We start from the raw sequence: 112,059 nt of genomic DNA on the forward strand, positions 1-112,059 counted from the left end.
TTCCTGCCGTGTGCTATACCTATCTACCCACCCCACCCCTGGGGGTGTGGTACGGGGTCACGGCACTCTTACCCCCAGGCCCCCGGTACCACCGGCCGTGGTGACAATCGAGCTTCGGGGTGGTGGGCACCGCGACTCGGCCGCCCCGGGGAGCCTGAGCGCGAGCGGCGATTAAGCCGTCGTGAGCTCCGGAATCCGCTCGGCCCAGCTGCCATGCGGCTCCAGGCTGACCTCGCGGACATCGTCCTCACGCCGGTCCAGCCGCACGACGAGGTAGTCCGAAGACAGCCGCTCAGCCGAACCCTCGCCCCACTCGACCACGATCGCCGAGCGTTCCAGGTCCGTGTCCAGGTCCAGGTCGTCCAGCTGCGAAAGGTCGCCACCAAGCCGGTACGCGTCCACGTGTACCAGCGGCACGCCCGCCGCACCAGCCGGGTGGACCCGGGCCAGGACGAACGTCGGCGAACTCACCCGGCCGCCGACGCCGAGGCCGTCCGCGATGCCCCGGGTCAGCGTGGTCTTGCCCGCTCCGAGCGGGCCGGCCAGCAGGACAAGGTCGCCCGCGCGCAGCGCGCGGCCGAGCTCGCGCCCGAAGTCCATCGTCTCTTCGGGCGTGGGAAACACCATGCTCAACGCTGCCACCACCAGGTTCGCCGGGACGAGGATTCGCCGTCCACTCCGGAACAGCGTTGCAAAAGGTCGATCAGGTGGCTGTTCACCAGCTCCGGCTGCTCGAGCTGGACCATGTGCCCGGCGCCGCGGACGCGCACCAGCTCGGCGTCGGGCAGCTCGGCCGCGATCCGCTCCGCGTGCGAGAACGGCGTGAACCGGTCCGAATCGCCGCCGATGACCAGCACTTCCGCGTGCTTCAGCCCGGCCAGCGCCGCGTACCGGTTGTGGCTGCCGAGCGTGTCGACGAAATTCACGAGCCCGCGCACCGGTGTCACTTCGAGCATCTCGAGCATGAAGTCGACGAGCCTCGGCGCGACGTCACGGCTGCCGAACGCCAGCCGGCGCACCGCCTGCCGGGTCAGCTGGCCGCCCGCCGCGCGGACGAACTCCACCAGCCCCGGCTGCCAGCCGGCGAGGCCGCCGGCCGCACGCGTCAGCGGGTTGTACTTCGAGAGCAGCGAACGCGGCAGGCCGCGTGCGCCCACTTCGCCCGCCGCGGTCGCGATGAAGGCAACCCCGCAGATGCGGTCTTCGAACAGCGCGGGGAACTCGGCGGCCAGCTCCATGATGACCATGCCGCCCATCGAGTGCCCCATCAGCACGATGGGCCCGTCCGGCACCACGGACCGCAGCACGCAGTCCAGGTCGCGGGCCAGCTGCTCGATGGTCGACGTCTCGGCCGAAGCCGCGCCGGACAGGCCGTGGCCGCGGTGGTCGTAGTACACCTGACGCACGCGCGGCAGCCGGAGCGACGCCAGGTCGCGGCGCTGGAAGTGCCAGCAGCGCCGCGAAAGCGCGAAGCCGTGCACCCCCACGACGGTCAGTTCCGGTTCGCCGCCGTCCTCCGGGTCGATCTCCTCGACCGAGAGCGGCGTGCCGTCCTCGGCCGCGACCGTCGAAGTGCGGTCGGTCTTCAGCTCCCCCAGCGGCTCGTCCACGTACGGATCCTCACTGTGCCGCCGCTGCTGCGCGGCGACGGCGATGGCGGCGGCGGTCCCGGTGGCCAGTGCCCCGACCCCGCCGGCGATGGCCAGCAGTCGTCGTGAAGGTGTCACGGGCGTTCCCCCAGATACCGGCGCCGGACGCGCGGCCGGTACATCGAGGTCACGATCTCGTAGTCGATGGTGCCCAGCTTGTCGGCCCATTCCCGGGCGGTCGGCTCGCCGTGCGTCCCGGCGCCGAACAGGACGACCTCGTCACCGACCGCGGGCTCGTAGTCACCGCAGTCGACCACCAGCTGGTCCATGCAGACCCGGCCGGCGACCGGCCGCCGCTGCCCACCGAGCCAGACGTCCATGCGGCCCGAAAGGGACCGCGGGACGCCGTCGGCGTACCCGGCCGGGACGAGCGCGAGGTTCGTATCCCGGGAAGCGGTCCAGGTGTGCCCGTAGGACACCGATTCGCCCGCCTCGATGCGCTTGACCAGCGCCACCGCGGACCGGAACGTCATGGCCGGACGCAGGTCTTCGGCCTGCGGCACCGGGTTCAGGCCGTACATGGCGATGCCGGGCCGGACGATGTCGAAGTGCAGGTCCGGCCGGGTGAGCAGGGCCGCGGAGTTCGCCAGGTGCCGCATCGGGTCCAGCCCGGCGGCGCGGGCGGTGTCGTAGGCCTCGGCGAAGCGTTTGGCCTGCTCGTCGGTCGCCGGGTGCTCCGGCTCGTCGGCGCACGCGAGGTGGGACCAGATCGCGACCACCTCGACCCGCGGTTCGGCGGCCGCCGCTCCGACCAGCTCGGCCCACGCGGCGGGCGGGCAGCCGTTGCGCGAGAGCCCGGTGTCGATTTTGAGGTGCACACGAGCCCGGGTACCCGGTTTCGCGGCGGCGGCGATGCGGCGAAGCTCACCCAGCGAGCTGGCAGCGAGGTCGACGTCGTTCTCGACGCCGGCCGCGAAGTCGACATCGGGGGTGTCCAGCCAGCTGAACAGCCGGGTCCTGATGCCGGCCTCGCGCAGGGCGAGGGCCTCGCCGAGCGAGCAGGTGCCCAGCCAGGACGCCCCGGCCTCGACCGCGGCGCGCGCCACCGGCAGCGCGCCGTGGCCGTAGGCGTCGGCCTTCACCACGGCCATCACCTGCGAGCCGGGCGCGCGGGCTCCCAGCAGGGTGAGGTTGTGGCGGATCGCGTCGAGGTCGATGCCGACCTGCGCGCGAGGGCTGCGCTCATGGGAAAAACTGGAGGTCATAGCGCCTTCCAGTTTCCCATGACCCGAGGTCAGGGCAGGCGCAGCCCGGACGTGGCGGAGAACACGTGCAGCTCGTCGGGGCGGATCCGCAGGTGGACCGTGTCGCCCATGGCCGGCGGCGTGCGGGGGTCCACCCGCGCCACGACGTTGGACTTAGTGCCTTCGGCGTCGGTCTCGGCCAGCTTGCCGTAGACGTAGGCGTCCGAGCCGAGCTCCTCGACCAGGTCGACCTTGATCGGCACGGAGTCGGGGCCCTCGGTGGTCACCTCGAGGGACTCCGGCCGGAAGCCGAGGGTCACCGTGTCGCCGTCGGCGGCCGCGATGACCTCGCGGGTCAGGCGGACGCTGCCGCCGCCCAGCTCGGCGCCGTCCGCGGTCAGCTTCGCGGTCACCAGGTTCATCGCCGGCGAGCCGATGAAGCCCGCGACGAAAGCGTTTGCGGGCTTGTCGTACAGCGCGCGCGGGGTGTCGCACTGCTGCAGCAGGCCGTCCGACAGCACCGCGACGCGGTCACCCATCGTCATGGCCTCGACCTGGTCGTGCGTCACGTACACGGTGGTGACGCCGAGGCGGCGCTGGAGCGCGGCGATCTGCGTACGGGTCGAGACACGCAGCTTGGCGTCGAGGTTCGACAGCGGCTCGTCCATCAGGAAGACCTGCGGCTCGCGGACGATCGCGCGGCCCATCGCGACACGCTGGCGCTGACCACCGGAGAGCGCCTTCGGCTTGCGGTCGAGGTACTGCTCGATGTCCAGCAGCTTCGCGGCCTCGAGGACCTTCTGCTTGATCTCGGACGCGGGCCGCCCGGCGATCTTCAGCGCGAAGCCCATGTTCTGCGCCACGGTCATGTGCGGGTACAGCGCGTAGTTCTGGAACACCATCGCGATGTCGCGCGAACGCGGCGGCAGCTGGGTGACGTCGCGGTCGCCGATCCAGACGGCACCGTCGTCGATGTCCTCGAGGCCGGCCAGCATGCGCAGGCTGGTCGACTTGCCACAGCCGGACGGGCCGACCAGCACGAGGAACTCGCCGTCGGCGATCTCCAGGTCCAGCGCGTCGACGGCGGGCCGCTCGGCACCCGGGTAGCGGCGGGTGGCCTTGTCGTAGGTGATGGAAGCCATCGGTCAGTCCTCTCCGAGATTCCGCCGGACCCCGTAAGCCGCTTCGCGGGCTTCGAGGTGGCGCTGCTGGATCCGGTGGCCCTCGGCGCGCTGCGCCTCGGTCGGCTCGTCCAGCTCGAGCCGGAGCTTCTGGTTCTCCTGCCAGGACGGGGGTTCCGCACTGGAAGCGAGGGCCCACGCCGCCTGCCGCGCCGCGCCGAGCGCGACGTACTCGGCGACTTCGGGCAGCTGCACGGGCACCCCGAACACCAGCGGCGCGACCGCGCGGACGGCCCGCGACTGCGCGCCCCCGCCGATCAGCAGCACGCGCTGGACGTCGAGACCGTGCGCGCGCACGGCGTCGAGGCCGGCGGCCAGGCCGCAGAGCATGCCCTCGACGGCGCTACGGGCCAGGTTCTCCGGGGTCATGTTGTCCCTGGTCAGCCCGGACAGCGAGCCGGTGGCGCCGGGCAGGTTCGGGGTGCGCTCGCCGTCGAGGTAGGGCAGGAAGGTCAGCCCGCCGGCGCCCGGCTCGGCGGTCAGGGCGAGGCGGTCGAACTCGCTGAGCGTCGCGCCGAGCATCGCGGCCGTCGCGGTGAGGACGCGGGCGGCGTTGAGGGTGCAGGCCAGCGGGAGGAAGCGGCCGGTCGCGTCCGCGAACCCGGCGACTTCGCCGCTGACGTCGGCCGCGCCGGTCTCGGCCACGCCGAACACCGTGCCGCTGGTGCCGAGGGAGACGACGGCGTCACCGGGCTGGAGCTCCAGGCCGAGCGCGGCGGCCATGTTGTCGCCGGTGCCTGCCGAGACCAGCACGCCGTCGGGGGTGTGTCCGGCGGCGTCGGCCGGGCCGAGCACGGTGGGCAGCTCCGGCGTCCGGCCGCCGAAGGCGTGGCTGAGGACGTCGAGGCGGTAGGCGTTGTCGGTCGGCGAGAAGTAGCCGGTGCCGGAGGCGTCACCGCGGTCGGTGACCGGGTCGCCGCCGGTGAGCTTCCAGGTCAGCCAGTCGTGCGGCAGCAGCACGCGCGCGACGCGGTCGGCGAGCTTCGGCTCGTGCTCGGCCAGCCAGCGCAGCTTCGTGACGGTGAAGCTGGCGACCGGCACCGAGCCGACGGACTTCGCCCAGGTCGAGGGCCCGCCGAGCTCTTCGATGAGGTCGAGCGCCGCCTGCGCGGAGCGGGTGTCGTTCCAGAGCAGCGCGGGCCGGACGACCTCGCCGTCTTCGTCGAGGGTGACCATGCCGTGCTGCTGGCCGCCGACGCCGATGGCCCGGACGCCGTCGAGGACACCGCCGGTGGCCTCCTGGAAGGCGTCCCACCACGCGGAAGGGGCGACTTCGGTGCCGTCGGGGTGCGGCGCGCGGCCGGTGCGGACGATTTCGCCGGTCTTCGCGTCACACACGACGACCTTGGTCGACTGGGTGGACGAGTCGATGCCGGCGACCAGTTCAGCTGTCATAGGGCTGCCCCTCTGCGACGTGTTCGACGATCTCGATCGCGGTACCGGCGTTCAGCGCGGCCTCGATCTCCTCGGTGGGCGTGGCTTGGCCCGTGATCAGCAGGTCGTAGTCGCCGACGTCGCCGTGGGCGTAGGTGGCGGTGCGGCCGAACTTCGAGTGGTCGACGACGAGGACACTCTGGTTCGCGACCCGCAGCGCGGCCTTCTTGAGCTCGGCGTAGTCGCGGTCGGGGTGGAACAGCCGCCCGACCGCGACGGCGGTGACCGAGACGAACGAGACGTCGGCGCGGATCGAGTCCAGCAGGTTCAGCACCTCGGGGCCGGCGCAGGAGTCGTACTCGTGGCTGTAGCGGCCGCCGGCCAGTACGACGTCGACCTGCGGGCCGAGCAGCCGGGCGGCGTGCAGCGAGTTGGTCACGACGGTGAGCGCGTCGATCTCGGCGAGCCGCTTGACCAGCGGGAGCAGCGTGGTGGAGTCGTCGACGAAGACGGTCTGGCCGGGCTGCACGTGGTTCGCGGCGGCCTGGCCGAGCGCTTCCTTCTCGCCGTGGTGGAGCGTGTCGCGGAAGCGGGCCGCGCTCTCGATGGTGAGCGCCGGGTAGGCCTCGACCTTGCCGCGCAGCTTGCGCAGGAGCCGGCGCTCGGCCAGGTCGTCGAGGTCGCGGTGCATGGTCATCAGGCTGACCTTGAAGCGGCCGGTCAGGTCGTCGATCCGGGCCTCGCCGTGCTCGATGACGTGGTCGAGGATGTCCTGCCGGCGCCGCTCGACGACGGCATCGGACGGCCGGGTCTTCCGGTCTCCGGGTACTGTGCCGCCGCTCACACGGCATTCTTACCAGATTTATCGCGCGAAGTTAACAAAGAACTCGATAAGTCTTCTCAGCACGTTAGCGAGCGGATCGCGCGGATGGCCTCCGGGATCGCGTGGACCAGGCCGGATGCCGAGGTGGGGGCGTTCTGGGCGGCGATCGCCCCGGCCAGCGAGTGCACGTTCGCCGCGGCCGCCGCGGCGAGCCAGGGGTCCAGGCCCGCCGCCAGGAGGGCGCCGACCAGACCGGACAGGACGTCACCCGAGCCGGCCGTGGCCAGCCAGGCGCCGCGTGGGGTGTTCACCGCGACCCGGCCGTCCGGGGCCGCGATCACCGTGCAGTGCCCCTTCAGCAGCACCACCGCGTCGTACTTCTTCGCCGCTTCGCGTGCCGCGGTCACGCGGTCCGGGCCCGGCTTGCGGCCCATCAGGCGCTCGTACTCGCCCGCGTGCGGGGTCAGGACCAGCGGCGTGTCCGGGTCACGGGCGTCGAGGACGTCCGGGGACTTGGCGATGATCGTCGTCGCGTCGGCGTCCGCGCAGACCGGGACGCCCTGGCCGAGCACGTACCGCAGCACGTCCCGCCCTTCCGAGCCGGTGCCGATGCCCGGGCCCACCACCCACGCCTGGACGCGCCCGGCGTCCGCGACCGTGCCGGTCGCGATGATCTCCGGCCACTGGCCGCGGACGACGTCGGCCGCGTGGCCCGCGTACCGCACCAGGCCCGAGGTCGCCCGGACCGCCGAGCCGGACGCGAGCACCGCCGCGCCCGGGTACGTCGCCGAGCCGGCCGCGATGCCCACGACGCCCTGGCTGTACTTGTCGTCCTCCGGGCCCGGCACCGGCCAGGCGGCGGCGACGTCGACGATGTCGAGGCGCTGGAGGTCGGGGTCGGCCAGCTCGAGGCCGATGTCGACGAGGACGACCTCGCCGCAGTGGGCGGGCGCGAGCGCGTGGACCGGCTTGAGCGCGCCGAACGTGACGGTTTTGGCCGCCTTCACCGCGGGGCCGTCGACCGCGCCGGTGTCCGGGTCGACGCCGCTGGGCAGGTCGACCGCGACGATCGGGGCCTCGACGCGCTCGACGAGCCGGGCCGCGTCGGGCCTCAGTGCGCCCTTGCCCGAGATGCCGATGATGCCGTCCACCACGACGTCGGCTTTGGCGATCCACTGTGGACCGTCCGCGGCGGACACTGCCCGGCCACCGGCCCGCTTGAGCGCCGCGAGTCCCTTGGCGTGGGTTTTCTCGGGCTTGAGCAGGATCGCCGTGACGGCGACACCGCGCTTGCGCAGGAAGGCCCCGGCCCACAGGGCGTCGCCGCCGTTGTCACCCGAGCCGACGAGCAGCACGACCCGGCGGCCGGAAACGCCGCCGGTGTGGTCCGCCAGGAGGTCCGCGATCTGCACCGAGAGCCCGAAGGATGCCCGGCGCATCAGTTCGCCTTCCGGCGTGACGGCGAACGCCCGCTCCTCCGCCTCGCGAATCCGTGCCGTGGTCCAGATTCCCTGCACGGCGAGGCCTCCCGCGATTACTCGACTGTGACGGACTTCGCCAGGTTACGCGGCTTGTCGACGTCGTACCCGCGGGCGCGGGCGATCTCCGCGGCCAGCACCTGCAGCGGCACGGTGGACACCAGCGGCTGCAGCAGCGTCGGCACCGCGGGGACCTCGATGAGCTCGTCGGCGAACGGCCGGACCGTCTCGTCGCCCTCTTCGGCGATCACGATCGTGCGGGCGCCGCGGGCCTGGATCTCGCTGATGTTCGACACGAGCTTCGAGTGCAGCACCGCGCGGCCCTTGGGCGACGGCATCACGACGACGACCGGCAGGCCCTCTTCGATCAGCGCGATCGGGCCGTGCTTGAGCTCGCCGGCCGCGAAGCCCTCGGCGTGCATGTACGCGAGTTCCTTGAGCTTCAGCGCGCCTTCGAGGGCGACCGGGAAGCCGACGTGGCGGCCGAGGAACAGGATCGCCTTGGAGTCGGCGATCCGGCGGCCGAGGTCCCGCACCTGCTCCACAGTGGACAGTACCTTCTGGACGGCCGCGGGCATGGCCTCCAGCTCGGCGAACTCGCGGGCGACCTCGTCCGGGTACTTCGTGCCGCGGGCCTGCGCCAGCGCCAGGCCGACCAGGTAGTTGGCCGCGATCTGGGCGAGGAACGCCTTGGTCGAGGCAACGCCGATCTCGGGCCCGGCGTGGGTGTAGAGGACGGCGTCGGACTCGCGCGGGATCTGCGCGCCGTTGGTGTTGCAGACGGCGAGGACGCGGGCCTTCTGCTCGCGCGCGTGCCGGACGGCTTCGAGCGTGTCCGCCGTCTCGCCGGACTGGCTCACCGCGACGACCAGCGTGTCGCGGTCGAGGACCGGGTCCCGGTAGCGGAACTCGGACGCCAGCTCGACCTCGACCGGCAGCCGCGTCCAGTGCTCGATGGCGTACTTGGCGACCAGGCCGGAGTGGTAGGCCGAGCCGCAGGCGACGACGAAGACCTTGTCGACGTCGCGGAGGTCCTGGTCGGAGATGCGCTGCTCGTCGAGGATGATCCGGCCGGACTCGAAGTGGCCGCGCAGCGTGTTGGCGAGCGCCTCGGGCTGCTCCTCGATCTCCTTGAGCATGAAGTACTCGTGGCCGCCCTTCTCGGCGGCGGAGAGGTCCCAGTCCACGGTGAACGGCTTGGCCTGGGCGGCGTCGCCGTGGAAGTCCAGGACCTCGTAGCCCTCGCGGGTGATGACGACGAGCTGGTCCTGGCCCAGTTCGACGGCCTCGCGGGTGTGCTCGATGAAGGCGGCGACATCGGAGGCGACGAAGTGCTCCCCGTCGCCGACCCCGACGACCAGCGGCGACGACCGGCGCGCGGCCACGATGGTGTCCGGGTGGTCGGCGTGCGTCACGACCAGGGTGAAGGCGCCTTCGAGCCGACGGCAGACGGCGGCGACGCTGGCGGTGAGGTCGCCCTTGGTGTCACCTTCGGTGTACGCGCGGGCCACCAGGTGGGCGGCGGTCTCGGTGTCGGTGTCACTGGCCATCTCGACACCATCGGCTTCGAGCTCGGCCCGGAGGGCGGCGAAGTTCTCGATGATGCCGTTGTGCACGACGGCGACGCGCTGCGAGGCATCCCGGTGCGGGTGCGAGTTGCGGTCGACGGGCGCGCCGTGGGTGGCCCAGCGGGTGTGCCCCATGCCGGCGGTGCCGCCGAAGTGCTCGCGGCCGACCTCGTCGAGCCGGGTTTCCAGGTTGGCCAGCCGGCCCGCCTTGCGCTCGACGGTCAGCGCACCGGCACCGTCGAGGACCGCGACACCGGCGGAGTCGTAGCCGCGGTACTCCATGCGCCGGAGCCCACCGAGGACGACGTCCAGAGCCGGGCGGTGCCCGACATATCCCACGATTCCACACACGCACACCAGCCTAACGAGGGACATTCAGCGGGTTGACGGGGTGGGCTTACGGCCTCCGACCTGCGGGAACGCGCCGGGGGTGGTTCGAACCAATGCGGTCCCCGGACGGACGACTCGCGTACGCAGAGCGTCGGCCTGCGTACCTGGCGGGTCGGCCGGCTCGGGCGGCCGAAACTGTCGGTGCCCGCCGGTAAAGTGGAAAACGGGGGGCGCCCCCGCGGGTGGCTGGTGGCCGCGTTCGGCGCGCCGGGGCGGCGGGCGAGCCGCGGGCGGGCTCGCACAGTAGGGTTCCCGCCATGGCCAGCAAGCCCAAGCAGCTGCTCGCGGAGTTGACGCACCCGGGTCCGCACGAGGTCCTGCGGGGCGATCTCGCCCTGGTCGGGCTGCCCGGCGTGGTCTTCACGCCGCGCGCCGGGCTCGGGCTGCCCGCCGTGGCCTTCGGGCACGGGTGGCTGCAGCCGCCCGATCGGTACCGGGGGCTCCTGAAGCACCTCGCCAGCTGGGGCATCGTCGCCGCCGCGCCGGCCACGCAGAAGGGCCCCCTGCCCTCGCACCGGCTGCTCGCCGCCGATCTGCTGACCACCCTCGACGTCGTCACCACCGTGCGGCTCGGGCCGGACGGCATCAGCGTCGACCCCGCCAAGCTCGGCCTCGCCGGCCACTCGAGCGGCGGCGGGGCCGCCGTGCTTGCCGCGGCCCAGGACGCGCAGTCCGACCACCCGCGGATCAAGGCCGTCGCCACCATCACCGCCGCCCAGACGCTGCCGCCGGCCACCGAGTCGGCGAAGGCGGTCACCGTCCCCGGCCTGCACCTCGCCGCCGAAGGGGACCTCGTCGCCCCCGCCGTCGCGCACGCCGAGGCGATCGCCGGGGCCTGGGGTGGCGACGACGTCCAGCTGCGGTTCCTCGGCAAGGCGTCCCACCTGGGCGTCACCGAGGGCAGGCACTGGTCGCAGCTGATCATGCACGGCAAGCCGCACCGCAAGACCCAGCAGCTCACGCGGGCGCTCTTCACCGCGTTCTTCCTGACCCACCTCACCGGCACCGACAAGTACCGGCCCCTGCTCGAGGCGGACGTCAAGCGCGCCCCCATCGAGCGCGAGGAAGAACCCGCCCACTGACGCGGGCGGGTTCTTCGAAGGCTCAGACCAGCCAGCTGGTGCTGGAGAAGTCGTCCTCGTCGTCGGGCTGACGCGCGTGGCGTCCCCGCCGCGGCGGCTCGGGCGCGGCCGGTGGTTCCGGTGCCGGCTCCGGACGCGGCGGGACCGCCGCCGCCGGAGTCCCGTAGCTCGGCGTCGGGTAGTTCGTGTAGCCGGTGTCCGCCTCTTCGTCGTGGACGCCGAACTCCATCAGCGACTCGCGGGACTTGTCGGCCAGCGTCTTCTCGGTGGCCCAGCCGCCCGCGCTCTGCTTGCGCTTGTTGAGCTCGTCCATGTGCTCGGCGTACTTCTGCGCGGCGGCCAGCTCCTGCCGCATGCCCTCGCTGGCCTGCTGCTTGGCTTCGGCGAGCCGGCGTTCGCGCAGCCCCCGCTGCTCGTCCTGCTCCCGCGCCGCCGCCTCCATCGTGGAAATCGCCGCCCGATACCGGTCTTCGGCGCTGGTCATCGGCCCTCCTCGGCCCTCGTCACCGGTCGTACCGGATGGAACGGTCACCCTCGTCGTCGAGCGAGCCGCTGATCCGGCCCTTCGCGCCGCTGGTTTCGAACACGCCGCCTTCGACGCGGTACTGGCTGGGCCCGCGCTGCTGGTCGCCGCCGCCACCACCGGGCGCGCCGCCCATGCCGCCCATCATCCCCATGCCGCCCATCCCGGACATCCCGCTCATGCCCGACGAGCTCGCCGCGGCCTGGTGCACACCGGGGTCGACCGGGGTCGCGCCGAGCCCACCGCCGCCGTCGGACATCGGCAGCGAGGCGTCGCTGCCCGTCTGGACACCCGGGTCGAGCGAGACCGCACCGGCGAAGTCCGGCGACCCGCTCCCGGTGACGGCCGAGCCGAAGTTGCTCGCGCCCGCCGTCGTGGTCGCGTCCGCCGAGGCACCGGCGTCGGCCGTCGCCACCGCGGGCTCGGCCGCAACGCTGCCCCCGCCGCCGAGGTCGCCCTCGAAGCCACCGGGCGCGGTGAACCCTCCGACGCCCGAGGCCCCTTCGCTGCGCGTGAAGCCGGGGTCGGGGTTGGGCGGCGCGGGGTCCTTCGTCAGCGGGGACTCGGCGTTCGCGTCGTGCCGGATCTCGGCGCCGTCGGCCACCGGCTTGACGTCGGCCTTGAGGCCGTCCGCCTTGAGGTCACCCGCCTTGGGGTCGTCCTTCTCGTCCAGCGTGTAGGTGGTCGGCTCGCCCTTGCCGTCGTCGACCGTGACGATCGTCGGGCCGTCCGGTCCCTCCGGCCGCTCCGCGGTGATCTTGAGGTTGCCGTCCTGGATGTGGATCTTGCCGTCCGGGCCCGGCTTGTACGAGCCGTCGGCCGACGGCTGGCCGTCCTTGACCGCGGGCTGGCTGCCCTGGGGGCCGAAGGACGCCTTGTCGCCGTCCTTGCCGGTGCCGTCCTTGCCCGCCTCGGCCTTGTCGTCGTCACCCCAGTCGAGGTGGTAGTCCTTCTTGTGGCCGTGGCCGTCGTCCACGGAGATGTCCTGCTTGCCCTCCTTGTCGGGCTCGGACATCGTGATCGTGTTGTCGCCCTTCTTGACCGACACCGTATCCGTGTCGTCCAAGTCCTTGATGGCTTCGCCGGTCTTCGGGTCGATCGGGTACGGCTCGCCGGTCGACGGGTCGACCTCCAGGGGCTTGCCGGTGATCGGGTTCTTGCCCTCTTCGGGCTTCGGGGGCTCCTCGGCCTTCGGGGGCTCGACCGCCGACGGCGTCGTGGCGCCGCTGCCGGTGCTGCCCGAACTCCCGGTGCTGCCGGTGCCGGTGCTGCCGGTGTTCCCCGTGTTCCCGGTATTGCCGGTGTTCCCCGTGTTGCCGGTGTTCCCGGTATTGCCCGTGTTGCCGCTGTTCTTGGCCTCGGTCAGCTGGTTGCGGTAGCCGTCCATGTACCGCGCCAGCGCGCCGAACTGCTGGTCGATGGTTTCCTTGGCGGCCTTGCAGGACCCGTCGAACGCCGTGATCAGGCTCTTGTACTCGGTCGAGAAAGCCCCGTCACGCCAGTAGCGGCAGACGTTCCGGCCGTATTCCTTGTTTTCGTCGTTGAAGCCGCAGTCGTCGTTCTGCAGGCGCTCGGCGAGGTTCGACGGGTTGCCGTTCTTCGCGTTGACGGCGTCGATCCAGCCGGCGACCTTCATGAAGTCGTCGAACTCCTCGGTGTCGCCGTTGGCGATCTTGAGGACGTCCTTGGCCATCGGGATGTCGGCCTCGGCGATCACCGGGCGGTGCAGCTGCAGGACCTCGTCGACCTTCTTCTTGACCGCGGTGTAGACCTGCGAGACGGTCTCGGGGATCAGCTTCGCCGCCCCTTCGATCTGCTGCGACAGCTCCTTGGCGTGCGGCTTGACCGTCTCGTCGTACTTGATCTCCGCGGCGGTGGCGCCCTTGCCCTTCCACTCGCCGAAGAGGGTCTGCAGCTCGGTGTCGCTCTTGGTGAGGGTGTCCTCGACGACCTTGTGCGCCTTGCTCAGGTCGTCGGCGTCGCTGAGGAACTTCTGGTACTGGATCCCGCGGTTCTCGTGGAACTTGTCCTTGAGGTCGGTCTGCGAGTTCTTCTTCTCGCTCTCGCCGCCCTTGATCTGGTTCCAGACCTCGTCGGTCCACTTCGCGAGCATGTCGACCGCGACGTTGCCCTGGTCGAGCTGTTCGTCGGAACTCTTCGCGCCGGCCCCCAGCGTCGGCGCGGCGATGCCGTCGAGGTTCTTCTTCGCCTGGTCGCGCTCGGCGGTCTGGCGCTGGTGTTCCTGGTTCTTGGCCGCCGACTCCTGCTTCGCCTCGGAGACGATTTCGTCGGTGTCGTTCGAGTCGAAGACGTCGTAACCGCCGCCGCCGTCGGAATAGTTTTCGATGTACTTCTTCGCGTACTCTTCTTCTTCGTCGTTGAAGTTGAAGGTGTTGCGGTCGTACTCCTCCATGAGCTTCGTCTTCGTGTCCATGGACACGTTCGGATCATCGAGGACCTTCTTGATCTCAGCCCATTCGGCCATCAGCGGTTACCCCCGGCCTGGTTCGCCGACGCGCCGGCGTTCGCTTCCTGCGCGGTGTACTTGGCACCGGCCGTCCCGATCCCGCTGCCCAGGTTCAGCAGGGCGTTCGACAGCCCGGTCATGCCCGCGCCGATCTCGTCCATCCCGGCCTTGTACTTGCCGAAGCTCTCCTGGTGCACTCGACCGAAGTCCGCGGCGACGATTTCGGTCGGCGCGACCTTCTTCGCTTCGCTCGCCGGGTCGTCGGCGACGTCCGCCAGGCGGATCTGCGCCCGTGTCATCGCCTCCGAACTCGCTTCGTAGCCGTCCGGCATGGTCGCTGCCCCCTTCGATCCCACAGGTCCCCAGTGTTTCCGGGACTGTGACGCGCCCGGACACCATTCGGTGCCGTCGCAGATGCACACAGAAGTCTAGCGTCCGCCCGGGCGGCTCACCTGGGCTTCCGCGAACTGCACCCGCCCGGGAGTCAGCCGCCCGCGTGCTGCGCCGCGACCGCCTCGGAGATCACCTCGGCGACGCCGCGGACGTCCACCAGCCGGTCGAGCTCGTCGATGTCGACCGAGACGCCGTAGGTCACCTCGACCCTCGACAGCAGCTGAATCCGCTGGCGGGACGTCAGGCCGAGGTCGTCGAACGGGGTCGTGTCGGTGAGCCGCTCGGGCGGGATCTGCAGCGTGAAGCAGATGATCCGGCGGATCTCGTCGACGTAGGTGCCCGGGTCAGCCATGCCGGTCATTCTCGCCCCACCAGCGTTCGCGGGCGGCGGCGCGGGACACCTTGCCGCTGGAGGTGCGCGGCACCTCGCCCGGCCGCACCAGCCACAGGGCCCGCAGCGGCAGGTCGTGGGCCGCGGAGACGGCCCGCCGCACGGCCGTCTCGACCGACTCGTCCGGGGTGAGGCACCCGGCCACCACCGCGACGCCTTCGCCGTGGCCGTCCCGCACGGCGAACGCGGCCACGCGTCGGATGCCCGGGTGCGCGGCCTCGACGGTGGCTTCGATGTCCTGCGGGTGGTGGTTGCGGCCGTCGACGATGATCAGGTCCTTGAGCCGTCCGGTGACGTAGAGCTCGCCGTCGTGGACGAAGCCGAGGTCGCCGGTGCGCAGCCAGCCGTCCGGGGCGAGCACGTCGTCCCGGCCCCAGTAACCGTCGGCGACGTTGGGCCCGGACACCTGGATCTCTTTGTCGACAATGCGGAGGCGCTGGCCGTACGGCCGCCCGACAGACACCCGCGGCTCGCCGTCGAACTCGGTGATCGTCGGCCCTTCGTCGCCCGCGCTCGTCACGAACACCGTGGCCTCGGCCAGGCCGTAGCACGGCTTCTGGGCCGCGCGCGGCAGCCCGAAGGGGGCGAAGGCCCGCTCGAACGCCTCGACGGTGGCCGCGCGGACCGGCTCGCTGCCGTTGAGGACCGCGTTCACTCGCGAGAGGTCGACGGCTTCGAGCTTCCCCGCCGCTTCGGCCGCCAGGTCGAAGGCGAAGTTCGGCGCGGCGGTGACGACCCCGGGGAGTTCGGCCAGCAGGCGGATCCAGCGCAGCGGGTCGCGCACGAACTCCATCGGCGTGAAGAAGACCGACCGCGAGCCGAGGAAGACGGGCGTGCCGATGAGCAGGACCAGGCCCATGTCGTGGAAGAACGGCACCCAGCCGGCCAGCGGCGTGCCGGCGTCGGCGTGGTAGCAGCGCGTGGTCTGCCAGCAGGCGGCCACCAGCGCGCGGTGCGAGATCACCGCGCCGGCGGGGCGGCGCGTCGAGCCGGACGTGTACTGCAGGTACGCCGGGTCGGTCATCGCCACCTTCGCGGGCGGCTCGGCGGCGTCGGGCTCGATCTCCTCGACGGCGAGGGCGGTGACCGGCGGGACCTTGTCCAGGAAGGCCTTCGAAGTCAGGCAGGCCGCCGGAGTGGCGTCGGCGAAGGCCGCGTCGATCCGGGCGCGGCCGGTGCGGCCGGACGGGACCGGCAGCGGCACCGCGACGCGCCCGGCGTAGAGCGTCCCGAGGAAGGCGGTGACGTACCCGAGGTCCTGCCGGGCGACGATCGCCACCCGGTCGCCCGGATGGGTGACACGCCGCAGCTCGCGGGCGACCCCGCGGACCCGGCCCAGCAGCTGCGGCCAGGTCAGCGTGTGGTCGGTGGGTCCGGGGAAGGTGCGGCAGGTGAACGCGGGCCGGTCGACGGCGGCGTTGCGGAGCAGGTGGTCCGTGAACGGCGTGGCCAGGACGTCTTCCGGGACGGCTGCGGGCGGCACGGCCCCATCCTGCCCTACCGTGTCGAAGCGATGGACGAGTTCGAACGGCACGGCATCGGGGTGGTCACCGGCCGCGACGCGTGCGCCCGTGCCCTGCGGTCGGCGGAGCTGACGTCGGATCCGGGTGGGGGCTCGCCCAGCGTGCTGCTGCGGGACGGCGAAGACCACACCCGCCTGCGCGCGGTGCTGCGGGAGATCATTGCCGGCCTGGAGCCGGTCCCGGCCGAGCTGCGGACGTCGATCGAGACGACGGTGGCCGGGCTGGGGACGTCGTTCGACCTGGTGCGCGGCTTCGCGCGGCCGGTGGCGGGGGCGGTGACGTCGGCGCTGCTGGGCGTTCCGCTCGACGAGGTCTTCCTGGACCACCTCGAGGCGACGACGGCGAACCTCGACGTCTTCGGCGGCGTCGACCGGGCCGGGCAGGCGTCGGCGTTCCGGCTCGCGGTCCAGCTGAGCCGGACCCCGGCCGGGCCGGGCGGCCTGACAGCGCTGCGGGAGGCGCACGCGGCCGGCCGGCTCGACGAGGACGAGCTGATGTTCACACCCGTGGTGCTGGCCCACGCGGCGTACGAGAACTCGCTGAACTTCCTGGCCGGCGCGGGGCTCGAACTCGCGACCTCGGGGCCGCGGACCGTGCGCGAGCTGGTGACGGCGATCTGCCCGGCCCGGTACGTGCTGCGCTTCGGCCCGGACGGCCCGGTGGCGATCTCCCTCGCCGACGGCCTGCCGTTCGGCCTGGGACGGCACGCTTGCCCCGGCTCGGGGGTGGCGGTGGCCGAGGGCGAGATCGCACTCGCCGCTTTGGCGAAGGTCCTTGCCGTCGGCTGCCGGGTCGGCGAAGTCCGCTGGAAGACCCACCCGGTGTTCCACGGCCCGGAGCGGGCCGTGGTCACCCTCGCGTCAGGAGACGGCTGAAACCACGCCGGCCAGGCGGTCGGCTGCCGCTTGGGCCGTGGACTGGGCCGGGGCCTCGACCATCACGCGGACCAGCTGCTCGGTGCCCGACGGGCGCAGCAACACGCGGCCCTCCTCGCCCAGCTCGGCCTCGACCGCTCCGATCGCGTCGCGGACCTCGGCGGACTGGGCGACCGCCGCCTTGTCCGCTACCGGGACGTTCACCAGGACCTGGGGCAGGCGGTTCATCACGGCCGCCAGGTCGGCGAGGGACTTGCCCGTCTCCGCCATGCGGCTCATCAGGCGCAGCGCCGTCAGCAGGCCGTCGCCGGTCGTGGCGTGGGCCGGCAGCACCACGTGGCCGGACTGCTCGCCGCCGAGGGCGAAGCCGCTCGCGCGCAGCTCCTCCAGCACGTAACGGTCGCCGACCGCGGTGGTCACCACGGTGATGTCGTGGGCCTTCATGGCCAGGTGCAGGCCGAGGTTGCTCATCACCGTCGCGACCAGAGTGTCCTTGGTCAGCTCGCCGGTCTCGGCCAGGGCCAGCGCCAGGACCGCCATGATCTGGTCGCCGTCCACCAGCTCGCCGGCGGAGTCGACGGCCACGCAGCGGTCGGCGTCGCCGTCGTGGGCGATGCCGAGGTCCGCGCCGTGCTCGACGACGGCCTTGCGCAGCTTCTCCGGGTGGTTCGAGCCGCAGTGCTCGTTGATGTTGACGCCGTCCGGGTCGGCGAACAGCGCGACGACCTCGGCACCCGCCCGGCGGTAGATCTCGGGCGCGGCGGCCGACGACGCCCCGTTCGCGCAGTCGACGACGACCTTCAGCCCGGCGAGCGGGTGCGGCGTCGCGTCGACCAGGTGGGCGGCGTAGCGGTCGAGGGCGTCCTCGACGTCGGTGACGCGGCCCACGCCGGCGCCCGTCGGGCGGACCTTGCCGTCCGCGAGGCCGGCCTCGATCTCGTCCTCGATGCCGTCGGGGAGCTTGTGCCCGCCCGCGGCGAAGAGCTTGATGCCGTTGTCGGGCATCGGGTTGTGCGACGCGGAGATCATCACGCCCAGGTCGGCCTCGAGCGCGCCGACCAGGTAGGCGACGGCCGGCGTCGGCAGCACCCCGACGCGGCGCACGTCGGCGCCGGCGGAGGTGAGGCCCGCCACGACCGCGGCTTCCAGCATCTCGCCGCTGGCGCGCGGGTCACGGCCGACGACCGCGACCGGCCGGTGCGAGCGGTCGTGCGCGGCCAGCACGCGGGCGGCGCTGGCCGCCAGCGCCAGCGCCAGCTCCGGCGTCAGCTCGGCGTTGGCCAGGCCACGGACCCCGTCGGTCCCGAACAGGCGTGCCATCGATCGACCTCCTTGTGGAATGACCACGACAACCTAGCGACCCTGACGGACCGCCTTCCCCCACCCCTTGAGTGTCGCTCCGGCCCGCGGAAACGACACAACGACCGGCAGAACCGCCGGGTCCCGAAAAACGCCGGAGCGCCCATCCGATGGACGGATGGGCGCTCCGGTGGGTTGCGCCTGAGGGCGCGATCAGCGCTTGCTGTACTGCGGGGCCTTGCGGGCCTTCTTGAGGCCGTACTTCTTCCGCTCCGTGGCGCGCGCGTCACGGGTCAGGAAGCCGGCCTTCTTGAGGGCCGGGCGGTCGTCGGCGTCGACCTCGACGAGCGCACGGGCGATCGCCAGGCGCAGCGCGCCGGCCTGACCCGAAACGCCGCCGCCCTTGAGGTTGGCGAAGATGTCGAACGAGTCCGGCTTCTCGACCGTGACCAGCGGCTCGCGGATGAGCTGCTGGTGCACCTTGTTCGGGAAGTACTCCTCGAGGGTGCGGCCGTTGAGCTTGAACTCACCGGTGCCCGGGACGACCCGCACGCGGACGACGGCTTCCTTGCGGCGGCCGACGGTCTGCGCGTTGCCGCCGGCGGCACGCGACGGACGCGGCGCGGCGGGGGTCTCGCTGGTCGCGACGGCGCCGGTCTCGGTCGCCTCGGACACTTCAGCGGCCTCGACGACCTCGGGGGTCTCGGTGCTGGTCACAGACTGTTCCTCACTCACTGCGCGACCTGCGCGATCTTGGTGATCTCGCGCGCCTGCGGCTGCTGCGCGGCGTGCGGGTGCTGCGGGCCGGCGTACACCTTCAGCTTCTTCGCCTGGGCACGGCCGAGCTTGTTCTTCGGCAGCATGCCCTTGACGACCTTCTCGACAAGGTGCTCGGGCTTGGAGTCCAGCAGCTCGCCGAACGAGCGCTTCCGCAGACCGCCCGGGTAACCGCTGTGCCGGTACGCGAACTTCTGCTCGCGCTTGTTTCCGGTGAGCGCGACCTTCTCGGCGTTGACGATGATGACGAAGTCACCGGTGTCCACGTGCGGGGCGTAGGTCGGCTTGTGCTTGCCGCGCAGCAGCGTGGCGACCTCGGTCGCCAGCCGTCCGAGCACGACATCCTCGGCGTCGATCACGTGCCAGGCACGAGTGACGTCGCCGGGCTTGGGGCTGTACGTGGGCAAGGGTCTACCTCGTCGTCAACATTGCGTGTGGGTTCTGTGCGGGCCTAGCGCTTACGCGCCGCAGCGCACAACGACATATGAAGATACCCCCACCGTCACCGCACCCGCGCATCGGGGGTGGTGGAAGCGCCCATACTAGGCTCCGAGCGGCCCTGGCGCAGCCGGGACTCTACCGGATTTTCCCGCCGAAGCGCCTGCACGCGCCGCCTCGGCGGGCGAGGATGGGGCCATCCGGGCGGCACCAGGCGAGCAGGGGACGGCATGAGCAAACGACCGACGGCGATCTTCGTCCTTGGCGCCCTGCTGGCCCTGGTCAGCGCGTGCGGCCAGGCCAAGGCCGGCACCGCGCTGCCGAAGGGCGACGACGCGGCGGACTACGTCGGCGCCAAGTTCGAGCAGGTGATCGGCAAGCTCGGCGACGCCATCACCGACACGCGCGACGTCACCAACTCGCTGGACGCCTACTTCAAGTTCGACGACAAGTGGATCCACAGCACCGTGACGTCGGCGCGCACCGGCAGCCCGGAGAGCCGCGCGGTGCGGCACCGGTCGCAGAAGAACCCGGACGAGATCATCGACACGTACACGCCGGCCGAGGGCGCGGTCGAGTACACCTACCTCGGCCCGATGTACGTGCAGAAGGGCGTCTCGCCGACGGCGTGGGTGTCGATGCCGAAGCCGGAGGGCGGGCTGGTGCTGCCGTGCGCCTGGGGCGGGGTGCTGACGCCGTGCCGGATGGCCGACTCGACCGTCGAGGCGTACAAGGCCGACAAGCGGGCCGTCCGCGGGGCGAAGAGCCTCGGCGACGGCAAGACCGCGCTGACGGTGAACGTGCCGTTCGGGATCTTCGTCGAGAACAAGGTCGAGATCCTGCCGCCGAGCATCACCGGCCAGGTCGGACCCGAGCTGAAGAAGGCCGCCGTCCCGGCCACGATCACGCTGAATCCGGACGGCAGCCTCGCCTCCTTCGTGATGGAGGCCAAGTTCGCCGGCGACGGCCACCAGCTCGAGCTCAAGTACGAGTTCCGGTTCACCGGCAAGGCGAGCCTGCAGGACATGCCGAAGCTGCCGGACGCGAGCCAGATCACGGTGCTGCCCGACCGGGCGGCGATGGACGCCTTCTACCAGCGTCTCGGCGAAGCCCAGGGCAGCTGAAGCGTGACCACGACCCGAGGTGATCTCCGATGACCCAGCCGCCCGACCCGCAGCAGCCGCAGCAGTGGTGGCAGCCGCCCGCCGCCGGGCCCGCACCGCAGCCCGGCGCGTGGCAGCCCGAGCAGCAGGCGACCGGCCCGCACGCCGGGCAGTGGCAGCAGCAGCACGACCCGGGCACCGGCTCCTACACCGGCGCGTGGCAGCAGCAGGGGCCGCCGTCGGGTTCGTTCTCCGGGCCGTGGCAGCCCGGGCAGCAGAGCGGGCCGTGGCAGCCGCCGTCCCAGCCGACGCCGGCTCCGAGCCACGGGCAGCCGCAGTACGGCGGCGGGTTCCAGCCTTCGCAGTACGGCGGTCTGGGTGCGTTCCCGGCCGAGCCGGCGAAGAAGCCGAAGTCGAAGAAGCCGCTGTTGATCGCGCTGGCCGCGGTGCTGGTGCTGGCACTCGGCGGCGGCGCGGCGTGGCTGCTGGGGGCGTTCCGCGGGGACGTGCTGGAGCAACAGTCCCTTCAGGACGGTGTGGTGAAGGTCCTGAACGAGAACTACGGCGAGCCGGACGTGAAGAACGCGCAGTGCCCGGCGAACGAGGCCGCGCAGAACGGCACGACGTTCGACTGCACGGTGACCATCGGCGGGCAGCAGAAGAAGGTGACGGTCCGGGTGCTCAACGACCGGCCCGAGTACGAGGTCGGCGCCCCGCACTGAGCCCCGGCAGCGGCTGAGCAGCCCCGGCGTGGATGGCTCGGGCTCTGCCGGGAAACCACTCCGCTTTCGCCTGTCGCCGAGCGAAACCGCCGCGGCGCAGGCGCCGGGAAGACCACCCCGCTCGCGCCTGCCACCGAACGAAACCACCGCGGCGCGGACGCGAACTCTCTCCCCCGGGCGCGAACCCATCCCGCGAGCGCCGATTCCCCCTTGGCCGGAAACAGAAAACGGCGGGCCCCGCACCGGAGTGCGGGCCCGCCGTGGTTTCCGGGGCTACCGGCTCAGAACAGGCCTTCGACGGCGCTGTCCGTCTGCTGGTAACCGTCGGCGATCTCCGGCAGCACGGCCGCGATCTGCGCGAGAACCTGCTTCAGGTCCTCGAACTTCTGGTCCCAGGTGCGCTGGGCAGCGTCGTACTGCTCCTTCGCGGAACCGGTCCAGGTGGTGACCAGCGGCTTGAGGTCGTCCTTCAGCCGGTCGAAGGCGGCCTGCAGCTCGCCACCGGTCTGCGTGCAGTCGTCCGCCGCCGCGCGGATGGTGGCGTAATCAACGACAATTCCGGCGCCATCAGGCATGGTGCGCTCCTTTGTGAGAGAAAGTGTGTGGGTGGAAGGGAAATCAGCCGAGCTTGTCGAAGCCCGCGTTCACGGCGCGCAGGATCTCCTGCTGCTGCTGCTCGGAACGCTCGTACTTCGAACCGGCTTCCTTGAGGAGCTCACCGATGCGCTGCAGGGCCTGCGCCATGCCGCGGGCGTCCTCGTCGAAGCGGTGCATCACGTTCGCGAACGCCTGCTTCGCCTCACCCTGCCAGCCGGCGCGGGTGGCCTCGATGCGGTCGCGCAGCGTCGCGAGGTTGGTGTCCATCTGCGCCCGGACCTCGGTCACCCGAGCCTCGGAATCGGTGAACTGCTGGACTGTCCCTGCAAAACCAGGCCCGCTCATACCGGCCCCCTTCTGAAGTGTGATGGTTGGCCGCAACCAAGCTTGTTCGTTCGTACGGCCCTACGACGCAGACATTGCCATGTCCGGTTCCCCCTTGTCGTGGTTTGCCCCGAAGTAGTTGCTTGCGTTAACGCCCGCCGGGGGAACCGATCGCCACGCGTATCCCGGCCACGGCCCGAACCGGTGGCGCATCACCCGAAAACGTGTCCCCCACCAGCGGGATTAGCACGCGCACAGCAACCGCTGCCGCGGTTTCACTGATCGCGCTGCATGATTCGCATCTGGGAAAAGTCTTCGTCGTCGTCACCCGTTCGAGGGGCCCGGGCGGCAGGTTGCGAACGCGAAGGAACCGGATCGGGAACCGCGGGAACCGCGAGCCCCCGTGCCCGGCGGAACCGTTCGGCGGCCGCGCGCAGCGTGCCGGGGGTCGGATCGCCGGACTTCGCGCCGCGGCCGCTGCGTTTCAGGAGGTCGGCGTTTTCGCTGTGGTGCCGCTGGTTGCGCGCCTTCGCGTTCCCGGCGACGCGACGCGCGTACGTCACCGCGTCCTGGCCGATGCGCTTGAAGGACGCCGCGGCGCTCTCGAATTCTTCGGACGGCACCGCGTGCCCTCCTCTCAGTTGAGGATTTCCACCGTGCGCACGGCCTGCGCGCAGGCGGCGGCGACCCGGTCCCGCAGCGGGGCCGTGGCGTACTGGCAGCCGACGTGGACGCGGATCCGGCCCTTCGCCACGACGTACCAGTCGACCTGGAGATCGGGCCGGTCCGGCTTGCTCTCGTGGTACCCGATCACCGTCTTGCCGGCGTAGGACAGGCTGGGGTTGTACGCGCTCCAGCGGTCCGGCCGGCTTTCGGCGAGCCGCCGGAGCTCGTCGACGAGCTTCTGCGGGTCCGCGGTCGCGTCGTAGTCCATCACGTATTCCTGCGCGACCACGAGGTCGTTGCCGTCCCGGGACTCCTGCGGGTGGATCACGACCTGCTTCTCGGCGACCCGGTCGTCGGTCTGGACCCAGTCCTCCGGGGCGACGAACCGGAAGTCGTACTGCGAGAGCGTCCGGCCGCTCTCCGCCTGGGTCCCGGAGTCCTTGAACACGAAGATCCCGGCGACGACGAGCGCGGCCACCACGACCACCGCGACCCCGACGACACCCCACAGCTTCCGGCGGTTCTTCTTCTCGGGTTCGGGCGCGGGCCGCGGCCCGGTGGCCGGGCCCTGCGGGTTCGGCCGCCCGGGCGGGCCGGACGGCGGCGACCACGGCCGGGCCACCGGCTGGCCACCCGGCGGTGACGGGGGTGGCGACGCCGTCCGGTTAGGGAAACCACCCGGTGCCGGGCGCTGCGGCGCGGGGCGGGGCGCGACGTCGCCCGGGCGGACGACCTCCGTGCGCTGCGCCGCCGGACCGAGTGCGCCACCCGGGGCCGCACCGAGCCGGGCCATCGCCTCGCCGGGCAGCGCGCCGGTGCGGTCCGGGTCCACCAGGACCGCCCGCAGCGCGCCGCGGGCAACGACCGTCTCGGGCTGGTCGAGGCTCGTCGGCACGACGCCGGTGCGCTCGTGCACCAGCCGCGAGATCATCGGGATCCGGCTCGACCCGCCGACCAGGAAGATCGCCGTGAGCTGCTTCGGCCGGAGACCGGCGTCACCGATCGCGGCGACCGTCAGCTCGACGGCCCGGCCCAGCGGGGCCGCGATCAGCCGCTCGAGGTCTTCGCGGGTGACGTGCGCGTCCGCGAACGGCGGCGGCATCGGCACGTCGGTGTAGGCGTGCCGCGACAACGTCTCCTTCGCGCCCCGCACGTCCTGCCGCAGCACGCGGCGGCGGCGCCGGTCGGTGAGCTCACGGCCTTCGACCAGCTGGCGCCACGCGTCGGGGTCCGCGCCCGCGACGAGCGAGCCGACGTGCTCCAGCAGCGCCTGGTCGATGTCCGCGCCGCCGAAGCCGGGGTCGCCCCGGGTGGCGAGCACCTGGAAGCCGCCGCGCTGCGGACGGCCGGCCCGGTCCCGCGCGGTGTCCGGCGGCAGCCGCCGCACCACGCTGACGTCGACCGTGCCGCCGCCGAGGTCCAGCACCGCGAGCGCGTCGCCGGGGCGGCCGCTGAACTCGACGGTGCGGTCGTTGGTCACGTCCTGCGGCGCGAACGTCGCCGCGTGGTAGACCGCCGCCGCGACCGGCTCCGGTACCAGCGCGACCTCGCGCGCCAGCCCGCCCGCGGCCTGCCGCAGCAGCCGGGTGCGGATCGCGCCCCAGTCCGCCGGGTGGGTCAGCACGAGCAGGTCGACCTCGGCGTCACCGGCCAGCCGGCGGGCCTCGGAGACCGCGCGGCCCAGCACGGCGTGCACGACGTCGGTGACGCGCAGGACGCTGTCACCGAGCAGCAGCTCGCCTTCGTCGATCCGCCGCTTCGGGTTCGGCTCGTACCGCGACGGGTCGACGGCCGCCTGCCGCTCGGCCTCCTGGCCGACGAACAGCGTGCCGTCCGCCGCGGCGAAGACGGCCGAGGACATCAGCGGCTGGCCGTCGATCACCACGACCTGCGGCTCGCGCCCGTTCACCGAGGCGACGACGCAGGTGCTCGATGTCCCGAAGTCCACCGCAACCCGGACCGTCACCAGCAGCTCCCGCAGTTGTGTTCGTGCTCCCCCGCGCGCGGCCGGCGGGACGCGCGCTCGGGGAGGAACCTACCCTCCGCCGTGGCGCGCCCCGCCGCCGTGCCTAGTCGGGGTTGATCCACGAGACCTGGATGAGCTGCTTGCCGCTCTTGCGGGTGAGCAGGTTGCCCCGGCCCGGCGGCATCGCGGACGGCTTGATGTTGCCGACCAGGGCGCCTTCGTCGCGGGAGCCGTTCATCACCATGCCCGGCGCGGCGATTTCCTTGAGCTTGCCGATGACCGGGTCGTACATCGCCTTGGACGCGCCACCGGTGCGCCGCACGACCACCAGGTGCAGGCCGACGTCCTTGGCCTGGGGCAGGAAGTCGGAGATCTTCCGCAGCGGGTTGTTGGTCGAGGTGGCCACCAGGTCGTAGTCGTCGACCAGGATGAACAGCTCCGGGCCCTTCCACCACGAGCGGGTCTTCAGCTGCTCCTGCGTGACGTCCGGACCCGGCAGGCGCCGGGTCATCGAGTTGAAGACGTCGCCGACCATGCTGTCCAGCTGCGCGGCCGACACCGCGTACCCCAGCAGCGAGTCGCCCTGGATGAACCCGAGCATCGTGCGCCGGTAGTCGACCAGCAGGATCAGCGCTTCCTTGGCCGAGTAGCGCTCCGAGATGCCCCGGGCGATCTGCCGCAGCAGGTTCGTCTTCCCCGATTCGCCGTCGGCGAAGGCGTAGAAGTGCGGCTCGGCGTTGAAGTCGAGGTAGATCGGCTGCAGGTCCTCCTCGTTGACCCCGATCGGGATCAGCTTCGAATCCCGCGCGGAGTCGAGCTTGAGCACCTCTTCGTAGGTGATCAGCTCCGGCAGCAGCCGCACCTGCGGCGCCGGGCGCCCGCGCCAGGCACCCTTGATCTTCGCCACCGCGTCCGCCACGCCGGCCGCGACCGTCTCCGGGTCGCTGGAGCCGTCGATCCGCGGGAGCCCGCCGAGCATGTGCAGCTTCTCGCGGGTCAGGCCGCGTCCCGGCCGCCCGGCCGGGACGTTCACCGCCACCCGCCGGTCGATGTCGGACTCGGTCGGGTCACCCAGGCGCAGCTCGAACCGGGTGCCCAGCATGTCCTTGATCGCCGGGCGGATGTCGGCCCACCGGTTCGCCGCGATGATCACGTGCACGCCGTAGGACAGACCCTGCGTGGCCAGCCGGGTGATCGTGGTCTCGAGCTCTTCGAAGTCGTCCCGCAGCGCCCGCCAGTTGTCCACCACCAGGAACGCGTCCCCGAACGGGTCCTGCTCCGGGCGGATCTCCCCGCGGCGCTTGCGGTTGCGGAACTCGGTCATCGAGTCGATGCCCATCGCCCCGAACCGGCCTTCCCGCTCGGTGAGCAGGGTGGTCAGCTCGGCCACGATCCGCCGCGCCTTGTCCGGCTCGCGCCGGGCCACCGCCACGCCACCGACGTGCGGCAGGTCCGCCAGACCGGCCAGGGTGCCACCACCGAGGTCGAGGCAGTAGAACTGCGCCTCCTCCGGGGTGTGGGTCAGCGCCATCGACATGATCAGCGTGCGCAGCATGGTCGACTTGCCGGTCTGCGGGCCGCCGACGATCACGCCGTGCCCGGACGCGCCGGAGAAGTCCGCCCACAGCGGGTCGCGGCGCTGCTCGTACGGCCGGTCGATGATGCCCAGCGGCACCTGCAGCCGCCCGTTGCCGAAGTAGCCCACCGGGGACAGGCCGCGGTCGTCGGTCGGGTTCAGGTTCGGCAGCAGCGTGTCGAGGGAGTTCGGGTCCTTCAGCGGCGGCAGCCACACCTCGTGCGCCGGCGGGCCCTGCCCGACCAGGCGCGAGACGATGACGTCCAGCTCGCTGGGCTCGACCGCCTCCTCCGACTGCCGCTGCTCTTGCACCGGCGCCTCGATCAGCTGCGGCTCCGGCTCCTTCGGCAGCTCCACGAAGTCCGGGACGAACAGCTGCGGCCGCTTGTCCGCGCGGACCACGGTCGCCGCCGGACCCGCCGCCTTCAACCCGGCCGGCCGGTACGGACCGGAGACGTAGGACGCCTTGAACCGCACCAGCGTCGAGGTGTCGAACTTCAGGTACCCGCCACCGGGGACCGACGGCAGCTCGAACGCGTCCGGCACGCCGATCGCGGCGCGCGACTCCGCCGCAGAGAACGTCTTGAGGCCGATCCGGTACGACAGGTGCGAGTCGAGACCGCGCAGCTTGCCTTCTTCGAGGCGCTGCGAAGCCAGCAGCATGTGCATCTGCAGCGACCGGCCCAGCCGGCCGATCGCGACGAACAGGTCGATGAAGTCCGGCTTCGCGCTCAGCAGCTCGGAGAACTCGTCGCAGACGATGAACAGGGCGGGCAGCGGGTCGAGGTCCGCGCCGTTTTCCCGCGCTTTCTCGTACTCCCAGACGTTCTTGAAGTTGCCGCCGTTCTTCAGCGCTTCCTGCCGCCGGTTCATCTCCCCGGCCAGCGCGTCCTTCATGCGGTCGACCAGGGTGACCTCGTCCGCGAGGTTGGTGATGACCGCGGAGACGTGCGGGGCCTTGTCCAGGCCCAGGAACGTCGCACCACCCTTGAAGTCGACGAGGACGAAGTTGAGCGTCGACGAGGAGTGCGTCGCCAGCAGGCCCAGCACCAGCGTGCGGAGGAACTCCGACTTGCCGGAACCGGTCGCGCCGATGCACAGCCCGTGCGGGCCCATGCCTTCCGCGGCGGCTTCCTTGATGTCCAGCTCCACCGGCTGGCCGTACTCGCCGACGCCGAACGGGACGCGGTAGCGGTCACGGATCGGCCGCGGCCGCCACGCCTGCTGCACGTCGAACGTCATCGGGTCACCCGGGATACCGAGCAGCTCCAGCAGCGACGGGTTGGACAGCAGCGGCTCTTCGTCGCCGACGTCCTGGCCCGCGGCACCGCCGACCCGGTACGGCGAGATGAGCCGCGCCAGCGACTCGGTCTCGACCAGGCTCAGCGTGTCCGGGCGGCCGAACCACTCGACGCCGCCGGCACTGCGCGCACCCAGCCTGTCGGCCTCGACGACCAGCCGGAGGCCGCGGCGGGCGGCGAGGTTGCCGAGGGAGTCGGACAGGTCGACCAGCGTGACGCCGACCAGGCCCTCCTCCAGCACGATCTGCTCTTCGCGGGTGACCTCGGCGTCGTCGATGATGATCACGACGTGCGGCTGGTCCGGCGCCGGGGTGGCGTTGCGGGAGAACCGCTGGCGGTCACGCAGTTCTTCGTCGAGCCAGTCCTCGATCTGGGCGAGCGAACCGGCCATCATGCGGAGCTGGCCGATGCCGTCGGACAGCGTGGGGTGCTGCACGTGCGGCAGCCACTTCGCCCACTCCCACTCCTCCTTCGCCCGGCCCGCGGTGGCGACCGCGATCAGCACGTCGTCGGGGCTGTGGAAGGTGACCAGCTGCGCGAGCATCGCGCGGGTGAGGCCGCGGGTCAGCGCGCGGTCGCCCTGCATGCTGACCGCGGCGAACCCGCGGAGGGTGATCTGGGTCGGCAGGTCCGGCACGATCGAGTGCGCGCGCACGAACCGGCGCAGCGCGAGGGTGGCGATCGGCTCCAGCTCGTCGACGGGCCCGGTCTGGGGCGGGACCAGCCGCGTGGCGAGGCGGTGCGAGCTGCGCCCGACGCGCAGGTGCAGGAAGTCCTGGTCGTTCTGGCGGCGCTCCCACATCCGGCGGCTCGCGGCCAGCGACCACAGCGACTGCGGGTCCGGGTGCACCCACTCCAGCGCGGCGCGCTGGTCGACCATCGCCTCGCGGGCGCGGTCGCGCATCTGGCCCAGGTAACGCAGGTAGTCCTTGCGGTCCTCGTCCATCTCGGCGCGCTTGGCACCGCCGCCCTTGCCGCCACCGCCGGCCATCATCCCGAGCGTCCCGACGACCATCATGCCGCCCATGGCCATCATCATCGGGTTCCGGTTGGAGGCCTGGAACATGAAGACCATCATCCCGAGCGACGCGACGATCATGACGACCGGAAGCGCCTTCATGACGATGTTGCCGGGGATGACGCGCGGCACCTCGGGCGGCGGCTCGAGGTGCACCTCGCCGCCGGGTGGGCGCGGTGCCGCCAGCCGCGGCGACTTCTTGAACTGCAGCGTGCTCATCGAAGGACCCCTCATTCAACACTCGACGATGGCGGCCACCGCGCAAGGTGTGCGCACCCAACCTATCGAACGCCCCGCGGGAATTCCGCCGGATGCCGGAACCGCCCGGGAACGCTGCCCGATCGTCGTCAGGCGAGTGTACGGCCCGGCACCGGCAGTAATGTCGGTCTCGGCGCCGCGACCTGTGGTGGCCGGTGAATTTCGGACGTTCGATGATGCCCGCGCCGGGGTTCGGTATAAGTTCCCCGGGAGCAGCATCGACCGAGCGGGGGCAGTGCAGTGGCTACGGGCACGACAGTATTCAGCAGGGTGACGGTCGTCGCGCCGTCCACCCGGATCGACGTCGCGCTGCCCGCCGACGTCGCGGTGGCCGATCTGCTGCCGATGCTGCTGGACATGGCCAAGGAGACCTCGCCCGACGGCGGGGCCCGGCACGGCGGCTGGGCGCTGGCCAAGCTCGGCGACGCCCCGCTCGACCCGAGCCGCACGCTGGCCTCGCTCGGCGTCGTCGACGGTGAGCTGCTCCAGCTGCGCAAGCGCAACGAAAACCCGCCGCCACCGCTGTACGACGACGTCGTCGACGCCATCGCCGAATCATCCCCGGACAGCTTCCGGCCGTGGACGAAGGAAACGGCCAACCGCTTCGGGCACGTCGCCGGCGGCCTGGCCCTCTTCGCCGCCGCCGTCGCGCTGTTCATGAGCGGTTCCTTCTACGGCGGCAGCGCGCTGGGCGCGGCCATCGCCGGCGGCATCGGCGCCATCGCCTGCGTGGCCGTCGGCGCCACGCTCGCCAAGGGCTACCAGGCCGAAGCGACCGGCGTGCTGATCGCCGCGGCGGGCGGGCTGCCGCTGGCCTTCGTCAGCGGCTTCTACATCGTGCCCGGGCTGTCACTGCGGGCGAACCTGCTGCTCGGCGCGGTACTGGTGATGATCGTCGCCTCGGTCTGCATCATGGTGATCGGCGCCGGCATCACGACGTTCATCGCCGCGGCCACCGCGGGCACCTTCGGCGCACTGGCCTTCCTGTTCGGCACGCTCGTCGCGCACCCGGCCGCCGGTATCGCGGCCGGCACCGTCGCGGTCGCCCTCGCCTGCATCTCGATCCTGCCGCGCGCCACCATCTGGCTCGCGAAGCTGCCGCTCCCGCACGTGCCGAGCAACGCCGAGGAGCTGAAGGAAGACTCCGGCTTCCCCGACTACCGGGCGATCGAGCGCCGCACGGCGATCGCGCACAACTACATGACCGGCCTGATGGTCGGCTGCGGTGCCACGGTGGCGGTCTCGGCGGTCATCGCCGCCAGCGCGCCCGGCGCGTTCGGGATCATCCTCGGCGTCGTCGCGACGCTCGTCCTGCTGCTGCGCGCCCGCGCGTACGCCAACGGCAGCCAGGCGATCGCCCTGCTCACCACGGGCCTGGTCTCGGCCACCGGGATCGCCGTCGGCTGGCTGCTCACCGCGAGCCCGCAGAACCGCCTGCTCTACGTCTTCGGCCTGCTGATCCTGCTCGCCGCGGGCGCGCTCGTGGTCGGCGTGATCTTCCCGAACCAGCGGTTCTCGCCGCCGCTGCGGCGCACGGTGGAGATCATCGAAGCGATCTGCATCGCCTCCGTGCTGCCCCTCGCCCTCGGTGTGATGGACCTCTACACCACCCTGCGGCACCTGAACTTCAAGTGACCGGGCCGGGTGAATCCAGGATGTCAGCAGGACACCGTTTCGGCGCGGCCCGGCGGACCACGACGGCCCTGATCGCCGGCACCCTCGGCGTCCTCGCCCCGCTCGGCGCCCTGCCCGCACAGGCCCAGACCGCGCCGGCCGACGGCTACTTCGGGACCCCGCCCCCGGTCGACGACAGCAAGCTGATCCCGGACGAGCGCAAGCCGGACAAGGCCTACAAGCTGTCGAAGGGCTGCGTCCAGCGCAGCACCCTCGGGCAGAACATCGTGCTCAAGAACCGGCCGTGGGGCCAGGACTACCTCCAGATCTCGAAGGCGCACGAGATCGTCAAGGCGGCCACGGGCGGCATCGGCGCCGGGATCAAGGTGGCCGTGATCGACACCGGCGTCACCCGGCACCCGTGGTTCCAGGACCGGCTGAAGTCCGGCGGCGAGTACGTCGCGAACCCGTCGAAGGGCCAGCCGCCGGGGCTCGAGGACTGCGACGGCCACGGCACCGAGGTCGCCGGCATCATCGCGGCGAAGCCGGACAACCCGGAGGTCGGGTTCATCGGCGTCGCGCCGGACGCGACCATCGTGTCCTACCGCCAGCTGAGCGAGAACTACGAGCCCGACACCCAGAACTCGTCGGCGGGCGGCACCAGCGGCACGCCGTCTTCGAGCACCAACCCGCCCACCGGGTCGTCGTCCCCGCCGCCGAGCAGCGGCGGTGGCGGCAGCAGCGAGGGCGACGGGACGTCGCCCGGCCAGTCCAACGGCGGCCGCCAGCTCGAGAAGGCCGGGACGGCGGGCACGCTGAAGACCCTCGCCGAGATCATCCGCGGCATCGCCGACCGCAACGAAGCCGACGTCATCAACATGTCGGTCGACAACTGCCGGACGGCCGACGGTTCGATCACCACCGGCGAGCAGCAGGTCCAGGCGGCGGTCCACTACGCGGCGTCGAAGAACATCGTGATCGTCGCGGCGGCGGGGAACGTCACCGACACCTGCCCGCAGAACGACCAGCCCGACGCCAGGAAGCCCAAGACGATCGTGACGCCGCCGTGGTTCGCCGACGACGTGCTGTCGGTGGGCGCGATCGAGGAGCAGGCCGGCAGCGTGGCCCCGTTCAGCGTGCACGGCCCGTGGGTCGGCGTCGCGGCACCGGGCACGAAGATCACCTCGCTCGACCCGGCCGAGGGGTCCGACGGCCTGGCGAACCTGACCTTCGAAAGCGGCGACAAGGCCAGTGAGATCCAGGGCACGAGCTTCGCGGCGCCGTACGTCGCGGGCCTGGCCGCGCTGGTGAAGGCGAAGTTCCCGCAGCTGAGCGGGCCGGCCATCGTCAACCGGATCAAGGAGACGGCCCAGCACCCGGCCGCACCCGGCGGCCGCGACAACTTCGTCGGCTACGGCGTCATCGACCCGGTGGCGGCGCTGACCCAGAGCCTGCCGTCGGAGGCGGGGCAGCAGGCCCCGATGCCGTCCCCGCAGCTGGCCCAGCTCCCCCCGGCGAACGACCGCAGCCCGACCCCGGTGATCGTGGCACTGGCCGGCACCGGCGGCGGCGTGGTCGCGCTGCTGATCACGCTGTTCGTGATGCACACGATCCGCCGCAACCGCCCGGAACCGACCAGCACCACCCGCCGCTGACCCGCGGCCGCCCGCGATCGGGCGGGCCTCACGCGTGCTTGCAGAGGCATCACGCGTGATCAGAGGGGCATCACGTGTGTTTGCAGGGGCATCACGCCGATGCCCCGCCAATCACGAATGATGCCCCTCCAGTCACGCGTGATGCCCTGCTGATCACGTGTGATGCCTCTTGCGTCACTTGGCTGGCGGCTTCTTCGGCTGGGGGTTTTCGTCTTCGCCGATCACCGGCGGGGCGACCAGGCCGGGCTCGCCCAGCAGTTCCGACGGCTTCGTCGTCGGGCGGGTCTTCGACTGGCGACGGCCACCGCCGCCGCCTCCGCCGAACGCGCCGAAGCCCATCATCGGCATCATCGGCATGCCCGACGTGTTGTGGCCGGCCGAGCCGTCCGGGTCCGGGGCGGGGGCCGGCTGCGGGGCGGGCGCGTCGGCGGCGTCCGGGGCTCCGGCGCCCGTGTGCCGCCCCTCCGCCGGGCCGTCGGCCGACGACGGCGTCATCACCTCGTCGGCCGACGAGGAGGCCGTAGCCTGCTCGCCCGCTTCGTTCAGCGCGTCGTCGTGCAGCTTGAAGCGTTCCGGCGGGTACCGGTGGCGGATCTCGATGGTGCGGGACTTCGTGTCGGGGTCGTCCACGCCGTTGCACAGCCGGTCGAACGCCTCCATGACGTCCCGTGCCGTCTCGTGCAGTGCCTTCGCCGAGTCCTGCGTCTCCTGCAGCTGGGCCCGCGCCCGCTTGGCCCCGCCGCTGGGCAGCAGCATCGTCTCCGACGTCAGCTCCGCCGCGTCCACCAGCACCTCGACCAGGTCGACGACGACGTGGCGGAGGGTCGTCACCATCTCGTCCAGCGCGCCGGCCAGTGTTTCGAGCGCTTCGCGGAGGTCACCGCCCGCCGCGCCGATCTCGCGGATGTACGTGACGAACGAGTCCGCGTCACGCCCCTCCCAGCCCGCGTCGAGCCGGCCGAGTTGGTCGTCCAGGCGCGCCGAAACCTCGCCCGCGACCGACGCCGCGGCCCGCAGGCGATCCGCTTCCGCGCCGAGGTCGGCCCAGCGGCCGACCAGCGGGCGGAAGTACGTCTCCACCGGGTCGAGCACGCCCAGCTCGTGCGCCAGGTCCGAGAGGTACGCCAGGTACGGCTCGGCCGCCGCCGTGATGTCCTCGCCCGCGGGCACCGGCACCGCGGCCGCGGGGTGGGTTCCGGCCGTCATCCGTCGAGCCTCCCGGCCCGCTTGATCAGCTCCGCGGCTTCCTCGTCCTGGCCGCCGTGGCGGACCGTGACCTGCCGCAGCGCTTCCGCGGCCGAGCGCAGCGCCTCGGCGCCGTCGGCCAGCTGCCGCCGCAGGGCCCCGGCCGCGCGGCCGTACGACTCGCCGAGGCCGATCTGCGCGCCCAGCGTCCCGTAGGACTCCGCGGTGACGTCCCCACCGACCTCGGCCGCCGCCGCGTCCAGGTCGTCCGCGGCGGCCTCGGCCGTCTCGGCGTACCGGGCGACGACCACGCCGTCCATCTTCAAGCCGGCCACGGCACCTCCGCTCGCGAGAAAAGCCTTCGAGCGTGGGACGCCCGCCGGGGGCCGCCGGTTCCGCTCAGTTCCCCGGCTGCCTGCTCGGGGTCGGGTAGCTGCCGGCGTTCGGGTCGATCGGCACCGAGTCGAACTGCCGCAGCACGTCCTGGGTGTTCAGCGACGCCCCGGTCGGCAGCAGCCCGATGATCGACTCCGGCGCGGGCTGCCGGTTGTTCAGGCCGATCGCGTCCGCGGTCTGGGCGTCCGGGACGCTGTAGCGGATGCCCCGGTCGGAGATCAGCTGGATCGCGCCCTTGCCGAAGCTGGCCTTGCCGGTGGCGGACTGGACGACCGCGGCGAACCCCGGCTTGAGGTAGAAGCCGTTGAGCGGCACGCGGTTCGGGCCCGGCGTGGTCACCGTCATCGGCGCGAACTTGTCGCCGGTGCTCTTCTGGCCGGGCAGCTGCGTGTCGACGTACACCGAGGTGTGGCCGTCCTGGTCGGGCCCGGACCCGGTCAGCGACCAGCCGAGGCACGCGACCGACGAGTTCTTCGTCGCGTCGAGGATCGTCGGCACCGAGCGCGGGAAGTCGTCGACCGGGATGTAGTCCGGATCGGTGGGCTGCAGGGTCTTCACGCCGGCGAGCTTGTCCGGGCCCAGCGTCTGGATGCTGCTGGAGCTACCGTTCTTCGCGACGCGGATGATGTCGGCGACGGCGTTGGAGACCCGCTGGATGCCGGTCGGGGTGATCGCCCAGTAGTTCAGCTCGCGCTGGCCGGCCTGCTGGGTGGCGAAGACGTCACCGGAGGTCAGGCCGTCGAAGTCCGCCGGGGCCTGTCCGTTCGGGATCTTCGGCGGCGTCAGCTTGGCGACCTCGGGGATGGCGTTGAGCAGGCCCGGCGTGATCTTCCGCGGCGACGGCGGCAGCTGCAGCGCGGTGCGGACGGCGTCGTTCGGGTTGTCGACGTCGATTTCGGCGCGCACGGTGTTCGCGTTCGGCCGGTTCCGGGAGCTCGGCAGCCGGTAGACGAGGTAGGTCTTCCCGTTGTCGGCCTTCGCCAGCAGCGCCTCGTTCTCACCCAGCTCGGCGCCGAGGCTGCTCGGCGCGACGCCGCCGAAAACGTAGGTGTTGGTCCGGCCCGTGTCGGGGTTCGGCAGTGAGGTGTCCAGCTGAACCTGGTCGCAGACGGCCCAGTTGGGGGTAATGCGCTGGGAATCCGTCGGGATCAGCTGCGGACCGTCCGGAATTCCGGTCAGTTTGTCGCGCGGAATGTCCTTCAGCTGCTCGTCGGAAACGACGGTGGGATTCTTCACAGCCGCCGGACTCGCCGCGGCGGCGGCTGCGGGCGCGGCCGGCGCGCCGCCGGCGCCCGGGCCGGACTGCTTCTGCTGGGCCAGCAGCAGGAGCCGGGCCGACGCGAGGTTGAACGTGGGGATCAGCTTCGTCGGGTTGCCCGCCGCCACGACGTAAACCGTGCCGGACTGTTCGCCGATCACGATGTTCCCGGCCGCCGGCACCGAAGGTGCCGGGCTGAGCAGGCCCCAGACGACGAAGACGATCATGCCGAGCGCGCCCAGCACCACCCCGACGATCGTGGCCCGCGTGTGGGTGCGCATCGGGTCGTGCAGCATCACGGCGTCCCGCCGGACCAGCGCCGACTGCATCCGCCGTAGGACGAACTGATACGCCTGGACCTGAGACTTAGTCGTGGGTGTTGATGGCATTCTCGACCTACAGCTCTCCCCGTCGCGGTACGGTTCCGCAGGATAGCCGTACGGGGACCGTCTGGTGTGGGGTTTCTACCAACTCAAGCTAGTGTCGGGCACCCCGGGACCCGGCTTCCGGGTACGCAGCAAGCACGAGGGGAAGAGAAAGCGCGGATGTCCGTCACCACTCCTCCACGTCCGCCTGGCCCGCCCGGGCCCCCGCCGCCCGGTGGCCGTCCGCCGGGCCCGCCGCCGCGGCCGGGCAGACCCGGTGGTCCCGGCGGCCCGGGTGGTGTTCCCGGCGGACCCGGTGGCGTGCCCGGTGGACCCGGTGGCGGCCCTGGCGGCCCCGGAATGCCCCCGCGCGGTCCCGGTGGTCCCGGCCCGGTTCCCGGTGGCCCCGGCGGACGTCCGGGCGGCCCTGGTGGGCCTGGGGGCCCGGGTGGTCCCGGTGGTCCTGGCGGTGGTGGTCCCGGCGGTCCTGGGGGCCCCGGTGGCCCGGGTGGTCCCGGTGGCGGCCCCGGTGGCTCGCAGGGACCCGACGACAGCGGTCCCGCCACTCCCCCGTCCGGCCCGGCCCGGGTGGCCCCGCCGGCGCGGCGCCGCTCCGCCGGCGTCACCCTCGGCCCGCTGCCCGTGGCCAACCTCGTCGTGCTCGAGGTCGGCCTCGCGATCGGCCTGGTGCTGCTCGCCATCGACATGAAGCTGAAGTGGGTCGGCGTCGGCATCGTCGGCTTCGCCCTGATCGTCGCACTGCTGCGCCGCCGCGGCCGCTGGTTCACCCAGTGGATCGGGCTGACGCTGCGCTACTCCTTCCGCGCCCACGACCGGGTCGCGAACCCGCTGCCGCCGAGCACCGTCGAGGAGCTGGCCGCCGAGGAGACCACGGTCACCGGCCCCGACGACGCCCGCGTGAACCTGCTCCGCATCGCCGTGCCGGACCTCGTCGTGGCGCACGGCGTCGACCACGAACGCCAGCAGGTCGGGCTCGCCTGGAACGACGGCACCTGGACCGCGGTGCTGCTCGTCGAGCCGGCCCCGGCGCTGATCACCCAGGCCGACGGCGCGCCGAGCCTGCCGCTGTCGGCGCTGGCGCCCTGCCTCGAAGACCGCGGGGTGGTCCTCGACTCGATCCAGATGATCTGGCACTGCTACCCGGGCAGCGCGGCGCTGCCGTCGGACTCGCCGGCGCTCAGCTCCTACATGGAGGTGCTCGGCCCGCTGCCCGCGGCGGCCCGGCGCACGACGTGGGTGGCGATCCGGCTCGACCCGCGGCGGTGCCCGGCGGCGATCCGCGAGCGCGGCGGCGGTGTCGTCGGCGCCCACCGCGCGCTGATCGGTGCGCTGTCGCGGGTGCGCAACGCGCTGGAGTCCCAGGGCGTGCCGACGCGGCCGCTCGACCCGGACGAGCTGCTGCGGGCGAGCATCTCCGCGGCGGAGCTGACCGCCGTCGCCGGGTCCGCGACCAAGGTGACGTTGCAGGAGCGCTGGTCCGGCGTGACCGCGGCCGGGATCGGGCACGCGAGCTACGCCATCACCGGCTGGCCGAAGGGCAAGGTCACCAGCAGCCTCAACGCGCTGACCAGCGTCCGCGCGCTGTCGGCGACGCTGGCGATGGCGATCTCCCCGGCGTCCGACGAGGGCAAGATCGGGCTGCGCGGAGTGGTCCGGGTGAGCGCACGGAACCCGCGTGAGCTCGACGCCGCCGACCAGCGGCTGCAGAGCCTGTCCGAGCGGCTCGGCGTGGACCTGACGCCGCTGCGCGGGCTGCAGGTGTCCGCGTTCGCCGCGACGTTGCCGATCGGAGGCACAGCATGAGTTCGCGCGTCCGTGATGCCGGGCAGAACAGTGGCGTGGCACCGGAGTTCACGGTCGACCCGGCGCTGCTCGACGCGATCAGCCCCTCGGGCGACCGCGGCGGCATCGTGCTCGGCTCGGGTCTCAAGGGCGAGCCGCTGACCATCTCCGCGCTGCGCTCGACCCCGACCCGGATCGTGCTCGTCGGCGGGCTGTACCTGGCCCGCCAGGTGGCCATGCGCGCGATGGCGGTCGGCGCGTGGGTGGTGGTCGCGACCGGGCGCCCGACCGAGTGGCAGGTGCTCTCCCGGGCGGCGGGCAGCCGCGACGGGCGGCCGTCGCCGCTGGTGCAGATCCGCCGGCTGTCGCCGGTCGAGCTGCCGCGGCCGTCGGAGGACGCGCCGCTGCTGGTGGTCACCGACGGCGGCCCGACCCCGCAGGACCTGTTCCCGCCCCGCTCGCCGTGGCAGACGACGGTGTACGTGCTCCCGTACCTGCACCCGCAGGCGGGCGCGACGGCCAACGCGGCGGACCTGGTGCTGATGCAGCGCCTCCCCGCGGGCCAGGCCGAGCTGGCGGCCCGCATCTGGCGGCTGCCGCCCCAGATGATGCGCCAGCTCACGACGTTGCAGGACGACCAGGTGGTGGCCTTGGGCCGCAACCTGTGGCGGCCGCTGCGGCTGGTGACGACGGGCAAGGAGCAGCAGCTCCTGGGCCCGGTGCGCCGCGGCGACTGAGTTCCGCCGGACACGCGGAAGCGGGTGGTTCCCCTCGGGGAGCCACCCGCTTTCATTTCGTCAGAACTCAGAGCTCAGAGGTCGGAGGAGGTGCGGACGTTCCGCGTCTGCTCGGCGCGCGCGGCCAGCTCGTCGTCCGGCGGGTAGTCGACGCCCAGCAGCGTCAGGCCGTGGGCCGGGGCCACCGCGCTGTCGCGGATGCCGCTCTCCAGGACCTTCGACGGCCACGCGCCCGTGCGGCGGCCGTCGCCGACCAGCAGCAGCACGCCGACCAGGCTGCGGACCATCGAGTGGCAGAACGCGTCCGCCGAGACGCGGACTTCCAGCAGGTGCTCGTCGACCCGCGCCCACTCCAGGCGCTGCAGCTCGCGGATCGTCGTGCCCGTGTCGCGCTGCTTGCAGTACGCCGCGAAGTCGTGCAGGCCGAGCAGCTCGGCCGCGGCCGCGTTCATCGCGTCCGTCGAAAGTGGACGGTTCCAGGCCAGGGTGTCGTGGCGGCGCAACGGGTCCACGCCCCACGGCGCGTCGGAGACCCGGTAGCGGTAGTGACGGCGGATCGCCGAGAAGCGGGCGTCGAAGCCCTCGGGCGCGATCCGGGCGCCCAGCACCCGGACGTCACCGGGCAGGAGGCGGTTCCAGCGGCCCACCATGCGCGTCAGGTCCGGGATGCCCTCCGGCGACACCGGGATCCGCCCCGATGGCCCGGCGAGGGGCACCACGTCGACGTGGACCACCTGACCGGTCGCGTGCACGCCGGCGTCCGTGCGGCCCGCCACGACGACGGACTTCGGGACCGCGGCTCCCGGCGGCTGCTTCCGCAGCGCCTCCTCCAGGAGCCCCTGGACCGTGCGGCGGCCCGGCTGGCGGGCCCAGCCCGAGAAGTCCGTGCCGTCGTAGGAGACGTCCAGGCGCAGACGAACGAGCCCGCCCTCCCCGTGGGGAGTGGCGGGCTCGTCCGGTGTCGAATCGGCCGTCAGGACGTCAGTCCTTCTTGGCGTCCGCGTCCGCGTCGTCCGAAGCCGGGGCCTCGGTCTCGGCGGCGGTGGTCGCCGTGTCATCGGCGGCGGGCGCCTCGGTGGTGATCTCTTCGGTCGAGGTCTCCTCGGCAGCAGCCGGAGCGGCGGCCTTCTCGTCCTTGGCGAACTTCGTCTTGCGAGCGCGCTCGGCTTCCGAAGTCACCGTCTTCTCGGCCACCAGCTCGATGACGGCCATGGCGGCGTTGTCGCCCTTGCGCGGCATCGTCTTGGTGATCCGGGTGTAGCCACCGGCGCGCTCCGCGAAGTGCGGACCGATCTCGGCGAACAGCTTGTGCACGACGTCCTTGTCACGGACGACCTTCTGCACCTGACGACGGTTGTGCAGGTCGCCCCGCTTCGCCTTCGTGATCAGCTTCTCGGCCAGCGGGCGGACCCGGCGGGCCTTCGCCTCGGTGGTCGTGATCTTGCCGTGCTCGAACAGCTGCGTGGCCAAGTTGGCCAGGATCAGCCGCTCGTGCGCGGACGACCCGCCGAGCCGGGCTCCCTTGGTAGGGGTGGGCATTGGTTCTCCTAGTTCAGCTCACAGCGTCCAGGCACACGGCCTCAGAGCTGCTCGGTCTCTGCGTAGTCCTGGCCATCGTCGTGGCCGTCCGAAATCCCGTCGGCGATGCTGCCGACACCCTCCGACCAGCCTTCACCGTCGTAGCTCGCGGCCGCGGCGGTCGGGTCGAACCCGGGCGGGCTGTCCTTCAGCGCGAGGCCGAGACCGACGAGCTTCAGCTTGACCTCGTCGATCGACTTGGCGCCGAAGTTGCGGATGTCGAGCAGGTCCGCCTCGCTGCGCGAGACGAGCTCGCCCACCGTGTGGATGCCTTCGCGCTTGAGGCAGTTGTACGACCGGACGGTGAGGTCCAGGTCCTCGATCGGCATCGCGTAGGCGGCGATGGTGTCCGCCTCCTGCGGCGACGGGCCGATCTCGATGCCCTCGGCGTCGACGTTCAGCTCGCGGGCGAGACCGAACAGCTCCACCAGCGTCTTGCCGGCCGACGCGACCGCGTCGCGCGGCGTGATCGACGGCTTGGTCTCGACGTCCAGGATCAGCTTGTCGAAGTCGGTGCGCTGCTCGACACGGGTGGCCTCGACCTTGTAGGTCACCTTGAGCACCGGCGAGTAGATCGAGTCGACCGGGATCCGGCCGATCTCCGCGCCCGCCTGCTTGTTCTGCAGGGCCGGAACGTAACCGCGGCCGCGCTCGACGACGAGCTCGATCTCGAGCTTGCCCTTGCCGTTCAGCGACGCGATGTGCAGGTCCGGGTTGTGCACGGTGACACCCGCCGGCGGCACGATGTCGGCCGCCGTGACCTCACCGGGGCCCTGCTTGCGCAGGTACATGGTGACCGGCTCGTCCTCTTCCGAGGACACCACGAGCTCCTTGAGGTTCAGGATGATGTCGGTGACGTCTTCCTTCACCCCGGGAACGGTGGTGAACTCGTGCAGCACGCCGTCGATGCGGATGCTCGTCACGGCCGCGCCCGGGATGGACGACAGCAGCGTGCGACGCAGCGAGTTGCCGAGCGTGTAGCCGAAGCCGGGCTCCAGCGGTTCGATGGTGAACCGGGAGCGGGTCTCGTTGACCGTCTCTTCGCCGAGAGCCGGCCGCTGGGAAATCAGCATTTCTTCCTAGTTCCTTTCCAGACGACGCCCGCCATATGACGTCGAAGGGATGGCGCGGCGGCGGCGCACCTGTTGCGCCGCCGCCCTGCGTCCGACGAAGCCGGACTACTTCGAGTAGAGCTCGACGATCAGCTGTTCCTGAACCGGAACGTCGATCTGCGCACGCTCCGGGAGCTGGTGGACCAGCACGCGGAGGTTGGACTGGACGACCTGCAGCCACGCCGGGACGGGGCGCTCGCCGAAGGACTCCTTCGCCGCCACGAACGGCAGCATGCCCATGGACTTCGGCCGCACGTCGATGATGTCCCACTTGGTGACCTGGAACGACGGGACGTTCACCTTCTGGCCGTTGACCAGGAAGTGGCCGTGGCTCACCAGCTGCCGCGCCTGGCGGCGGGTGCGGGCGATGCCGGCGCGGTAGATCACGTTGTCCAGGCGGGACTCGAGGATCTGCAGCAGGTTCTCACCGGTCTTGCCGGGACGCCGGACGGCTTCCTTGTAGTACCGGACGAACTGGCGCTCGAGAACGCCGTAGGTGTAGCGAGCCTTCTGCTTCTCCTGCGACTGCAGGAGGTACTCGGACTCCTTGATGCGCCCGCGGCCGTGCTGGCCCGGCGGGTAGGGGCGACGCTCGAAAGCCTGGTCGCCGCCGATGAGGTCAACCTTGAGGCGACGCGAGATACGCGTCGCGGGGCCGGTGTAACGAGCCATTTCTTCTTACTCCTCCCCGTTCCTCAGACCCGGCGCCGCTTGGGCGGGCGGCAGCCGTTGTGAGGCTGCGGGGTCACGTCCTGGATGGTGCCGACCTCGAGGCCGGCCGCCTGCAGCGAGCGGATCGCCGTCTCGCGGCCCGAACCCGGGCCCTTCACGAAGACGTCGACCTTCTTCATGCCGTGCTCGGCGGCCTTGCGGGCAGCGTTCTCGGCGGCCATCTGCGCGGCGAACGGGGTGGACTTGCGGGAGCCCTTGAAGCCCACGTGACCACTCGACGCCCACGCGATCACGGCACCGGTCGGGTCCGTGATCGAGACGATGGTGTTGTTGAAGGTGCTCTTGATGTGCGCGTGACCGTGCGCGACATTCTTCTTTTCCTTGCGGCGGACCTTCTTGGCCCCGGCCGCAGTACGAGACTTCGGTGGCATGTTCTGAGGGTTCTCCTGTTAGCGCGCGTTCTCTTGGTGAGCGGCGACCGCTTCGGCCTGGCCGCGCCGGATGATCGAACCGGCGTCGGTGTACAGGTTGCGGAGCGCCATCGGGCGGGCGTAGAGCGCCTTGGGCGAGACACAAGCCGAGCCGCGGCGGTGCACGCCACCCATCTGCACGACCTTCTTGCCCTGGACGCTCACTTCTTGCCAGCCTTCTTCTTGCCGGCGACCGTCTTCTTCGGACCCTTGCGGGTACGGGCGTTCGTCTTGGTGCGCTGACCGCGGACGGGCAGTCCGCGACGCCAGCGAAGACCCTCGTAGCACCCGATCTCGATCTTCCGACGGATGTCGGCGTTCACCTCGCGGCGAAGGTCACCCTCGACCTTGAAGTTCTCTTCGATGTACGTACGCAGCTTGGCGAGGTCGTCATCGCTGAGGTCTTTGACGCGGGTGTCCGCGTTGATCTCGGCAGCCGCGATGAGCTGCTTCGAGCGGGTACGGCCGATGCCGTAGATGTAGGTAAGCGCGATCTCCACCCGCTTCTCGCGGGGAAGGTCTACGCCAGCGAGTCGTGCCATTGGCGCTGATGCTCCTTCATAGGTTTCTTCTTCAGGTCTGCTCCCCGTCCGGTTCCGGGACCGACTCGCCTGTCGTGCCCTCGGCTTGCGCCTCGGGTGTCCCAGCCCCGGCCTGAAGTCCGGGGGTGAACCGGTTCACTCACGTGAGCCGGCAGGTGCGGGGAGGTTGTGTAGCCGTCAATCCACTCTGCTCGAGTGCTTGGCGATCGGATCAGCCCTGCCGCTGCTTGTGCCGCAGGTTCTCGCAGATCACCATGATCCGGCCGTGACGGCGGATCACCTTGCACTTGTCGCAGATCTTCTTGACGCTCGGCTGGACCTTCACGTCTTCTGCTCTCCTGTTAGCCGCTCTTCGTGATCACTTGTAGCGGTAGACGATGCGACCACGAGAGAGGTCGTAGGGCGAAAGCTCCACGACAACCCTGTCCTCGGGCAGGATGCGGATGTAGTGCTGCCGCATCTTGCCGCTGATGTGAGCCAGGACCTTGTGGCCGTTCTCCAACTCGACGCGGAACATCGCGTTGGGGAGCGGCTCGACTACGCGGCCTTCGACCTCGATGGCCCCGTCTTTCTTCGCCATGTCCTCCGCATTTCCCTGTCGTCATCGTCTGTCGCCACACCTGATCGACTCGAGCACTAGTGCTGGGTCGGGTGTTGCGTGGCACACTGGTGCCCGGCTCCCAAGACCGTGAATTCACGAGCGCGCAGGATCCGGGCGCGATAAGTGCGCCGACTTGACAGTGTACGCATGTCGTGTCGCGACCCCCAAACCGGGGGTGACCATGCTAAAGGACTGTGCAGGTGGACGTGATGGCGATCACCGCTTGTGGGTGAATGCGCAGGTCAGGAGTCCTCTGGCGCGGTCAGCACCCAGGGGCCGTCTTCCGTGATCGCGACGGTGTGCTCCCAGTGGGCCGCGCGGGAGCCGTCGGCCGTGACGACCGTCCAGCCGTCGTCCAGCTCGCGGGTCTCCCCGCCGCCGCCGGTCAGCATCGGCTCGATGGCCAGTGCCATGCCCGGCTTCAGCCGCGGGCCCTTACCCGGCTTGCCGACGTTCGGCAGGAACGGGTCCATGTGCATCTGGCGGCCGATGCCGTGCCCGCCGTACTCGACGATCATCCCGTACTCGACGCCGTCGTCCCGGCCCGCGCGTTCGGCGGCCGACTGGACGGCGTAGGAGATGTCGGTCAACCGGCCGCCGGCGCTGACCGCCTCGATGCCGGCCCACATCGCCGCCTCGGTCGCCGCGGACAGCGCCAGGTCGGCGTCGGACACCTGGCCGATGGCCAGCGTGACGGCGGAGTCGCCGTGCCAGCCGTCGAGGATGGCGCCGCAGTCGACGGAGATGATGTCGCCGTCGGCCAGCACCTGCGTCTTCGCCGGGATGCCGTGGACGATCTGCTCGTTCACCGACGCGCAGATCGACGCCGGGAAGCCGTGGTAGCCCTTGAACGACGGCACCGCGCCGGCGTCCCGGATCGTCTGCTCGGCCAGCTCGTCGAGCTCGGCGGTGCTGACGCCCGGCTTCGCCGCGGCGCGGACGGCCGCGAGCGTGCGGGCGACGACCAGGCCGGCCGCCCGCATCGCCTGCAGCTCGTCCGGGGTCTTGACTTCGATCATGCGCCCACGGCGGAGCACTTGCAGAACACGCAATCCTCCGAGGTTCACGTGCGGTCGCGCAGTGCTTCCAGCACCCGGCCCGAGATCTCCTCGACACTGCCGACGCCGTCGACGGTCACCAGGATGTCGGCGTAGTACTCCAGCAGCGGCGCGGTGTCCGACACGTAGATCTGCTGACGGCGGCGGATGACCTCTTCGGTGTCGTCCGCGCGGCCGCGCGACATGAGCCGCCCGACGACGACGTCCTCCGGCACCTGCAGCTGGATCACCGCGTCGAGCGAGACGTCCGCGTCACCGAGGATCTCGCCGAGGACCTCGGCCTGCTTGGTGTTGCGGGGGAAGCCGTCGAGCAGGAAGCCGACCTTGGCGTCCGGCTCGGCCAGCCGCTCGCGGACCATTTCGTTGGTCACCGAGTCGGGCACGAGCTCGCCCGAGTCCAGGTAGCGCTTCGCCTCCTGGCCGAGCGGGGTCTCCTGGCCGACGTGCGCGCGGAAGAGGTCACCGGTCGAGATGTGCGGGATGCGCAGCTGCTCGGACAGGGCCACCGCCTGCGTGCCCTTGCCCGCACCGGGCGGGCCGACGAGAACCAGGCGCGTCACTTCAAGAACCCTTCGTAGTTGCGCTGCATCAGCTGGCTTTCGATCTGCTTCACGGTGTCGAGGCCGACACCGACCATGATCAGCACAGCCGTGCCACCGAACGGGAAGTTCTGGTTGTTCCCGCTACCGGTCACCGACAGGAAGAAGTTCGGGAGGATCGCGATGATGCCCAGGTACAGCGAGCCCGGCAGGGTGATCCGGCCGAGCACGAAGCTCAGGTACTCCGCGGTCGGGCGGCCGGGGCGGATGCCCGGGATGAAGCCACCGAACTTCTTCATCTCCTCCGCACGCTCGTCCACGTTGAACGTGATCGTGATGTAGAAGTACGTGAAGAAGATGATCAGCGCGAAGTACAGCGCGATGTGCACCCAGCTGGACTGGTTCACGATGTAGTTCTTGATGAACACCTGCCAGCCGGAGTTGGCGTTCTGGTCGCCGACGAGGCGGCTGATCAGGTCCGGCAGGTACAGCAGGGACGACGCGAAGATGACCGGGATGACACCGGCCTGGTTGACCTTGATCGGCAGGTAGGTCGACGTGCCGCCGTACATCCGCCGGCCGATCATGCGCTTGGCGTACTGCACCGGGATCCGGCGCTGCCCCTGCTCGACGAAGATGACGCTGGCGATGATCACCAGGCCGAAGACGCAGACGATCGCCAGGCCGACGCCACCGGCGTTGCTGAGGATGTTGCCGCCCTCGACCGGGATGCGCGCCGCGATGTTCAGGAAGATCAGGACGGACATGCCGTTGCCGACGCCGCGCTCGGTGATCAGCTCGCCCAGCCACATCATGACGGCGGTGCCCGCGGTCATGGTGATGACGATGATCGCCAGCGAGTAGACGCTGTTGTCCGGGATGATCGGCTGGTCGCAGTCCGGGAAGAGCTGCTTGCGGTCCGCGAGCGCGACCACACCGGTGGCCTGCAGGATCGCCAGCGCGATCGTCAGGTACCGGGTGTACTGGGTCAGCTTGCCCTGGCCGGACTGCCCTTCCTTCTTCAGCTCCTCGAACCGCGGGATGACCACGGTGAGCAGCTGGATGATGATGCTCGCCGTGATGTACGGCATGATGCCGGTCGAGAAGAGCGACAGCTGCAGCAGCGCACCACCGCTGAACAGGTTCAGCAGCTGGTAGACGCCCTCCTGCTGCGCCTGGGAGCTGCAGGCCTGTACGGCACCGTACGAGATGCCGGGCGCCGGAATGGTCGCACCGATTCGGTAAACCGCGACGATGGCTAGCGTGAACAGGATCTTCTTGCGTAGATCCGGCGTCGCGAGAGCCGAGCGGAAGGCGCTGAGCACGCGGGGGACCTCCTCGGCGTCGTCGGCTGTCCTAACCGACGATCGGCTTGGCCGGCACGAGGCCGGCGGGAACACACAGCACTACTGGCACGCAAGCCAGGAACGCTTCGGGGCACACTCGTCCCGAAGCGTGTCGCCGACTCTAACAGCTTCACAGGGCGTGTCCGCAGTCCGTGTGCGTTTTCCGTACCAAGGTTGCTCCGGCGGGTTGATCCACATCGCCGTCTTGGCCGTATTCCTTGACAGATGTGGATCAAGCGGTGGACGCGGCGAGCACGCCGGCCAGGCCGACGAGGACCACGCCGGTCCCCCGGTCGACGTTGCGGCGGGCCCTCTGCGTGAGCCGGATCGTCTTGACCGCGGCACCGGCCCCGACGTAGACCGAACCGGCCAGGAACTCGGCCAGCAGGTAGACCGCGCCGAGCAGCGCGATCTGCGTCGGAAATGCGCCCTGACCTGCGTCGATGAACTGCGGGACGAAGGCGGTGAAGATCAGGATGGCTTTCGGGTTGGTGATCGCGACGCCGAACTCCTTCCGGGCGACGCGCCACGCCGTCATCGGGGTCTTCGGCAGCTCTTTCGGGGTGTTTTCGCCCCGGAAGGTGGACCGGAGGAGGCGGAGGCCGAGGTAGAGCAGGTAGGCGGCGCCGGCCCACTTGATGATCGTCAGCGCGGTCTCCGAGGCGGCCAGCAGCTGCCCCAGTCCGGCCGCGACGGCGGCGATCAGCAGGGTGAACGCGGCCAGCCTGCCGCCCAGCCCGGCGAGGCCGTGGCGAACACCGTGCGTCATGCCGTGGTGGAGGCCGAGCAGGTTGTTCGCCCCTGGCGTAAGGGCGACGAGCACGGAGGCGCCGAAGAAGACCCACACGTGTTCACCGTAGCGGGGGTTCGCCGGGTTGCTCGGGTTCTTCGGGTGGCAGGACGGTGATGGCGACGCCGGAGGGCGGCGTCGGGGTGTCGGCGTAGGCGACGGCCGGATCGGCCCAGCCGGGGTGGTCCTGCCGGTCCCGCAGCGGCAGGTGGGCGAGCACGGCCGCGGCGGCGGCCAGCACGGCGGCCAGGGCCAGCAGCCACATGCCGGGTCCGGTGACCACTTCGAGGGCGGCCTCCTCACCGGCGATGGCGGTGAGCTCGAACCGGTCCATCGCGACGGTGGTGGCGACCCCGGCGGTGAACACGGCGCCGGCCGAGAGCAGCCACCGGGTGAGGCCCCGGTCCGGCCGCGAGGAGGCCGCGAACGCCGCGACGGCGAGCAGCCCGATGGCGAGGATGACGGGGATGCCCACGGGCGGACCGGGCCGATCGGTGGCTTGCTGGCCGGCGACCTCGATGCGGTTGCCCCAGGCGGTCTCGACGATCGTCAGGCCGCCGGTCGGGAAGTCCTGGCGGAGGTCGAGGTGCTGGATGAGGAGGAAGAGGGGGAGGAAACAGGCCGCGACGGCCATCAGCGCGGCAACGGCGGCGAGCAGCGGCGGGAGGATGCGGAGTGGACCGCCTGTTTCCGGGGCCGGGGGTGGCTCGGGGGCGGTTGCCGGGGCGGGTTGGGGGGTGGCGGGGGTGCCGGGGAGTTCGGCGACCGGGAAGGGCAGCGGGTGGGGCGGGGCGGCCGGCTCCGGTGGGAAGAGGGGCGCGCCGGGTGCGGCCTCCTGGGGAAAGAGCGGCCCGGCGGTCGGCGCAGCGGTATCGGGCGGGAAGAGCGGCGAACCAGCCGGAGGAGAAGCCTCCGACGGAAACGCCAGCGGATCGGCCGCGGAACCCGGCCCGGCTCCCGCGGACGAGAGCGGCGGCGCGGCGGCCTCCGCCGGGAAGAGCGGCGGAGCGGCCTCCGCCGGGAACGCCAGCGGATCCGAAGCAGGCGGCGAGGCGGCCTCCCGTGGAGAGCCCGTCGGCGCGCCTGCGCCCGGTTCCGGGCCCGCCGGACGCGGGGCTTCCACCGGGAAGCTCAGCGGCGACGCGACGCCGTCAGGCTGGGCTGCGGGCTCCTGCGACGGTCTGTCCACCTCTCTGATCTTCCGTCCGGATTCCCCGCTCGGCAAGGAACCCGGGGAAGAGTTCCGGAAACGCCGAAGGCCCGCCTGGCGGCGAGCCAGACGGGCCTTCGAACAAGCAACCTCGGTGAGGCTTATTCAGCCGTCGGCCGCCGCATGACACCCGAGCTGACCTGCGGTCTGCGCGGGGGGCACGGCGGCCTGACCAGAATAAGCCTCAGTTGGTGGTAGCAGAGCCACCGGCCGCTTCGAGCTTCTCCTTGGCGGAGCCGGAGAACGCGTCGGCGGTGACGTTCAGCTTGACGCCGTTCACGTCGCCGTTGCCGAGGACCTTCACCAGCTTGCCCTTGCGGACCAGACCGCCCTTGACCAGCTCGTCGGCACCGATGGTGCCGCCGTCCGGGAAGACGCGGGCGATGTCGCCCACGTTCACCGGCTGGTACTCGGTGCGGAAGCGGTTCTTGAAGCCGCGGAGCTTCGGGAGCCGCATCTGGATGGGCATCTGCCCACCCTCGAACCGGGCCGGCACGTTCTTCCGGGCCTTGGTGCCCTTCGTACCGCGGCCGGCGGTCTTGCCCTTCGAACCCTCACCACGGCCCACGCGGATCTTGTCGCGCTTGGCGCCCGGAGCCGGACGCAGGTGGTGGATCTTGATGGCCGTCATGCCTTGACCTCCTCGACCTCCACCAGGTGGCGGACGGTGTGGATCAGGCCGCGCACCTGGGGGGTGTCTTCACGCACGACGCTCTGGCGGATCTTGCGCAGCCCGAGGGTGCGCAGCGACTCGCGGTGAGCGTGCTTCGTGCCGATCTTGCTCTTGACCTGGGTGACCTTGAGCTGAGCCATCGTCAGACCCCCTGGCCGGCACGCTGGCGCAGCATCCGGGCCGGAGCGACGTCCTCGAGCGGCAGGCCACGGCGGGCCGCCACCTCTTCGGGACGCTGCAGACCCTTCAGGGCCGCCACGGTCGCGTGCACGATGTTGATCGCGTTGTCGGAGCCGAGCGACTTCGACAGCACGTCGTGGACACCCGCGCACTCCAGCACGGCACGCACCGGGCCACCGGCGATGACGCCGGTACCGGCGGAAGCCGGGCGGAGCAGCACCACACCGGCGGCTTCCTCACCCTGGATGGGGTGGGGAATGGTGCCACCGACGCGGGGAACGCGGAAGAAGTTCTTCTTCGCTTCCTCGACGCCCTTGGCGATGGCCGCGGGAACTTCCTTGGCCTTGCCGTAGCCGACGCCGACCTGACCGTCGCCGTCGCCGACGACCACCAGGGCGGTGAAGCTGAAGCGACGACCACCCTTGACGACCTTGGCGACGCGGTTGATCGTCACGACCTTCTCGAGGTGCGGGGTCTTGTCCTGGGCCGCCCCGCCACGGCCGCTGTCGCGCCGGTCCCGGCGGTCGCGACGGTCACCGCGGTCGTTGCCGCCCTGCCCGCCGGGTCCACCCTGGCCGCCGCCGAATTGCCGTGTACGTCCCGGCATCAGGCTTTCCTTCCATTCACGAACTGCTGCATCGTCAGAACTCCAACCCCGCCTCACGGGCGGCGTCGGCGAGCGCGGCGATGCGGCCGTGGTAGGCGTTGCCGCCACGGTCGAACACCACGGCCGAGATCCCGGCGTTCTTGGCGCGCTCGGCGACGAGGGCCCCGACCTTGGCGGCCTTGGCCTTCTTGTCGCCGTCGACCGCCCGGACGTCCGCCTCGAGGGTGGACGCCGACACCAGCGTGTGGCCGGCGAGGTCGTCGATCACCTGCACGGCGATGTGCCGCGAGGACCGCTTGACGACCAGGCGCGGGCGCTGCTCGGTGCCCGAGACCTTCTTGCGGAGCCGGAAGTGCCGACGGGCCTTCGCGACGCGGCGGCGGGTCGAGATGTCCTTGCCCACCGGCTTGCGCTTCGTAGTCGTGTCGCTCATGATCACTTACCCGTCTTTCCGACCTTGCGGCGGATCTTCTCACCCTCGTAGCGCAGGCCCTTGCCCTTGTACGGGTCCGGGCGACGCAGCTTGCGGATGACGGCCGAGATCTGGCCGACCTTCTGCTTGTCGATGCCCGAGACCGAGAACCGGGTCGGGGTCTCCACCTTGAAGGTGATGCCCTCCGGGGCCTCGATCTTGACCGGGTGCGAGTAGCCGAGGGCGAACTCGAGGTCCGCGCCCTTGGCCTGCACGCGGTAACCCACGCCGTGGATTTCCATCTTCTTCTCGTAGCCGGCGGTGACGCCGACGACGAGGTTGTTCACCAGCGTGCGGGTGAGCCCGTGCAGCGCCTTGGAGTTGCGCTCGTCGTCCGGGCGCTTCACCAGCAGCGTGCCGTCCTCGTCGCGCTCGACGGTGATCGGCTCGGCGATGGTGTGCTCGAGGGTGCCCTTGGGCCCCTTGACCTTGATCTGCTGACCGTCGATGGTCACCTCGACCCCGGAAGGGACGGCGACCGGCAGCTTTCCGATGCGTGACATGCCTTTACCCCTTCCCTTACCAGACGTAGGCGAGGACTTCGCCGCCCACGCTGTTGCGCTTGGCCTGCCGGTCCGTCTGCAGGCCACCGGACGTCGAGATGATCGCGATGCCCAGGCCGCCGAGCACCGACGGCAGTTCGGTCGATTTTGCGTAGACCCGCAGACCGGGCTTGGAGACGCGCCGGAGGCCGGCGATGCTCCGCTCACGGTTGGGGCCGTACTTGAGCTCGACGACGAGGTTCTTGTGCTTCTCGCCCGGCTCGTCGTGGTAACCCGCGATGTAGCCCTCGCGCTTGAGGATCTCGGCGATGTTCGCCTTGAGCTTCGAGTGCGGGAGCTTGACCTCGTCGTGGTACGCCGAGTTCGCGTTGCGCAGACGCGTCAAGAAGTCTGCGATGGGGTCGGTCATCGTCATGGTGACCTGTCAACCTTTCTCGCCTGGTTCCCCGCCCGCCGGAGCGGGACGGGGCCTGTGGCGAAGTGGAGTTAAATAGAAGCTCTTACCAGCTGGACTTGCGGACGCCGGGCAGCTCGCCCGCGTGCGCCATCTCGCGAAGGCAGATCCGGCAGAGCCCGAACTTGCGGAACACGGCGTGCGGGCGGCCGCACCGCTGGCAGCGGGTGTAGGCGCGCACGGCGAACTTCGGCTTCTTCGCGGCCTTGTGGACCAGTGCTTTCTTGGCCATCGGCTCAGTTCTCCTTGAACGGGAAGCCGAGCTTGCGCAGCAGCGCCCGGCCCTCGTCGTCGTTCGTGGCGGTCGTGACGACGGTGACGTCCATGCCGCGGGGGCGGTCGATGGAGTCGGGGTCGATCTCGTGGAACATCGACTGCTCGTTGAGACCGAACGTGTAGTTGCCGTGGCCGTCGAACTGCTTCGGCGAAAGCCCGCGGAAGTCGCGGATACGCGGCAGCGCGATGGTCAGCAGCCGGTCGAGGAACTCCCACATCCGGTCGCCGCGCAGCGTGACGCGCGCGCCGATCGGCTGGCCCTCGCGCAGCTTGAACTGCGCGATGGACTTGCGGGCCTTCCGGACCTCCGGCTTCTGGCCGGTGATCGCGGCGAGGTCGCGGACCGCGCCCTCGATCAGCTTGCTGTCGCGGGCGGCGTCGCCGACGCCCATGTTCACGACGACCTTCACGACGCCCGGGATCTGGTGGACGTTGGCGAAGGAGAACTCGGCCTGCAGCTGGCCCTTGATTTCCTCGCGGTACCGCACCTTCAGGCGCGGCGAGGTCTTCTCTGCGGTGGTCATCAGATGTCCTTACCGTTCCGGCGCGAGATCCGGACCTTCTTGCCGTCCTCGCCGATGCGGTAACCCACCCGGGACGGCTTGCCGTCCGAGTCGACGACCATCACGTTCGAGACGTGGATGGGCGCCTCCTGCGTGACGATGCCGCCGGACTGCGCGCCGCGCTGGGTCTGGCTGATCCGCGTGTGCTTCTTGATCCGGTTCACGCCCTCGACCAGCACGCGCTCGCGCTCCGGGTAAGCCTGGATGACCTTGCCCTTGGCGCCCTTGTCCTTGCCGGCGATGACGACGACCGTGTCGCCCTTCTTCACCTTCATCACAGCACCTCCGGCGCGAGCGAAATGATCTTCATGAACTTTCGGTCGCGCAGCTCGCGGCCCACCGGACCGAAGATGCGGGTGCCGCGGGGCTCGTTGTCGTTCTTGATGAGCACGGCGGCGTTCTCGTCGAACCGGATGTAGGAACCGTCCGGACGACGGCGCTCCTTGACCGTGCGGACGATGACGGCCTTGACGACGTCGCCCTTCTTCACCCCGGCAGCCGGGATGGCGTCCTTCACGGTGGCGACGATGATGTCGCCGATGCCGGCGTAGCGCCGCCCGGAGCCACCGAGAACGCGGATGCAGAGGATTTCCTTCGCACCCGTGTTGTCGGCTACCCGAAGCCGCGACTCCTGCTGGATCACGTCTACTCCTGTATGTCGCGCCGGTTCTCGCCCGGACGAGCGAGCCTTGCGGAACTAAGAACTCCCGAAAGAGCCCTGCTTACTTGGCCTTCTCCACGATCTGCACCAGGCGCCACCGCTTCGATGCCGACAGCGGGCGGGTCTCCATCAGGGTGACCCGGTCGCCCACGCCCGCCTCGTTGTTCTCGTCGTGCACCTTCACCTTGGAGGTGGTGCGGACGACCTTCGAGTAACGGGGGTGCTTCTTGCGGTCCTCGAGCTCGACCACGATCGTCTTGTTCATCTTGTCCGAGACGACGTAGCCCTCGCGGACCTTGCGGTCGTTCCGGGCCGGCGTCTCGGTGGTGGGCTCGCTCATGCGGCACCTTCACTCTCGGCGTCGGGGGCAACGGACAGGCCGAGTTCGCGCTCGCGCATGACCGTGTAGATCCGCGCGATGTCCGTGCGGACGGTGCGCAGACGGCGGTTGTTGTCGAGCTGACCGGTCGCCATCTGGAAGCGGAGGTTGAACAGCTCCTCCTTGTACTCCTTCAGACGCAGGACGAGCTCTTCCGCGGTGAGCTCACGCAGCTCCGATGCCTGAGCGGCACCTGCGTTAGCCATCAGAACTCACCACCTTCACGGGTCACGATGCGGCACTTCATGGGCAGCTTGTGGATCGCGCGGCGCAGCGCCTCGCGAGCCGTCTCCTCGTTCGGGAACGAGATCTCGAACATCACGCGGCCCGGCTTCACGTTGGCGATCCACCACTCGGGCGAACCCTTACCGGAACCCATCCGGGTCTCGGCCGGCTTCTTGGTCAGCGGGCGGTCCGGGTAGATGGTCGTCCACACCTTGCCACCACGCTTGATGTGACGGGTCATGGCGATACGAGCGGACTCGATCTGCCGGTTCGTCACGTAGCTGTGCTCAAGCGCCTGGATGCCGTACTCGCCGAAGCTGACCTTCGTGCCACCCTTGGCGGCGCCGTGGCGCTTCGGGGAGTGCTGCTTCCGGTGCTTGACCCTGCGCGGGATGAGCACGTCTCAGCCCTCCGTCTTTTCTGCGGTCTCGGTGGCCGGGGCCGCCGGGGCCTCGGTCGTGGCGGCGGCGGCCGCACGACCGGCTTCGGTCGAGGTGGCGGTCGTGCCCGAAGCGCCGGAGCGACGCGGACGGGACGGCCGGTCACTGCGGTCGCGGCCACCGCGCGGCGCGCGCTCGGCGGCGTCACGGGCTTCGCGGGCCTTCAGGCCACCGACGAGCTCACCCTTGTAGATCCACACCTTGACGCCGATGCGACCGAACGTCGTCTTGGCCTCGAAGAAGCCGTAGTCGATGTCGGCGCGCAGCGTGTGCAGCGGGACGCGGCCATCGCGGTAGTGCTCGGAGCGGGACATCTCGGCACCGCCGAGACGACCGCCGCACTGCACGCGGATGCCCTTGACCTGCGGCGAGCGCATGGAGGTCTGGATCGCCTTCCGCATCGCGCGGCGGAACGCCACGCGGTTGGACAGCTGCTCCGCGACCGCCTGGGCGACCAGCTGGGCGTCGGCCTCGGGGTTCTTGACCTCGAGGATGTTCAGCTGGACCTGCTTCTTGGTCAGCTTCTCCAGCGCGCCGCGGATCCGGTCGGCCTCCGCGCCGCGGCGGCCGATGACGATGCCCGGCCGGGCGGTGTGGATGTCCACGCGGACGCGGTCACGGGTGCGCTCGATCTCGACCTTGGAGATGCCCGCGCGCTCCATGCCGGTGGCGAGGAGCTTGCGGATCTTGACGTCCTCGGCCACGTACTCGGCGTACTGCTTGTCGGCGTACCAGCGCGACTTCCAGTCCGTGGTGATACCCAGGCGGAAACCGTGCGGGTTGATCTTCTGGCCCACTACCGGCCACCTGCCTTCTTCTTGCTCTGAGCCTTCTGCGCGACGGCCGGACGCGACTCCACCTCGACGGTGATGTGGCTGGTCCGCTTGCGGATCCGGTACGCGCGGCCCTGGGCCCGCGGGCGGATGCGCTTGAGGGTGGGGCCCTCGTCGGCGTACGCGTTCTTGACCCAGAGCGTCTCCGGGTCCAGCTGAAGGTTGTTCTCGGCGTTGGCCACAGCGCTGGCAAGCACCTTCGCGACCGGCTCGCTGGCCGCCTGGGGGGCGAACCGGAGCACGGCCAAGGCGTCGGCGGCGCTACGTCCCTTGATGAGCTCGATCACCCGGCGCACCTTGGTCGGCGAGTCCCGGACGAAGCGAGCCCGCGCGTACGCCGTAGGCAGGGCCTCGGTCGTCGCGTCGTTCTGGGCGTTCATCGCTACTTCCCTTGTCTCTTCTCGTGCCCGCTCAGCGGCGGCGCGACTTGCGGTCGTCCTTGATGTGGCCCTTGAAGGTCCGCGTCGGGGCGAACTCGCCCAGCTTGTGACCCACCATGGCCTCGGTGACGAACACCGGGACGTGCTTGCGCCCGTCGTGCACGGCGATCGTGTGACCCAGGAAGTCCGGGATGATCGTCGAGCGGCGCGACCAGGTCTTGATGACCGTCTTCTTGCCCGATTCGTTCAGCGCGTCCACCTTCTTGAGCAGGTGGTCGTCCACGAACGGGCCCTTCTTAAGGCTGCGTGGCATGTGCTTCTACCTCCCTGCTCAGCGCTTGTTCTTGCCGGTGCGGCGGCGGCGGACGATGAGGGCGTCGGACGCCTTGCGGCGACGCGTGCGGCCCTCGGGCTTACCGTTCGGGTTGACCGGGTGGCGACCACCGGAGGTCTTGCCCTCACCACCACCGTGCGGGTGGTCGACCGGGTTCATGACGACACCGCGGACCGTGGGGCGCTTGCCGCGCCAGCGGTTGCGGCCGGCCTTGCCCCAGTTGATGTTGGCGTGCTCGGAGTTGCCGACCTCGCCGACCGTCGCGCGGTTGCGCACGTCCACGTTGCGGATCTCGCCCGAGGGGAGACGCAGCTGGGCGTACGGCCCGTCCTTCGCGACGAGCTGCACCTTCGCGCCGGCGGAACGCGCCATCTTCGCGCCGCCACCGGGGCGGAGCTCGATCGCGTGCACCACGGTGCCGACCGGGATGTTGCGCAGCGGCAGGTTGTTGCCCGGCTTGATGTCGGCACGGGGGCCGTTCTCGACGGTGTCGCCCTGCTTCAGCTTCTCCGGCGCGATGATGTAGCGCTTCTCGCCGTCGGCGTAGTGCAGCAGCGCGATGCGCGCGGTGCGGTTGGGGTCGTACTCGATGTGCGCGACCTTGGCCGGGATGCCGTCCTTGTCGTTGCGACGGAAGTCGATGACGCGGTAAGCACGCTTGTGGCCGCCACCCTTGTGCCGGGTGGTGATCTTGCCGGACGAGTTGCGACCGCCCGAACCGCTCAGCGGACGCAGCAGCGACTTCTCCGGGGTGGAGCGGGTGATCTCGGCGAAGTCCGAGACGCTCGAACCGCGACGACCCGGGGTCGTCGGCTTGTACTTGCGGATGCCCATTGTCAGCTCAGTCCTTTACGCGGTGGGTCCGCCGAAGATCTCGATCGCCTTGCTTTCGGGCGAAAGAGTCACGATGGCGCGCTTGGTGTCCTTGCGCTTGCCGAAGCCGGCGCGAGTCCGCTTCCGCTTGCCCTGGCGGTTGGCCGTGTTGACGCTGACCACCTTGACGCCGAACACCTTCTCGACCGCGATCTTGATCTGGGTCTTGTTGGCGTCCGGGCGGACGATGAACGTGTACTTGTGGTCCTCGAGCAGCCCGTAGGACTTCTCGGAGATGACCGGCGCGAGCAGGATGTCGCGGGGGTCCGGAATGGCGACCGAACTCACTTCTCGTCACTCCCTTCCGTGACCTCGCCCGACCGCGCGGAAGCCTTGACGGTCTTACCGCGGACGGGGCCGGCGACGAACGCGTCGTACGCGGCCTTGGTGAACACGACGTCGTCGTTGACCAGCACGTCGTAGGTGTTGAGCTGGTCGGCCCAGAGCAGGTGCACCTCGGGCAGGTTCCGCAGGGAAACCCAGCTCAGCTCGTCGGCCCGGTCCAGCACCACGAGCACGCGCTTCGCGGCCGTGACGGCGGCGAGCACGCTCTTGGCGGCCTTGGTCGACGGCTTCTCGCCGGTCACCAGCTCGGTGACGACGTGCAGCTGGCCGGCGCGGGCCCGGTCGGAGAGGGCGCCACGCAGGGCGGCGGCCTTCATCTTCTTCGGGGTGCGCTGGGTGTAGTCGCGCGGCGTGGGGCCGTGCACGACGCCACCGCCGGCGAACTGCGGCGCGCGGGTCGAACCCTGGCGGGCACGACCGGTGCCCTTCTGGCGGTACGGCTTCTTGCCGCCACCGCGAACCTCACCGCGGGTCTTCGTGTCGTGCGTGCCCTGGCGCGCGGCGGCCTGCTGGGCCACCACGACCTGGTGCATGAGCGCGACATTGGCCTGCACGTCGAAGATCTCCGCCGGGAGATCGACCGTGCCGTCGGCTTTACCGGCCGGGGTCTTCAGCTCGACGCTTGTCATTCGGAGTTACCACCCTTCGCGGCGCTGCGCACGAACAGCAGGCCGCCCTTGGGACCGGGCACGGCGCCCTTGATCAGCAGCAGGCCGTCCTCGGCACGCACGGCGTGCACGGTCAGGTTCTGCGTGGTGACCCGGTCGTTGCCCATCCGGCCCGCCATGCGCAGGCCCTTGAAGACGCGGCCGGGGGTGGCGCAGCCACCGATCGAACCCGGCTTGCGGTGCACGGCCTGGGCACCGTGGCTCGCGCCCTGGCCCTTGAAACCGTGGCGCTTCATGACACCCGCGTAGCCCTTGCCCTTGCTGGTCCCGGTCACGTCGACCTCGACGCCGGCGGCGAACACCTCGGCGGTGATCTCCTGACCGACCTCGTAGGTCTCGGCGTCGGTGGTGCGCAGCTCGGCGAGGAACCGGCGCGGGGTCACGCCCGCCTTGTCGAAGTGGCCGGTGCGCGGCTTGTTCACCTTGCGCGGGTCGACCGCGCCGAACGCCAGCTGCACGGCCGCGTAGCCGTCCTTGTCCTGGGTCCGAACCTGGGTGACCACGTTCGGACCGGCCTTGACGACGGTGACCGGGACAACCCGGTTCTGCTCGTCGAAGACCTGGGTCATGCCGAGCTTGGTGCCCAGGATGCCCTTCATCTGCCTGTCAGACATGAGTCTCTTACTCTCCGCCGCTCGCCAGCCGCTACTACTGGATGTTGACGTCGACGCTTGCCGGCAGGTCGATGCGCATGAGCGCGTCGACCGTCTTCGGCGTCGGGTCGAGGATGTCGATCAGACGCTTGTGCGTGCGCATCTCGAAGTGCTCGCGCGAGTCCTTGTACTTGTGCGGCGAGCGGATGACGCAGTAAACGTTCTTCTCGGTGGGCAGCGGCACCGGCCCGACAACCCGGGCGCCGGTGCGCGTGACCGTCTCGACGATCTTGCGCGCCGAGGTGTCGATCGCCTCGTGGTCGTAGGCCTTGAGCCGGATGCGGATCTTCTGTCCCGCCATGGTGGCTGCTCGTTCCTTGTCGTCTCGTGCCGCTATCTCACAAACCCCGGTCGGTGTCGCCACCAGACCATGGGTTTCCGCAGTTCAACGGCCCTGTCCCCGGTCCACGCGGTCGGGCGTGTCGCGCCCGACGCACAGACGGATCCCGCGGGATCGTCGTCTTGCCTGGTCTTCCTCAACGTGAGGAGGCGATGAGCCGGCTGCGCTTTTCCAAGAACACCGTCTCACTGCCCTTGCCCGCTCGCCTCACCCGAAGGAAAGAGCTCCGCGGACCGTGGCCACTCGCACCGAGGCGGCCGGACCCCAAAGGGATCGGCCGCCCCAGGACGAGCAACCAAAATAGTGTCGCACACGTGAGTTGACGCCCTGCACCCGGGGGTGTATTACCCGGGCGCAGGGCGCCTACGTCACTTGATGATCTTGGTGACCTGGCCCGCGCCGACGGTCCGGCCACCCTCGCGGATGGCGAAACGCAGACCCTCGTCCATCGCGACCGGCTGGATCAGCTGGACCGAGATGTCGGTGTTGTCGCCCGGCATGACCATCTCGGTGCCCTCGGGGAGGGTCACGACGCCGGTCACGTCGGTGGTGCGGAAGTAGAACTGCGGGCGGTAGTTGTTGAAGAACGGGGTGTGACGGCCACCCTCGTCCTTCGACAGGATGTAGACCCGGCCCTCGAAGTCGGTGTGCGGGGTGGTGGTACCCGGCTTCACGACGACCTGGCCGCGCTCGACGTCCTCGCGCTTGATACCGCGGACCAGCAGGCCGACGTTGTCGCCCGCCTGGCCCGAGTCGAGCAGCTTGCGGAACATCTCGACACCGGTGACGGTGGTCTTGGTCGACTTCTCGCGGATACCCACGATCTCGACCTCTTCGTTGACGTTGATCTGGCCGCGCTCGACGCGACCGGTCACCACGGTGCCACGACCGGTGATGGTGAAGACGTCCTCGATCGGCATCAGGAACGGCTTGTCGAGCTCACGCACCGGGTCCGGCACGTTGTCGTCGACGGCGGTCATCAGCTCGAGAACGGCCTCGGACCACTTCTCGTCGCCCTCGAGGGCCTTCAGGCCGGAAACGCGCACGACCGGCGCGTCGTCGCCCGGGAACTCCTGCGAGGACAGCAGCTCGCGGACCTCCAGCTCGACGAGCTCGAGGATCTCCTCGTCGTCGACCATGTCGGCCTTGTTCAGCGCGACCACGATGTAGGGCACGCCGACCTGGCGGGCGAGCAGCACGTGCTCACGGGTCTGCGGCATCGGGCCGTCGGTGGCGGCCACGACCAGGATCGCGCCGTCCATCTGGGCGGCACCGGTGATCATGTTCTTGATGTAGTCCGCGTGACCGGGGGCGTCCACGTGCGCGTAGTGACGCTTCTCGGTCTGGTACTCGACGTGCGAGATGTTGATCGTGATACCGCGCTGCTTCTCTTCCGGCGCGTTGTCGATCTGGTCGAACGCCCGCGACTCGTTCAGCTCCGGGTACTTGTCGTGCAGCACCTTGGTGATGGCCGCGGTCAGAGTCGTCTTGCCGTGGTCAACGTGGCCGATGGTGCCGATGTTGACGTGCGGCTTGGTCCGCTCGAATTTCGCCTTCGCCACTGGAATGTCCTCCTGGACTGATTTCGCTTTGTGCTCGTGGGGCGGCGTGGCTGCCGCCCCACGATTGTTCCTTCGTCGGTGCTGCGGACGTTCAGGAGAGTCCCTTAATGCCCGCGAGCGCTGGGGGAGTTACTCCCCCGTCGCCTTCGCGATGATTTCCTTCGCGACGTTCGCGGGAACCTCGGCGTAGGAGTCGAACACCATGGAGTAGTTCGCCCGGCCCTGGGTGCGGGACCGCAGGTCGCCGACGTAGCCGAACATCTCCGACAGCGGGACCAGTGCCTTCACGACACGGGTACCGGACCGCTCCTCCATGGCCTGGATCTGACCACGGCGGGAGTTGAGGTCACCGATGACGTCACCCATGTAGTCCTCGGGCGTGGTCACCTCGACCGCCATCATCGGCTCCAGGATCACCGGGCCGGCCTTCTTCGCGGCTTCCTTCATCGCCATGGAACCGGCGATCTTGAACGCCATCTCCGAAGAGTCGACCTCGTGGTACGCACCATCCAACAGGGTGAACTTCAACCCGACGAGCGGGTAGCCGGCCAGGACGCCGTACTGCATCGCGTCCTGCGCGCCCGCGTCCACCGACGGGATGTACTCCCGCGGCACGCGACCACCGGTCACCTTGTTGTCGAACTCGTAGAGCGCGCCGTCGGTGCGCTCGAGCGGCTCCAGCTTCACGATGACCTTCGCGAACTGGCCGGAACCACCGGTCTGCTTCTTGTGGACGTAGTCGAGCTTGTCGACCGTCTTCTTGATCGTCTCGCGGTAGGCGACCTGCGGCTTGCCGATGTTCGCCTCGACCTTGTAGTCGGACTTCATCCGGTTCACCAGCACCTCGAGGTGCAGCTCACCCATGCCCGCGATGATCGTCTGGCCGGTGTCCTCGTCCAGCTTGACCTGGAACGTCGGGTCCTCTTCGGCCAGCTTCTGGATCGCCAGGGACAGCTTCTCCTGGTCGGCCTTCGTCTTCGGCTCGATCGCGACCCGGATGACCGGCTCGGGGAACGTCATCGACTCCAGCACGATCGGGTTCTGCGGGTCCGCCAGGGTGTCACCCGTGGTGGTGTCCTTCAGCCCGATGACCGCGTAGATGTGGCCGACCTGGGCGTCGTCCACCGGGTTCTCCTTGTTGGAGTGCATCTGGAAGATCTTCCCGATGCGCTCCTTGCGCTCCTTGGTCGCGTTGATGACCTGAGCGCCGGAAGCGACCTTGCCCGAGTAGACCCGGATGTAGGTCAGCTTGCCGAAGAACGGGTGCGCGGCGATCTTGAACGCGAGCGCGGCGAACGGCTCGTCGACCGACGCCTTGCGGGTCGCCACGGTCTCGCCGTCGGGCAGCAGGCCCTCGACGGCCGGGACGTCCAGCGGCGACGGCAGGTAGTCGATCACCGCGTCGAGCATGGGCTGCACGCCCTTGTTCTTGAACGCGGAACCGGCCAGCACCGGGAACGCCGCCCGGGTGATGACGAGCTTGCGGATGCCGGACTTGATCTCGGCCTCGGACAGCTCTTCGCCCTCGAGGAACTTCTCCATCAGGGAGTCGTCGGTCTCGGCGACGGTCTCGACCAGCTTCTCGCGGTACTCCGCGGCCCGGTCGGCCAGGTCGGCCGGGATCTCCTCGACGGTGTAGTCCTCGCCCTTCTGCACCTCGCCGCGCCAGACCAGGGCCTTCATGCGGACCAGGTCGACGACGCCTTCGAAGTCGTTCTCGGCGCCGATGGGCAGCTGGATCGCCAGCGGCTTGACGCCGAGGCGCTCCTCGATGGTGCGCAGGGTGTAGTAGAAGTCCGCACCCAGCTTGTCCATCTTGTTGACGAAGCAGATGCGCGGGACGTCGTACTTGTCCGCCTGCCGCCAGACCTGCTCGGACTGCGGCTCGACACCTTCCTTGCCGTCGAAGACGGCGACCGCGCCGTCGAGCACCCGCAGGTTGCGCTCCACCTCGACGGTGAAGTCGACGTGCCCGGGGGTATCGATCAGGTTGATCTGGTGGTCGTCCCAGAAGGTGGTGGTGGCAGCCGAGGTGATGGTGATACCCCGCTTCTGCTCCTCCTCCATCCAGTCCATGGTGGCGGCGCCGTCGTGGACTTCACCGATCTTGTAGTTGACCCCGGTGTAGAACAGGATCCGCTCGGTGGTCGTCGTCTTGCCGGCGTCGATGTGGGCCATGATGCCGATGTTGCGGACCTTGTTCAGGTCGGTCAGCACTTCACGTGCCACGAGAGTGTTCCCCTGTTCTCAAGCTTGGGGCCCGGCATGGCTTGGTCGACAGCCGGGCGGTCATCACCAGCGGTAGTGCGCGAAGGCCCGGTTGGACTCGGCCATCTTGTGCGTGTCTTCGCGACGCTTCACGGAGGCACCGAGGCCGTTGGAAGCGTCCAGCAGTTCGTTCTGCAGGCGCTCGATCATCGTCTTCTCGCGGCGGGCCTGCGAGAAGGAGACCAGCCAGCGCAGGGCCAACGTGGTGGAGCGGCCCGGCTTGACCTCGATCGGCACCTGGTAGGTGGCACCACCGACGCGGCGGCTCTTCACCTCGATGGTGGGCTTCACGTTGTCGAGGGCGCGCTTCAGCGTGACGACCGGGTCGGTGCCGGTCTTCTCGCGAGCGCCTTCGAGCGCGCCGTACACGATGCGCTCGGCCAGGGACCGCTTCCCGTCCTTCAGCACCTTGTTCACCAGCTGGGTGACCAGCGGGGAGGCGTAGACGGGGTCGGAGATCAGCGGCCGCTTCGGGGCCGGACCCTTGCGGGGCATTAGCTCTTCTCCTTCTTCGCGCCGTACCGGCTGCGCGCCTGCTTGCGGTTCTTGACACCCTGGGTGTCGAGCGAACCGCGGATGATCTTGTAACGGACACCCGGAAGGTCCTTCACACGACCACCGCGCACGAGCACCATCGAGTGCTCCTGCAGGTTGTGGCCCTCACCGGGGATGTAGGCGGTGACCTCGATGCCGCTGGTCAGCTTCACACGCGCGACCTTGCGCAGCGCCGAGTTCGGCTTCTTGGGGGTCGTGGTGTACACGCGAGTGCACACGCCGCGCCGCTGCGGGCTCCCCTTGAGGGCCGCCGTCTTCTGCTTGGCAGCCTTGTCCTGGCGGCCCTTGCGGACCAGCTGCTGGATCGTGGGCAATGGACCAGCTTCCTGTCGTGATCTGCTTCTTCGTGTCTTCACCGGCCCCCGCGGTCGGGCGTGTCGGCCCGCGTCACGGTCTCGCGACCGGTAACTTCCCGGAGGGATTTCCGTCGGAACCCCGACCTGCCGAAGCCGGTGACCGGGTGCCTGAGCACCCCGCCCATGCGCACGGCACGCGGAGCGGCCCGACGCATGCCGGGCACGGTCTCCAAAGATACCCGCCCGGATCCTGGGGGATGGCGGCGGGGGGGTCTGTAGGTCGACGAACCTCCAGCGTACCTCTCAACGCCCCGGGGCTGCGGGACATTCCCACGCCTCGGGTCGCGTCGCTTCGCGCGGTCGTGGGAGGGGGTGGTGTGACGGGTCCCACGGGCCGGGGTCGCGGCCGGGCTGAGGTGCACAACGCGGTGGGGCGGCGGGGCATTCCCGCGCGGTGGGGGCTGGGGTGTTGGAGCGGCTGACCGCGGTTCGCTGCTGCCGCGGCGCTGTTCGGCCGCGGCAGTCATGTCCGCAGGCAGCGGAAGGCTTCGTAGCGGCCAGCGGGCTTTCATGCTCGGCGGCGCGGGCGCCGCACGCAGGCTCCGCCGCGTCCGCCGCGGCGGACCAGCCACCTCCGCAGCCACGGAATCGAGGCCGGCACCGGCGGCGGCCAGCCGGAGCGCGAATCCGCCCCGCGGCCGCCACCGGCGCGGCGGATCCAGCGGCCCGCCGGCCTCAGTCCTCGTCCGGCTTCGCGTGGTCCGGCTTGCCCGGGTTCGGGTCGCGGGACAGGTCGATCAGGGGGTGCACTCCCGCACCCTCCGGCGCCGCGTGGCTGCCCGTCCTCTTCGGTTCCTCGTCCGGGCCTCCGGGCCCTTCGGTGCTGGTCATCACACACTCCTCGCGCGTCGTCCCCTGCTTCCCTCTCGGGCCGAAACCTACCCATTACCCGGTCGGGTGATGCAGTGGGATCGGATCGGCCGTTCCGTGCGTCACAGTGCTGCCGAGGGGTCACGATGGGTGCACCCCAAACCGGAAAGGCGGTGGCATGTCGGGCGAGTTCGAGCACCTGGTGGCCGAGTACGAGCGGTTCCAGGCGGGCGTCCGCCGGGCCGACGACCGGTTCGCCGGGCTGGGTGCCATGCAGCAGCAGCTGACCGAGCTGCGGGCGAGCGCCGCGTCGCCCGACGGGGGTGTCACCGTCGTCACCGGGCCCGGCGGGGCCGTCCTCGACGTCAAGTTCACCGAAGCCGCGCTCGCCAAGGGGCCGCAGGCGCTGTCGGCGACGCTCCTCGCCACGCTGCGGGAGGCCGTCGGCGAGGCCGCGCGGCGGCAGGCCGTGATCGTCGAGGAAAACATGGGCGACGACCTCGGGCTGGTCGACCAGGTGCTGGAGACGCAGGCCGTCGCGTTCGGGACCACCGTCGAGGAACTGCGGGCGAAGCTCACCGAGGAGCCACCGAAAGCCGAGGACTTCTCGGAGCAGCGGGTGCTGCGCCCGGCCGATCCCCCTCCGGCGCCGCCCGCGGCCGGTCCGTCCGCGGGCGACCGCTTCCTGCGCACCCTGTTCGACGAGGAGGACTGATGGGCAGCGGCTACCGGGTCCGGGTGGACGCCCTGCACGAGTACGCCGGCGAGCTGGACAAGTACCGCGAGCAGGGCGCGAAGATCACCGAAAAGGTGACCCAGGCCGACGTCGGCGACAAGTCGTGGGGCGTGGTCGGCCTCTTCACCAAGAGCGGCTACGACGACACCCTGCGCGAGCTGCACACGCTGCTGGCCTCGATCGCGGACGGCCTGGCCTCCGCGCAGGCCAAGCTGACCGACGCGGCCAACGTCTACCAGGGCGTCGAGGACGACCACAAGATCTTCTTCGGCCAGGTCGAGACCCTGCTCGACGGCCCGGGAAAGCACTGAGGGGAACACATGGCCGAGGTCGAAGACGTCGCGAGCGGCATCACCGTCAAGCCGGACGACCCGAAGACCGTGCTCGGGGTCAACGTCGACAACGCGATCAAGTCGACCCCGTTCGCCGGCGGCGCGGTCACCGTCGGGAAGGACGCCGTCTCGGTGACGAAGGCCGTCTTCGCGCCGCAGCCGGACGGTGCCGACATCACCCTCGCGCTCGGCACCATCGCCACCGACACCGCGAGCTTCATCCAGTCGAGCGCGAGCACCATCACCGACATCGCGACCGACCCGCTCGGCTGGCTGGTCGGGCAGGGGCTGAACTTCCTGGTCAACGCGGTCCAGCCGATCCAGGACGCGATCCACTTCGTCAGCGGCGACGGCCCGGCGCTGGGGATCGCGGCGGAGAACTTCGGCGCCATCGCCACCGGGCTGGACGAGCTGGCCCGGAACTTCGCCGAGGTCGCGGACGACTCCCTGAAGGACTGGGAGGGCGACGCGAGCAACGCGGCGAAGACGGCGCTGGGCGAGTTCGCGCACGGCATCGAGGGCGTCGCCGGGAAGTCCGGTGACCTGGCGCGGATGCTGCAGCTCAACAGCATGCTGATGAGCTTCGTCGAGGACGTGATCAAGGCCATCCTCACCGAGTTCGTGACGTGGCTGATCCTGCTGTGGGTGCCGGCGCTGGCCGCCGCGGTGCCGACCTGCGGGGCGTCGCTGTCCGCCGCGGCCCCGGTGACCGAGGTCAAAGCCGCCCAGACCACCGCGAAGACCACCCAAAAGGTCAACAAGCTGCGCGAGCTGCTGCAGAAGGTGCTCGACTGGCTCCGGAAGCTGCAGCAGAAGTTCGCGTCGACGACGCTGGGCAAGTCGCTCACGAAGATCGCGCAGGAGAACGAGGGCAAGGACCTGCTCCAGAAGGCCGCCGGCGACAAGGGCCTGATCGGCAAGCGCTGGGCGAAGGCCTTCGAGAACCCGGTGCTCGACGCCGCCGGCAAGGTCGACTACCAGAAGACGATGCTGAAGGCCGGCGCCACCGAAGCCCTGAAGAAGGGCGGCGAAGCGGCCGTCAAGGGCGTGCTCGGCTACAACCCGGCCAACCCCGGCGACAACCCGGCCAAGACGGTGAACGACCACCTCGGCAAGCTCACCAGCCACGTCAAGAACGCGAAGAAGGCGAGCGGCTACGACGGGACGGGCCGGGACCAGTCCGTCGAGGAGACCCGCGAGGACCTGGACTTCTGACGATGCAGACGCTCTTCACGATCGGCGTTCTGGTGGTCGTGGCCGCGGTCAGCGGCGCGGTCTGGTGGCGGTCGCAGCGCAAGGCCGCGGCGAGCCGTGAGGGCCACTGGTTCAAGGCGCTCGCGGCGGAGCGGGGTGGCACGTTCGGCAGCGGCTCCCCCACCTTCGGGGTCTTTCACCCGACCGGGCGGCCGCTGACGGGGCCGCCCGAGGACCCGTGGGTCGAGTTCCGCCTCGGCGACCGGCCGGTGCTCGCGATCGACACGCGGGAGTCCTACCGGAACTTCGACGACCACATCCACTTCCGCGACCTGCACGTCACCCAGGTGCGCGTCCCGCACGGACCGGAGCTGCGGATCGTCCCCGGCCGTCCGGTGTCGATGCCGACGCTCCCGCCGGACTCGGCGCTCGACGCCGAACTGGCCCGCTGGCTGGCGGCGAACCCGCGCTTCGCGCAGCGCGAGGTGGTGGTCGAGAACGGCGCCGCGCGGACCTGGGGCGCGGGCTGCGCGACCCGGCAGAACGTGCTGGCCGAAGCCGGGTATCTCGCCGACCTGGCCGACCACCTGCCCGCGGCGCTGTGGGACCTCAGCGGCGACGCGTCGTGAGGTGGGTCAGGCCGGCCGAGAGCGCGAACACCAGCCCGAGGCCGACGACGTAGGGGCCGGCGAGCAGGGCGAACCCCGCGCCGATGTTGGCGTCGGGCTGGTCCGAGGTCGCCCGGAAGCCGATCGCACCCACCGCGAGCAGGATCGCCCCGGCGGTGATCAGCACGACGGCGACCACCGTGAGTTTTTTGGTGACGGGCGTCATGCGTTCATGGTGCCCGCCGCGGCGCGGATTCGCCGGACGGCGGCCTCAGCCGAGCCGTCCGGTGCAGGCGGCGACCTCGCCCGGGGCCGACTTCTGCGTGGTCACCACCCGGCCACCGGCCGAGACCCGGCACTCGACCGCGCCGGTCCCTTGCCCGAGCAGCTGCACCGAACCGGGTGCCGCCCACGAGAACTCCTTCCGCCACGGCAGCCGGACGTCGAGTTCCTGGTGGACCAGGCCGAGGCCGTTCGTGTCGTAGACGACCGTCGCCGTACCCGTGCCGGTCAGCTCGTAGGTCACCCGGTAGCCGGACGGCGCCGGCGGGGTCGAGGTGTAGGTCGCCGTCGCCATGATCGTGCGACGGAGGGACCGAGGACAGCGACGGCTCCCCCACCACGGCGACCGGCGGTGCGGCCGCCGGCGGCCCGTCGTCGCCGAGGATGAAGATGCCCGCGGTCACCGCCGCGATGGCGATCACCGCGATGGCGAGCCTGCCCACCAGTTGCCGGTTCATCGGGGACTCCCAGGGGAAGGGGCGGCACTTCACGGGGAAGTGCCGCCCCGGATCGGTCAGAACGAGGGCAGGAGCTTGCCCGGGACGCCGTTGACCGACTGGATCAGGCCGAGCACCGGCACACCCAGCGGCGCGAACGTCCAGATGTTGTTCAGGCCGCTGGTGTCCGGCTCGTCGACCACGACGACACCGGGGGTGCCGGCCGCCAGCGCGGGGGCCGCCGCGCCGAACAGGGCGGCTCCGGCGAGGGCGGCCGCGGCGGTGGCGCGGACGAGGTTCTTCTTCATGGCAGGCACCTTTCAGGAGACGGCGGTGATGAGGTCGAACACGGGCGCGAGCAGGCCGACCGGCTGGCCGACCGGGCCGAGGACGCTGCCGAGGTCGACGCCGGGGACGAGCCAGACCGGGCCCTGCGTCGGGTCGGCACCGGCGACGCCGCCGGCCAGACCGGTCAACGCCGTTGCCGCGGCCAGCGGCAGCAGCACGCGGGCAGCGAGACGCTTCATGTGGTTTTCCTTTCGTGACAAAGGTTTCAGCGGAGAACCGCCGTGATCGGCACGATGGTTCCGTCGGGGACCCACTGGCCCGCGTAGTCGCGGTCCATCACCATTCCGGTGGCGTGGGGTTCGGTGGGATACATCGGCATGGCGTTGACCTGGGCGGCGGCGAAGACCTGCACGTCGCCCGCCGCCCGGTCCGCGCCGAGCCAGGTGCGGAAGCCGCCGAGGGTCGGGCTTTCGCCGCCGAAGCGGTTGCCGACGGCCACGGCGTACCCGACCGCGGCCGCCTCCCGCGGGTCGAACCGCAACGGCAGGGACGCGCTGGCCACGGCGTTGACGATCGGCCCGTTCAGCAGCCACGGCGCCAGGTACAACCCGTACTGGTGGGTGGGTTCCAGTCGCTGCAGCTCGGCCGCCCGCGTCATCGCCGTGTAGCCGGGACCCCAGCCGGAGACGACGAGGAGTGCGGTGTCGGGCCCGGCGTCCGGCCGCACCGGCAAGCCGGTGCGGGCCGCGGTTTCCCGCACCAGCTTCGCGGCCGCGACACCGCGCGGCGAGTCGTCCGAGACCAGCGTGAGGGCCGAGGGTTTCCGGCCGGCCAGGAACTCGACCAGCTTGACCAGCGCTCCCCCGTCCTCCGGCGCCAGCGCGTCGGAGGGGCACGCGGCCAGCACGTCGGCGCGGCCGGCGACCAGGCCGCCGAGTGCCGCCGACGCGCATTCCGGCGCGTCCGCGTCGGCGATCGCCGGGCCGGCCGCGGTGCCCGCGTCGACCTCGACCACCGTCGTCGTGCCGCCGTGCCGGATCTCCAGGTCGCTGCGACCGGGCGGCAGGTCGACGTCGGCCCAGGTGCCCTCGGCGCCGGGCCGGGTGACGGCCTTGGTGATCAGCCCGCCGCGCACGCCGGCGGCGAGGTCGTCGCCCGCGCTCGCCGGGAAGTGGACGACGTTGTGCCCCGGCCGCTGCGGGCTGACCAGCACCGGAAACCCCGGCTCGTCGGCCAGCAGCGGGACGCCCGGTACGGGCAGCGGCGGGGGCGCCGGAAGCGCGCCGAGCGCGCTCCAGGCGAGGAACGCGAGCCCGACGGCGACCGCGCCGGGGCGGTAGGCGCGGGCCCGCAGCACCACCGCGAGCCCGCCTGCCACCACCGGCAGGACCACCAGTGCCACCACCACGAACCCGAAGACCGTCGTGCCCAGCCGCCGGTCGAACCCGAGCCCGGACAACCCGAACCGCGCCGCACCGGCGACGACGAACAGCCCGCCGAGGGTGATCGCGAGCGGCCCCGGCCGGACCGCCGCCGTCGCCACCGGGCCGAACAGCGCGAAGCCGAACCACACGGCCGCCCCGGCGACGAACACCGAGTCGAGCGCGAAGCCGACCCCCGTGCCACCGGCCGAGGTCTCGAGGACGACCAGGGCCAGCAACGCGGCCGACGCCCAGCGCCCGGCCCGCGGCCACCGCAGCAGCAACGGCACGGCGACCGCGAGCACGACGTGCCCGGCGAGCGCGATCGGGTTGAGGTCGACCGCGAACGCCGACAGCACGGCGAGCAGCGCCGACAGCCCGCCGAGGCCGTACAGCGTGAGCTTCCGCGGCCGCGTCAGCTCACCCAGCGGCCGCAGCAGCCCGCCGCCGGCGAGGAACGCCGTGGCCAGCAGCAGGGCCAGCCGGAGCCCGAGCGCCAGGACGTCCACAGTGGACGAACCGGTCGCCGGGTCGTGGTGGTGGTCCATCGGGTTACCTCACGTCCGCGTCCGCGACCACGAACAGCTCGGAGTGCGGCTTGGCGTTGCCGAAGGCTCCGTGCGGCCAGGACTTGCGGTTGAAGTTGATGCCGACCTGGCCGGTGAACTCGTCCCGGAAGTTCGAGTCGACCGACACCTTCCCGTCCGGGCCGAGGTTCAGCAGGTTGACCTTGTGGTCACCGTCCAAACCGGACCGGGCGACGAAGTAGTTCGACACGGCGAGGTGCTGCGGGGTGTCGGTTTCGTGGTAGAAGCCGTCGCTGCCGAGCACGAAGTTGTCGTAGGCGCCCCAGTGCGGGCCCGCACCCGGCGTGCCCGGGTTGATCGGGGCCGCGCCGACGACGGTCGGCAGGTCGCCGCCCCCGCCCTGCTGCGCCTTCGCCTTGGTGTCGATCCGGCCCTCGATGTCCTCGATCCGGTCGCCGGCGTTGACCAGCTTCTGGATGTCGAGCACGTAGACGCCGCCGGTGGTGCCGGGGTCGTCGGCCGAGAGGGTGCCCTTCTGCCGCCCGACGATCGCGCGGTAGAGGTACTTGTCGTCCGGGCTGGTCTGGATCCAGCCGCCGTTGGAGCTGCCGCCGTTCGAGTCGTTGTTCGCGTAGATCGCCTTGTTGGCGGCGCCGTCGTCGAACACCTCGATCCAGTGCGGCTCGGCCGCGGTGATGTCCGGCGTGTAGAACACCGCGCCGCCCTGCATGGTCTGGGCGAAGGCGCCCTTGTGCCCGGGCAGGTTGGTCACGGTGGTCTCCATGACCGCGCGGCTCTCGGCGTGCAGCGGGTCGGCCGGGTCGGCGCGCGGGCCGTCCTGCAGGTAGGACACCGACTTCAGCTTCGGGTGGTTGCGGTCGGAGATGTCCCAGGTCCGCACGGTCGGCCGGCGCAGGTACGGCGACGGCTGCTTCACCGGGTCGAGGATGATGTTGCGTGGCTCGGCGTAGTCGCTGGTGACCAGCGTGTTCAGGTCCTCGCGGGCCTGGATGCCGTGCGGGTTGGCGCAGGTCGGCTTGCCCAGCTGCGGCAGGTTGTCGCAGAGCTTCTGGTTGTCGCCCTGCGGGGTTGCCGCCGGGGACTCGGAAAGCACCTGCGCGTTCTGTCCGAAGTGGACGACTTCGCCGGGGCTGCCCGCGAAGCCGTTGCCGATCTGCGTGGAGCCGTCGGCGTAGGCGTGCGGGCCGGGGACGACCGGGCCGCCCATGTACGTGCCGTACGCGGTGCCGTCCTTGAGCACCCAGTAGGCGTCCGGGACGCTGCCGCCGAGGGTGTTCGTCGGCAGGCTGACGCCCTTGAGCTTCAGCTGCGGCAGCGCGCTGACGTCGAAGGCGTAGGTCGCCGCGGCGAACAGCGCGCCGGCGTAGATGGTGTCGCCCTTGTGCCACACGTACTGCATGTGGTGCGGCTCGTTTTCGACGAGCGGGCCGACGGTGGCGGTGTTGACCACCTTGCCGTAGGTCGGCGAGCCCTGCGTGGCGTCGATGACGGCGAGGAAGTCCGGGCCGGGCAGGGCGTTCTTGATCTTGTTGAGGCCACCGCCGAGCGTGCCCGGCAGGTTCTTGACGTCCTTGACCAGCGTGTCGGCGATGTTCTCGTCACCGGCCCAGACGAGCAGCCACTTCTTCGGCGTGCCGCCCTCCGCGCGGGCGAGATCCTTGGTCACCAGGTGGTTCTGCACCCAGTACTGCTTGCCGTCGGACGCGGTCTTCGCGTCGGTGACGGTCTGGACGTCGGCGTAGGCGCCGGTGGCCGAACCGGTGTAGGTGACAGCGCCGGCCGCGAGGGCGAGAGCGGCGGCGCCGGTCACCACCTTTCGCCACCGGCCCGGGCGCAACAGAGTTGCTCGCATGGGTTCTCCCAGTTCTTTTCACACAGACGGAAACCGTTGGGGCACAACGGAAAGCTGACGTCAGCAAACCTGGACGGGATATTCGCCCCAACCGGGCACCGGGGTCCAGTCGTGATCAAAGAATGAGAAACGACCCGAAAGGGTTAATCTCCCACGAAGTGGGCCGAGTTGACACGCTTCGCTACGCCGAACGGGTGGGCACGACGACTAGACCAACCGGCGGTGTCACGGTTGGTCACAATGGCGCAGCCCCGGCGCCTGAACGCCGGGGCTGGGAGTTATGGATTCGTTATCAAGTGCCGGGAACTTCGGGTCAGAGTTTGGCTCCGCAGTCCGAGCAGAACATCGCGCCGGGCTTGTTGCCCTCGTTCCCGCACCCGCCGCAGGCGACCTTCAGCGCGAGCGACGTCCCGCAGGACGCGCAGAACTTGCCGCCGTCGGCCTTCAGGCCGCAGCCCGGGCACGTCACCTTGGCGCGGGTGTCGATGTCCAGGTCCGCCGTCCAGTTCCTCTCGCGGGCCTGCTCCCAGATCTGGTCGCGCTGGGCCGAGGCCTGGGCGCGCGAGATTTCTTCGGCGACGCTCGGCGAGCAGCGCAGGCACTGGCCGATCTCCTCGTTCCAGCACTGGTCGTGGCACATCCAGTCGCCGCAGCCGCGGCACTGCCGGAAGCTCGGGGTGATCTCCTCGACCGCCGCCGCGAGGGCGCGGTCCTTGGCCGGGGAGTTCGTCGCGCGGTCGTAACGCCACTGGTCGGCCGAATTGCTCAGGTCGCGCAGGGTCCCGCCGAAGAAGGAGCCCACCGCGCGGAGCACGCTGCGGCCCGTCTCGACGTTGTCGCGCCGGAAGGCCGAGCGGAAACCGTTGCCGCAGCGTTCACAGCGGAACTCGAACTGGTACCCCTGCAGGTTCGAGAGGTCCGAGAAGTTGTCCGTGAAGGGCACAGAGTCAGCCACGGCCCATTCTCGCCGGGCCGCCGCGGCCGAGGTGAGGAGAGTTTTGCCGACAACGGCCCGGCTACCGGCCGTCACGGGCGGCGCGAACGCCGGCGGCAGCAGGGCCGGCCGTCCGACGGCTTCCTGCACGTGACCACCTCCGAAGGCTGGTCCTGACCGAAGGGCTGCCCGGAAGGCGGCTGCTCGCCCGGGGCCGAGCTGGTAGACGAGAGGGATGCCGATCTTGACTCGCCGGATGCGTGCGCTCGCCGTCACCCTCGCCGCCTCGGCCACCCTCGTCGTCCCCGCCACCGCCTCGGCCACGCCGCGGGCTTTCGTCGCGCTCTCCGATGTCGCGCCGACGATTCTGCAGGACATCCGCTACGACACGCGGCACAACTTCGTCGGCCGCCGCATCGACGGGTACCGCCAGCCGCTGTGCATCCTCACCCGGCAGGCCGCCGAAGGGCTGCGGAAGGCGCAGGCGCAGCTGGTCCGGCAGGGCTACACGCTCAAGGTGTACGACTGCTACCGGCCGCAGCGGGCCGTCGACCACTTCGTGCGGTGGGCCAAGGACCTCGCGGACGAAAAGATGAAGGCGGAGTTCTACCCGAACGTCGCCAAGGACCGGCTCTTCGCCGACGGGTACATCGCCGAGAAGTCCGGGCACAGCCGCGGCAGCACGATGGACCTCACGCTCGTCCGCCTCCCGCCGCGGTTCCAGCGCCCCTACGTCCCGGGCGAGCCGCTCGTGCCGTGCTTCGCGCCGCGGGAGCAGCGCTTCCCGGACAACACCGTCGATATGGGCACCGGCTACGACTGCTTCGACCCGCTCGCCCACACCGACAACCCGGCGATCACCGGCGTCGCCCGGCAGCACCGGGACCTGCTGCGCTCGACGATGGCCGCGGCCGGGTTCCGGAACCTGCCCGAGGAGTGGTGGCACTTCACGCTGAACGGCGAACCGTTCCCGGACACCTACTTCGACTTCCCGGTGTCCCGGGGCAGCCTGCACTGAACCGAAAGCGGCGCCCCGCGGTCCACTGTGGACCGCGGGGCGCCGTTGGGTCGTGTCAGGCCGAGCGACGGCGGCGGGCGCCGAACACCAGGCCGCCACCGAGGGCGAGGGCCAACAGCGCCAGCGCGCCGAGGCCGAGCGCGTCGACACCGGTGCTGGCGAGGCCGGAGCCGCTGCCCTGGCCGCCGCCGGTGCCGCCGGGCGCGCCGGTGGTCGAGGTCGGGGCACCGGCGGTGCAGTCGGCCGGGCTGACCGGCACGACCGGGAGCGGCGCGTCCCCTTCCTCCAGGTCGATCCCGACCCGGGACTCCGACGAACCCCGCACGTCGAGGTTGGTCGGGTTCTCGTACTTGACCTTCAAGCCCTTCGGCGGCAGCAGGTACAGCCGGTACTCGGGCCCGGCCACCAGGTCGTGGAACTCGAAGTGCCCCTTCGCGTCGGTCGTCTGCTCACCGGTGACCGGGCAGTGCTGGTCGGACACCAGGACGACCTTGACCCCGGGGACGCCCTGGTCCCCCTGCTTCACGTCGCCCACGACGGACCCCTTGGCCCCCGGCACCGCAGCCCGGGCCGCGGCCTGCGCGTGGTTCTCGGTGTCGACTTCGGCATAGCCGAAATCACAGGCGGCGGCCACGTAACCACGGTCGAAGGCGGCCTTCGGCACCGTTTCGGACACGTCGAACGTCCGCGTCTGCCCCGGCGCGATCGTCACGCCGTCCGCGGCGAGCTCGCCCCACCCCGGGCCGCGGCCGTTCAGGATGTAGCCGTTGCCGACGCGGTTGCACGCGGCGACGATGCCGGTGAGCGGGATCGGTCCGGAGTTGGAGAGCGTCACGGTCACGTGCGCGAGGTCGCCGACCTGGTAGCTGTCCTGGGTGAAGGCCATCGAAGCCTTCAGCGCGCCGTTCAGCGGCGGAGTTCCGCGGACGACCAGGTTCGTGTCCGGTCCGACCTGGACGTTCCGGAACGGGAACAGCCAGCCGTCGACGACGTCGCCGCCGAAGTAGTACTTGGCCGCCGGGATCTCACCGAAGTCGAAGCGGCCGTCCTTGCCGCTCGTGGCCTTGAAGGTGAGTCTGCTGTACCGCAGGGTAAGCGTGATGCCGGTCAGCTCCTCGCCCGCGTCGAGCTTCCCGTTGCCGTTCGCATCGCCGTACACGACGCCGGCCGGGTGCCCAGGTGTCTTCCGGAGCTTGATCGAGAGGCTGAAACTCGGGGCGACGCCGTGACCGTCCTTGTCGTACACGAAGCCGCGCAGGATCGCGTGGTCCTGGCTGATGTCCTGCAGCTGGCCGACGACCGCCTGGGTGAAGGTCTCTCCCGGCTGCAGCGTCACCCCCGGCTTCCCGCTGAGCGGGCCCCAGCCGTCGATGAACGGGACCACGAGGTCGTCCGGCTTGTCGAAGAACTGGACGATCTGCAGCCCTTCGACCGGCACGCTGCGCGGGTTGTGGATCTTGATGCCGAAGTGGACGTCCTCGTTGGTCGGGTAGGACTCCGCGAGGTCGAACGACACGTCGAGATCCGGCTGCAGAACGGGATCGTCCTGCGGCTGGGCCGCCGCGGGCTTGCTCTCCGGCTGGGTGGAACTCGGCGCCGGCGCCTCCGGAGCGGTCGGCGCCTCCGATGTGGACGGCGCGGCCGAAGTCGGCGTCGCGGTGGCCTCCGGTGCCGGGTCCGCGGCCGCCGGGCCGGCGAAGACGCTGGTCAGCACCGCGGCGGCCGTCAACGCGGCGAAACCGCGCGCGAGAGATCTCGCGCTTCTGGATGTGTTCACGAACAGTCACCCCTGATTACCCGATGAAACGCGCAAAGCCCCCGAACCGCGTGAACCGGCTCACTCTAGCGGTATTCGGGGCGGGTGAATACCTGATCAGGGTGACAAAAGGGGAAAGGCCCCCGCCGGAAACCCGGCGAGGGCCTTTCCCTTCGAATCAGCTTCAGCGGAAGTCGCGGCCGAAGTCGTAGTCGTCCAGCGGCACCGCGGCACCGGTACCCGTACCGAACACGTCCGGGGTGTAGTAGCCGTCGTCGTAGGACGGGATCGCGTACGCCGCGACCCGGGCCTCTTCGGTCGGCTGCACCTGGATGTTGCGGTAGCGGTTGATGCCCGTACCGGCCGGGATCAGCTTACCGATGATCACGTTCTCCTTGAGGCCGACGAGCTTGTCCGAGCGGCCGTTGATCGCCGCGTCGGTCAGGACTCGCGTGGTCTCCTGGAACGACGCCGCCGACAGCCACGAGTCCGTGGTCAGCGACGCCTTCGTGATACCCATCAGCACCGGACGACCCGAAGCCGGCTCGCCGCCCTCGGCGACCGCGGCCCGGTTCGTCGCCTCGAACTTGGTCCGCTCGGGCAGCTCGCCCGGCAGGAAGTCCGTGGCACCGGAGTCGATGATCGTCACCCGGCGCAGCATCTGCCGGACGATGACCTCGATGTGCTTGTCGTGGATCGACACACCCTGGGCGCGGTACACCTTCTGGACCTCGTCCACCAGGTGGATCTGCGCCTCGCGCGGCCCCATGACCCGCAGGACCTCGTGCGGGTCCGGCGTGCCCTCGAGCAGCTGCTGGCCGACGTGCACGTGGTCACCGTCGCCCAGCGGGCCGTTCGGGGTGTTCGCGAGCCGCTGCCGCTTGGACAGCTTGTCGAAGACGATCTCCTCGCCCCCGTCGTCCGGGATGAGGGTGATCTTCCAGAACCGCTCGCTCTCCTCGATCCGCACGCGGCCGTCGACGTCGGCGATGGGCGCCTTGCCCTTCGGGACGCGGGCCTCGAACAGCTCCTGGACACGCGGCAGACCGGTCGTGATGTCGTCACCGGCCACACCACCCTGGTGGAACGTACGCATCGTCAGCTGCGTACCCGGCTCACCGATCGACTGGGCGGCGACGATACCCACCGCCTCGCCGACGTCGACGAGCTGACCGGTCGCCATCGAGCGGCCGTAGCAGGTCGCGCAGATACCGACGGCCGACTCACACGTCAGCACCGAGCGGACCTTGACCTTCGAGATCCCGCTGCCGAGCAGCTTCTCGATGGCCGGGTCGCCCAGGTCGTCGCCGGCGTTCAGCACGACGTTGCCCTTGGCGTCCACCGCGTCCGTCGCGAGGTTCCGCGCGTACACGGAGGTCTCGACGTGCTGGTCGCGCAGGACCTTGCCGTCGCCGATGTCCTCACCGATCGGCATCATGATGCCGCGGGTGGTGCCGCAGTCGACCTCGCGGACGATGACGTCCTGCGAGACGTCCACCAGACGCCGGGTCAGGTAACCCGAGTCGGCGGTGCGGAGCGCCGTGTCCGCCAGGCCCTTCCGGGCACCGTGCGTAGCGATGAAGTACTCCGCCACCGACAGGCCCTCACGGAAGTTGGCCTTGATCGGACGCGGGATGTACTCACCCTTCGGGTTCGACACCAGGCCACGCATCCCGGCCAGGGACCGGACCTGCGTCATGTTACCGGCGGCGCCCGACTTCACGATCATGGCGATCGGGTTGTCGTCCGGCAGCGCCGTCTCCATGATCTTGTGGACCTCTTCGGTGGCCTGCGTCCACACCTTGACGAGCTCGTTGTTGCGCTCGGCGTGCGACAGCTGACCGCGCTGGTAGCGCTTCTCCACCTGGGAGGCCTTGCCCTCGTACTCGTCGAGGATGGCCTTCTTGCCCACCGGGGTGAGCACGTCCGAGATGGCGACGGTGACACCCGACCGGGTCGCCCAGTAGAAGCCGGCGTCCTTCAGCCGGTCCAGGGTCTGCGCGACCTGGGTCATCGAGTACCGCTCGGCGAGGTCGTTCACGATCGCGGCCTGACGCTTCTTCGGCATCGGCTCGTTGATGAACGGGTAGTCCGCCGGCAGCAGCTCGTTGAACAGCACGCGGCCCAGGGTCGTCTCGGCCAGCCACGCCTTGCCCGGCTCCCAGCCCTTCTCCGCGAGCCGCGGCTCGTCGGCCTTGGCCGGCTGCCGGTCGGTGATGCGGATCTTGACCGGGGCGTGCAGGCTCAGCGCCTTGCGGTCGAAGGCCATGATGGCCTCGGCCGGCGACGAGTACGCGTTGCCCGCGCCCTCGGCGTTCTCGTTGAGCCGGGTCAGGTGGAACAGACCCGTGACCATGTCCAGCCGCGGCATGGCGAGCGGACGGCCCGACGCCGGCGACAGGATGTTGTTCGCCGACAGCATCAGGATCCGGGCCTCGGCCTGCGCCTCGGCCGACAGCGGCAGGTGCACCGCCATCTGGTCACCGTCGAAGTCCGCGTTGAACGCCTCGCAGACCAGCGGGTGCAGCTGGATGGCCTTGCCTTCGACCAGCTGCGGCTCGAAGGCCTGGATGCCGAGGCGGTGCAGGGTCGGCGCGCGGTTCAGCATCACCGGGTGGCCGGTGATGACCTCTTCCAGCACGTCCCACACCTGCGGCCGCGAGCGCTCCACCATCCGCTTGGCGGACTTGATGTTCTGCGCGTGGTTCAGGTCGACCAGCCGCTTCATGACGAACGGCTTGAACAGCTCGAGCGCCATGTCCTTCGGCAGACCGCACTGGTGCAGCTTCAGCTGCGGGCCGACGATGATGACCGAACGGCCCGAGTAGTCGACGCGCTTGCCGAGCAGGTTCTGGCGGAACCGGCCCTGCTTGCCCTTGAGCAGGTCGGACAGCGACTTCAGCGGCCGGTTGCCCGGGCCGGTGACCGGACGGCCGCGGCGGCCGTTGTCGAACAGCGCGTCGACGGCCTCCTGCAGCATCCGCTTCTCGTTGTTGACGATGATCTCGGGCGCGCCGAGGTCGATCAGCCGCTTGAGGCGGTTGTTCCGGTTGATCACCCGGCGGTACAGGTCGTTCAGGTCGGAGGTCGCGAAGCGGCCACCGTCCAGCTGCACCATCGGGCGCAGGTCCGGCGGGATCACCGGGACGGCGTCGAGCACCATGCCGCGCGGGTCGTTGCCGGTGGCCTGGAAGGCCGCGACGACCTTGAGCCGCTTCAGCGCGCGGAGCTTCTTCTGCCCCTTGCCGTTGCGGATGGTGTCGCGCAGGCTCTCGGCCTCGGCGTTGACGTCGAACTCGGTGGCCAGCTTCTGGATGGCCTCCGCGCCCATGCCGCCGGTGAAGTACTCGCCGTAGCGGTCGACGAGCTCGCGGTAGAGCAGCTCGTCGGCGATCAGCTGGCGGGTGTCGAGCTTCGTGAAGGTCGTCCAGACCTCCTCGAGGCGGTCCAGCTCGCGGCCGGCGCGGTCGCGGATCTGGCGCATCTCCCGCTCGCCGCCCTCCTTGACCTTGCGGCGGACGTCGGACTTGGCGCCCTCCGCCTCCAGCGCGGCCAGGTCGGCTTCGAGCTTCTGCGCGCGGGCTTCGATGTCCGCGTCACGCTTGGTCTCGAGGTTCTTGCGCTCGACGCCGATCTCGTTCTCGAGGGTCGGCAGGTCGTTGTGGCGCAGCTCCGTGTTCACGCCCGTGATGACGTAAGCAGCGAAGTAGATGATCTTCTCGAGGTCCTTCGGCGCCAGGTCCAGCAGGTAGCCGAGGCGGGAAGGGACACCCTTGAAGTACCAGATGTGGGTGACCGGGGCGGCCAGCTCGATGTGGCCCATCCGCTCGCGGCGCACCTTGGCGCGGGTCACCTCGACGCCGCAGCGCTCACAGATGATGCCCTTGAAGCGGACGCGCTTGTACTTGCCGCAGTAGCACTCCCAGTCCCGGGTCGGGCCGAAGATCTTCTCGCAGAAGAGGCCGTCCTTCTCGGGCTTGAGCGTCCGGTAGTTGATGGTCTCCGGCTTCTTGACCTCGCCGTACGACCACTGACGGATGTCGTCGGCCGTGGCGAGACCAATGCGGAGCTCATCGAAGAAGTTGACGTCCAGCACGTCTAAGTCCCCTTGGGGTTGTATCGGCTAGAGAGGGGTCGGCGGGCGAGCTCCGGGGCCTGCGGGAGGCCGGCCCCGGAGCTCAGCTCGCGATCAGTGCACGACGTCGTCCACCGAGGGCGACTCGTTGCGGGACAGGTTGATGCCGAGGTTCGCCGCGGCGCGCTCGAGGTCCTCGTCGTCGGAGTCGCGCATCTCGATCGCCGCACCGTCGCTGGAGAGCACCTCGACGTTGAGGCACAGCGACTGGAGCTCCTTGAGGAGCACCTTGAACGACTCCGGGATGCCCGGCTCGGGGATGTTCTCGCCCTTGACGATGGCCTCGTACACCTTGACGCGGCCGACCACGTCGTCCGACTTGATCGTCAGCAGCTCCTGCAGCGTGTAGGCGGCGCCGTACGCCTGCATCGCCCAGCACTCCATCTCACCGAAGCGCTGGCCACCGAACTGCGCCTTACCACCCAGCGGCTGCTGCGTGATCATCGAGTACGGACCGGTGGAGCGGGCGTGGATCTTGTCGTCGACCAGGTGGTGCAGCTTCAGGATGTACATGTAGCCGACCGAAACCGGGTACGGGTACGGCTCGCCGGAGCGGCCGTCGAACAGGTTGGCCTTCCCGTTCTCCTTGACCATCCGCTCGCCGTCGCGGTTCGGCTTCGTGCTGCTGAGCAGGCCGGTGAGCTCCTCCTCCTTCGCGCCGTCGAACACCGGGGTGGCGGTGTTCGTGCCGGGCGCGACGTCGCGGAGCTCGGGCGAAAGGTTCTTCGCCCAGTCCGGGTCGCCCTCGATCGTCCAGCCCTGCGAGGCCAGCCAGCCGAGGTGCAGCTCGAGGATCTGGCCGATGTTCATCCGTCGCGGCACACCGTGCGTGTTCAGGATGATGTCGACCGGGGTGCCGTCCTCCATGAACGGCATGTCCTCGACCGGCAGGATCTTGCCGATGACACCCTTGTTGCCGTGCCGGCCGGCGAGCTTGTCGCCCGGCTGGATCTTGCGCTTCTGGGCCACGTAGACGCGAACCAGCTCGTTGACGCCCGGGGGCAGCTCGTCGTCGTCCTCGCGGGAGAACACCCGGATGCCGATGACCTTGCCGGTCTCGCCGTGCGGCACCTTCAGCGAGGTGTCGCGGACTTCGCGGGCCTTCTCGCCGAAGATCGCGCGGAGCAGGCGCTCCTCCGGGGTCAGCTCGGTCTCGCCCTTCGGCGTGACCTTGCCGACCAGGATGTCGCCGTCGCGGACCTCGGCACCGATGCGGATGATGCCGCGCTCGTCGAGGTCGGCCAGGACCTCCTCGGAGACGTTCGGGATGTCCCGGGTGATCTCCTCGGCGCCCAGCTTCGTGTCGCGGGCGTCGATCTCGTGCTCCTCGATGTGGATCGACGTGAGCACGTCGTCCTGCACCAGGCGCTCGGAGAGGATGATCGCGTCCTCGTAGTTGTGGCCCTCCCACGGCATGACCGCGACCAGCAGGTTCTTGCCGAGGGCGACCTCACCGTTTTCGGTGGACGGGCCGTCGGCGATGACCTGGCCGGCTTCCACCCGGTCGCCCTCGTTGACGATCGGGCGGTGGTTGAAGCAGGTGCCGTGGTTCGAGCGGCGGAACTTGTAGAGGCTGTAGCTCTTCCGCGTGCCGTCGTCGTGCATGACCGTGATCAGGTCGGCCGACAGCTCCTCGACCACGCCCGACTGCTCGGCGACCAGCATGTCGCCCGAGTCGATCGCGGCGCGCAGCTCCACGCCGGTGCCGACGTACGGCGCCTGGCTGCGGAGCAGCGGCACGGCCTGACGCTGCATGTTCGCGCCCATCAGCGCGCGGTTCGCGTCGTCGTGCTCGAGGAACGGGATCATCGCCGTCGCGATCGAGACCATCTGCCGCGGCGACACGTCCATGTAGTCGATGTCGAGCGGGTCGATCAGCTCGACCTCGCCGCCCTTGCGGCGGGCCATGACCCGGTCTTCGACGAAGTTGCCGTCGTCGTCGATCGGCGCGTTGGCCTGGGCCTTGACGTAGCGGTCTTCCTCGTCCGCCGTCAGGTAGTCGATCTGGTCGGTGACCCGGCCCTCGACGACCTTGCGGTACGGCGTCTCGATGAAGCCGAACGGGTTGACCCGCGCGTAGGAGCAGAGCGAGCCGATCAGGCCGATGTTCGGGCCTTCCGGCGTCTCGATCGGGCACATCCGGCCGTAGTGCGACGGGTGGACGTCGCGGACCTCCATGCCGGCGCGCTCACGCGACAGACCACCCGGGCCCAGCGCGTTGAGGCGGCGCTTGTGGGTCAGGCCGTCGATCGGGTTCGTCTGCTGCATGAACTGCGACAGCTGCGAGGTGCCGAAGAACTCCTTGATCGCCGCGCCGATCGGGCGGATGTTGATCAGGGTCTGCGGGGTGATCGCCTCGACGTCCTGCGTGGTCATGCGCTCGCGGACGACGCGCTCGGTGCGCGACAGGCCGACCCGGATCTGGTTCTGGATCAGCTCGCCGACGGTGCGGATGCGGCGGTTGCCGAAGTGGTCGATGTCGTCGGTCTCGACCGGGATCTCGGTCCCGTTCGCGGCGGTCATCTTGTCCTCGCCGGCGTGCAGCCGGACCAGGTACTCGATGATCGTGACGATGTCTTCTTCGGTCAGCGTGCCGTTGTCGATCGGGGTCGACAGGCCCAGCTTCTTGTTGACCTTGTACCGGCCGACCTTGGCCAGGTCGTAGCGCTTCGCCTTGAAGAACAGGTTCTCCAGCAGGGTCTGCGCGCTCTCCTTCGTGGGCGGCTCGCCCGGGCGGAGCTTGCGGTAGATGTCGAGCAGGGCCTCGTCGGTGCCCGCGGTGTGGTCCTTCTCGAGGGTGGCCAGCAGCGTCTCCGAGAAGGAGAAGCGCTCGCGGATCGCCTCGGTGGTCCAGCCGAGCGCCTTCAGCAGCACGGTGACCGGCTGGCGGCGCTTGCGGTCGATGCGGACGCCGACGGTGTCGCGCTTGTCGACGTCGAACTCCAGCCAGGCACCCCGGCTCGGGATGACCCGGACGCTGAAGACGTCCTTGTCGGAGGTCTTGTCGATGTCCTTCGAGTAGTAGACACCGGGCGAGCGGACCAGCTGGGACACCACGACACGCTCGGTGCCGTTGATGACGAAGGTGCCCTTGTCGGTCATCACCGGGAAGTCGCCCAGGAAGACCGTCTGGCTCTTGATCTCGCCCGTGTTGTTGTTGACGAACTCCGCCGTGACGAACAGCGGGGCCGCGTACGTCATGTCCTTGTCCTTGCACTCCTCGATCGAGGCCTTGACCTCGTCGAAGCGCGGGGCGGAGAAGGACAGGGACATCGAGCCGGAGAAGTCTTCGATCGGCGAGATCTCGTTGAGGACCTCTTCGAGGCCGCCGACCGGGTTCTCCTCACCCTCCTCGACACGGCGCTGGAACCACGCTTCGTCCCCGGTGAACCACTGGAACGACTGGATCTGGACGTCGAGCAGGTTGGGGGTGTTCAGGGGTTCGCGAATCTTTGCGAAGGAAACCCGCTTGGGCGCGCCGGGGATACCCGTGGCCTCCGAGCGAGATTCAGCCGAGGTGGTCGCAGCAGTGGCCTGGTTCGCGGGAGAGACTGCCAAGATGCGTCCTTCCGGGGACAATGAGCGGTGACGGCCGCCATAGCAACAGCTATCAGCGACTGTCAAGGGTGCCGTGTGCCCACTATCCTAACTACCGGCTCCGGGCAGCCTGAAAGAGGGCAGCGCAAAAAGACAGTCTAGCCCGAACGTCGCGGCCTGTCCAGGGGGCGCTCCAGATGGGGCCCAGCCTGCTTCGCAACGTCTTCAGGTATGCCTCCGGGCGAGCCGGTGGTCCCTCCCGCAAGGGCCCCGGTTTCGCCGTCGGGAGTAAGCGTGACCCCACCGGCGCTTCGAGTCAAGATGCCACACGGGGGTCCCGCCGGTTGGCGCAGCGTGGAAGAGGTTCAGCGGAGCGTGAGCGGCCGAATATCATTCCAGCTACCAGCCGGTAACGCCACCTTGGCGGCTCTACCTGCGGTTTTCCGGTGACGTCGGGGGTATGGCGAAGGCGACACGGCCGGGCTGCGGCCGGGCGTGTCGGGGACGGTTCCCGAAGATCGGTGACGTGGGAGAGCGCTTGCCCGGCGGCGTGGCTCCACCGCCGGGGCTGCGGTCCCGGACGGTGCTCGGCCCTGACGGACCCGGCCACTCACACCTCTGCACCTCCCTCGCCGGCCGGCCCCCTCGGCCCGGCCCGCTGCTCACCTCCACCTCTCTTCTCTTCCTCTTCTCCGCACTGCCGGACACCCGGGGCCCGCGCCGCCCTCCACTGCGGCGTGACCACCCTCCGCGTCCAGTGACTCGCGCTCCGTCGCCGATCCCGTCACGGCACCCAACCGCCGGGGGACGACCTCGCTACGAGAACACCTTCCACGCCGCCGCCAGCTCGACCCGGGACGTGATGTTCATCTTCTGGAACACCTTCTTGAGGTGGAACGCCACCGTGTGCCGGGAGATGAACAGCTGCCTGCCCACCTCGTTGTTGGTGTGGCCCTGGCTGACCAGCTCCGCCACCGCGAACTCCGTGTTGGTCAGCCCGTGCGGGACGACGCCCTCGCACTCGACAGTCCGGGTCGTGCCGCGGCGGACGCCGTACTCGCGGAGCTTGTTCACCACCCGGGCGGAGTCGCGGGTGGCGCTCACCGCCGCGTAGGTGTCGAGCACCGATTCGAGGATCCTGATCGTCCGGTCGCGCTCGGAGCAGCGGGCGGCCAGCAGGCTCGCCAGGTCCTCGCGCGCCGAGGCCGCGCACCAGCGGTCGGGGTGGATGTCGGCGGCCTCGTGGAGCTTGGCCGCGTCCTTCTCCAACAGGCCCGCCGCGTGCAGGGCCGAGCCGCGGATCACGCTGAACCCGGACTGCTCGGCGGCCAGTGCGGCGGACTCCGCCACCGATGCACGGGCCAGGTCGTGCGCGCCCAGCTTGACGCACGCGCGGACCAGCCAGGACGCCGCCGCCGGTTCCGAGACCAGCAGCTGCCTCAGCACCACCGGGTTGGTGACGATCCCGGCGATGAGGCTCGCCGCGCTCGCCACGCCGCTGCGGGCTTCCACCGCCTGCGCGGCCACCCATGCCCCCGGCGCCTGCCCGAAGTAGCCGAGCAGCGCTTCGTCCGACAGCTTGTCGACGAAGTGGCGGCACGCCCGCATGTCCGCGCGGCGGAGGGCACCCAGCGCCAGCACCACGTAGCTCGGCGGCCGCAGCGACCGGTCACCGCACCGCTCGGCGATCTCCAGGCCGGTGCTGATCTCGTCCATCGCGTCGTCGACCTCGCCGGTGGCGAACAGCAGGCTGCCCCGGACGTTGTGCTCGACGGCGGTCATCCGGTCGGAGGCCGCCCCGCACCGGACGGCGCCGGCGGATTCGAGCACGCGGCGGCCGGCGTCGAGGTCGCGGGCCTTGATCAGCAACCCGACGTACCAGAACCGGGCCAGCTGGCCCAGCTCACCGGATTCCCGGCGGTCACCCGAGGCCGCTGCCTTGGCGCAGTGCAGCCCCGCGTCGAGCCGCCCGTTGAACCACGAAGTGGCGGAGCGGCGGAGAAAACCAGCGGTGTCACAGGACCGCTGCATCAAATCATCCCCGAATCCGGTGAACGGGTTCGGCGGCATCTGCAAGTCAGGTACGGTCAACATCGATCGGCTATCCCCCAGGTAATAGACGAAGCGGAATCGAATTGCGGCGCGCCGCGCGCTTCCGGGGAATCATTCCCGACACCGAGCATGAACGGCACGCCCCGTAGGGGCCGTTCCCCCCAAACGTAGTGCGCACCGCGTCAAAGTGGTGTTCGCGCGGAGCGCGGCAAAGCGGAAAACCAGTCACAGCGTGGCGGTACCCCAGAAGGCGCACCGGGGGCGCGCCACCACAACCTCCCCAGGTTGACACGTCAATAATTAACGGCTTACTCGGCCCACAGTAGCTTCGGCGGGACCCGTCGTCATCTCCTGTGTGACTCCGATCACAATCCCCGAGAAGGCTTGGTTTGTGGCGATTTTCTTGCCCTGCAACGGAATTAACTTCGAGTTCACAGCTCGCGTCAGCCCGATGGACTAGCGGGACAAACGGTTAGTAGTCAACAAACCATGCGGTCGGACCATGTTCACGGTAACTATGGTCCAGACCCATGGGAGATCAGCAGGTCACGCCGCACCCCCGCGGAATAGGCGGTAACCGATCCGCGGTGGGCGAGGCGCGTGAATCCGGGCGTTCAGCCCAATCCATTCGCCGATTCGGCGGACAGGTGCAGCAAGGCCCGTGCGGCCAGCCGGTAGCCGAAGGCGCCGAGGCCGACCACCACCCCGCTCGCCAGCGGTGCGATGACCGACTCGTGCCGGAACTGCTCGCGCGCCCACACGTTGCTCAGGTGGACCTCGATCCACGGCGGCTCGTAGCTGGCCAGCGCGTCGCGCAGGCTCCAGCCGGCGATCATCAGCGCACCGGGGTTGACGATCGCGCCGACCGTCGTGTCGCGGTGCTCGTGTACCGCGCCGACCAGCTCGCCTTCGCCGTCACGCTGCACGGACACGACGTCCCACCCGCGGGGGCGCACCTCCTCGGCGACCATCTTCTCGATGTCGGCCAGCGTGTCGGTGCCGTAGATCTCCGGCTCGCGCCTGCCCAGCACACCCAGGTTGGGACCGTTCAGCAGCAGGATTTCTGGCACCGGGAAACACCTCGCTCAGCAGGGGAAACGGACTTCCCCATGCTGTCGGCGGCTGCGGAGGGGCACCACCCCTACGTTGATAGTTGCGCCCGGTGACCTATCAGGTCGGGGGATGCCCGGCCGCCCGCGCGGAACTTAGGCTCGCGCCGAGGCTTGTCCGGCGATCCGGGAATGGAGTTCCTCCGCAGTGACGACCAATGTGACCGACAACGCGCCCAAAACCGAATCGCTGCGTTCACCGCTCCCCCCGGAGTTCGTCCGCCGCGAAGACCCGTTCCACGTGCCACCCGCATTGGTGGCCGTGGCCGAACAGGGCCCCGTCGCCCGGGCGACGCTGGCCGCCGGCGATCCGTTCTGGCTCGTCTCCGGGTACGAGGAAGCGCGCGCGGTGCTTTCGGACCAGCGCTTTTCCTCCGACCGGTTCCAGTACCACCCGCGGTTCAAGGAACTGTCGGCCGAATTCCGCGAGCGGCTGCGCGACGACAAGGCGCGGGCCGGCTCGTTCATCAACATGGACCCGCCGGAGCACACCCGGTACCGGAAGCTGCTCACCGGGCAGTTCACCGTCCGCCGGATCCGCGAGCTCGGCGCCCGGATCGACGAGATCGTCACCGGCCGGGTGGACGCCATGCTGGCGGGCGGGACGACCGCCGACCTGATGACCGAGTTCGCCTTCCCGGCGCCGTCGCTGATGATCTGCGAGCTGCTCGGGGTGCGCTACGAGGACCGGGCGGGGTTCCAGGAGCGCGCGTCGGCGCTGCTGCAGATGAACCAGCCGGTCGCGGAGGCGGTGAAGAACGCCGACGCCCTGCGCGCGTTCATGCAGGCGCTGGTCGAGGACAAGCGCGCGCACCCCGCCGACGACCTGCTCTCCGGCCTGATCCACCACGCCGGCGCCGACCCCGCGCTCACCGACGACGAGCTGATCAACATCGCCAACCTGCTGCTCATCGCCGGCTACGACACCACGGCGAGCATGCTGGGGCTGGGCATCTTCGTGCTGCTGCAGCGCCCGGACCAGCTCGCCACGCTGCGCGACAACCCGGACCGCATCACCGACGCCGTCGAAGAGCTGCTCCGGTACCTGTCGGTGGTGAACCCGGGGATCTTCCGGTTCGCCAAGGAGGACCTCGAGTTCGCCGGCCAGCACATCCCGGCCGGGTCGACGGTCGTGGTCTCGGTGGTCGCCACCAACCGCGACGAGCGCCAGTGGCCGAACCCGGACCTGGACCTGACCCGCCCCCGCGGCCCGCACCTGGCGTTCGGCCACGGCGTCCACCAGTGCCTCGGCCAGCAGCTGGCCCGGATGGAGATGCAGGCGGGCTACGCGGAACTGCTGCGCCGGCTGCCGAACCTGCGGCTGGCGGTGCCGCCGGCGGAGGTCCCGCTGCGCAACGACATGCTGACGTACGGGGTGCACTCGCTCCCGGTCGCGTGGGACGCCCCTTAGGACGGACGTGCGAAGGCCCGGACCGCATGATGGCGGTCCGGGCCTTCGCATGTCCGGGGTGCCGGCGGGGGCACCAGGCGTGATCTGGGACGTATCTCGCGTGCTTGGAGACGTGACTCGCGTGATGGGGCGCGTATCTCGCGTGATTGGAGAGGCATCTCGCGTGATTGGAGGGGCATCACTCGTGATTGGAGGGGCGACGTGGCGAAACCGGCTCCCGCCGCACCGTCTGGGGGGCCGGTGCGGCGGGAGCCGGTGTCTGGTTCCGCTCGTCAGGCGACGAAGCGGGTGATCGATTCCGCGAGTGACTCGGCGTCGACGCCGAACAGGCGGTCGTGCTCCTCGGCCGTTCCGTAGACGCGGGCCTCGCGGTCGCGCCAGGTGCCGAACGAGCGGAGGCGGTGCGGGACGTCCGCCAGCGCCTCGGTCACCTCGAACGCCGACGTCCCGCGCAGGTACGGCTCGACCAGCACCACGTTCGGCGCAGCAGCGTTCACCGCCGCGCGCAGGCCGGCGTGGTCGAACGGGCGGATCGTGGCCGCGTACAGCACCGTGACGTCCGCCGTGGCCGTCGCGGCCAGGACCTGGTCCAGCACCGGGCCCACCGCGACCACCACGCCCTTGCGGCCCTGGCGCAGCACGGTGAACCGGTCCGACACCGGCACCGGCTCGCTGTTCGCGCGTTCGGACAGCCGGACGTAGACCCGGTTGTCGCCCGCGATGGCCTGGCTCAGCAGGGGCGCGACCTCGTCCTCGTGGCCCGGGACGTGCACCGTCCAGCCCGGCAGCGTGTCCAGCAGGGCCACGTCGCCCGGTGCCTGGTGGGTGCGGCCCCACGACGGGTCGTCGTAGGACGCGCCGACGCTGACCAGCACCGCGCCGACGTCCTGGTGGCCGAGGCCGATCTTGAGCTGCTCGAACGGCCGCTCGACCAGGAACGGCGCGTACGTGTGCACCACCGGCCGCTGACCGGCCAGCGCGAAGCCGCCGGCGATGTCGATCATCGCCTGCTCGCGGATGCCGAAGTTGTGGACGCGGTCCGGGAAGTCCTTCTTCAGGTCCCAGAAGAACCACGACGAGATGTCGGCGGTCAGCATGACCACCCGCGGGTCCGCGGCCAGCGACTCGATCACCGTCTCGGCGAAGACCGTCCGCATCTGCTTCCTGGTCACCTGCGTGGTCATCCGGCGGCCCCTTCCTCGATCGGCAGGATCTCCGCGACGACGGCACGCGGCCGCCCGTCGGTCTCCCCGGTCAGCGCCTTCTCCAGCGCGTCGTGGTCGCGGCCGTCGACCGTGGTCGCGGCCCAGCCCTCCTGCTCGAAGCGCCCGGCGATGCCGCCCGGCCAGCCGAGGCTGGCCGTCTTGTTGTCGATGACGATCGCGGTGAGCCGGTCCAGCCCGAGCCGTCCGGCGATCGCCATCGTCTCGTGGTTGCTGCCCTCGTCGAACTCGCCGTCGCCCATCAGGACGAACACGCGGGCCTCGCGGCCCTGTGCCCGCAGCCCGAGCGCGGTGCCGACGCCGAGCGGCAGCCCGTGGCCCAGCGAACCGGCGCTGATCTCCACGCCGGGCGCCAGGGTGCGGTCGGGGTGCATGCCGAGCGGCGAGCCCCACTGCCGCCAGGTGTCCAGCGTCTCCGGCGCCATGAAGCCCTTCGCGGCGAGCACCGCGTAGTAGGCCATCGGGCCGTGGCCCTTGGAGAGGTAGAACCGGTCGCGGTCGGGGTCGTCGATGTTCGACGGCGACACGTTCAGCACGCGCTCGTAGAGCACCCAGATCGCGTGCAGCGTCGACGCCGCGGCCCAGCCGTGCTTCTCGTCCCCCGTCATCCGGCCGAACAGGCCGCGGAGGTTCTCTTCGGTCATCTGCATGGTTTCGGGTTCCCTCACTCGGGCTTGCGCGCGGTCAGCAGGACGTACCCGAGCGACGGCTCGTCGCTGAACGCGCGGAACCGGCCCAGCGTGACCTCGAACTGCGCGGCCTCGATGTGCTGCAGCGCCTGCTCCCGCAGGCCCTCGAACCGCTCCGCCGCCTTGGCCCACGACGGCCGGGTGTACTGGCTGACGTCCTCGGCGTTTTCGGGCTCGAGGCCGGCTTCGCGCAGGTGCTCCTGGTACTCGTCGAGCGAGACCACGGCCACCACGCCCTTGCCGACCTCGCGGACGCGCTCGGCGTCGGCTTCCAGCCCGGCCGGGCTGGGGACGAGCAGGAAGTCGCCGAGCGCCAGGCGCCCGCCCGGCCGCAGCACGCGGGCCGCCTGGCGGATCACGTGCCAGCGGTCCGGCATGTGGTGCAGCGATTCCAGCGCCCAGACCAGGTCGAACGACCCGTCCTCGTACGGCAGGTCCATCGCGTCGGCGTACTCGAAGACGACCCGGTCGTCGACGTCGGCCTTGTAAGCGCGGTCGTTCGCCCGCTCCACCTGCTTCTCGCTGATGGAGATGCCGGTGACCATGACGTCGTTCGCCGTCGCCATCCGGATCGCCGGCTCGCCGTTGCCGCAGCCGATGTCGAGCAGCCGGTCGCCGGCCCGCAGCGGGAGCATCGCGGCCAGCCGGTCGGTGAGCCGCGTGGTGGCCTCTTCGAGCGTCGCGGACTCGTCGTCCCAGTACCCGTGGTGCAGGTTCTCACCCCAGAGCTGGTCGAGCAGGTCCGCGAAAGCGTCGTAGCCCTTACCAATCTCGTTCGGAGTCGGCTTCGTCACCAGTACCCCTAAGCATCGTTTCGCGTGACCGTGTCGATCAACGCCTGGCCTGCAAGGTCTTCGGCGAGATTAGGTCAGCGCCGCCGCGCCGGGCATCCCTCGTTCTGATAGCCCTCCGTCAGTCCACAGAGGACACCAAGGTGAGCACTGTGAGGTTGGGGGATGCCCGGCCGGGTGCCCGTTGCCTACCGTCCGAACGCGGGGGCCGCGGCGTGCCCGCCCCACGCGGGAGGCCCCGCGTGGCCAACGAGGAAGGGGATGGCCATGACCGCCACCGCCAAGCCTTCGGCCGAGCCGGTCGACCTGTTCTCACCGGAAGTGGTCGCCGACCCGTTCGGCTGGTACGCGCGGTTGCGCGAAGAGCCGTTGCCGCACACGGGGACGCTGAACCTCGGCACCATGATGGGCGGCCCCGACATGTGGCTGGCCACCCGCTACGAGGACGTCCTCACCGTCCTGACCGACCCGCGGTTCCTCACCAACCCGCCGGCCGACTCGCCGCTGGCGGACATCCGCGACGGCGTCTTCAAGGCGATGAACTTCCCCGAGGACCTCATCCCCTGGATGGCCAACAAGCTCAACACCGCCGACGGCGAGGACCACACGCGGCTGCGCAAGCTGGTCTCCTACGCGCTGACCGCGCGCCGCGTGAACGCGCTGCGGCCGCGCGTCGAGAAGATCACCGCGGACCTGCTCGACCACATGGCCGAGCTGGGCAAGGACGGCGCGCCCGTCGACATCGTCGAGGAGTTCTGCTTCCCGCTGCCGGTGACGGTGATCTGCGAGCTGGTCGGCATCGACGAGGAAGACCGCGCGGCCTGGCACGCCTGGGGCAACGCGATGGCGACGATGGACGGCCCCAGCATCCCGCCCGCGCTGCGCAAGTGCATCGCCCTCTCCCGCGAGCTGATGGCCCGCCGTCGCGTCGAACCGAAGGACGACCTGGTCACCGCGCTCGTGCAGGCTCAGGCCGACGCCCCGGGCCGGGTGTCCGACGACGAGATCGTCGGCATCCTGTTCAGCCTGGTCACCGCCGGGCACCAGACGACGACGTACCTGATCGGCAACTCGGTGCTGTTCCTGCTGGAGCACCCCGACCAGCTCGCCCGGCTGAAGGCCGAGCCGGAGCTGTGGGCGCAGGCCGTGCGCGAACTGCAGCGCCTCGGCCCGCTCCAGTTCACGCAGGCGCGGTTCCCCTCCGAGGACGTCGAACTCGGCGGCGTCACGATCCCGCGCGGGACACCGGTCGCGCCGCTGCTGCTGGCCGCCAACACCGACCCGCGCAAGTTCGACGAGCCGGACAAGCTGATCGTCGACCGGCTGAGCGTGGCCAACGAGATGCACCTGTCCTTCGGCAAGGGCATCCACCGCTGCCTGGGCCAGCACCTCGCCTACCAGGAGGCCGAGGTGGCGCTGCACGGGCTGTTCACGCGGTTCCCGGACCTGGCGCTCGCCGTGCCGCGCGAAGAGATCCCGTGGATTTTGCGGCCGGCGTTCACCCGGACCAAGACGCTCCCCCTGAAGCTCGCTTAGCCCCGAAAGGCAGTCTCACCGTGCTCCGACCAGACGCCGAAAAGTGGTTACGCCGGTTCGAACGGGCGCCGGACGCACGAGCCCGGCTCGTGTGCCTGCCCCACGCCGGCGGTTCGGCCAGCTTCTTCTTCCCACTGGCCAAGGCCCTCGCTCCCGCGGTGGAGGTACTGGCGGTCCAGTACCCGGGCCGCCAGGACCGGCGGCACGAGCCGCCCGTCGACAGCATCGGCGGGCTGGTGGACCGGCTGCTGGAGGTGCTGCGGCCGCTCGACGACCGGCCGCTGGCGCTGTTCGGGCACAGCATGGGCGCGATCATCGGCTACGAGCTGGCGTTGCGGCTGCCCGAGGCCGGGCGGCCCGCGCCGGCGCACCTGTTCGCCTCCGGGCGGCGGGCGCCCTCGCGCTACCGCGACGACGACATCCGCGGCGCGTCGGACGACCGGCTCGTCGCGGAGCTGCGGAAGCTGGGCGGTTCGGATGCGGCCATGCTCGCCGACCCCGAGCTGCTGGCCATGGTGCTGCCGGCGATCCGCAGCGACTACCGCGCGGTCGACACCTACCGGCACGAGCCCGGGCGGCGGGTGGCCTGCCCGGTGACGGCGTTCACCGGCGACCGCGATCCCCGCGTGTCCGTCGAAGAGGCCCGCGCGTGGGCGGAGCACACCACCGGGCCGTCCGAGCTGCGGGTGCTGCCGGGTGGCCACTTCTTCCTGGTCGACCAGGCCGCGCCGATCATCGCGACGATCACCGAAAAGCTGGCCGGTGCGGTGCTCTCCGGGAGGACGTCGTGACGCGGGCCGCGGTCCGGCGCGTGCTGGCGCCCAGCGAAAGCATCCACGCCGCCAAAGAGGCCTACATCGGGTACACCGTGCGGGCCGAAGGCCGGCTCGACCCGGACGCGCTGACCACGGCGTTCGACGCGGTCACCCGCGCCTACCCCCACCTCTCGGCCCGGGTCGAGTTCACCGGCGAGGGCGCGGTGCTCACCGAGTCCGAAGACCCCGCGGCACGGCCGGAGATCCGGTTCGCCGACGGCGACCCTTCCCGGCCGCTGTCCGGGCTGGACCTCGACCAGAGCCGGGCGCTGAGCGCGCTCAACGTCGTCCGGGACGGCGACGAGGCCGGCGTCTGCCTGGCGATCCAGCACAGCGTCGCCGATGCCCACCACGCCACCGCGATCCTGGCGGAGCTGTGGTCCTGCTACACCGACGTCGTCGAAGGGGTGCCGCTCGACCCGGTCCGCCACCCGTACCCGCGGTCGCTGGAGGACCTGCTCGCCGAGCGCGGCATCCACGCGAGCGGCCCGGCCATCCCGGTGGCCCCGCCGCCGGCGTCCGCCCCCTCGACCCGGCCGGACCCGGTCGTCCGCCACGTCGTGCAGCACCGGCTGACCGCGGCCGAGACGACGGCACTGCGCGAGCTCGGGCACCGCGAGAAGGTGACGGTCAACGGCCTGGTGTCGGGCGCGGTCCTGCTCGCCGAGGCCGAAATCCGGGACATGCCGCTGACCGACCTGGTCTACCGGTACTCGGTGAACCTGCGCGACCGGCTGACACCGCCGGTCGGCGCGACCGAGGGCACGAACGTGCTCGGCGGGGTCGGGTTCCAGGTGCCGTCCGGGATGGCACCCGACGCCGTCGTCATCGGCCGGGCCATCGGCACGCAGCTGCGGGCCGGTCTCTCCGACGGTTCCGTGCAGCGCAGCATCCTCGACATGTTCTCCCGGCCCGCCGCCGCGAAGCCGTGGGACCCGAAGCTCGCCTTGGCCGTGGTCAGCATCATGAACTGGGGTGTCGCCCCGCCGATGCGCACGCCGGACGGCCTGCGGCTGACCAACTTGCACTCGGCGTCCCGGATGCGGGAGACCATCGCGCTCGGCGGTTACGTGCTGAGCACCTCCGGCGGCCGGATCGGCATCGACCTGGGCTGGCCCGAGGGCGACCCGTCGCTGCCGCGGCGCGTCGAGTGCCTGCGCGAACGGCTGGCCCGCCTGACTCGCGAGAGGTGAGGTTCCCGTGACGGACACGGACGTCGTCATCGTCGGCAACGGCCCGGTCGGGGCCACCCTCTCGGTGCTGCTGGCCCAGCGCGGCTGGCGGGTCACCGTGCTGGAGCGCCGGCCGCGGCCGTACAAGCTGCCGCGGGCGACCAGCTTCGACGGCGAGACCGCGCGGCTGCTGGCCGCCACCGGCATCGGCCCGGACCTCGGCCGGATCACCGCGCCGGCCAACGGCTACCAGTGGCAGACCGCCGACGGGCGGACGCTGCTGGACATCGCCTTCACCACCGACGGCCGGTACGGCTGGCCGGACGCGAACACCATGCACCAGCCGTCGCTGGAGGAGCTGATCGCGGCCCGGGCGGCGGCGCTGCCCGGGATCACCGTGCTGCGCGGGCACGAAGTCGTGGCCATCGCCGACGGCGAGCACGTCCGGGTGACCGCCATCGACCCCGACGAGGTGACGCGGACGCTTTCGGCGCGGTGGGTGGTCGGCTGCGACGGCGCCAACAGCTTCGTGCGCGAGCACCTCGACGTACCGGTGACCGACCTCGGCTTCTCCTACGAGTGGCTGCTCTGCGACGTCCAGCTGACCGAGCCGCGCGAGTTCGTGCCGACCAACGTGCAGATCTGCGACCCGGCCCGTCCGACGACGCTGGTCGGCAGCGGCCCCGGCCGCCGTCGCTGGGAGTTCATGCGGCTGCCGGGCGAAAACGCGGCCGAGCTCAACAAGGACGAGACGGCGTGGCGGCTGATGGCGCCCTTCGGCGTCACCCCGGAGACCGCGACCCTGCTGCGCAGCACCACCTACATCTTCCAGGCCCGGTGGGCCGACCGGTGGCGGGTGGGGCACGTCCTGCTGGCCGGCGACGCGGCCCACCTGATGCCGCCGTTCGCCGGGCAGGGCATGTGCTCCGGTGTCCGGGACGTCACCAACCTGGCGTGGAAGCTCGACCTCACGCTCCGCGGCCTGGCCCCGGAGTCCCTTTTGGACAGTTACGGGGCGGAACGCCGGGAGCAGGCGCGCGAAGCGATCCTGGCGTCGGTCCAGCTGGGCCGGGTGATCTGCGTGACGGACCCGGCGGCCGCCGCCGAGCGGGACGCCACCGTGCTGGCCAACCGGCGGGGCAAGCCGGCGGGCCGTCCGGAGCCGGCGAAACCGCTCACCGGCGGGCTGCTCCACGAGAGCCCGGGTGCGGGCGTGGTCGTGCCGCAGGGCCGGGTGTGCCTGGGCGGCACCACCGGGCTCTTCGACGACGTCGTCGGCCGGGGTTTCGTGCTGCTGACCACCGAGGAAGTCCGCTCGGAGTTCCTCAGCGGCCTCGGAACGCACGTCGTCCGGCTGGCCGACGGCGTGGACGTCGACGACGTCTACCGGCCCTTCCTGGCCCGGTTCGGGGCGGCTTCGGTGCTGGTGCGCCCGGATTACCACGTCTTCGGCACGGCGGGGCCCGGCGGGTTCGACGCCCTGGTGGACGCCCTGCAGAACCGGTTGCGCGCGGCCGTGCCCACCGCCTGAGCCACCCACGACGAGAAGGGGGGCCGGTCCCGCGGGACCGGCCCCCCTTCTCGTCGTGCGTCAGAAGCTGCGCATGCCCGCCATCAGGCTGCGCAGCTCCACCGTCAGGTAGTTGCTGTGCGACAGCAGCGACATCAGCTGGCTCAGCGTCGTCCAGAGGAAGCGGTCGTCGGGCTCCGGGTCGAAGTCGTCCTCGACCTCGATCACCAGGTAGCGGTTCTGCGCGTGGTAGAACCGGCCGCCCTCCTCGGAATGCACGACGTCCAGCCGCACCCGGCCGGTCGGCGCGGCGAGCGCGTAGTCGAGGTAGGCCGGGCGGTGCTCGGCCGGCGCGTCGGCGTAGTTGCCGGGCTGGCAGTGCACGGTCGCGGTCAGCTCGGCGATGTTGAGCGTCCCCGCGTCGCTGCGGGCCTGGACCAGCGCGTGCAGCGTGCCGCCGATCCGCTTGACCAGCAACGCCAGCAGGCCGGACTGCCGGGGCGCCACCAGCGGCTGCGTCCAGGCGGTGACCTCGCGGTTGCTGGCCTCCACGGAGACCGCGACGACGTCGAAGTACTTGCCGTCCCGGTGGTCGATGACCTCGTGGCCCAGGCGCCAGCCGTCCTCGGCGATCTCCTTGAGCGGCACCCGGCGCTGCACCAGCTCCTGGCGGGCGCGCACCTCGGTGAGCCAGCTCAGGACGTGGCCCGGGTCGTGCACCGCGCGGCCTCGGCCGGACAGCGAGCGGTGGACCGCTTCGACGAACGAGCCGTCGCCCGCGGTCCGCTCGTCCGGGCGCGCCAGCGCGGGCGGGACGCACGCGAGGACGGTCCGGGAGTCCATGTTCACCATGTGGTCCAGCCGCAGCAGGCGGCGGATCTGGTCGAGGGTCAGCCAGCAGAAGTCCTCGTCCAGCGGGACGTCGTCGTCGGTCTCGACGACGATGTTGCGGTTGCGCTTGTGCAGGAACCACGACCCCTGCTCGGACTGCAGCCCGTCGAAGAGCACGCGGCCGCGTGAACCCGGCCGGAAGTACTCCATGTACTTCGTGGCCGCGCCGCCGTGGACCTTCATGTAGTTGCTGCGGGTGGCCTGCACGGTCGGCGACATCTGCAGCCCGTTGATGTTGCCCGGCTCCATCTTCGCCTGCATCAGGCAGTGCGGGACGCCGTCGAACCGCTTGACCAGGATGCCGAGCACGCCGATCTCCGGCTGCACGATGATGGGCTGGGCCCATTCGCTCACCCAGGGCCGGTCGGTCCGCACGCGCAGGCCCTCGACCGAGAAGAACCGGCCGCTGGCGTGCACCAGGTTGCCGGTGTCCGGCTCGAAGTCCCAGCCGGACAGGTCCGCGAACGGGATCCGGTCGACCCGGAAGCTGTTCGCGCGGGCCCGCGCGTTGAACCAGGAGTGGAAGTCCGCCATGGACATGACCGCGTCGTCGGCCACGGCGTCGGAGCGGCCGTCCCGCGCCGTGTCTTCGTGTATCGCGCTGTGGACCACGTCACTCCCTTCCTCGGCTCCGGCGAGCCTAGGACGGGTGCGGCGCGGCGGGCATCCCCCGACCTGATAGCAACCGCGTGGTCAGCGGAACGCGGGCATCACCTCGGCGGCGAAGAACCGCAGCAGCTTCTTCATCTCCTCGAGGGGCAGCCGCCGCGTGGAACCGAAGTCGCACAGCAGGTTGCCGTACCCCATGTCCTGAATGGACTTGATCTGCGCGATCACGCGGTCGGGATCGCCGATCACCTCCAGCTGGTCCCAGGCGAAGTCCGGCTCGGCCGAGAGGTCCTTCAGGCGTTCCAGGTGGTACTCGTAGCTCTTCGCCGCACCGCCGGTCTTCAGGTCGATCGGCGCGTTGCCCGCCAGGAAGACGCGGGTGCGGTCGAACGCCGCCTCGAACCGGGCCTGTTCCGCCCGGGCCCGCTCGTTCGACTCCGCCACGTACACGACCCGGCTGGCGACGAGTTCGACGTCTGCGGAGTCGACGCCGTGCTCCGCGGCGGTCGTGTGCCACGTCTGCGCGGCTTCGGCGATCCGCGCGAAGGGCGCGGCTGGGTCGGCCAGGATGGGCAGGCCGCGGGCGGCGTACTTCCGCACGGTCTCCGGGCTGATCGCGGCCACGTGCAGCGGCGGGTGCGGCCGCTGCACCGGCTTCGGGAGCAGCGTCAGCGGGTTGGTCGTCCCGTGGAACCGGCCCCGGTATTCGAAGCCTTCGGTGGTCAGCAGGCCGAGCAGCACGTCGAGGCACTCGTCGAACCGGTCGCGCGATTCGGCCAGGTCGAGCCCGAAGTTCTCGAACTCGATGCTCTGGTAGCCGCGGCCCACGCCGAGCTCGAGCCGGCCGCCCGAAAGCACGTCCACCATCGCCGCCTCTTCGGCCACGTGGACGGGGTTGCGCAGCGGCAGCACCACGATCCCGGAGCCGAGCCGCAGCCGTTCGGTGCGGCCGGCCAGGTGGGCGAGCATGGTGAGCGTGTTGGGCACGGTGCCGAAGTCGTGGAAGTGGTGCTCGGCCAGCCACACACCGTCGAAGCCGAGTTCCTCCAGCAGCTCGACGAGCTCGACGTGGTAGCCGTAGACCTCCGGCGCGCTCATCCCGGCGAACTGGTGGAAGAGGTGGAAAGTGGAGAACTTCATCGGGCCGTCGGCCACGGGCGTGCTCCCTTCGTCGTGGTCCCCTACTTCCCCTGCAGGAGACCGATGACCGGGGCGAGCGCTTCGAGGTTGTGCTCCAGCACGGTGAAGTAGCTGAACCCGTAGCGCTCCCGGTGGGTTTCGAGCTGTTCGGCCAGTTGCGGGGCGGTGCCGACCAGCACGGTCGGCAGTTCGGCGAGCTGCTCGGGCGTGCGTTCCGGCATCCGCCGGTGCACCGCCTCCAGGCCGGCCCGGCGGTCACCGGTGACGTCGACGCAGTGGACGAAGACGTTCAGCTCGACCTGCGCGGCGCGCGGTCCGAGCGCGGCCTTGGCGAACCCGACGCGGTCGGCCAGCTCGGCCGCGTCGGCCAGCAGCATCTTGTGCGAAGCGGTGGCCCCGATGAACGCGATGGTGTCCGCGTGCTCGGCGGCCAAGGTGAGCAGGCCGTTGCCCCGCCCGCCGAGCAGCAGCGGCGGGCCGGACGGCTGCACCGGCCGCGGCCGGTGGTCCGGATCGGCGTAGCTCTTCTTGAGCTGCTTGATCGTGCTTTCCAGGTGATCGAGCCGTTGGCGGGCCGCCGGAAAGGGAATTCCGGCGGCGTCGAACTCCGCTTTCACGTATCCCGCACCGAGACCCAGTTCGAGCCGGCCACCGGTGAGCTGGTCGGTGGTGGTGACTTCGCGGGCGAGCAGGACGGGATGGTAGAAACCGGCGTTCAGCACGAATGTCTTGAGCCGGACGCGTTCGGTGTGCTCCGCGGCCAGCACCAGCGCCGGGAACGGCGCCGGCATGCCCAGGTGGTCGCCCACCCCGATGACGTCGTAGCCGAGTTCCTCGGCCTTGCGGCAGTTGTCGACCCAAGCGCGGCGCGGAACGGGCGTGATGAAATCGACCCCGAACCGGAACGGCTTCCTCCCAGTGGCCATAACGGCAAAGTACCAATCATTTGATCAGTTGTCCGGCGCGATCGCTATCAGGACGAGGGATGCCCGGATCGGCGGAGCTGTCCTAGCGTGAAGCGCGGAGAGTGCCGGAACCGCGCGCCCGCAAAGGAGATCCTGTGGCCCCACTGCGCGTCGGGATCCTGGGCTGCGCGAGCATCGCCCTCCGGAAGCTGCTGCCCGCCATGGCGGCCCTGCCCCGCACGGAAATCGCGGCGGTCGCCAGCCGCGACGCCGGCAAGGCCGCGGAAACGGCGCGGGCCTACGGGTGCCGCGCGGTCGAAGGCTATGCGGCACTGCTCGAGCTCGACGACGTCGAAGCCGTCTACATCCCGCTGCCGAACGCCGCGCACGCCGGCTGGATCGAGCGGACGCTCGCCGCCGGCAAGCACGTGCTCGCCGAGAAACCGTTGACCACCAGCGTCCAGCGGACCCGCGAGCTGATCGCCGCCGCGCGCGCGGCCGGGCTCGTGCTGATGGAGAACGTCATGTTCCTCCACCACAGCCAGCACGTGGCGGTCCGGAAACTGCTGGCCGACGGCGCGATCGGGGAACTGCGGGCGTTCCACGCCGCGTTCGCCGTGCCGGCCCGCCCGCCCGGCGACATCCGCCACCGCGCCGAACTCGGCGGCGGTGCCCTGCTGGACACCGGCGTCTACCCGGTGCGCGCGGCGATGTCGTTCCTGGGCAGCGAAATCGACGTCGTCGCGGCGGTGCTCACCCGGCGCCACGGCCACCCGGTCGACTCGGCCGGGCAGGCCCTGCTGTGCACCGGCGACGGCGTGTCCGCGTCCGCGAGCTTCGGGATCGACCACGGCTACCGGTCCGGGTACGAGCTCTGGGGCAGCGAAGGACGGCTGGTCCTCGACCACGCCTTCACCCCGCCGGCCGACCACAATCCGGTGGTGCGCCTGGAACGCCGTTCGGGCGTCGAGGAAATCCCGCTGCCGCCCGACGACCAGGTGGCGAACACGCTCACCGCGTTCGCCTCCGCGGTCCGCTCGGGGCGGCTCCCCGACAACGACGACGTGCTGCGGCAGGCCGTGCTCGTCGACGACATCCGCAGCAGAGCGAGGCTCTACGTCGACCACGCCACCGAGCCGGTGGGCTGAGGCCAGGAGGAACAGATCGTGACGATGACCGTGCAGGAAGCGCCGTCCCAGCTGCTGGCGGCCCGGCTGCAGATCCCCCCGATCCCCTACAGCCACGCCGCCGGGTCCTGGGTGTTCGCCTCCGACGGCACGCGGTACCTCGACGGCGCCAGCGGGATCGTCAACGTGAACATCGGCCACGCCCACCCGGTGGTGGTCGAAGCGCTGCGCGACCAGGTCGGGATCTGCACCTACGCCAGCCCGGGCACGTTCGCGCCCGAGCTGATGGAGCAACTGGCCGCGGCCACCGCGCGAGCAGTGCACCGGCCGGACGACCGGGTGATGTTCACGCCCACCGGCACGCACGCGACGGAGTCCGCGATCGCGCTGGCCCGGCTGGTGCAGCGGGCCCGCGGCGAAGACGGGCGGCACAAGATCCTGACGTCGTCGCTGGGCTACCACGGCAACAGCGCGTTCGTGCTGGCGCTCTCGGGCCACCGGTCCCGGCGGCCGCACGAGGACGACAGCTTCGGCCTCGCGCCCGCGTTCAACCCGCCCTACCCCGGCCAGCACCTGAACTGCCCCTACCCCGCCTGCCGCGTCGAGTGCGTGCAGTCGGTGCGCGACGCGATCGTGGCGGCCGGGCCGGAGACCGTCGCCGCGGTGCTGATGGAGCCGGTCAACGGCACGACCGGCGGCGGGTACGTGCCGCCGGCCGGGTACCTGAAGGCGCTGCGCGAGGTCTGCGACGAGTTCGGCGTCCTGGTCATCCACGACGAGGTGCTCACCGGGCTGGGCCGCACCGGGCTCCCGCTCGCCTCGCACCACACGCCGGGCTCGGCCGCCGACATCGTCACGCTGTCGAAGGGCCTCGGCGCGGGGTACGTCCCGCTGGCGGCCACGATGATCTCGCCGAACCTGGCCGAGGACATCATGGCGAGCGGCAAGTGGCTGCCGCTGATGGGCACCATGTCGGCGACGCCGCTGCAGGGCCGGGCCGGCCTGGCGGTGCTGTCGGTGCTGGAGGACATCGGCGCGCTGGACCCCGGCGAGGTCCGCGGCGCGGCCCTCGGCCGGCTCGTCGCCGACGCGGTCCGCGGCCAGTCGGTGGTGACCGACGTCCGCGGGCTCGGCTACTTCTTCGGCATCGAGCTGGCGCCGGGCACCCTCGGCGACGTCATGCGGATCACCCGCAGCCAGGGCCTGCTGCTGTACCCGTACGTCGGCTTCCGCCCCGACCGCACGGGCGAGGGCCTGCTGGTGGCCCCGCCCCTCAACGCGACCGACGCCGACCTGGACTTCCTCGGCGAGACGCTGCGCACCGCGCTGACCCGGCTGAGCTGACCGGCACCGACGGGAAAGGCCCGGGACCGCGTCCCGGGCCTTTCTCGTGCGCACGGTTCAGGAAGCCGCGGCCACCTCGGACAGGCGGACGCGAGCAGCCCGCAGGGCCAGGCACTCCTCGTACTCCGGCAGCAGCCCCAGCTCACCCGCCTCCCGCAACGTCGGCGCCGCCGCGTCGCGCTCGGACAGGATCGGCTCGCCCGGCAGGTTCAGCGGCAAGCCGATCTCCGGGTCCAGCGGGTGCACGGTGAGGACCTCGGCCGGCCGGTAGAGGTCGGACAGCAGGTACTGGACGCACGTGTCGTCCTCCAGGGCCACGAACGCGTGGCCGAGGCCCTCCTCCACGTACACCGCCGTGCCGCCGTGGGCGTTGAGCACGATCATGTCCCACTGACCGTACGTCGGCGAGCCGGTCCGCACGTCGACGACGAAGTCGAGCAGCGAACCCCGCAGGCACGTCACGAACTTCGCCAGGCCGGGCGGGGTCATCGCCCCGTGCACGCCGCGGACGACGTTGCGGCACGACGTCGAGACGTTGGCCTGCAGGAACCGCGGCCGGTAGCCGAGTGCCTCGGTGAGCACGTCTTCGCGGTAGACCTCGAAGAAGTCGCCGCGCTCGTCGCCGAAGGACTTGGACGTGACCAGGTGCGCGCCGTCGATGGCCAGCGGCCGGACGGCCATGCTGCGGGTGCTGACGCTGCCCATGTCCTCTCAGGCCGCTTCCCGGACGAGCTGCTCGATGCGCTGCGCCACCTCGTTCGGCGACGGCAGGGCGGCGATCTCCCTGGCCAGCCCGTCCGCGGCCGTCTTGAAGGACGGGTCGGCGACCAGCTCGCCGCAGGTCTTCGCGATGACCTCGCTGGTGGCTTCCTCCGGCGACAGCACGACCGCGGCCCCGGTGTCGGCGAGCCGCCGGGCCATGGCGTTGGCGCGGAAGAGGTTGGGGTCCGGGAGCAGCACCTGGGGCACGCCGAAGCTCAGGCCCGTCATCATCGTGCTGCCGCCGGTCTGGTGCACCAGCACGTCACAGGTCGGCGCGACGACGTCCAGCGGGACCCAGCCCGCGCGCACGTTCTTCAGCCGCTCGCGCATTTCCGACGCCGCGTCTTCGGTGACCGCGACGACGACCTCGGCGTCCAGCGTGGCGATCTGCTCGACGACGGCCTGCAGGAAGTCGTACTGGTTGTAGTTAGCGACGCCGGTGCCGATGGTGACGCCGATCCGGGTGCCCGCGCCCTTGGTGTACATCCATGGTTCGAGCACGGACTGCGAGTTGCCCGGGATCCACCGCATCGGCTGCCCGCCCTCGAGGTCCTCCGGAAGCAGGCTCGGCGGCGCGATCTCGATGGTCATGGCCGGCTCGGGCAGGCCGTCGAGGCCGAGTTCCTCGAGCTGCTCGCGCAGCTGGTCTTCGGCGCCCTGGTCCATCAGCCGCGGGGTGTGGATGTCCCAGGCGTGGCGGACGTACGGCACGCCCAGGTGGGCGGCCAGCAGCGGACCCGAGTACGACGTGACGCCGCTGATGATGACGTCCGGCCGCCAGTCCTTGCTGAACGCCAGCAGGGCGTCGAGGGTCACGTATTCCATGTGGGCGTACCAGCGGCCCGCCATGATTTCGCGTTCGCGGGGGTCCTCGGGCACGTGCGTCAGGCCGCTCTCGGCGATGACCTGCCGCGGGGTGACGCCCGGGGCCGTGGTCCGCACCGCGGACAGCCCGACGCCGGCGATCGTGTCGACCATCTCGTCGACCGAAGCCGTGGTCATCACCTGGTGCCCGGCGCCCCGCAGGGCGTTCGCGAGCGGGACGTGGCTGAACACCGTCGACGGGGCGACCCCGGCGAGATTAAGAACCTTCACAAGATCGTCCTCCCAGGGGTGGCTCGTGGTCGGCTCCAGCTTGCCCAGGACACCGCCGTCGGCCATCACCAACGCGGGTAGTCTCGCCCGCCCGCCCCCGGCGGCCTACCACGTTGAGGGATGTCCCCTTCTCCCGGCGCTTCTAGCGTGATTCGAGCGTTAGGTCCGCAGTCCGCACTCGAGGAGCAGGGGATCGATCCGACATGGTCGACTCAGCCCGATCGGACCTGCTGGCGCAGGTCCGCGACTACCACGACGCCCAGTCCCCCGGGCCGGCGCCGTTCATCCCGGGGCAGACGCCGATCCTGTCGTCCGGGGCGGTGCTCGACGCCGCCGACCGCGAAGCACTGGTCGCCGCCGCGCTCGACCTGCGCATCGCCTCCGGCACGATCGCGACGAAGTTCGAATCGGCGTTCGCGCGGAAGCTCAAGCGGCGCAAGGCGGTGCTGACGAACTCCGGCTCCTCGGCGAACCTGCTGGCGCTGAGCACCCTGACGTCCCCGACCCTCGGCGACGAGCAGCTCAAGCCGGGCGACGAGGTCGTCACGGTCGCCGCCGGCTTCCCGACCACGGTGAACCCGATCCTGCAGAACGGCATGATCCCGGTGTTCGTCGACATCGAGCTCGGCACGTACAACACGACGGCCGAGCGGGTCGAGGCCGCGATCTCGCCGCGCACGCGCGCCATCATGATCGCGCACACGCTGGGAAATCCTTTCCCCGTCGCCGAAGTCGCCGAAATCGCGAAGCGCCACAGCCTGCACCTCATCGAGGACAACTGCGACGCCGTCGGCTCCACCTACAACGGGCAGCTCACCGGCACGTTCGGCCGGTTCTCCACGGTGTCCTTCTACCCCGCCCACCACCTGACCATGGGCGAGGGCGGGATGCTGCTGTCCTCGGACATCAAGCTGGCCAAGCTGGCGAAGTCGTTCCGCGACTGGGGCCGCGACTGCTGGTGCGAGCCGGGCGAGGACGACCGCTGCCTCAAGCGGTTCGACCTGCACCTGGGCACGCTGCCGGAGGCCTACGACCACAAGTACGTCTTCTCCGAGGTCGGCTACAACCTCAAGAGCACCGACATCCACGCCGCGCTCGGGCTGAGCCAGCTGGCGAAGCTGCCGGACTTCATCGACGCCCGCAAGCGCAACTGGCGCCAGCTGCGGGAGGGCCTGGACGGGCTGCCCGGGCTGATCCTGCCGGAGGCGACGCCGGGCAGCGACCCGAGCTGGTTCGGGTTCATCATCACGGTGCGGCCCGACGCCGGCTTCGACGTCCCGGAGGTCGTCGAGTACCTCGAGGCGCGCAACATCCGCACCCGGCGGCTGTTCGCGGGGAACCTGACCCGCCACCCCGCCTACATCGGCAAGCCGCAGCGCATCGCCGGCCCGCTGACCAACAGCGACATCGTCACCGAGCGGACGTTCTGGATCGGCGTCTACCCGGGGATCACCACGGAGATGATCGAGTACGTGATCGGCACGCTCAAGGAGTTCGTCGCCACGCACTGACCGCGTGCGTCCACAAAGGACTGTGCGGAGCCGTTTTCGACACGAAAGGAAGGCCCATGACCACCACTGCCGAGACTTCGGCCGAACCGGTCGACCTGTTCTCCCCGGAAGTGGTCGCCGACCCGTGGGGCGCGCACGCGGCGGTGCGCGAGGCACCGACGCTGCAGATCGGCGGCTTCATGGGCGGGCCGCCGATGTACCTGGCCGCCCGTTACGAAGACGTGCGCCAGGTCCTGATGGACCAGCGGTTCCAGTGCAACCCGCTGGCCGACTCCCCCGCCGAGGACATCCGCAACGGCGTCTTCCGCCACCTGGACATGCCGGAGGAGCTGATCCCCTGGCTGAAGAACCTGATCAACGCCTCCGACGGCGAGGAGCACGCCCGGCTGCGCAAGCTGGTGTCCTACGCGCTCACCGCGCACCGCGTCGGCAAGTTCCGCCCCCGCGTCGAGGAGCTCACCTCCGAGCTGCTCGACAAGCTGGAAGCCGAGGGCGGTGACGGCACGCCGATCGACCTCGTCGAGTCCTACTGCTACCCGCTGCCGGTCACGGTGATCTGCGAGCTGGTCGGCGTCGACGCCGAAGACCGCCCGCAGTGGCGCGCGTGGAGCGACGCGATGGCCACCCTGGACGGCAAGCGGCTGCCCGAAGAGGTCCGCAAGACGCTCATCGCGGCGCGCGGGATGATCGAGCGGCGGCGGGCCGAGCCGAAGGACGACATGGTCACCGCGCTCGTCGAGGCGCAGGCCAAGAACCCCGGCATCGCCACCGACGACGAGCTGGTCGGCATCCTGTTCAGCCTGGTCACGGCCGGCCACCAGACGACGACCTACCTGATCGGCAACTCGGTGCTGGCCCTGCACGAGCACCCGGACCAGCTCGCCCGGCTCAAGGCGGACCCGACGCTGTGGCCGCAGGCGGTGCGCGAGCTGCAGCGCCTCGGCCCGATCCAGTTCGGGCAGCCGCGGTTCGCCACCGAGGACATCGAGGTCGGTGGCACGGTGATCCCGCGGGGGATGCCGGTCGTGCCGCTGATCATGGCGGCCAACAGCGACCCGCGGAAGTTCCCGGAGCCGGAGAAGCTGAAGATCGACCGGCTCGCCGTCGGTAGCGAGAGCCACCTCGGCTTCGGCAAGGGCATCCACCGCTGCCTCGGCCAGCACGTCGCCTACCTGGAGGCGGAAGTGGCGCTGCGCGGGCTGTACACCCGCTTCCCGGACATGACGCTCGCGGTGCCGCGCAAGGAGATCCCGTGGATACTGCGGCCCGGCTTCACCCGGACCAAGGACCTCCCGGTGCGGCTCGTCGCCCCGTCGTCCTGACGTCCCCTTCGTCGGAGGAGATTCCCTTGACCGAGACCGTCGCCTTCCCGCAAGACCGCACCTGCCCGTACCAGCCGGCGCCGGGCTACGAGCCGCTCGCCGACCGGCGCCCGATCGCCGAGGTCACCCTGTACGACGGCCGCAAGGCCTGGGCGGTCACCGGGCACGAGCTGGCGCGCAAGCTCCTGCTCGACCCGCGCATCTCCAGTGACCGGACCAATCCCGCGTGGCCGATGGTCAGCGCCGCCGCGGCCGTCGAGTTCACCGACGTCCAGCAGAAGGTCATCAAGCTGCTCACGGCGCTGGTGGGCGTCGACGGCCCGGCGCACCGGGCGCGGCGCAAGCTGGTGCAGGCGGGGTTCACGGTCAAGCGGATCGACTCCCTGCGGCCGCGGATCCAGGCGATCGTCGACCGGCAGATCGACGAGATGATCGCCGAAGGCGCTCCGGCGGACCTGCTCAAGAAGTTCGCTTCGCCGGTGCCGCTGATGGCGTTGTGCGATCTGCTCGGGATCCCGCACGAGGACCAGGACTACTTCGAAAAGAAGGCGCACCAGATCCTGTTCGGGCCGGACGCCGGCGGGGCCTACGACGAGCTGATGGCCTACCTGACCAAGCTCATCGACAAGGCCCAGCAGAACCCCGGCGAGGAGGGCTTCCTGCAGGACCTGCTCGCCGAGCGCGACCCGGCGAGCGACATCGACCACGAGGAAATCCTCCAGATGTTCCTCATCGTGCTGGTGACCGGGCACGACACGACGTCGAGCTCGATCGGGCTGGGTGCGTTCACCCTGCTGCAGCACCCGGACAAGCTGGCCGAGCTGCGGGCGGACCCGTCGCTGATGCCGGCCGCGGTGGACGAGCTGACCCGGTTCGTGGTCGTCCCCGACGGCCTGCAGCGGGTGGCCGCGGCCGACATCGAGGTCGACGCGGACACCACCATCCGCGCGGGTGACGGCGTGTTCTTCCTGTTCTCGCTGATCAACCGGGACGAGGAAGCCTACGACGACGGCGACCAGCTCGACTGGCACCGCCCGGCGTTCCGCGACCACCTGACCTACGGGTTCGGGACGCACCAGTGCGCGGGGATGAACCACGCGCGCGCCATCATGGAAATCGCGTTCCAGCGGCTGCTCGACCGGCTGCCGGGACTGCGCTTGGCTGTCCCGGCCGACGAAGTCCGGGTCAAGCCGGGGGACGCGTTCCAGGGACTGGCCGAGCTGCCGGTCACCTGGTGACGTGTTCCTTCCTTCGGCCGGCCGGGGTTTCCCCGGCCGGCCGGAGTTTTCCGATCGTCGCGGCGGGAGGAGCGGGCGCGTGGACCTGAGCATGACCGAGGCGGAGCAGCAGGAGTTCCTGGCCGGCAAGCACATCGGCGTGCTCGCGCTGACCCGGCGGAACGGGCCGCCGCTGGCCGTCCCGATGTGGTACGGCTACACCCCCGGCGGCGACGTGCTCCTGTGGACCGACGGCGAGGACACGCTGAAGGGCCGGTTGATCCGGAAGAACGGCGAGTTCACCCTGGTGGTGCAGAACGAAGAGCCGCCGTACCGGTACGTCTCGGTGTCCGGCCCGGTGACGGGGTGGGCGGAAGCCACGATCGAGGCGGCGTACTCGGTGGCGGGACGCTACCTGCCCGAGCAGCAGGCGCGGGAGTTCGTCGAGGCGTTCAACCCCGGGCACGTGATCATCCGGATGACGCCGGACCGGTGGCGCAGCGTCGACTACGGCAAGACGTCGAACGTCCTCACGGACAGCACGCGGCTCGAGGAACACGTGCAGACGGCGCGACGCGGGCGGGGCCGCGAGGTCTGAGAGCCCTATGTCAAGTGACCTGTTGGTGGAGACTGTCGAGTTGGCCGGGTAGGTCGGGGTTGTAGGGCCGGTGGTCGTGCCGGCAGCGCCGGAGGATCCTGGCTTGGGCCAGGATTCGTGCTGCGTGCGGCTGCCGGCATCCCCGTTCGCGAGCATGCCGGTACCTGTTCTGGACCCGGTCGTTCGCGCGTGGGCTGTCTTGTGCCCAGTCGAGAAGTGCGGCCCGCAGCTGTTTGCCGCAGGCTCGGCAGTCACCGATTTCGGCGAGCAGGGTCGCGGCACGCGATCGCGCCGGCCCGGGGCACGGGCCCCGTCGGGTCGGGCCGGCAGACCCGGGGTGCACACAAGACACATACGCCTGTCCACCCCCAACGTCCACCAGTGAGGGTTCAGCCGGCGACCATGCCGGTGAACAGCCACTCCAGGCCGCGGTCGAAGTCGCGGTCGCGCTGTTGTTCGACCGATGCGTCGCCGTCGCGCTCCAGCAGGCCGCCCTGTTCCAGCGCCGAGGACATCGCCGCCATGCTGCCGGTCACCTCGGCGGCGAACTCCTCCGCCGTGCGGCCCGTCTCCGCCAGGTGCTCCAGCCAGCGGCTCTCCGTCGCCGTGAAGCCGTAGACGTACTGGAAGACCACGTTCAGCGCCGCCGAGCGGTCCTTCAGCGGCAGCGGCGAGCGGGCCATCACCGCCTGGGCGCATTCGGTGAACCGGAGGCTGCTCGGGCCGATGTTCAGGTACTCGCCGTAGCAGCGGATCGCCCACGGGTGGGCCACCATCGTGCGGCGCCACGCGCGGGCGAGGGCGCGCAGGTCCGCGCGCCAGTCGTGGCCGTCCTCGAGGGCGGGGAGCTCGATTTCGCCCGCCACCGCGTCGAGAGCCAGCTCCAGCAGGTCGTCCTTGTTCGCGACGTACCAGTAGACCGACATCGGGGTGACGTTCAGCTCCTCGGCCAGCAGCCGCATCGAGAACTTCGCGTCACCCTCGGCGTCGAGCACGCGGACCGCGGTGGCGACGATCTTCTCGCGGTCGAGCTCGGACTCGCCGGCCCGGTGCTTGCGGGCGGGCCGCGGGGAAAGCCACACGCTCTCGCGTGGCCGCGAGGCCCGTTTTCCCATCGTGGCCCTCCTTCTCGGCGGCGGACCTGTCCACGGTACGGGGGCAGGGTGCGCGGCGCCACGCACCCTGCCGGCTCAGGGTGATACCGCCGGAACGGTCTCCGAGCGGGCGGCCCGGCGCAGCAGCAGGCCCGCGAGCAGGCCGCCGAGCACGACGGCGATCGCCCCGATCAGCTCGCTGGCGCGCAGGCCGTCGGCGAAGGCCGCGTGCACCTGCGTCCGCAGCTCGGGCGTCGGCGCGGCGAGCAGCGCCTGGTGGAGTGAGCCCGCCGCACCGGCACCGAGGCCGGCGGGCAGCAACGCGGCGAACCGGGAGTTGAGCACGGCGCCGAGGATGGCGACGCCGAGCCCGCTGCCGAACTCGTTCACGGTGCCCTGGACGCCGGCCCCCGACCCCGCCTTGGCCGGCGGGATCGAGGTCATGATGGCGTTGGCCATGGCGGGCATGGCCAGCGCGATGCCGCCGCCCATGAGCAGCAGGCCGGCCAGCATCCATGCGTAGCCGCGCCCGGGCGTGCCCAGCAGCGCGACGGCGGCGAGGCCGCCCGCGTTGAGCGTCATCCCGACGGTGATGGTCAGCGCGGTGCCGAGCTTGTCGAGGATCTTCGCGCCGATGCCTGCCACGTTCAGCGCGACGACCACGAGGGCCAGCGGCGCCGTCCGCAGCCCGGCCTCCAGCGGGCCGTAGCCCAGGACCAGTTGAAGCTGCTGCGTCAGCAGGAAGACCGAGCCGCCCATCCCGAAGGCGACCAGCAGGCCGCCGGAGATCGCGCCGACGAACCGGCGGTTGCGGAAGAAACCCATGTCCAGCATGGGGTGCGGCACGTGCAGCTCCCACCGCACGAAGGCGGCGAGCGCGGCCACCCCCAGCCCGGCCGCGAGCAGCACGCCGCCGGAGGTCCAGCCGTGTTCGGGGCCGGAGATGATCGCGTAGACGACACCGACCATGCCGATCGTGGAGAGCACCGCGCCGACCAGGTCGGGCCGCTCGCCCTCCGGGTTCTTCGACTCCGGCACGAGTTTCGCCACGGCGAGGCAGCCGAGCAGCGCCACCGGGATGTTGATCAGGAAGATCGAACCCCACCAGAAGTGGGCGAGCAGCACCCCGCCGATCAGCGGGCCGCTGGCGTAGCCGAACGAGCTGACGGCGCTCCACAGCCCGATCGCCTTGGGCAGTTCCTTGCCGTCGAAGACCTGCATGACGACGGCCAGCGTGGTGGTCAGCAGCAGCGCACCACCGATGCCCATCCCGGCCCGCGCCGCGATCAGCTGCCCGGAAGTCTGACTGAACGCGGCGGCCAACGAGCCGAAGCCGAACAACAGCAAACCGATCACCAGCGCGCGTTTGCGGCCGTACCGGTCACTGAGGCTGCCCGCGGTGAGCAGCAACCCGGATTGGACGAGCGCATAGGCGTTGATCATCCATTGGATGTCGACGGTGGTGGCGCCGAGTTCTTCGGTGAGCTTGGGGATGGCCAGGTTCAGGATGGTGTTGTCCAGCAGGACGACCAGCTGGGCCATGCAGATGACGGCCAGGATGAGCCAGCGCCGTGGATTTCGGGTTTCGGTCACCGCCACCGTGGCGTGCATTTCGCGCAAGAGGACTCCCTCGGTAGCGAATGCGTTCGACAGGTTCTTATACACCATATAAGGGAGGTGTTCGGAAAGGCAAGAGCCTCCCCGGACGCGGCTGTGTCCGGGGAGGCATCACGCGTGACTGAGGGGGCATCACGCGTGACAGAGAGGGCATCACGCGTGCTTGGAGGGTCGGCTCGCGTGTCTGGAGGGTCGGCTCGCGTACCGGGAGGGTCGGGTGGGTCAGCGGGCGGTGACGTGGCGCAGGACCGCCAGCTGTTCCTCCTGCTCACGACGGCTGATCGCGGCGTCCGTCAACCGCGTCGAGCCGTGGAACGTTCCCGGGAACAGGTGCAGCTCCACGTTCACCCCCGCCGCCTGCATCGCCACCGCGTACGCGATCCCCTCGTCGCGCAGGGGGTCGAACTGCTTCACCGCGACGTACGCCGGCGGCAGGCCGGTCAGGTCCGTCGCGCGGGCCGGGGCCGCGTAACACGGGACCGCGTCCGTCGCGCGCAAGCCTGGCCCGAGGTAGGCGTCCCAGCTGATCTCCGCCTGCGGGCGGTTCCACAACGGCGTGTCCACGAACTCGCGCATGCTTGGCGTCGCGAGGCGGTCGTCCAGGACCGGGGCGTTCAGGAACTGGTAGGCGACCCTCGGCCCGCCGCGGTCGCGGGCCAGCAGGGCCAGGCCGCCGCTGAGGCAGCCGCCCGAGCTGATGCCGTAGGTGACGATCCGGTCCGGGTCCACGCCCAGCTCGTCCGCGTGGTCGGCGAGCCAGCACAAGCCCGTGTAGACGTCCTCCAGCGGGCCGGGGTACGGCGTTTCCGGCGCCAGGCGGTACTCCACCGAGACGACCACGATCCCCAGCGCGCGGACCAGCTCGACGCACGGCACCTGGGCGACGTCGAGGTCGCCGACCATGAACCCGCCGCCGTGGACGAAGTACAGCGCGGACGGTGCCACCGGGTGGGCCGGGCGGTAGACGCGCAACGCCACCTCGTGGCCGTCCGCCGGCACGGGCACGTCGTCGATCCGCAAGCCCGCCAGGTCCGGCGCGGGCAGCCGGTCTCTGAGCTCGCTGACCGCCGCTCTCGCCGTCACCAGGTCGCCCAGGTCGGTGATCGGCAGGGCCGGGACGGCGGTCGCGAGCTCGGGGTCGAACGCATAGACCACAAGGCCTCCAAGGGGATTCGACGACTCGGGCCGCACAGCGCGGGCGGGTGCCCGTGCGGTGCGGCCCGGAAAGGGGATGGCTGGTTCAGGCCATGAGGTCGGTTTCGGTGATCCCGGGCCCCTGGCCGGCGCGGATGAACCACTCGGTGCCGAACATGGTCCGGAACGTGTCCTCCGGCAGGTCCGTGAACAGCGTGGACTGCGGGGTGATCTGGCTGGCGTGGGCGAGCAGCGCCTTGCGCTTGTACTCGGTGTAGGCGGAGACGTCGACGCGGCAGGTCAGCTCGGCCTCCGGGGTGCCGAAGTCCGGCCCGGCGGGCAGCTCGACGCCGGCCTGCTGGGCGAGGGCCTGCTGGTTCGCCTTGATCTGCTCGCGGTTGATCGTGGTCTGGAAGACCTTCGCGGTGCCCGCGAGTTCCGCCGCCCGCACGCCGACGCGGTGGACCTGGATGTGGTCGGGGTCGCCGTAGGTGCCCGCCTCGTCGTAGACGGTCAGCACGTCGGCGTTCTCCTCGCGCAGGATCGCGGCGAGCTTCCGCGCGGCTTCTTCGACGTCGGCGGTCTGGAAGGTGCTGCCTTCGCCGGCGGCGACCATCCCGGAGTCGCTGTAGCCGAGGAACTCGAGCCGGTCCACGCCGAGCACGTCGGCGGCCGCCCGCGCTTCGACCGCCCGGCGGTCGCCCAGGGTCTCGCCCTCGGCGAGCAGGCCTTCGGGGTTGTACCCGAGTTCACCGCGGGTGGCGAGCACGAGCACGACGCGGTGGCCGTCCTCGTGGGCCTTGCGCAGGACGCCGCCGCAGGTCGTGGTGTCGTCGTTGGGGTGTGCGTGAAAGGAAACGAGTGTGCCCATGGCGCCGAACCTACGCACGGGAAGCGTTTTCGGGATCCCGCAGGTGAGCAGTCACAGCACCGCACCCGCGGCCACCAGCCCGGCCAAGGCCACCGCGCCCCGCAGCGACGACAACCCGCCCAGCGCGGCCGGCTCCACCGGCACCGGCA

113 protein-coding genes (1 of these 113 only partly in view) are annotated in these 112,059 nt (G+C 70.5%); 24 read left to right on the plus strand and 89 right to left on the minus strand.

The window, feature by feature from the left end; genetic code table 11:
* Window positions 1-171: 171 nt before the first annotated feature.
* From tsaE to glmS, 8 genes are read right to left on the minus strand one after another with little or no spacing between them, the layout of a single operon-like run.
* Window positions 172-633, minus strand: coding sequence for a tRNA (adenosine(37)-N6)-threonylcarbamoyltransferase complex ATPase subunit type 1 TsaE (tsaE, locus tag ABZX11_RS06465; protein WP_354910488.1), 462 nt, complete (start codon window positions 631-633; stop codon window positions 172-174).
* Window positions 630-1,727: an alpha/beta hydrolase gene (locus ABZX11_RS06470; protein WP_354910491.1), complete on the minus strand. Its 1,098-nt coding sequence runs from the start codon at window positions 1,725-1,727 to the stop codon at window positions 630-632. Before ABZX11_RS06470 ends, tsaE begins: the two co-directional genes overlap by 4 nt.
* Entirely contained in the window at window positions 1,724-2,854 is a 1,131-nt protein-coding gene (gene alr, locus ABZX11_RS06475) for an alanine racemase (protein ID WP_354910493.1), read from the minus strand. Before alr ends, ABZX11_RS06470 begins: the two co-directional genes overlap by 4 nt.
* Before the next feature lie 29 nt (window positions 2,855-2,883).
* Window positions 2,884-3,975: a sn-glycerol-3-phosphate ABC transporter ATP-binding protein UgpC gene (ugpC, locus tag ABZX11_RS06480; RefSeq protein WP_176173236.1), complete on the minus strand. Its 1,092-nt coding sequence runs from the start codon at window positions 3,973-3,975 to the stop codon at window positions 2,884-2,886.
* Window positions 3,976-3,978: 3 nt separating this feature from the next.
* On the minus strand, window positions 3,979-5,409 hold the full coding sequence (xylB, locus tag ABZX11_RS06485; RefSeq protein ID WP_354910496.1) for a xylulokinase: 1,431 nt from the start codon (window positions 5,407-5,409) through the stop codon (window positions 3,979-3,981).
* Window positions 5,399-6,232 (minus strand): DeoR/GlpR family DNA-binding transcription regulator, encoded by an 834-nt coding sequence (locus ABZX11_RS06490; RefSeq protein WP_354910498.1) that lies wholly within the window; start codon window positions 6,230-6,232, stop codon window positions 5,399-5,401. The genes xylB and ABZX11_RS06490 overlap by 11 nt, the downstream gene beginning before the upstream one ends.
* 56 nt (window positions 6,233-6,288) lie before the next feature.
* Window positions 6,289-7,728: an NAD(P)H-hydrate dehydratase gene (locus ABZX11_RS06495; RefSeq protein ID WP_354910500.1), complete on the minus strand. Its 1,440-nt coding sequence runs from the start codon at window positions 7,726-7,728 to the stop codon at window positions 6,289-6,291.
* Window positions 7,729-7,745: 17 nt separating this feature from the next.
* Complete coding sequence (glmS, locus tag ABZX11_RS06500; protein ID WP_176173240.1) at window positions 7,746-9,608, minus strand: glutamine--fructose-6-phosphate transaminase (isomerizing); 1,863 nt, start codon at window positions 9,606-9,608, stop codon at window positions 7,746-7,748.
* A 296-nt stretch (window positions 9,609-9,904) separates the two neighbouring features.
* On the opposite strand from glmS, the gene ABZX11_RS06505 reads away from it, so the two are divergent.
* Window positions 9,905-10,729 carry an alpha/beta hydrolase gene (locus tag ABZX11_RS06505; protein ID WP_176173241.1) on the plus strand — a complete coding sequence of 275 codons (825 nt, stop codon included), beginning with the start codon at window positions 9,905-9,907 and terminating at the stop codon, window positions 10,727-10,729.
* Between the two features lie 22 nt (window positions 10,730-10,751).
* On the opposite strand, the gene ABZX11_RS06510 is transcribed toward ABZX11_RS06505, so the two are convergent.
* From ABZX11_RS06510 to ABZX11_RS06530, 5 genes are all read right to left on the minus strand, one after another.
* Window positions 10,752-11,213, minus strand: coding sequence for a hypothetical protein (locus ABZX11_RS06510; RefSeq protein WP_176173242.1), 462 nt, complete (start codon window positions 11,211-11,213; stop codon window positions 10,752-10,754).
* Window positions 11,214-11,232: 19 nt separating this feature from the next.
* The gene (locus tag ABZX11_RS06515; protein WP_354910504.1) at window positions 11,233-13,737 is read right to left on the minus strand and encodes a WXG100 family type VII secretion target; all 2,505 of its coding nucleotides are present in this window, start codon (window positions 13,735-13,737) and stop codon (window positions 11,233-11,235) included.
* On the minus strand, window positions 13,737-14,051 hold the full coding sequence (locus ABZX11_RS06520; protein ID WP_254897002.1) for a hypothetical protein: 315 nt from the start codon (window positions 14,049-14,051) through the stop codon (window positions 13,737-13,739). Before ABZX11_RS06520 ends, ABZX11_RS06515 begins: the two co-directional genes overlap by 1 nt.
* Window positions 14,052-14,203: 152 nt before the next feature.
* Window positions 14,204-14,464, minus strand: coding sequence for an acyl carrier protein (locus ABZX11_RS06525; RefSeq protein WP_176173244.1), 261 nt, complete (start codon window positions 14,462-14,464; stop codon window positions 14,204-14,206).
* Entirely contained in the window at window positions 14,457-15,986 is a 1,530-nt protein-coding gene (locus ABZX11_RS06530) for a fatty acyl-AMP ligase (protein ID WP_354910507.1), read from the minus strand. The genes ABZX11_RS06525 and ABZX11_RS06530 overlap by 8 nt, the downstream gene beginning before the upstream one ends.
* Before the next feature lie 30 nt (window positions 15,987-16,016).
* Between ABZX11_RS06530 and ABZX11_RS06535 the strand changes: the two genes are divergently transcribed.
* Complete coding sequence (locus ABZX11_RS06535; protein ID WP_354910510.1) at window positions 16,017-16,901, plus strand: cytochrome P450; 885 nt, start codon at window positions 16,017-16,019, stop codon at window positions 16,899-16,901.
* Here the strand turns inward: ABZX11_RS06535 and glmM are convergent.
* The 3 genes from glmM to rplM all read right to left on the minus strand — a co-directional run bounded on the left by glmM (window position 16,887) and on the right by rplM (window position 19,384).
* Window positions 16,887-18,221, minus strand: a complete 1,335-nt coding sequence (gene glmM / locus ABZX11_RS06540) for a phosphoglucosamine mutase (RefSeq protein WP_176173247.1) — start codon at window positions 18,219-18,221, stop codon at window positions 16,887-16,889. The genes ABZX11_RS06535 and glmM overlap by 15 nt on opposite strands.
* Window positions 18,222-18,413: 192 nt before the next feature.
* Window positions 18,414-18,875 (minus strand): 30S ribosomal protein S9, encoded by a 462-nt coding sequence (gene rpsI, locus ABZX11_RS06545; protein WP_176177967.1) that lies wholly within the window; start codon window positions 18,873-18,875, stop codon window positions 18,414-18,416.
* A 56-nt stretch (window positions 18,876-18,931) separates the two neighbouring features.
* Window positions 18,932-19,384 carry a 50S ribosomal protein L13 gene (rplM, locus tag ABZX11_RS06550; protein WP_176173248.1) on the minus strand — a complete coding sequence of 151 codons (453 nt, stop codon included), beginning with the start codon at window positions 19,382-19,384 and terminating at the stop codon, window positions 18,932-18,934.
* Between the two features lie 261 nt (window positions 19,385-19,645).
* Between rplM and ABZX11_RS06555 the strand changes: the two genes are divergently transcribed.
* Together ABZX11_RS06555 and ABZX11_RS06560 are read left to right on the plus strand one after the other, a co-directional pair.
* Window positions 19,646-20,539, plus strand: a complete 894-nt coding sequence (locus ABZX11_RS06555) for a hypothetical protein (RefSeq protein WP_176173249.1) — start codon at window positions 19,646-19,648, stop codon at window positions 20,537-20,539.
* A 29-nt stretch (window positions 20,540-20,568) separates the two neighbouring features.
* Window positions 20,569-21,240 carry a DUF4333 domain-containing protein gene (locus ABZX11_RS06560; protein WP_176173250.1) on the plus strand — a complete coding sequence of 224 codons (672 nt, stop codon included), beginning with the start codon at window positions 20,569-20,571 and terminating at the stop codon, window positions 21,238-21,240.
* A gap of 281 nt (window positions 21,241-21,521) precedes the next feature.
* On the opposite strand, the gene ABZX11_RS06565 is transcribed toward ABZX11_RS06560, so the two are convergent.
* From ABZX11_RS06565 to eccCa, 5 genes are all read right to left on the minus strand, one after another.
* The gene (locus ABZX11_RS06565; protein ID WP_176173251.1) at window positions 21,522-21,815 is read right to left on the minus strand and encodes a WXG100 family type VII secretion target; all 294 of its coding nucleotides are present in this window, start codon (window positions 21,813-21,815) and stop codon (window positions 21,522-21,524) included.
* A 43-nt stretch (window positions 21,816-21,858) separates the two neighbouring features.
* Window positions 21,859-22,182: a WXG100 family type VII secretion target gene (locus ABZX11_RS06570; protein ID WP_176173252.1), complete on the minus strand. Its 324-nt coding sequence runs from the start codon at window positions 22,180-22,182 to the stop codon at window positions 21,859-21,861.
* 254 nt (window positions 22,183-22,436) lie between these two features.
* Entirely contained in the window at window positions 22,437-22,784 is a 348-nt protein-coding gene (locus tag ABZX11_RS06575) for a hypothetical protein (protein ID WP_354910516.1), read from the minus strand.
* A gap of 14 nt (window positions 22,785-22,798) precedes the next feature.
* Window positions 22,799-24,793, minus strand: a complete 1,995-nt coding sequence (locus ABZX11_RS06580) for a type VII secretion-associated protein (RefSeq protein ID WP_354910519.1) — start codon at window positions 24,791-24,793, stop codon at window positions 22,799-22,801.
* 103 nt (window positions 24,794-24,896) lie between these two features.
* The gene (gene eccCa, locus ABZX11_RS06585) at window positions 24,897-28,907 is read right to left on the minus strand and encodes a type VII secretion protein EccCa (protein ID WP_354910521.1); all 4,011 of its coding nucleotides are present in this window, start codon (window positions 28,905-28,907) and stop codon (window positions 24,897-24,899) included.
* A 309-nt stretch (window positions 28,908-29,216) separates the two neighbouring features.
* Between eccCa and eccD the strand changes: the two genes are divergently transcribed.
* Window positions 29,217-30,581: a type VII secretion integral membrane protein EccD gene (gene eccD, locus ABZX11_RS06590; protein WP_176173256.1), complete on the plus strand. Its 1,365-nt coding sequence runs from the start codon at window positions 29,217-29,219 to the stop codon at window positions 30,579-30,581.
* Between the two features lie 20 nt (window positions 30,582-30,601).
* Complete coding sequence (locus tag ABZX11_RS06595; RefSeq protein WP_176173257.1) at window positions 30,602-32,215, plus strand: S8 family serine peptidase; 1,614 nt, start codon at window positions 30,602-30,604, stop codon at window positions 32,213-32,215.
* Between the two features lie 174 nt (window positions 32,216-32,389).
* Here ABZX11_RS06595 and ABZX11_RS06600 read toward each other — a convergent pair whose 3' ends face one another.
* From ABZX11_RS06600 to eccB, 3 genes are all read right to left on the minus strand, one after another.
* Window positions 32,390-33,421, minus strand: coding sequence for a WXG100 family type VII secretion target (locus ABZX11_RS06600; RefSeq protein ID WP_354910525.1), 1,032 nt, complete (start codon window positions 33,419-33,421; stop codon window positions 32,390-32,392).
* Window positions 33,418-33,735, minus strand: a complete 318-nt coding sequence (locus ABZX11_RS06605) for a hypothetical protein (protein ID WP_254897003.1) — start codon at window positions 33,733-33,735, stop codon at window positions 33,418-33,420. The genes ABZX11_RS06600 and ABZX11_RS06605 overlap by 4 nt, the downstream gene beginning before the upstream one ends.
* Window positions 33,736-33,799: 64 nt before the next feature.
* A complete protein-coding gene (gene eccB / locus ABZX11_RS06610) occupies window positions 33,800-35,443 on the minus strand; it encodes a type VII secretion protein EccB (protein ID WP_354910529.1) in 1,644 nt (547 codons plus the stop codon).
* 618 nt (window positions 35,444-36,061) lie between these two features.
* Here eccB and eccE point away from each other — a divergent pair.
* Window positions 36,062-37,243 (plus strand): type VII secretion protein EccE, encoded by a 1,182-nt coding sequence (gene eccE, locus ABZX11_RS06615; RefSeq protein ID WP_176173260.1) that lies wholly within the window; start codon window positions 36,062-36,064, stop codon window positions 37,241-37,243.
* A complete protein-coding gene (locus ABZX11_RS06620; protein WP_091304676.1) occupies window positions 37,240-37,959 on the plus strand; it encodes a hypothetical protein in 720 nt (239 codons plus the stop codon). The genes eccE and ABZX11_RS06620 overlap by 4 nt, the downstream gene beginning before the upstream one ends.
* A gap of 74 nt (window positions 37,960-38,033) precedes the next feature.
* On the opposite strand, the gene truA is transcribed toward ABZX11_RS06620, so the two are convergent.
* The 40 genes from truA to ABZX11_RS06820 all read right to left on the minus strand — a co-directional run bounded on the left by truA (window position 38,034) and on the right by ABZX11_RS06820 (window position 63,308).
* A complete protein-coding gene (gene truA / locus ABZX11_RS06625; protein WP_354910914.1) occupies window positions 38,034-38,867 on the minus strand; it encodes a tRNA pseudouridine(38-40) synthase TruA in 834 nt (277 codons plus the stop codon).
* 73 nt (window positions 38,868-38,940) lie between these two features.
* A complete protein-coding gene (gene rplQ / locus ABZX11_RS06630; RefSeq protein ID WP_354910532.1) occupies window positions 38,941-39,498 on the minus strand; it encodes a 50S ribosomal protein L17 in 558 nt (185 codons plus the stop codon).
* 41 nt (window positions 39,499-39,539) lie between these two features.
* Window positions 39,540-40,610, minus strand: a complete 1,071-nt coding sequence (locus tag ABZX11_RS06635; protein ID WP_091304679.1) for a DNA-directed RNA polymerase subunit alpha — start codon at window positions 40,608-40,610, stop codon at window positions 39,540-39,542.
* 105 nt (window positions 40,611-40,715) lie between these two features.
* Window positions 40,716-41,321 (minus strand): 30S ribosomal protein S4, encoded by a 606-nt coding sequence (gene rpsD, locus ABZX11_RS06640; protein ID WP_176173263.1) that lies wholly within the window; start codon window positions 41,319-41,321, stop codon window positions 40,716-40,718.
* A 23-nt stretch (window positions 41,322-41,344) separates the two neighbouring features.
* Window positions 41,345-41,752 (minus strand): 30S ribosomal protein S11, encoded by a 408-nt coding sequence (gene rpsK / locus ABZX11_RS06645; protein WP_004558885.1) that lies wholly within the window; start codon window positions 41,750-41,752, stop codon window positions 41,345-41,347.
* 18 nt (window positions 41,753-41,770) lie between these two features.
* The gene (locus ABZX11_RS06650) at window positions 41,771-41,956 is read right to left on the minus strand and encodes a hypothetical protein (RefSeq protein ID WP_004558884.1); all 186 of its coding nucleotides are present in this window, start codon (window positions 41,954-41,956) and stop codon (window positions 41,771-41,773) included.
* Window positions 41,953-42,333: a 30S ribosomal protein S13 gene (gene rpsM / locus ABZX11_RS06655; RefSeq protein ID WP_176173264.1), complete on the minus strand. Its 381-nt coding sequence runs from the start codon at window positions 42,331-42,333 to the stop codon at window positions 41,953-41,955. Before rpsM ends, ABZX11_RS06650 begins: the two co-directional genes overlap by 4 nt.
* A gap of 211 nt (window positions 42,334-42,544) precedes the next feature.
* A complete protein-coding gene (gene rpmJ / locus ABZX11_RS06660; RefSeq protein WP_004558882.1) occupies window positions 42,545-42,658 on the minus strand; it encodes a 50S ribosomal protein L36 in 114 nt (37 codons plus the stop codon).
* A 33-nt stretch (window positions 42,659-42,691) separates the two neighbouring features.
* The gene (gene infA, locus ABZX11_RS06665) at window positions 42,692-42,913 is read right to left on the minus strand and encodes a translation initiation factor IF-1 (RefSeq protein WP_004558881.1); all 222 of its coding nucleotides are present in this window, start codon (window positions 42,911-42,913) and stop codon (window positions 42,692-42,694) included.
* Between the two features lie 263 nt (window positions 42,914-43,176).
* Window positions 43,177-43,953 (minus strand): type I methionyl aminopeptidase, encoded by a 777-nt coding sequence (map, locus tag ABZX11_RS06670; RefSeq protein ID WP_176173265.1) that lies wholly within the window; start codon window positions 43,951-43,953, stop codon window positions 43,177-43,179.
* Window positions 43,954-43,997: 44 nt separating this feature from the next.
* Window positions 43,998-44,552, minus strand: a complete 555-nt coding sequence (locus ABZX11_RS06675) for an adenylate kinase (protein ID WP_176173266.1) — start codon at window positions 44,550-44,552, stop codon at window positions 43,998-44,000.
* Complete coding sequence (gene secY, locus ABZX11_RS06680) at window positions 44,549-45,856, minus strand: preprotein translocase subunit SecY (protein ID WP_176173267.1); 1,308 nt, start codon at window positions 45,854-45,856, stop codon at window positions 44,549-44,551. Before secY ends, ABZX11_RS06675 begins: the two co-directional genes overlap by 4 nt.
* Window positions 45,857-46,109: 253 nt before the next feature.
* Window positions 46,110-46,724, minus strand: coding sequence for a LysE family translocator (locus ABZX11_RS06685; RefSeq protein ID WP_176173268.1), 615 nt, complete (start codon window positions 46,722-46,724; stop codon window positions 46,110-46,112).
* Between the two features lie 4 nt (window positions 46,725-46,728).
* Window positions 46,729-47,856, minus strand: a complete 1,128-nt coding sequence (locus tag ABZX11_RS06690; RefSeq protein WP_354910539.1) for a hypothetical protein — start codon at window positions 47,854-47,856, stop codon at window positions 46,729-46,731.
* Between the two features lie 205 nt (window positions 47,857-48,061).
* The gene (gene rplO / locus ABZX11_RS06695) at window positions 48,062-48,508 is read right to left on the minus strand and encodes a 50S ribosomal protein L15 (RefSeq protein WP_086842934.1); all 447 of its coding nucleotides are present in this window, start codon (window positions 48,506-48,508) and stop codon (window positions 48,062-48,064) included.
* Window positions 48,505-48,690, minus strand: a complete 186-nt coding sequence (rpmD, locus tag ABZX11_RS06700) for a 50S ribosomal protein L30 (RefSeq protein WP_033291195.1) — start codon at window positions 48,688-48,690, stop codon at window positions 48,505-48,507. Before rpmD ends, rplO begins: the two co-directional genes overlap by 4 nt.
* Before the next feature lie 2 nt (window positions 48,691-48,692).
* Window positions 48,693-49,337: a 30S ribosomal protein S5 gene (gene rpsE, locus ABZX11_RS06705; RefSeq protein WP_004558874.1), complete on the minus strand. Its 645-nt coding sequence runs from the start codon at window positions 49,335-49,337 to the stop codon at window positions 48,693-48,695.
* A gap of 34 nt (window positions 49,338-49,371) precedes the next feature.
* Window positions 49,372-49,770: a 50S ribosomal protein L18 gene (gene rplR / locus ABZX11_RS06710; protein WP_004558873.1), complete on the minus strand. Its 399-nt coding sequence runs from the start codon at window positions 49,768-49,770 to the stop codon at window positions 49,372-49,374.
* A gap of 2 nt (window positions 49,771-49,772) precedes the next feature.
* Window positions 49,773-50,312 (minus strand): 50S ribosomal protein L6, encoded by a 540-nt coding sequence (gene rplF, locus ABZX11_RS06715; protein WP_176173270.1) that lies wholly within the window; start codon window positions 50,310-50,312, stop codon window positions 49,773-49,775.
* Window positions 50,313-50,328: 16 nt separating this feature from the next.
* A complete protein-coding gene (gene rpsH, locus ABZX11_RS06720) occupies window positions 50,329-50,727 on the minus strand; it encodes a 30S ribosomal protein S8 (RefSeq protein WP_004558871.1) in 399 nt (132 codons plus the stop codon).
* 85 nt (window positions 50,728-50,812) lie between these two features.
* Window positions 50,813-50,998: a type Z 30S ribosomal protein S14 gene (locus ABZX11_RS06725; protein ID WP_004558870.1), complete on the minus strand. Its 186-nt coding sequence runs from the start codon at window positions 50,996-50,998 to the stop codon at window positions 50,813-50,815.
* A 4-nt stretch (window positions 50,999-51,002) separates the two neighbouring features.
* Window positions 51,003-51,566, minus strand: a complete 564-nt coding sequence (gene rplE / locus ABZX11_RS06730; RefSeq protein ID WP_004558869.1) for a 50S ribosomal protein L5 — start codon at window positions 51,564-51,566, stop codon at window positions 51,003-51,005.
* Entirely contained in the window at window positions 51,566-51,880 is a 315-nt protein-coding gene (gene rplX / locus ABZX11_RS06735; protein WP_004558868.1) for a 50S ribosomal protein L24, read from the minus strand. The genes rplE and rplX overlap by 1 nt, the downstream gene beginning before the upstream one ends.
* Window positions 51,880-52,248: a 50S ribosomal protein L14 gene (gene rplN / locus ABZX11_RS06740; protein WP_004558867.1), complete on the minus strand. Its 369-nt coding sequence runs from the start codon at window positions 52,246-52,248 to the stop codon at window positions 51,880-51,882. The genes rplX and rplN overlap by 1 nt, the downstream gene beginning before the upstream one ends.
* A gap of 79 nt (window positions 52,249-52,327) precedes the next feature.
* Window positions 52,328-52,606, minus strand: coding sequence for a 30S ribosomal protein S17 (gene rpsQ, locus ABZX11_RS06745; RefSeq protein WP_004558866.1), 279 nt, complete (start codon window positions 52,604-52,606; stop codon window positions 52,328-52,330).
* Window positions 52,603-52,851 (minus strand): 50S ribosomal protein L29, encoded by a 249-nt coding sequence (gene rpmC / locus ABZX11_RS06750; RefSeq protein ID WP_013222608.1) that lies wholly within the window; start codon window positions 52,849-52,851, stop codon window positions 52,603-52,605. Before rpmC ends, rpsQ begins: the two co-directional genes overlap by 4 nt.
* Window positions 52,851-53,270, minus strand: coding sequence for a 50S ribosomal protein L16 (gene rplP, locus ABZX11_RS06755; RefSeq protein WP_004558864.1), 420 nt, complete (start codon window positions 53,268-53,270; stop codon window positions 52,851-52,853). Before rplP ends, rpmC begins: the two co-directional genes overlap by 1 nt.
* A gap of 3 nt (window positions 53,271-53,273) precedes the next feature.
* Window positions 53,274-54,107 carry a 30S ribosomal protein S3 gene (rpsC, locus tag ABZX11_RS06760; RefSeq protein WP_176173271.1) on the minus strand — a complete coding sequence of 278 codons (834 nt, stop codon included), beginning with the start codon at window positions 54,105-54,107 and terminating at the stop codon, window positions 53,274-53,276.
* The gene (gene rplV / locus ABZX11_RS06765) at window positions 54,107-54,523 is read right to left on the minus strand and encodes a 50S ribosomal protein L22 (protein WP_003102079.1); all 417 of its coding nucleotides are present in this window, start codon (window positions 54,521-54,523) and stop codon (window positions 54,107-54,109) included. The genes rpsC and rplV overlap by 1 nt, the downstream gene beginning before the upstream one ends.
* Before the next feature lie 31 nt (window positions 54,524-54,554).
* Window positions 54,555-54,836, minus strand: coding sequence for a 30S ribosomal protein S19 (rpsS, locus tag ABZX11_RS06770; RefSeq protein WP_003102083.1), 282 nt, complete (start codon window positions 54,834-54,836; stop codon window positions 54,555-54,557).
* An 18-nt stretch (window positions 54,837-54,854) separates the two neighbouring features.
* Window positions 54,855-55,691 carry a 50S ribosomal protein L2 gene (gene rplB, locus ABZX11_RS06775; protein ID WP_176173272.1) on the minus strand — a complete coding sequence of 279 codons (837 nt, stop codon included), beginning with the start codon at window positions 55,689-55,691 and terminating at the stop codon, window positions 54,855-54,857.
* Between the two features lie 15 nt (window positions 55,692-55,706).
* Window positions 55,707-56,018: a 50S ribosomal protein L23 gene (rplW, locus tag ABZX11_RS06780; protein WP_003102087.1), complete on the minus strand. Its 312-nt coding sequence runs from the start codon at window positions 56,016-56,018 to the stop codon at window positions 55,707-55,709.
* On the minus strand, window positions 56,015-56,704 hold the full coding sequence (gene rplD, locus ABZX11_RS06785) for a 50S ribosomal protein L4 (protein WP_176173273.1): 690 nt from the start codon (window positions 56,702-56,704) through the stop codon (window positions 56,015-56,017). Before rplD ends, rplW begins: the two co-directional genes overlap by 4 nt.
* On the minus strand, window positions 56,701-57,357 hold the full coding sequence (gene rplC / locus ABZX11_RS06790; protein ID WP_003102093.1) for a 50S ribosomal protein L3: 657 nt from the start codon (window positions 57,355-57,357) through the stop codon (window positions 56,701-56,703). The genes rplD and rplC overlap by 4 nt, the downstream gene beginning before the upstream one ends.
* 34 nt (window positions 57,358-57,391) lie before the next feature.
* Entirely contained in the window at window positions 57,392-57,697 is a 306-nt protein-coding gene (rpsJ, locus tag ABZX11_RS06795) for a 30S ribosomal protein S10 (protein WP_003102098.1), read from the minus strand.
* Between the two features lie 407 nt (window positions 57,698-58,104).
* A complete protein-coding gene (tuf, locus tag ABZX11_RS06800; protein ID WP_091304691.1) occupies window positions 58,105-59,298 on the minus strand; it encodes an elongation factor Tu in 1,194 nt (397 codons plus the stop codon).
* Between the two features lie 129 nt (window positions 59,299-59,427).
* Entirely contained in the window at window positions 59,428-61,527 is a 2,100-nt protein-coding gene (gene fusA / locus ABZX11_RS06805) for an elongation factor G (protein WP_176173274.1), read from the minus strand.
* Between the two features lie 63 nt (window positions 61,528-61,590).
* A complete protein-coding gene (gene rpsG / locus ABZX11_RS06810) occupies window positions 61,591-62,061 on the minus strand; it encodes a 30S ribosomal protein S7 (protein WP_003102106.1) in 471 nt (156 codons plus the stop codon).
* The gene (gene rpsL / locus ABZX11_RS06815; RefSeq protein WP_003102113.1) at window positions 62,061-62,435 is read right to left on the minus strand and encodes a 30S ribosomal protein S12; all 375 of its coding nucleotides are present in this window, start codon (window positions 62,433-62,435) and stop codon (window positions 62,061-62,063) included. The genes rpsG and rpsL overlap by 1 nt, the downstream gene beginning before the upstream one ends.
* Window positions 62,436-63,152: 717 nt before the next feature.
* Entirely contained in the window at window positions 63,153-63,308 is a 156-nt protein-coding gene (locus tag ABZX11_RS06820; RefSeq protein WP_176169278.1) for a hypothetical protein, read from the minus strand.
* Between the two features lie 157 nt (window positions 63,309-63,465).
* Here ABZX11_RS06820 and ABZX11_RS06825 point away from each other — a divergent pair, with 157 nt between their 5' ends.
* The 4 genes from ABZX11_RS06825 to ABZX11_RS06840 are packed head-to-tail and all read left to right on the plus strand — an operon-like array spanning window position 63,466 to window position 66,178.
* Complete coding sequence (locus ABZX11_RS06825) at window positions 63,466-64,002, plus strand: YbaB/EbfC family nucleoid-associated protein (protein WP_354910545.1); 537 nt, start codon at window positions 63,466-63,468, stop codon at window positions 64,000-64,002.
* Window positions 64,002-64,334 (plus strand): hypothetical protein, encoded by a 333-nt coding sequence (locus tag ABZX11_RS06830; RefSeq protein ID WP_354910546.1) that lies wholly within the window; start codon window positions 64,002-64,004, stop codon window positions 64,332-64,334. The genes ABZX11_RS06825 and ABZX11_RS06830 overlap by 1 nt, the downstream gene beginning before the upstream one ends.
* A 9-nt stretch (window positions 64,335-64,343) precedes the next feature.
* Window positions 64,344-65,570 (plus strand): hypothetical protein, encoded by a 1,227-nt coding sequence (locus tag ABZX11_RS06835; RefSeq protein ID WP_354910548.1) that lies wholly within the window; start codon window positions 64,344-64,346, stop codon window positions 65,568-65,570.
* A gap of 2 nt (window positions 65,571-65,572) precedes the next feature.
* A complete protein-coding gene (locus tag ABZX11_RS06840; protein WP_354910551.1) occupies window positions 65,573-66,178 on the plus strand; it encodes a hypothetical protein in 606 nt (201 codons plus the stop codon).
* Here the strand turns inward: ABZX11_RS06840 and ABZX11_RS06845 are convergent.
* The 7 genes from ABZX11_RS06845 to ABZX11_RS06875 form a co-directional block, all read right to left on the minus strand.
* On the minus strand, window positions 66,159-66,383 hold the full coding sequence (locus ABZX11_RS06845) for a hypothetical protein (protein WP_176173278.1): 225 nt from the start codon (window positions 66,381-66,383) through the stop codon (window positions 66,159-66,161). The two genes, ABZX11_RS06840 and ABZX11_RS06845, sit on opposite strands and share 20 nt — an antisense overlap.
* 45 nt (window positions 66,384-66,428) lie before the next feature.
* Window positions 66,429-66,734, minus strand: coding sequence for a hypothetical protein (locus tag ABZX11_RS06850; protein WP_354910554.1), 306 nt, complete (start codon window positions 66,732-66,734; stop codon window positions 66,429-66,431).
* Window positions 66,735-66,953: 219 nt separating this feature from the next.
* On the minus strand, window positions 66,954-67,184 hold the full coding sequence (locus tag ABZX11_RS06855; RefSeq protein WP_354910556.1) for a hypothetical protein: 231 nt from the start codon (window positions 67,182-67,184) through the stop codon (window positions 66,954-66,956).
* Window positions 67,185-67,196: 12 nt separating this feature from the next.
* Window positions 67,197-67,403: a hypothetical protein gene (locus tag ABZX11_RS06860; RefSeq protein WP_354910559.1), complete on the minus strand. Its 207-nt coding sequence runs from the start codon at window positions 67,401-67,403 to the stop codon at window positions 67,197-67,199.
* A 26-nt stretch (window positions 67,404-67,429) separates the two neighbouring features.
* Complete coding sequence (locus ABZX11_RS06865) at window positions 67,430-69,133, minus strand: hypothetical protein (RefSeq protein WP_354910562.1); 1,704 nt, start codon at window positions 69,131-69,133, stop codon at window positions 67,430-67,432.
* A gap of 4 nt (window positions 69,134-69,137) precedes the next feature.
* Window positions 69,138-70,985, minus strand: coding sequence for a hypothetical protein (locus tag ABZX11_RS06870; RefSeq protein ID WP_354910565.1), 1,848 nt, complete (start codon window positions 70,983-70,985; stop codon window positions 69,138-69,140).
* A 313-nt stretch (window positions 70,986-71,298) separates the two neighbouring features.
* Window positions 71,299-71,940, minus strand: coding sequence for a zinc ribbon domain-containing protein (locus tag ABZX11_RS06875; RefSeq protein ID WP_354910567.1), 642 nt, complete (start codon window positions 71,938-71,940; stop codon window positions 71,299-71,301).
* Window positions 71,941-72,154: 214 nt separating this feature from the next.
* Here ABZX11_RS06875 and ABZX11_RS06880 point away from each other — a divergent pair, with 214 nt between their 5' ends.
* Complete coding sequence (locus tag ABZX11_RS06880) at window positions 72,155-72,937, plus strand: M15 family metallopeptidase (protein WP_176173284.1); 783 nt, start codon at window positions 72,155-72,157, stop codon at window positions 72,935-72,937.
* Window positions 72,938-72,992: 55 nt separating this feature from the next.
* On the opposite strand, the gene ABZX11_RS06885 is transcribed toward ABZX11_RS06880, so the two are convergent.
* The 5 genes from ABZX11_RS06885 to ABZX11_RS06905 form a co-directional block, all read right to left on the minus strand.
* Window positions 72,993-74,714 (minus strand): hypothetical protein, encoded by a 1,722-nt coding sequence (locus ABZX11_RS06885; protein WP_354910569.1) that lies wholly within the window; start codon window positions 74,712-74,714, stop codon window positions 72,993-72,995.
* Window positions 74,715-74,877: 163 nt separating this feature from the next.
* The gene (locus ABZX11_RS06890; RefSeq protein WP_176173285.1) at window positions 74,878-78,789 is read right to left on the minus strand and encodes a DNA-directed RNA polymerase subunit beta'; all 3,912 of its coding nucleotides are present in this window, start codon (window positions 78,787-78,789) and stop codon (window positions 74,878-74,880) included.
* 93 nt (window positions 78,790-78,882) lie between these two features.
* Window positions 78,883-82,386 (minus strand): DNA-directed RNA polymerase subunit beta, encoded by a 3,504-nt coding sequence (locus ABZX11_RS06895; RefSeq protein ID WP_354910571.1) that lies wholly within the window; start codon window positions 82,384-82,386, stop codon window positions 78,883-78,885.
* Window positions 82,387-83,181: 795 nt separating this feature from the next.
* The gene (locus tag ABZX11_RS06900; RefSeq protein WP_217709635.1) at window positions 83,182-84,396 is read right to left on the minus strand and encodes a LuxR C-terminal-related transcriptional regulator; all 1,215 of its coding nucleotides are present in this window, start codon (window positions 84,394-84,396) and stop codon (window positions 83,182-83,184) included.
* A 635-nt stretch (window positions 84,397-85,031) separates the two neighbouring features.
* Window positions 85,032-85,487 carry a type II 3-dehydroquinate dehydratase gene (locus tag ABZX11_RS06905; RefSeq protein WP_176173287.1) on the minus strand — a complete coding sequence of 152 codons (456 nt, stop codon included), beginning with the start codon at window positions 85,485-85,487 and terminating at the stop codon, window positions 85,032-85,034.
* Between the two features lie 187 nt (window positions 85,488-85,674).
* Between ABZX11_RS06905 and ABZX11_RS06910 the strand changes: the two genes are divergently transcribed.
* Window positions 85,675-86,937, plus strand: a complete 1,263-nt coding sequence (locus ABZX11_RS06910) for a cytochrome P450 (protein WP_354910575.1) — start codon at window positions 85,675-85,677, stop codon at window positions 86,935-86,937.
* 272 nt (window positions 86,938-87,209) lie between these two features.
* Here the strand turns inward: ABZX11_RS06910 and ABZX11_RS06915 are convergent, their stop codons facing one another.
* The 3 genes from ABZX11_RS06915 to ABZX11_RS06925 are packed head-to-tail and all read right to left on the minus strand — an operon-like array spanning window position 87,210 to window position 89,643.
* Window positions 87,210-88,121 (minus strand): transketolase, encoded by a 912-nt coding sequence (locus tag ABZX11_RS06915; protein WP_176173288.1) that lies wholly within the window; start codon window positions 88,119-88,121, stop codon window positions 87,210-87,212.
* A complete protein-coding gene (locus tag ABZX11_RS06920; RefSeq protein ID WP_176173289.1) occupies window positions 88,118-88,810 on the minus strand; it encodes a thiamine pyrophosphate-dependent enzyme in 693 nt (230 codons plus the stop codon). The genes ABZX11_RS06915 and ABZX11_RS06920 overlap by 4 nt, the downstream gene beginning before the upstream one ends.
* Before the next feature lie 14 nt (window positions 88,811-88,824).
* Window positions 88,825-89,643 (minus strand): 27-O-demethylrifamycin SV methyltransferase, encoded by an 819-nt coding sequence (locus tag ABZX11_RS06925; RefSeq protein ID WP_176173290.1) that lies wholly within the window; start codon window positions 89,641-89,643, stop codon window positions 88,825-88,827.
* 258 nt (window positions 89,644-89,901) lie between these two features.
* Here ABZX11_RS06925 and ABZX11_RS06930 point away from each other — a divergent pair, with 258 nt between their 5' ends.
* Genes ABZX11_RS06930 through ABZX11_RS06945 form a run of 4 tightly spaced genes read left to right on the plus strand, consistent with a single transcriptional unit; the run spans window position 89,902 to window position 94,694 of the window.
* The gene (locus tag ABZX11_RS06930) at window positions 89,902-91,176 is read left to right on the plus strand and encodes a cytochrome P450 (RefSeq protein ID WP_354910579.1); all 1,275 of its coding nucleotides are present in this window, start codon (window positions 89,902-89,904) and stop codon (window positions 91,174-91,176) included.
* Between the two features lie 20 nt (window positions 91,177-91,196).
* Window positions 91,197-91,967 (plus strand): alpha/beta fold hydrolase, encoded by a 771-nt coding sequence (locus ABZX11_RS06935; RefSeq protein WP_176173292.1) that lies wholly within the window; start codon window positions 91,197-91,199, stop codon window positions 91,965-91,967.
* Window positions 91,964-93,184 carry an acyltransferase gene (locus tag ABZX11_RS06940; RefSeq protein WP_354910582.1) on the plus strand — a complete coding sequence of 407 codons (1,221 nt, stop codon included), beginning with the start codon at window positions 91,964-91,966 and terminating at the stop codon, window positions 93,182-93,184. Before ABZX11_RS06935 ends, ABZX11_RS06940 begins: the two co-directional genes overlap by 4 nt.
* Window positions 93,185-93,191: 7 nt before the next feature.
* Window positions 93,192-94,694 (plus strand): bifunctional 3-(3-hydroxy-phenyl)propionate/3-hydroxycinnamic acid hydroxylase, encoded by a 1,503-nt coding sequence (locus ABZX11_RS06945; protein ID WP_354910585.1) that lies wholly within the window; start codon window positions 93,192-93,194, stop codon window positions 94,692-94,694.
* A 60-nt stretch (window positions 94,695-94,754) separates the two neighbouring features.
* Here the strand turns inward: ABZX11_RS06945 and ABZX11_RS06950 are convergent, their stop codons facing one another.
* The 3 genes from ABZX11_RS06950 to ABZX11_RS06960 all read right to left on the minus strand — a co-directional run bounded on the left by ABZX11_RS06950 (window position 94,755) and on the right by ABZX11_RS06960 (window position 98,239).
* A complete protein-coding gene (locus tag ABZX11_RS06950) occupies window positions 94,755-96,176 on the minus strand; it encodes an NDP-hexose 2,3-dehydratase family protein (protein ID WP_176173295.1) in 1,422 nt (473 codons plus the stop codon).
* Window positions 96,177-96,257: 81 nt separating this feature from the next.
* Window positions 96,258-97,328, minus strand: a complete 1,071-nt coding sequence (locus ABZX11_RS06955; protein ID WP_354910589.1) for an LLM class flavin-dependent oxidoreductase — start codon at window positions 97,326-97,328, stop codon at window positions 96,258-96,260.
* A gap of 26 nt (window positions 97,329-97,354) precedes the next feature.
* A complete protein-coding gene (locus tag ABZX11_RS06960) occupies window positions 97,355-98,239 on the minus strand; it encodes a TIGR03621 family F420-dependent LLM class oxidoreductase (protein ID WP_354910592.1) in 885 nt (294 codons plus the stop codon).
* 134 nt (window positions 98,240-98,373) lie between these two features.
* On the opposite strand from ABZX11_RS06960, the gene ABZX11_RS06965 reads away from it, so the two are divergent.
* Window positions 98,374-99,366 (plus strand): Gfo/Idh/MocA family oxidoreductase, encoded by a 993-nt coding sequence (locus ABZX11_RS06965; protein WP_354910594.1) that lies wholly within the window; start codon window positions 98,374-98,376, stop codon window positions 99,364-99,366.
* Window positions 99,367-99,390: 24 nt separating this feature from the next.
* Window positions 99,391-100,689: an aspartate aminotransferase family protein gene (locus ABZX11_RS06970; RefSeq protein WP_176177976.1), complete on the plus strand. Its 1,299-nt coding sequence runs from the start codon at window positions 99,391-99,393 to the stop codon at window positions 100,687-100,689.
* Between the two features lie 57 nt (window positions 100,690-100,746).
* Here the strand turns inward: ABZX11_RS06970 and ABZX11_RS06975 are convergent, their stop codons facing one another.
* Window positions 100,747-101,370 (minus strand): dTDP-4-dehydrorhamnose 3,5-epimerase family protein, encoded by a 624-nt coding sequence (locus ABZX11_RS06975; protein WP_176177977.1) that lies wholly within the window; start codon window positions 101,368-101,370, stop codon window positions 100,747-100,749.
* A 30-nt stretch (window positions 101,371-101,400) separates the two neighbouring features.
* A complete protein-coding gene (locus ABZX11_RS06980) occupies window positions 101,401-102,612 on the minus strand; it encodes a glycosyltransferase (protein WP_254897487.1) in 1,212 nt (403 codons plus the stop codon).
* A gap of 137 nt (window positions 102,613-102,749) precedes the next feature.
* On the opposite strand from ABZX11_RS06980, the gene rfbH reads away from it, so the two are divergent.
* From rfbH to ABZX11_RS07000, 4 genes are all read left to right on the plus strand, one after another.
* The gene (gene rfbH / locus ABZX11_RS06985; protein ID WP_176173299.1) at window positions 102,750-104,057 is read left to right on the plus strand and encodes a lipopolysaccharide biosynthesis protein RfbH; all 1,308 of its coding nucleotides are present in this window, start codon (window positions 102,750-102,752) and stop codon (window positions 104,055-104,057) included.
* Window positions 104,058-104,113: 56 nt separating this feature from the next.
* Window positions 104,114-105,379, plus strand: coding sequence for a cytochrome P450 (locus ABZX11_RS06990; RefSeq protein ID WP_176173300.1), 1,266 nt, complete (start codon window positions 104,114-104,116; stop codon window positions 105,377-105,379).
* 26 nt (window positions 105,380-105,405) lie between these two features.
* A complete protein-coding gene (locus tag ABZX11_RS06995) occupies window positions 105,406-106,617 on the plus strand; it encodes a cytochrome P450 (RefSeq protein ID WP_176173301.1) in 1,212 nt (403 codons plus the stop codon).
* A gap of 79 nt (window positions 106,618-106,696) precedes the next feature.
* A complete protein-coding gene (locus ABZX11_RS07000; RefSeq protein ID WP_354910601.1) occupies window positions 106,697-107,194 on the plus strand; it encodes a pyridoxamine 5'-phosphate oxidase family protein in 498 nt (165 codons plus the stop codon).
* Between the two features lie 389 nt (window positions 107,195-107,583).
* Here the strand turns inward: ABZX11_RS07000 and ABZX11_RS07005 are convergent, their stop codons facing one another.
* The 5 genes from ABZX11_RS07005 to rifN all read right to left on the minus strand — a co-directional run.
* A complete protein-coding gene (locus ABZX11_RS07005) occupies window positions 107,584-108,309 on the minus strand; it encodes a TetR/AcrR family transcriptional regulator C-terminal domain-containing protein (protein ID WP_176173303.1) in 726 nt (241 codons plus the stop codon).
* Between the two features lie 75 nt (window positions 108,310-108,384).
* Window positions 108,385-109,899 (minus strand): MFS transporter, encoded by a 1,515-nt coding sequence (locus ABZX11_RS07010; RefSeq protein ID WP_354910919.1) that lies wholly within the window; start codon window positions 109,897-109,899, stop codon window positions 108,385-108,387.
* A 228-nt stretch (window positions 109,900-110,127) separates the two neighbouring features.
* Complete coding sequence (locus tag ABZX11_RS07015; RefSeq protein ID WP_354910604.1) at window positions 110,128-111,060, minus strand: alpha/beta hydrolase; 933 nt, start codon at window positions 111,058-111,060, stop codon at window positions 110,128-110,130.
* A gap of 85 nt (window positions 111,061-111,145) precedes the next feature.
* Window positions 111,146-111,910, minus strand: coding sequence for a PIG-L family deacetylase (locus ABZX11_RS07020; RefSeq protein WP_354910606.1), 765 nt, complete (start codon window positions 111,908-111,910; stop codon window positions 111,146-111,148).
* Window positions 111,911-111,961: 51 nt separating this feature from the next.
* Window positions 111,962-112,059: the final stretch of a kanosamine kinase gene (gene rifN, locus ABZX11_RS07025; protein WP_176177980.1), read on the minus strand. The gene runs 814 nt beyond the window's last position; the window shows 98 of its 912 coding nt (coding positions 815-912); the start codon falls outside the window, past its right edge — the gene reads right to left on this strand; it ends in the stop codon at window positions 111,962-111,964.

The organism is Amycolatopsis sp. NPDC004169 (assembly GCF_040610315.1).
GTDB lineage: Bacteria > Actinomycetota > Actinomycetes > Mycobacteriales > Pseudonocardiaceae > Amycolatopsis.

What these genes read in the sequence shown, in the direction of transcription:
- alr (WP_354910493.1), bottom strand. Translation starts at nt 2,854, where the DNA reads ATGACCTCCAGTTTTTCCCATGAGCGCAGCCCTCGCGCGCAGGTCGGC.
- ugpC (WP_176173236.1), bottom strand. Translation starts at nt 3,975, where the DNA reads ATGGCTTCCATCACCTACGACAAGGCCACCCGCCGCTACCCGGGTGCC.
- xylB (WP_354910496.1), bottom strand. Translation starts at nt 5,409, where the DNA reads ATGACAGCTGAACTGGTCGCCGGCATCGACTCGTCCACCCAGTCGACC.
- ABZX11_RS06505 (WP_176173241.1), top strand. Translation starts at nt 9,905, where the DNA reads ATGGCCAGCAAGCCCAAGCAGCTGCTCGCGGAGTTGACGCACCCGGGT.
- ABZX11_RS06510 (WP_176173242.1), bottom strand. Translation starts at nt 11,213, where the DNA reads ATGACCAGCGCCGAAGACCGGTATCGGGCGGCGATTTCCACGATGGAG.
- ABZX11_RS06515 (WP_354910504.1), bottom strand. Translation starts at nt 13,737, where the DNA reads ATGGCCGAATGGGCTGAGATCAAGAAGGTCCTCGATGATCCGAACGTG.
- ABZX11_RS06520 (WP_254897002.1), bottom strand. Translation starts at nt 14,051, where the DNA reads ATGCCGGACGGCTACGAAGCGAGTTCGGAGGCGATGACACGGGCGCAG.
- ABZX11_RS06525 (WP_176173244.1), bottom strand. Translation starts at nt 14,464, where the DNA reads ATGGCTGACCCGGGCACCTACGTCGACGAGATCCGCCGGATCATCTGC.
- ABZX11_RS06535 (WP_354910510.1), top strand. Translation starts at nt 16,017, where the DNA reads ATGGACGAGTTCGAACGGCACGGCATCGGGGTGGTCACCGGCCGCGAC.
- glmM (WP_176173247.1), bottom strand. Translation starts at nt 18,221, where the DNA reads ATGGCACGCCTGTTCGGGACCGACGGGGTCCGTGGCCTGGCCAACGCC.
- ABZX11_RS06555 (WP_176173249.1), top strand. Translation starts at nt 19,646, where the DNA reads ATGAGCAAACGACCGACGGCGATCTTCGTCCTTGGCGCCCTGCTGGCC.
- ABZX11_RS06560 (WP_176173250.1), top strand. Translation starts at nt 20,569, where the DNA reads ATGACCCAGCCGCCCGACCCGCAGCAGCCGCAGCAGTGGTGGCAGCCG.
- ABZX11_RS06565 (WP_176173251.1), bottom strand. Translation starts at nt 21,815, where the DNA reads ATGCCTGATGGCGCCGGAATTGTCGTTGATTACGCCACCATCCGCGCG.
- ABZX11_RS06570 (WP_176173252.1), bottom strand. Translation starts at nt 22,182, where the DNA reads ATGAGCGGGCCTGGTTTTGCAGGGACAGTCCAGCAGTTCACCGATTCC.
- eccCa (WP_354910521.1), bottom strand. Translation starts at nt 28,907, where the DNA reads ATGAGCACGCTGCAGTTCAAGAAGTCGCCGCGGCTGGCGGCACCGCGC.
- ABZX11_RS06595 (WP_176173257.1), top strand. Translation starts at nt 30,602, where the DNA reads ATGTCAGCAGGACACCGTTTCGGCGCGGCCCGGCGGACCACGACGGCC.
- ABZX11_RS06600 (WP_354910525.1), bottom strand. Translation starts at nt 33,421, where the DNA reads ATGACGGCCGGAACCCACCCCGCGGCCGCGGTGCCGGTGCCCGCGGGC.
- eccB (WP_354910529.1), bottom strand. Translation starts at nt 35,443, where the DNA reads ATGCCATCAACACCCACGACTAAGTCTCAGGTCCAGGCGTATCAGTTC.
- ABZX11_RS06620 (WP_091304676.1), top strand. Translation starts at nt 37,240, where the DNA reads ATGAGTTCGCGCGTCCGTGATGCCGGGCAGAACAGTGGCGTGGCACCG.
- rplQ (WP_354910532.1), bottom strand. Translation starts at nt 39,498, where the DNA reads ATGCCCACCCCTACCAAGGGAGCCCGGCTCGGCGGGTCGTCCGCGCAC.
- ABZX11_RS06635 (WP_091304679.1), bottom strand. Translation starts at nt 40,610, where the DNA reads ATGCTGATTTCCCAGCGGCCGGCTCTCGGCGAAGAGACGGTCAACGAG.
- rpsD (WP_176173263.1), bottom strand. Translation starts at nt 41,321, where the DNA reads ATGGCTCGTTACACCGGCCCCGCGACGCGTATCTCGCGTCGCCTCAAG.
- rpsK (WP_004558885.1), bottom strand. Translation starts at nt 41,752, where the DNA reads ATGCCACCGAAGTCTCGTACTGCGGCCGGGGCCAAGAAGGTCCGCCGC.
- rpsM (WP_176173264.1), bottom strand. Translation starts at nt 42,333, where the DNA reads ATGGCACGACTCGCTGGCGTAGACCTTCCCCGCGAGAAGCGGGTGGAG.
- infA (WP_004558881.1), bottom strand. Translation starts at nt 42,913, where the DNA reads ATGGCGAAGAAAGACGGGGCCATCGAGGTCGAAGGCCGCGTAGTCGAG.
- map (WP_176173265.1), bottom strand. Translation starts at nt 43,953, where the DNA reads ATGATCGAAGTCAAGACCCCGGACGAGCTGCAGGCGATGCGGGCGGCC.
- rplO (WP_086842934.1), bottom strand. Translation starts at nt 48,508, where the DNA reads ATGACGGCCATCAAGATCCACCACCTGCGTCCGGCTCCGGGCGCCAAG.
- rpmD (WP_033291195.1), bottom strand. Translation starts at nt 48,690, where the DNA reads ATGGCTCAGCTCAAGGTCACCCAGGTCAAGAGCAAGATCGGCACGAAG.
- rpsE (WP_004558874.1), bottom strand. Translation starts at nt 49,337, where the DNA reads ATGCCGGGACGTACACGGCAATTCGGCGGCGGCCAGGGTGGACCCGGC.
- rplR (WP_004558873.1), bottom strand. Translation starts at nt 49,770, where the DNA reads ATGAGCGACACGACTACGAAGCGCAAGCCGGTGGGCAAGGACATCTCG.
- rplF (WP_176173270.1), bottom strand. Translation starts at nt 50,312, where the DNA reads ATGTCACGCATCGGAAAGCTGCCGGTCGCCGTCCCTTCCGGGGTCGAG.
- rpsH (WP_004558871.1), bottom strand. Translation starts at nt 50,727, where the DNA reads ATGACGATGACCGACCCCATCGCAGACTTCTTGACGCGTCTGCGCAAC.
- ABZX11_RS06725 (WP_004558870.1), bottom strand. Translation starts at nt 50,998, where the DNA reads ATGGCCAAGAAAGCACTGGTCCACAAGGCCGCGAAGAAGCCGAAGTTC.
- rplE (WP_004558869.1), bottom strand. Translation starts at nt 51,566, where the DNA reads ATGACCACCGCAGAGAAGACCTCGCCGCGCCTGAAGGTGCGGTACCGC.
- rplX (WP_004558868.1), bottom strand. Translation starts at nt 51,880, where the DNA reads ATGAAGGTGAAGAAGGGCGACACGGTCGTCGTCATCGCCGGCAAGGAC.
- rpsQ (WP_004558866.1), bottom strand. Translation starts at nt 52,606, where the DNA reads ATGAGCGAGCCCACCACCGAGACGCCGGCCCGGAACGACCGCAAGGTC.
- rpmC (WP_013222608.1), bottom strand. Translation starts at nt 52,851, where the DNA reads ATGGCTAACGCAGGTGCCGCTCAGGCATCGGAGCTGCGTGAGCTCACC.
- rplV (WP_003102079.1), bottom strand. Translation starts at nt 54,523, where the DNA reads ATGAACGCCCAGAACGACGCGACGACCGAGGCCCTGCCTACGGCGTAC.
- rpsS (WP_003102083.1), bottom strand. Translation starts at nt 54,836, where the DNA reads ATGCCACGCAGCCTTAAGAAGGGCCCGTTCGTGGACGACCACCTGCTC.
- rplB (WP_176173272.1), bottom strand. Translation starts at nt 55,691, where the DNA reads ATGGGCATCCGCAAGTACAAGCCGACGACCCCGGGTCGTCGCGGTTCG.
- rplD (WP_176173273.1), bottom strand. Translation starts at nt 56,704, where the DNA reads ATGACAAGCGTCGAGCTGAAGACCCCGGCCGGTAAAGCCGACGGCACG.
- rplC (WP_003102093.1), bottom strand. Translation starts at nt 57,357, where the DNA reads ATGTCTGACAGGCAGATGAAGGGCATCCTGGGCACCAAGCTCGGCATG.
- rpsJ (WP_003102098.1), bottom strand. Translation starts at nt 57,697, where the DNA reads ATGGCGGGACAGAAGATCCGCATCCGGCTCAAGGCCTACGACCACGAG.
- rpsG (WP_003102106.1), bottom strand. Translation starts at nt 62,061, where the DNA reads ATGCCCCGCAAGGGTCCGGCCCCGAAGCGGCCGCTGATCTCCGACCCC.
- ABZX11_RS06820 (WP_176169278.1), bottom strand. Translation starts at nt 63,308, where the DNA reads ATGACCAGCACCGAAGGGCCCGGAGGCCCGGACGAGGAACCGAAGAGG.
- ABZX11_RS06825 (WP_354910545.1), top strand. Translation starts at nt 63,466, where the DNA reads ATGTCGGGCGAGTTCGAGCACCTGGTGGCCGAGTACGAGCGGTTCCAG.
- ABZX11_RS06830 (WP_354910546.1), top strand. Translation starts at nt 64,002, where the DNA reads ATGGGCAGCGGCTACCGGGTCCGGGTGGACGCCCTGCACGAGTACGCC.
- ABZX11_RS06835 (WP_354910548.1), top strand. Translation starts at nt 64,344, where the DNA reads ATGGCCGAGGTCGAAGACGTCGCGAGCGGCATCACCGTCAAGCCGGAC.
- ABZX11_RS06840 (WP_354910551.1), top strand. Translation starts at nt 65,573, where the DNA reads ATGCAGACGCTCTTCACGATCGGCGTTCTGGTGGTCGTGGCCGCGGTC.
- ABZX11_RS06845 (WP_176173278.1), bottom strand. Translation starts at nt 66,383, where the DNA reads ATGACGCCCGTCACCAAAAAACTCACGGTGGTCGCCGTCGTGCTGATC.
- ABZX11_RS06850 (WP_354910554.1), bottom strand. Translation starts at nt 66,734, where the DNA reads ATGGCGACGGCGACCTACACCTCGACCCCGCCGGCGCCGTCCGGCTAC.
- ABZX11_RS06855 (WP_354910556.1), bottom strand. Translation starts at nt 67,184, where the DNA reads ATGAAGAAGAACCTCGTCCGCGCCACCGCCGCGGCCGCCCTCGCCGGA.
- ABZX11_RS06860 (WP_354910559.1), bottom strand. Translation starts at nt 67,403, where the DNA reads ATGAAGCGTCTCGCTGCCCGCGTGCTGCTGCCGCTGGCCGCGGCAACG.
- ABZX11_RS06865 (WP_354910562.1), bottom strand. Translation starts at nt 69,133, where the DNA reads ATGGACCACCACCACGACCCGGCGACCGGTTCGTCCACTGTGGACGTC.
- ABZX11_RS06870 (WP_354910565.1), bottom strand. Translation starts at nt 70,985, where the DNA reads ATGCGAGCAACTCTGTTGCGCCCGGGCCGGTGGCGAAAGGTGGTGACC.
- ABZX11_RS06880 (WP_176173284.1), top strand. Translation starts at nt 72,155, where the DNA reads ATGCCGATCTTGACTCGCCGGATGCGTGCGCTCGCCGTCACCCTCGCC.
- ABZX11_RS06900 (WP_217709635.1), bottom strand. Translation starts at nt 84,396, where the DNA reads ATGCAGCGGTCCTGTGACACCGCTGGTTTTCTCCGCCGCTCCGCCACT.
- ABZX11_RS06915 (WP_176173288.1), bottom strand. Translation starts at nt 88,121, where the DNA reads ATGACCACGCAGGTGACCAGGAAGCAGATGCGGACGGTCTTCGCCGAG.
- ABZX11_RS06920 (WP_176173289.1), bottom strand. Translation starts at nt 88,810, where the DNA reads ATGCAGATGACCGAAGAGAACCTCCGCGGCCTGTTCGGCCGGATGACG.
- ABZX11_RS06930 (WP_354910579.1), top strand. Translation starts at nt 89,902, where the DNA reads ATGGCCATGACCGCCACCGCCAAGCCTTCGGCCGAGCCGGTCGACCTG.
- ABZX11_RS06960 (WP_354910592.1), bottom strand. Translation starts at nt 98,239, where the DNA reads ATGGCCACTGGGAGGAAGCCGTTCCGGTTCGGGGTCGATTTCATCACG.
- ABZX11_RS06970 (WP_176177976.1), top strand. Translation starts at nt 99,391, where the DNA reads ATGACCGTGCAGGAAGCGCCGTCCCAGCTGCTGGCGGCCCGGCTGCAG.
- ABZX11_RS06975 (WP_176177977.1), bottom strand. Translation starts at nt 101,370, where the DNA reads ATGGCCGTCCGGCCGCTGGCCATCGACGGCGCGCACCTGGTCACGTCC.
- ABZX11_RS06980 (WP_254897487.1), bottom strand. Translation starts at nt 102,612, where the DNA reads ATGGCCGACGGCGGTGTCCTGGGCAAGCTGGAGCCGACCACGAGCCAC.
- rfbH (WP_176173299.1), top strand. Translation starts at nt 102,750, where the DNA reads ATGGTCGACTCAGCCCGATCGGACCTGCTGGCGCAGGTCCGCGACTAC.
- ABZX11_RS06990 (WP_176173300.1), top strand. Translation starts at nt 104,114, where the DNA reads ATGACCACCACTGCCGAGACTTCGGCCGAACCGGTCGACCTGTTCTCC.
- ABZX11_RS07005 (WP_176173303.1), bottom strand. Translation starts at nt 108,309, where the DNA reads ATGGGAAAACGGGCCTCGCGGCCACGCGAGAGCGTGTGGCTTTCCCCG.
- ABZX11_RS07010 (WP_354910919.1), bottom strand. Translation starts at nt 109,899, where the DNA reads ATGCACGCCACGGTGGCGGTGACCGAAACCCGAAATCCACGGCGCTGG.
- ABZX11_RS07020 (WP_354910606.1), bottom strand. Translation starts at nt 111,910, where the DNA reads ATGGGCACACTCGTTTCCTTTCACGCACACCCCAACGACGACACCACG.